Annotated in this window: 99 protein-coding genes and 5 tRNA genes (2 of these 104 cut by a window edge); 50 read left to right on the top strand and 54 right to left on the bottom strand. The window is 34.7% G+C overall.

All coding sequences use genetic code 11. The features are described from left to right. The 20 genes from AAC069_RS02295 to AAC069_RS02200 form a co-directional block, all read left to right on the top strand. Positions 1–454 carry the 3' portion of a DUF3347 domain-containing protein gene (locus AAC069_RS02295; RefSeq protein ID WP_339918901.1) on the top strand. It extends 413 nt beyond the left edge of the window, so 454 of the gene's 867 nt are visible here — the last part of the coding sequence; its start codon lies off the left edge, out of view; it ends in the stop codon at positions 452–454. 32 nt (positions 455–486) lie between these two features. After that, positions 487–966 (top strand): TlpA disulfide reductase family protein, encoded by a 480-nt coding sequence (locus AAC069_RS02290; RefSeq protein ID WP_339918900.1) that lies wholly within the window; start codon positions 487–489, stop codon positions 964–966. Positions 967–970: 4 nt separating this feature from the next. Continuing rightward, complete coding sequence (locus AAC069_RS02285; RefSeq protein WP_339918899.1) at positions 971–1,474, top strand: heavy-metal-associated domain-containing protein; 504 nt, start codon at positions 971–973, stop codon at positions 1,472–1,474. Continuing rightward, entirely contained in the window at positions 1,474–2,286 is an 813-nt protein-coding gene (locus AAC069_RS02280; RefSeq protein ID WP_339918898.1) for a hypothetical protein, read from the top strand. Before AAC069_RS02285 ends, AAC069_RS02280 begins: the two co-directional genes overlap by 1 nt. A gap of 53 nt (positions 2,287–2,339) precedes the next feature. Then, a complete protein-coding gene (locus tag AAC069_RS02275) occupies positions 2,340–3,050 on the top strand; it encodes a DUF3347 domain-containing protein (RefSeq protein ID WP_339918897.1) in 711 nt (236 codons plus the stop codon). Continuing rightward, entirely contained in the window at positions 3,051–3,521 is a 471-nt protein-coding gene (locus tag AAC069_RS02270; protein ID WP_339918896.1) for a heme-binding domain-containing protein, read from the top strand. Positions 3,522–3,526: 5 nt separating this feature from the next. Next, positions 3,527–4,807, top strand: a complete 1,281-nt coding sequence (locus tag AAC069_RS02265; protein WP_339918895.1) for an efflux RND transporter permease subunit — start codon at positions 3,527–3,529, stop codon at positions 4,805–4,807. Between the two features lie 7 nt (positions 4,808–4,814). After that, positions 4,815–6,752, top strand: a complete 1,938-nt coding sequence (locus AAC069_RS02260) for an efflux RND transporter permease subunit (RefSeq protein ID WP_091084801.1) — start codon at positions 4,815–4,817, stop codon at positions 6,750–6,752. Further along, on the top strand, positions 6,739–7,992 hold the full coding sequence (locus tag AAC069_RS02255; protein ID WP_339918894.1) for a TolC family protein: 1,254 nt from the start codon (positions 6,739–6,741) through the stop codon (positions 7,990–7,992). Before AAC069_RS02260 ends, AAC069_RS02255 begins: the two co-directional genes overlap by 14 nt. Positions 7,993–7,994: 2 nt before the next feature. Then, a complete protein-coding gene (locus AAC069_RS02250; RefSeq protein ID WP_339918893.1) occupies positions 7,995–9,242 on the top strand; it encodes an efflux RND transporter periplasmic adaptor subunit in 1,248 nt (415 codons plus the stop codon). 2 nt (positions 9,243–9,244) lie between these two features. Further along, entirely contained in the window at positions 9,245–10,459 is a 1,215-nt protein-coding gene (locus tag AAC069_RS02245) for an efflux RND transporter periplasmic adaptor subunit (RefSeq protein WP_339918892.1), read from the top strand. A 174-nt stretch (positions 10,460–10,633) separates the two neighbouring features. Then, positions 10,634–11,113 carry a DUF305 domain-containing protein gene (locus AAC069_RS02240; RefSeq protein WP_339918891.1) on the top strand — a complete coding sequence of 160 codons (480 nt, stop codon included), beginning with the start codon at positions 10,634–10,636 and terminating at the stop codon, positions 11,111–11,113. Positions 11,114–11,159: 46 nt separating this feature from the next. Beyond that, complete coding sequence (locus AAC069_RS02235; protein WP_339919018.1) at positions 11,160–11,678, top strand: AraC family transcriptional regulator; 519 nt, start codon at positions 11,160–11,162, stop codon at positions 11,676–11,678. Positions 11,679–11,764: 86 nt separating this feature from the next. Beyond that, positions 11,765–14,326, top strand: coding sequence for a heavy metal translocating P-type ATPase (locus AAC069_RS02230; protein WP_339918890.1), 2,562 nt, complete (start codon positions 11,765–11,767; stop codon positions 14,324–14,326). 52 nt (positions 14,327–14,378) lie between these two features. Beyond that, a complete protein-coding gene (locus tag AAC069_RS02225) occupies positions 14,379–15,032 on the top strand; it encodes a membrane or secreted protein (protein WP_339918889.1) in 654 nt (217 codons plus the stop codon). Between the two features lie 26 nt (positions 15,033–15,058). Next, complete coding sequence (locus AAC069_RS02220) at positions 15,059–15,196, top strand: hypothetical protein (protein ID WP_176980539.1); 138 nt, start codon at positions 15,059–15,061, stop codon at positions 15,194–15,196. A gap of 24 nt (positions 15,197–15,220) precedes the next feature. Next, positions 15,221–15,607 (top strand): DUF302 domain-containing protein, encoded by a 387-nt coding sequence (locus AAC069_RS02215; protein ID WP_339918888.1) that lies wholly within the window; start codon positions 15,221–15,223, stop codon positions 15,605–15,607. A 74-nt stretch (positions 15,608–15,681) separates the two neighbouring features. Next, the gene (locus tag AAC069_RS02210) at positions 15,682–18,168 is read left to right on the top strand and encodes a multicopper oxidase domain-containing protein (RefSeq protein ID WP_339918887.1); all 2,487 of its coding nucleotides are present in this window, start codon (positions 15,682–15,684) and stop codon (positions 18,166–18,168) included. Positions 18,169–18,370: 202 nt separating this feature from the next. Next, entirely contained in the window at positions 18,371–18,850 is a 480-nt protein-coding gene (locus AAC069_RS02205; protein WP_339918886.1) for a hypothetical protein, read from the top strand. Between the two features lie 326 nt (positions 18,851–19,176). Continuing rightward, a tRNA-Glu gene (locus tag AAC069_RS02200) sits at positions 19,177–19,248 on the top strand. Positions 19,249–19,415: 167 nt separating this feature from the next. Here AAC069_RS02200 and AAC069_RS02195 read toward each other — a convergent pair. From AAC069_RS02195 to AAC069_RS02180, 4 genes are all read right to left on the bottom strand, one after another. Continuing rightward, positions 19,416–20,585 carry an MFS transporter gene (locus AAC069_RS02195; RefSeq protein ID WP_339918885.1) on the bottom strand — a complete coding sequence of 390 codons (1,170 nt, stop codon included), beginning with the start codon at positions 20,583–20,585 and terminating at the stop codon, positions 19,416–19,418. A 69-nt stretch (positions 20,586–20,654) separates the two neighbouring features. Beyond that, positions 20,655–22,106 (bottom strand): NAD(P)/FAD-dependent oxidoreductase, encoded by a 1,452-nt coding sequence (locus tag AAC069_RS02190; protein WP_339918884.1) that lies wholly within the window; start codon positions 22,104–22,106, stop codon positions 20,655–20,657. A 257-nt stretch (positions 22,107–22,363) separates the two neighbouring features. Continuing rightward, positions 22,364–24,208: a cystathionine beta-synthase gene (locus tag AAC069_RS02185; RefSeq protein WP_339918883.1), complete on the bottom strand. Its 1,845-nt coding sequence runs from the start codon at positions 24,206–24,208 to the stop codon at positions 22,364–22,366. A 157-nt stretch (positions 24,209–24,365) separates the two neighbouring features. Continuing rightward, positions 24,366–25,067 (bottom strand): hypothetical protein, encoded by a 702-nt coding sequence (locus AAC069_RS02180; protein WP_339918882.1) that lies wholly within the window; start codon positions 25,065–25,067, stop codon positions 24,366–24,368. 446 nt (positions 25,068–25,513) lie between these two features. Here AAC069_RS02180 and AAC069_RS02175 point away from each other — a divergent pair, with 446 nt between their 5' ends. Then, on the top strand, positions 25,514–27,046 hold the full coding sequence (locus AAC069_RS02175; RefSeq protein WP_339918881.1) for a hypothetical protein: 1,533 nt from the start codon (positions 25,514–25,516) through the stop codon (positions 27,044–27,046). 192 nt (positions 27,047–27,238) lie between these two features. Here AAC069_RS02175 and AAC069_RS02170 read toward each other — a convergent pair whose 3' ends face one another. The 4 genes from AAC069_RS02170 to AAC069_RS02155 all read right to left on the bottom strand — a co-directional run bounded on the left by AAC069_RS02170 (position 27,239) and on the right by AAC069_RS02155 (position 29,761). Beyond that, positions 27,239–27,421, bottom strand: a complete 183-nt coding sequence (locus AAC069_RS02170; protein ID WP_339918880.1) for a hypothetical protein — start codon at positions 27,419–27,421, stop codon at positions 27,239–27,241. Between the two features lie 82 nt (positions 27,422–27,503). Beyond that, positions 27,504–27,869 (bottom strand): hypothetical protein, encoded by a 366-nt coding sequence (locus AAC069_RS02165; protein ID WP_339918879.1) that lies wholly within the window; start codon positions 27,867–27,869, stop codon positions 27,504–27,506. A gap of 161 nt (positions 27,870–28,030) precedes the next feature. After that, the gene (locus tag AAC069_RS02160) at positions 28,031–28,363 is read right to left on the bottom strand and encodes a YegP family protein (protein WP_339918878.1); all 333 of its coding nucleotides are present in this window, start codon (positions 28,361–28,363) and stop codon (positions 28,031–28,033) included. A gap of 363 nt (positions 28,364–28,726) precedes the next feature. Continuing rightward, complete coding sequence (locus AAC069_RS02155) at positions 28,727–29,761, bottom strand: RelA/SpoT domain-containing protein (protein ID WP_339918877.1); 1,035 nt, start codon at positions 29,759–29,761, stop codon at positions 28,727–28,729. 376 nt (positions 29,762–30,137) lie between these two features. Between AAC069_RS02155 and AAC069_RS02150 the strand changes: the two genes are divergently transcribed. The 4 genes from AAC069_RS02150 (at position 30,138) to serB (ending at position 35,167) form a co-directional block, all read left to right on the top strand. After that, the gene (locus tag AAC069_RS02150; protein ID WP_339918876.1) at positions 30,138–31,463 is read left to right on the top strand and encodes a trigger factor; all 1,326 of its coding nucleotides are present in this window, start codon (positions 30,138–30,140) and stop codon (positions 31,461–31,463) included. Positions 31,464–31,773: 310 nt separating this feature from the next. Beyond that, on the top strand, positions 31,774–32,448 hold the full coding sequence (clpP, locus tag AAC069_RS02145; RefSeq protein WP_339918875.1) for an ATP-dependent Clp endopeptidase proteolytic subunit ClpP: 675 nt from the start codon (positions 31,774–31,776) through the stop codon (positions 32,446–32,448). Between the two features lie 86 nt (positions 32,449–32,534). Beyond that, positions 32,535–33,767, top strand: coding sequence for an ATP-dependent Clp protease ATP-binding subunit ClpX (clpX, locus tag AAC069_RS02140; RefSeq protein ID WP_091083437.1), 1,233 nt, complete (start codon positions 32,535–32,537; stop codon positions 33,765–33,767). Positions 33,768–33,931: 164 nt separating this feature from the next. After that, a complete protein-coding gene (gene serB / locus AAC069_RS02135) occupies positions 33,932–35,167 on the top strand; it encodes a phosphoserine phosphatase SerB (RefSeq protein ID WP_339918874.1) in 1,236 nt (411 codons plus the stop codon). Positions 35,168–35,343: 176 nt separating this feature from the next. Here serB and uraA read toward each other — a convergent pair whose 3' ends face one another. The 3 genes from uraA to AAC069_RS02120 form a co-directional block, all read right to left on the bottom strand. Continuing rightward, positions 35,344–36,633: a uracil permease gene (gene uraA, locus AAC069_RS02130; RefSeq protein WP_339918873.1), complete on the bottom strand. Its 1,290-nt coding sequence runs from the start codon at positions 36,631–36,633 to the stop codon at positions 35,344–35,346. Positions 36,634–36,909: 276 nt separating this feature from the next. Further along, on the bottom strand, positions 36,910–37,068 hold the full coding sequence (locus AAC069_RS02125; RefSeq protein ID WP_339918872.1) for a hypothetical protein: 159 nt from the start codon (positions 37,066–37,068) through the stop codon (positions 36,910–36,912). 3 nt (positions 37,069–37,071) lie between these two features. Beyond that, positions 37,072–38,598, bottom strand: a complete 1,527-nt coding sequence (locus AAC069_RS02120) for a GH3 auxin-responsive promoter family protein (protein ID WP_339918871.1) — start codon at positions 38,596–38,598, stop codon at positions 37,072–37,074. A 200-nt stretch (positions 38,599–38,798) separates the two neighbouring features. Between AAC069_RS02120 and AAC069_RS02115 the strand changes: the two genes are divergently transcribed. After that, entirely contained in the window at positions 38,799–39,593 is a 795-nt protein-coding gene (locus tag AAC069_RS02115) for a DUF2797 domain-containing protein (RefSeq protein ID WP_339918870.1), read from the top strand. A 124-nt stretch (positions 39,594–39,717) separates the two neighbouring features. Here the strand turns inward: AAC069_RS02115 and AAC069_RS02110 are convergent, their stop codons facing one another. After that, entirely contained in the window at positions 39,718–42,336 is a 2,619-nt protein-coding gene (locus AAC069_RS02110; protein WP_339918869.1) for an AsmA-like C-terminal region-containing protein, read from the bottom strand. 231 nt (positions 42,337–42,567) lie between these two features. After that, entirely contained in the window at positions 42,568–44,328 is a 1,761-nt protein-coding gene (gene sppA, locus AAC069_RS02105; protein WP_339918868.1) for a signal peptide peptidase SppA, read from the bottom strand. Between the two features lie 137 nt (positions 44,329–44,465). Between sppA and folK the strand changes: the two genes are divergently transcribed. Further along, positions 44,466–45,602, top strand: a complete 1,137-nt coding sequence (gene folK, locus AAC069_RS02100) for a 2-amino-4-hydroxy-6-hydroxymethyldihydropteridine diphosphokinase (protein ID WP_339918867.1) — start codon at positions 44,466–44,468, stop codon at positions 45,600–45,602. On the opposite strand, the gene AAC069_RS02095 is transcribed toward folK, so the two are convergent. From AAC069_RS02095 to AAC069_RS02085, 3 genes are all read right to left on the bottom strand, one after another. After that, positions 45,603–48,011: a T9SS type B sorting domain-containing protein gene (locus AAC069_RS02095; protein WP_339918866.1), complete on the bottom strand. Its 2,409-nt coding sequence runs from the start codon at positions 48,009–48,011 to the stop codon at positions 45,603–45,605. Between the two features lie 31 nt (positions 48,012–48,042). Further along, positions 48,043–48,579 (bottom strand): RNA methyltransferase, encoded by a 537-nt coding sequence (locus AAC069_RS02090; RefSeq protein WP_339918865.1) that lies wholly within the window; start codon positions 48,577–48,579, stop codon positions 48,043–48,045. Between the two features lie 73 nt (positions 48,580–48,652). Next, positions 48,653–49,096 (bottom strand): DUF1573 domain-containing protein, encoded by a 444-nt coding sequence (locus tag AAC069_RS02085; RefSeq protein ID WP_339918864.1) that lies wholly within the window; start codon positions 49,094–49,096, stop codon positions 48,653–48,655. A 161-nt stretch (positions 49,097–49,257) separates the two neighbouring features. Here AAC069_RS02085 and mutS point away from each other — a divergent pair, with 161 nt between their 5' ends. From mutS to AAC069_RS02065, 4 genes are all read left to right on the top strand, one after another. Then, positions 49,258–51,864, top strand: coding sequence for a DNA mismatch repair protein MutS (gene mutS / locus AAC069_RS02080; protein WP_339918863.1), 2,607 nt, complete (start codon positions 49,258–49,260; stop codon positions 51,862–51,864). Between the two features lie 149 nt (positions 51,865–52,013). Then, a tRNA-Gly gene (locus tag AAC069_RS02075) sits at positions 52,014–52,086 on the top strand. 14 nt (positions 52,087–52,100) lie between these two features. Then, positions 52,101–52,186 (top strand) — tRNA-Leu (locus tag AAC069_RS02070). Between the two features lie 178 nt (positions 52,187–52,364). After that, positions 52,365–52,712, top strand: a complete 348-nt coding sequence (locus AAC069_RS02065; protein WP_339918862.1) for a YegP family protein — start codon at positions 52,365–52,367, stop codon at positions 52,710–52,712. Between the two features lie 142 nt (positions 52,713–52,854). Here AAC069_RS02065 and AAC069_RS02060 read toward each other — a convergent pair whose 3' ends face one another. Together AAC069_RS02060 and AAC069_RS02055 are read right to left on the bottom strand one after the other, a co-directional pair. Next, entirely contained in the window at positions 52,855–53,043 is a 189-nt protein-coding gene (locus AAC069_RS02060) for a hypothetical protein (RefSeq protein WP_339918861.1), read from the bottom strand. Positions 53,044–53,505: 462 nt separating this feature from the next. Further along, positions 53,506–54,738 carry a glycosyltransferase N-terminal domain-containing protein gene (locus AAC069_RS02055; RefSeq protein ID WP_339918860.1) on the bottom strand — a complete coding sequence of 411 codons (1,233 nt, stop codon included), beginning with the start codon at positions 54,736–54,738 and terminating at the stop codon, positions 53,506–53,508. Positions 54,739–54,959: 221 nt separating this feature from the next. Between AAC069_RS02055 and AAC069_RS02050 the strand changes: the two genes are divergently transcribed. From AAC069_RS02050 to AAC069_RS02040, 3 genes are all read left to right on the top strand, one after another. Further along, positions 54,960–56,090, top strand: coding sequence for a DegT/DnrJ/EryC1/StrS family aminotransferase (locus tag AAC069_RS02050; protein ID WP_339918859.1), 1,131 nt, complete (start codon positions 54,960–54,962; stop codon positions 56,088–56,090). 139 nt (positions 56,091–56,229) lie between these two features. Continuing rightward, a complete protein-coding gene (galE, locus tag AAC069_RS02045; RefSeq protein ID WP_339918858.1) occupies positions 56,230–57,249 on the top strand; it encodes a UDP-glucose 4-epimerase GalE in 1,020 nt (339 codons plus the stop codon). Continuing rightward, on the top strand, positions 57,249–58,448 hold the full coding sequence (locus AAC069_RS02040) for a glycerophosphodiester phosphodiesterase (RefSeq protein ID WP_339918857.1): 1,200 nt from the start codon (positions 57,249–57,251) through the stop codon (positions 58,446–58,448). Before galE ends, AAC069_RS02040 begins: the two co-directional genes overlap by 1 nt. Positions 58,449–58,490: 42 nt before the next feature. On the opposite strand, the gene AAC069_RS02035 is transcribed toward AAC069_RS02040, so the two are convergent. The 10 genes from AAC069_RS02035 to AAC069_RS01990 all read right to left on the bottom strand — a co-directional run bounded on the left by AAC069_RS02035 (position 58,491) and on the right by AAC069_RS01990 (position 63,778). Then, entirely contained in the window at positions 58,491–58,745 is a 255-nt protein-coding gene (locus tag AAC069_RS02035) for a hypothetical protein (protein WP_339918856.1), read from the bottom strand. Between the two features lie 117 nt (positions 58,746–58,862). Continuing rightward, complete coding sequence (fabD, locus tag AAC069_RS02030; protein ID WP_339918855.1) at positions 58,863–59,738, bottom strand: ACP S-malonyltransferase; 876 nt, start codon at positions 59,736–59,738, stop codon at positions 58,863–58,865. Positions 59,739–60,029: 291 nt separating this feature from the next. After that, positions 60,030–60,557, bottom strand: coding sequence for an NAD(P)H-dependent oxidoreductase (locus AAC069_RS02025; protein WP_339918854.1), 528 nt, complete (start codon positions 60,555–60,557; stop codon positions 60,030–60,032). A gap of 2 nt (positions 60,558–60,559) precedes the next feature. Continuing rightward, entirely contained in the window at positions 60,560–60,784 is a 225-nt protein-coding gene (locus AAC069_RS02020; protein WP_339918853.1) for a (4Fe-4S)-binding protein, read from the bottom strand. Between the two features lie 2 nt (positions 60,785–60,786). Beyond that, a complete protein-coding gene (locus tag AAC069_RS02015; RefSeq protein ID WP_339918852.1) occupies positions 60,787–61,194 on the bottom strand; it encodes an OsmC family protein in 408 nt (135 codons plus the stop codon). A gap of 35 nt (positions 61,195–61,229) precedes the next feature. Beyond that, entirely contained in the window at positions 61,230–61,514 is a 285-nt protein-coding gene (locus AAC069_RS02010; RefSeq protein WP_339918851.1) for a GNAT family N-acetyltransferase, read from the bottom strand. Between the two features lie 13 nt (positions 61,515–61,527). Next, a complete protein-coding gene (locus AAC069_RS02005; protein WP_339918850.1) occupies positions 61,528–62,244 on the bottom strand; it encodes a pirin family protein in 717 nt (238 codons plus the stop codon). Between the two features lie 204 nt (positions 62,245–62,448). Then, the gene (locus AAC069_RS02000; protein WP_339918849.1) at positions 62,449–63,024 is read right to left on the bottom strand and encodes a Crp/Fnr family transcriptional regulator; all 576 of its coding nucleotides are present in this window, start codon (positions 63,022–63,024) and stop codon (positions 62,449–62,451) included. Then, positions 63,024–63,359 carry a DUF6370 family protein gene (locus tag AAC069_RS01995; RefSeq protein WP_091083678.1) on the bottom strand — a complete coding sequence of 112 codons (336 nt, stop codon included), beginning with the start codon at positions 63,357–63,359 and terminating at the stop codon, positions 63,024–63,026. Before AAC069_RS01995 ends, AAC069_RS02000 begins: the two co-directional genes overlap by 1 nt. 56 nt (positions 63,360–63,415) lie before the next feature. Then, a complete protein-coding gene (locus AAC069_RS01990) occupies positions 63,416–63,778 on the bottom strand; it encodes a DUF983 domain-containing protein (RefSeq protein ID WP_339918848.1) in 363 nt (120 codons plus the stop codon). 91 nt (positions 63,779–63,869) lie between these two features. Between AAC069_RS01990 and AAC069_RS01985 the strand changes: the two genes are divergently transcribed. Beyond that, positions 63,870–64,733 carry an AraC family transcriptional regulator gene (locus tag AAC069_RS01985; protein WP_339918847.1) on the top strand — a complete coding sequence of 288 codons (864 nt, stop codon included), beginning with the start codon at positions 63,870–63,872 and terminating at the stop codon, positions 64,731–64,733. Here the strand turns inward: AAC069_RS01985 and purT are convergent, their stop codons facing one another. The 3 genes from purT to AAC069_RS01970 form a co-directional block, all read right to left on the bottom strand. Beyond that, complete coding sequence (purT, locus tag AAC069_RS01980; RefSeq protein ID WP_339918846.1) at positions 64,734–65,894, bottom strand: formate-dependent phosphoribosylglycinamide formyltransferase; 1,161 nt, start codon at positions 65,892–65,894, stop codon at positions 64,734–64,736. It lies immediately after the preceding gene. Positions 65,895–66,166: 272 nt separating this feature from the next. Further along, entirely contained in the window at positions 66,167–67,354 is a 1,188-nt protein-coding gene (locus AAC069_RS01975; protein WP_339918845.1) for a pyridoxal phosphate-dependent aminotransferase, read from the bottom strand. A 102-nt stretch (positions 67,355–67,456) separates the two neighbouring features. Continuing rightward, positions 67,457–68,548: an acyl-CoA desaturase gene (locus AAC069_RS01970; RefSeq protein WP_339918844.1), complete on the bottom strand. Its 1,092-nt coding sequence runs from the start codon at positions 68,546–68,548 to the stop codon at positions 67,457–67,459. 108 nt (positions 68,549–68,656) lie between these two features. Here AAC069_RS01970 and rsmG point away from each other — a divergent pair, with 108 nt between their 5' ends. Then, on the top strand, positions 68,657–69,286 hold the full coding sequence (rsmG, locus tag AAC069_RS01965) for a 16S rRNA (guanine(527)-N(7))-methyltransferase RsmG (protein WP_339918843.1): 630 nt from the start codon (positions 68,657–68,659) through the stop codon (positions 69,284–69,286). 158 nt (positions 69,287–69,444) lie between these two features. On the opposite strand, the gene pruA is transcribed toward rsmG, so the two are convergent. The 13 genes from pruA to AAC069_RS01900 all read right to left on the bottom strand — a co-directional run bounded on the left by pruA (position 69,445) and on the right by AAC069_RS01900 (position 87,238). Beyond that, positions 69,445–71,073, bottom strand: coding sequence for an L-glutamate gamma-semialdehyde dehydrogenase (gene pruA, locus AAC069_RS01960; RefSeq protein ID WP_339918842.1), 1,629 nt, complete (start codon positions 71,071–71,073; stop codon positions 69,445–69,447). Between the two features lie 169 nt (positions 71,074–71,242). Continuing rightward, the gene (gene apaG / locus AAC069_RS01955; RefSeq protein ID WP_091083714.1) at positions 71,243–71,629 is read right to left on the bottom strand and encodes a Co2+/Mg2+ efflux protein ApaG; all 387 of its coding nucleotides are present in this window, start codon (positions 71,627–71,629) and stop codon (positions 71,243–71,245) included. An 81-nt stretch (positions 71,630–71,710) separates the two neighbouring features. Continuing rightward, positions 71,711–72,967, bottom strand: coding sequence for a DUF5103 domain-containing protein (locus AAC069_RS01950; protein ID WP_339918841.1), 1,257 nt, complete (start codon positions 72,965–72,967; stop codon positions 71,711–71,713). Positions 72,968–73,049: 82 nt separating this feature from the next. Further along, positions 73,050–73,820 (bottom strand): methyltransferase domain-containing protein, encoded by a 771-nt coding sequence (locus AAC069_RS01945; RefSeq protein WP_339918840.1) that lies wholly within the window; start codon positions 73,818–73,820, stop codon positions 73,050–73,052. Next, entirely contained in the window at positions 73,820–74,638 is an 819-nt protein-coding gene (gene map / locus AAC069_RS01940) for a type I methionyl aminopeptidase (RefSeq protein WP_339918839.1), read from the bottom strand. Before map ends, AAC069_RS01945 begins: the two co-directional genes overlap by 1 nt. 42 nt (positions 74,639–74,680) lie before the next feature. Beyond that, positions 74,681–76,090, bottom strand: coding sequence for a TolC family protein (locus AAC069_RS01935; protein WP_339918838.1), 1,410 nt, complete (start codon positions 76,088–76,090; stop codon positions 74,681–74,683). After that, positions 76,090–77,445, bottom strand: coding sequence for a biotin/lipoyl-binding protein (locus tag AAC069_RS01930; RefSeq protein ID WP_339918837.1), 1,356 nt, complete (start codon positions 77,443–77,445; stop codon positions 76,090–76,092). The genes AAC069_RS01935 and AAC069_RS01930 overlap by 1 nt, the downstream gene beginning before the upstream one ends. A gap of 4 nt (positions 77,446–77,449) precedes the next feature. After that, a complete protein-coding gene (locus AAC069_RS01925) occupies positions 77,450–79,108 on the bottom strand; it encodes an ATP-binding cassette domain-containing protein (protein WP_339918836.1) in 1,659 nt (552 codons plus the stop codon). A gap of 79 nt (positions 79,109–79,187) precedes the next feature. After that, complete coding sequence (locus tag AAC069_RS01920) at positions 79,188–79,865, bottom strand: TetR/AcrR family transcriptional regulator (RefSeq protein WP_339918835.1); 678 nt, start codon at positions 79,863–79,865, stop codon at positions 79,188–79,190. A gap of 15 nt (positions 79,866–79,880) precedes the next feature. Beyond that, on the bottom strand, positions 79,881–80,489 hold the full coding sequence (locus AAC069_RS01915; protein ID WP_339918834.1) for a leucine-rich repeat domain-containing protein: 609 nt from the start codon (positions 80,487–80,489) through the stop codon (positions 79,881–79,883). Between the two features lie 136 nt (positions 80,490–80,625). Then, the gene (gene gpmI / locus AAC069_RS01910; RefSeq protein ID WP_339918833.1) at positions 80,626–82,143 is read right to left on the bottom strand and encodes a 2,3-bisphosphoglycerate-independent phosphoglycerate mutase; all 1,518 of its coding nucleotides are present in this window, start codon (positions 82,141–82,143) and stop codon (positions 80,626–80,628) included. A 140-nt stretch (positions 82,144–82,283) separates the two neighbouring features. Beyond that, a complete protein-coding gene (locus AAC069_RS01905; RefSeq protein WP_339918832.1) occupies positions 82,284–84,701 on the bottom strand; it encodes a DUF5916 domain-containing protein in 2,418 nt (805 codons plus the stop codon). Between the two features lie 140 nt (positions 84,702–84,841). Then, positions 84,842–87,238 (bottom strand): DUF5916 domain-containing protein, encoded by a 2,397-nt coding sequence (locus AAC069_RS01900; RefSeq protein WP_339918831.1) that lies wholly within the window; start codon positions 87,236–87,238, stop codon positions 84,842–84,844. Positions 87,239–87,428: 190 nt separating this feature from the next. Here AAC069_RS01900 and AAC069_RS01895 point away from each other — a divergent pair, with 190 nt between their 5' ends. The 3 genes from AAC069_RS01895 (at position 87,429) to AAC069_RS01885 (ending at position 89,012) form a co-directional block, all read left to right on the top strand. Then, the gene (locus AAC069_RS01895) at positions 87,429–88,148 is read left to right on the top strand and encodes a murein L,D-transpeptidase catalytic domain family protein (RefSeq protein WP_339918830.1); all 720 of its coding nucleotides are present in this window, start codon (positions 87,429–87,431) and stop codon (positions 88,146–88,148) included. Between the two features lie 532 nt (positions 88,149–88,680). Further along, a tRNA-Gly gene (locus AAC069_RS01890) sits at positions 88,681–88,753 on the top strand. 186 nt (positions 88,754–88,939) lie between these two features. Next, positions 88,940–89,012, top strand: a tRNA-Gly gene (locus AAC069_RS01885). Positions 89,013–89,045: 33 nt separating this feature from the next. On the opposite strand, the gene pepE is transcribed toward AAC069_RS01885, so the two are convergent. After that, entirely contained in the window at positions 89,046–89,753 is a 708-nt protein-coding gene (gene pepE, locus AAC069_RS01880) for a dipeptidase PepE (RefSeq protein ID WP_339918829.1), read from the bottom strand. A 191-nt stretch (positions 89,754–89,944) separates the two neighbouring features. Here pepE and AAC069_RS01875 point away from each other — a divergent pair, with 191 nt between their 5' ends. The 7 genes from AAC069_RS01875 (at position 89,945) to AAC069_RS01845 (ending at position 96,072) form a co-directional block, all read left to right on the top strand. Then, positions 89,945–90,682, top strand: a complete 738-nt coding sequence (locus AAC069_RS01875) for a hypothetical protein (protein ID WP_339918828.1) — start codon at positions 89,945–89,947, stop codon at positions 90,680–90,682. Beyond that, complete coding sequence (locus AAC069_RS01870) at positions 90,669–91,397, top strand: hypothetical protein (RefSeq protein WP_339918827.1); 729 nt, start codon at positions 90,669–90,671, stop codon at positions 91,395–91,397. Before AAC069_RS01875 ends, AAC069_RS01870 begins: the two co-directional genes overlap by 14 nt. Next, on the top strand, positions 91,387–92,130 hold the full coding sequence (locus tag AAC069_RS01865; RefSeq protein WP_339918826.1) for a hypothetical protein: 744 nt from the start codon (positions 91,387–91,389) through the stop codon (positions 92,128–92,130). Before AAC069_RS01870 ends, AAC069_RS01865 begins: the two co-directional genes overlap by 11 nt. A 135-nt stretch (positions 92,131–92,265) precedes the next feature. Then, positions 92,266–92,769: a DUF6702 family protein gene (locus AAC069_RS01860; RefSeq protein ID WP_339918825.1), complete on the top strand. Its 504-nt coding sequence runs from the start codon at positions 92,266–92,268 to the stop codon at positions 92,767–92,769. Positions 92,770–92,833: 64 nt separating this feature from the next. Next, positions 92,834–95,074, top strand: coding sequence for a M1 family metallopeptidase (locus AAC069_RS01855; RefSeq protein WP_339918824.1), 2,241 nt, complete (start codon positions 92,834–92,836; stop codon positions 95,072–95,074). Positions 95,075–95,182: 108 nt separating this feature from the next. Further along, complete coding sequence (locus AAC069_RS01850; RefSeq protein WP_339919017.1) at positions 95,183–95,509, top strand: twin-arginine translocase TatA/TatE family subunit; 327 nt, start codon at positions 95,183–95,185, stop codon at positions 95,507–95,509. Further along, positions 95,509–96,072 carry a phosphatase PAP2 family protein gene (locus tag AAC069_RS01845; protein WP_339918823.1) on the top strand — a complete coding sequence of 188 codons (564 nt, stop codon included), beginning with the start codon at positions 95,509–95,511 and terminating at the stop codon, positions 96,070–96,072. The genes AAC069_RS01850 and AAC069_RS01845 overlap by 1 nt, the downstream gene beginning before the upstream one ends. A gap of 160 nt (positions 96,073–96,232) precedes the next feature. Here AAC069_RS01845 and AAC069_RS01840 read toward each other — a convergent pair whose 3' ends face one another. Beyond that, a complete protein-coding gene (locus tag AAC069_RS01840) occupies positions 96,233–96,874 on the bottom strand; it encodes an O-methyltransferase (RefSeq protein WP_339918822.1) in 642 nt (213 codons plus the stop codon). Positions 96,875–96,955: 81 nt separating this feature from the next. On the opposite strand from AAC069_RS01840, the gene rlmN reads away from it, so the two are divergent. After that, positions 96,956–97,999 carry a 23S rRNA (adenine(2503)-C(2))-methyltransferase RlmN gene (gene rlmN, locus AAC069_RS01835; protein WP_339918821.1) on the top strand — a complete coding sequence of 348 codons (1,044 nt, stop codon included), beginning with the start codon at positions 96,956–96,958 and terminating at the stop codon, positions 97,997–97,999. 85 nt (positions 98,000–98,084) lie between these two features. Here the strand turns inward: rlmN and AAC069_RS01830 are convergent, their stop codons facing one another. Genes AAC069_RS01830 through AAC069_RS01820 form a run of 3 tightly spaced genes read right to left on the bottom strand, consistent with a single transcriptional unit; the run spans position 98,085 to position 103,690 of the window. Continuing rightward, positions 98,085–99,167 (bottom strand): phosphoglyceromutase, encoded by a 1,083-nt coding sequence (locus AAC069_RS01830; RefSeq protein ID WP_339918820.1) that lies wholly within the window; start codon positions 99,165–99,167, stop codon positions 98,085–98,087. A 16-nt stretch (positions 99,168–99,183) separates the two neighbouring features. Beyond that, positions 99,184–100,590, bottom strand: coding sequence for a SusD/RagB family nutrient-binding outer membrane lipoprotein (locus AAC069_RS01825; protein WP_339918819.1), 1,407 nt, complete (start codon positions 100,588–100,590; stop codon positions 99,184–99,186). 10 nt (positions 100,591–100,600) lie between these two features. Then, positions 100,601–103,690 (bottom strand): SusC/RagA family TonB-linked outer membrane protein, encoded by a 3,090-nt coding sequence (locus tag AAC069_RS01820; RefSeq protein WP_339918818.1) that lies wholly within the window; start codon positions 103,688–103,690, stop codon positions 100,601–100,603. A gap of 219 nt (positions 103,691–103,909) precedes the next feature. Here AAC069_RS01820 and AAC069_RS01815 point away from each other — a divergent pair, with 219 nt between their 5' ends. Continuing rightward, positions 103,910–104,887, top strand: coding sequence for a polyprenyl synthetase family protein (locus AAC069_RS01815; protein ID WP_339918817.1), 978 nt, complete (start codon positions 103,910–103,912; stop codon positions 104,885–104,887). A 201-nt stretch (positions 104,888–105,088) separates the two neighbouring features. Here the strand turns inward: AAC069_RS01815 and AAC069_RS01810 are convergent, their stop codons facing one another. The 4 genes from AAC069_RS01810 to AAC069_RS01795 all read right to left on the bottom strand — a co-directional run bounded on the left by AAC069_RS01810 (position 105,089) and on the right by AAC069_RS01795 (position 107,766). Next, a complete protein-coding gene (locus AAC069_RS01810) occupies positions 105,089–105,718 on the bottom strand; it encodes a response regulator transcription factor (protein ID WP_339918816.1) in 630 nt (209 codons plus the stop codon). A 68-nt stretch (positions 105,719–105,786) separates the two neighbouring features. After that, positions 105,787–106,107 (bottom strand): ATP-binding protein, encoded by a 321-nt coding sequence (locus AAC069_RS01805; protein ID WP_339918815.1) that lies wholly within the window; start codon positions 106,105–106,107, stop codon positions 105,787–105,789. Between the two features lie 167 nt (positions 106,108–106,274). Continuing rightward, the gene (locus AAC069_RS01800) at positions 106,275–106,604 is read right to left on the bottom strand and encodes a histidine kinase dimerization/phospho-acceptor domain-containing protein (protein ID WP_339918814.1); all 330 of its coding nucleotides are present in this window, start codon (positions 106,602–106,604) and stop codon (positions 106,275–106,277) included. 85 nt (positions 106,605–106,689) lie between these two features. Further along, entirely contained in the window at positions 106,690–107,766 is a 1,077-nt protein-coding gene (locus AAC069_RS01795) for a response regulator (RefSeq protein ID WP_339918813.1), read from the bottom strand. A gap of 741 nt (positions 107,767–108,507) precedes the next feature. Between AAC069_RS01795 and AAC069_RS01790 the strand changes: the two genes are divergently transcribed. After that, positions 108,508–109,269, top strand: a complete 762-nt coding sequence (locus AAC069_RS01790) for a response regulator (protein WP_339918812.1) — start codon at positions 108,508–108,510, stop codon at positions 109,267–109,269. Positions 109,270–110,086: 817 nt separating this feature from the next. Here AAC069_RS01790 and AAC069_RS01785 read toward each other — a convergent pair. Further along, on the bottom strand, positions 110,087–113,272 hold the full coding sequence (locus AAC069_RS01785) for a PAS domain S-box protein (protein WP_339918811.1): 3,186 nt from the start codon (positions 113,270–113,272) through the stop codon (positions 110,087–110,089). Positions 113,273–114,125: 853 nt separating this feature from the next. Here AAC069_RS01785 and dnaG point away from each other — a divergent pair. Then, on the top strand, positions 114,126–115,343 hold the 5' portion of the coding sequence (gene dnaG / locus AAC069_RS01780) for a DNA primase (protein ID WP_339918810.1). The gene runs 750 nt beyond the window's last position; the window shows 1,218 of its 1,968 coding nt (coding positions 1–1,218); it begins with the start codon at positions 114,126–114,128; the stop codon falls past the right edge of the window.

Raw genomic sequence — 115,343 nt, 5'->3', positions numbered from 1 at the left:
TACAACACTAGACAAACAAGAAGTGAATCAATTAAAATCAGTTTTTGATAATTACTTTTTGTTAAAAGACGCACTAGTTAAGTCAGATGGCGCAAGCGCTTCAGCTGTTTCAAAAGATTTGTTAGTTTCGTTAAATGATGTAAAAATGAAGGAGCTGTCAATGGATGTTCACATGGTTTGGATGAAAGTGATGAAAGATTTAAAGACCGATTCAAATGTAATCTCTGAAACTCAAGACGTCAAAAAACAAAGATCTTCATTTATGACATTGTCAAAAAACATACATGATTTGATAGAAATAGCTAAATATGAAGCTCCCGTATATTACCAATTTTGCCCTATGGCAAACGGTGGGAAAGGTGCCAACTGGTTAAGTAAGGAAAATGCGGTTAAGAATCCATATTACGGTTCTCAGATGATGACTTGCGGCAAAACTGTTGAAACAATTAAATAATTCAGCAAATGCTGTTTTAACAAAATAGATTAATGTTTAAAATACGAAATATAATTCTGAGCTGTAGTTTACTGTTTGTTTTTTCAGTTGCAAATGGACAAATAAAATTGGGGGATACTTTACCCGATCTTAAACTTCAAAGCAATGAGAATACAGAGGTTGAGCTAGGTTCTTTCAACGGAAAAACTGTATTAATTGACTTTTGGGCTTCATGGTGTGGACCTTGCAGATTGGCCAATAGGAAATTGGTGAAATTGTATGATTCCTATAAAGGTAAAGAATTTGAAATTATAGGGATTTCAATCGATACGGATAAGGCAAAATGGTTGAGCGCCATTGAGAAAGATAAAATGAGTCACCAGCAAGTGATAGACTCAAAAGGATTTGATGCTCAGACGGCAGTTGCTTTTGGAGTAGAAGAATTGCCCTCTACTTATCTTTTTGATGCCTCAGGAAAACTAATTGTGATTAATCCAACGGAAGAACAAATTATCGCTCAAATAAATAAATAGACAAATGAAAACACTAAATATAAAATTTTTAATGATAGTACTTTTAGCTTTGATATCAAGCACAAGGTCCTATTCCCAAATCTCAAAAGCTGAAATTAGAGCAACTGGACTAACTTGTTCGATGTGTTCTAATGCAATTAACAAACAGCTAAAAAAAATGACTGAAGTGGATAGCGTAGCTACTGACTTGAACACAAACACCTTTGTAGTCTACCTCAAAAAAGAGAATGCTTTAAGTCCTATGGTTTTCAAAGAAAGCGTTGAAAAGGCAGGTTTCTTTGTTGGCTCACTAGAAGTTACCATGGCATCAGGTCAGCTAAAATCAAATCCAAATTACATTTTAGTTGATTCTAAGGAGATAGTACCTAATGAAGAAGTCGTTGTTAGAATTCTAGACAAAGGATATATGACTGAAAAAGAACACAAGAAGTTGTTGAAGGCCTATTCGAAAACAGCAACTTTTGCCTTGGGTAATGAGGAAGATTTTCACATTAAAGTAGTAAACTAATGAAGAAGGTTATTGTAGTTCTGGTTTTATTTATAATATCCCAAAGCATAAAGTCACAGGAGCTTTTTGTAGTTACAGATCCGGCGAGCAACGTTCCGACAGGTTCTTTAAGCATCCGTTTAGGGCAATCCGTATTCAAAGAGAAATTTGAAGAAGGATACAATTACCATTTTATGCCAGAAGTCACTTGGGGAATGAATAAAAATTTAATGTTTCGTGCATCGGTATTTGTAAGTAATCGAAATACCGAACTAGTAACCGAAGGGGCAAGTTTCTATAGCAAATATCGGATTTATTCAACAGATGATTTGAACAGTCATTTTCGTCTGGCTGCTTTTGGGAGATACAGTTTTAATAACGCGGACATTCACCAGGAACAAATTGAAATTGTGGGGCACAATACTGGTTTTGAAGCCGGAATTGTTGCTACAAAATTAATCAAGAAAGTAGCCGTTAGCTCCTCCATCAGTTTTGAAAAAGCGCTGGACAATAAGCCGAATTATCTTTTTCCGTCCACACAAGGAGATAATGCAACAAACTATACTTTATCTTTTGGGAAATTAATGTATCCCAAAAAATACACTAATTATAAGCAAACAAATATTAACTTAATGGTCGAATTTGTAGGTCAAACGATTAACGAAAATGGGAAATCATATTTAGATGCCGTACCTGCAGTTCAATTCATTATCCAAAGTCAGGCACGAATTGATATCGCCTATCGACATGAGTTATACAGTTCCATGCTTCGGTCAGCTCCCAATGGGGTTTATTTGAATCTGGAATACACTTTTTTTAACGTCTCTAAATAATCAGGTTGAAAAGCCGGAATTAAAATCTAACAATAATTTAAAATCTAATAAAAATGAAAAATCTAATAAAAATGAAAAAAATAATTCTTTCAACAGTGCTGATGGCAATTGTAGTAGTAGGCTGTAATCAAAAAAATAAGCAAGAAGAGTCCGTAAATCCGGAAGCAACTGAAAACACATCACAATTGTATTCCTGTCCAATGCATCCTGAAGTTACTGGGAAACAAGGAGAGGAATGTTCTAAATGCGGAATGGAATTAACGGAGCCAGTAGCTCAAACGGAAGCTGTTTCTGAAGAAGTAAAAACAGAAAAAGTTGCTGCAACTCCATTTTCTGCTACTGTAGACGCTACTGTAAATGATTATTTGAAAGTTAAAAATGCACTTGTTAAAGACGATTCAAATGGTGCGGCAGCCGCAGCTAAGGTTTTATTAGCAACTTTTAATGCAGCAAATACGACTTCAATTGATGCGAAATTGAAAAAGGAATACATAGATATTGCAGATGATGCCAAAGAACATGCTGAGCATATTGCTGATAACTCTGGAAAAATAGCTCATCAAAGAGAGCATTTTGCTCTTTTGAGCAGAGACATGAATGATATGATAAAAACTTTCGGGACCAATAAAAAATTATATCAAGACTATTGTCCAATGTACGATCAAGGTAAAAGTGGGTATTGGATAAGCGAATCTAAAGAGATCAAGAATCCATATTATGGATCAGAAATGTTGACTTGTGGTGGAATGGTAAAAGAGTTGTAAATGAGCTCAATCATCAAAAAAATAGCCCTTTCGGGTATTGCCATTTTTTTGCTGATGCAACTGTATCAGCCCGAACGTAATTTAGATTATGTACGGGTTTCACCTTTGCACTTTTTTAAAACATTTTCGGTTCCTGCAAAAGTTCAAGGTATTCTAAAAACTTCTTGTTTTGACTGTCACAGTAATAACACCAACTATCCTTGGTACTCCTATGTTCAGCCTGTACGAATGTTGATGGATAGTCATATTAACGAAGGGAAAGAAAATTTGAATTTCAGTGAATTTGGTACGTATTCAAAACGGAAACAACGAACTAAACTGGACCGAATGATCAAACAAATAAAATCAGATGAAATGCCTTTGGCTTCTTATACTATCCTACATAAAAATGCTATACTCAGTAACGAGAACAAAGCGTTATTATTAAAGTGGATCGAAAAAAAGAGCGACAGTATTTCAGCAAATAATTAATACTAATGGTAGAAAAATTAATATCATTCTCACTAAAAAATCGAGTTATTGTTTTGCTCGTTTCCGCCTGCTTATTTGGTTGGGGGATTTATAGTGTGCAGCAAAACCCCATTGATGCTATTCCCGATTTATCAGAAAATCAGGTTATTGTTTTCACAGAGTGGATGGGAAGAAGTCCGCAGGTAATTGAAGATCAGGTTACCTATCCTTTGGTTTCCAATTTACAAGGAATCCCGAAAATCAAGAATATTCGTGCTTCTTCCATGTTTGGAATGAGTTTTATCTACATCATTTTTGAAGATAAGGTAGATCCTTATTGGGCAAGAACCCGAGTGCTGGAGCGATTAAATTATGCACAACGATTGTTGCCACAAAATGTAGTTCCCACTTTAGGGCCTGATGGTACCGGTGTAGGGCATATATTTTGGTATCATCTGGAAACCAATGGAATGGATCTAGGTGAGCAAAGAGCGTTGCAGGATTGGTATGTGAAATTTGCTTTACAAACGGTTCCAGGTGTTGCTGAGGTAGCATCCTTTGGAGGTTTTGAGAAACAATATCAACTGGTTTTAGATCCTTTGAAAATGCAGTACTATAATGTTAGTATGATGGAAGTGATGAAAGCCGTAAAGACAAGCAATAATGATGTTGGAGGGCGCAAATTTGAAATGAGCAACATGGCCTATATCGTAAGAGGGCTTGGCTATATAAAGAACATCAAAGATGTGGAAGAAATTGCCATCAAAAATTATAATTCGGTTCCCGTAAGAGTAAAAGATATCGGTTCCGTTCAAATGGGTGGAGATTTACGTCTGGGTATTTTTGATGCAAATGGAGAAGGTGAAGTAGTGGGAGGAATAGTGGTGATGCGTTACGGCGAAAATGCCGATAAGGTAATAAAAGCCGTAAAATTGAAAATGAAAGAAGTTGAAAAAGGATTGCCGGAAGGGGTCTCCTTCAAAACGTCTTATGACCGAAGTGAATTAATCGAAAAAGCGATTGAATCAGTTAAAGGAACTTTAATCGAAGAAATGATTGCGGTGTCAATAGTGATTCTTCTTTTTCTTTTCCATTGGAGAAGTGCATTGATTATTCTGATACAGTTACCAATATCTGTTGCTATAGGATTTATTTTGCTCCAAGCTTTTGGGATTTCATCCAATATTATGTCACTTACCGGGATCGCCTTAGCTATTGGTGTTGTGGTTGATGATGGAATAGTCATGGTCGAAAATGCCTATAGAACCATCTCTGAGAAACAAGAAGAAATGGATAATAATCAATAATCAACTGATGAAAAAGTTATTTAAAAAAATATTTAAAAAAGAACATGATCCGTTGTCGGCTGATGAAAGAATGAAGCTAATTGAATCTTCCTCTAAGCTCGTTGGTCCAGGAGTTTTTTATTCGACACTTATTGTAATTGCTTCTTTTTTGCCCGTTTTTCTACTAACGGGAATGGAAGGAAAACTATTCAGTCCATTGGCTTGGACAAAATCATTTATATTGATAGTGGATGCTTTTTTAGCTATTACACTGACGCCAGTCCTAATTAGTTACTTGCTTAAGGGTAAACTTCGTCCGGAGAATAAGAATCCAATCAATAGAAAACTGGAAAGTTGGTATACTCCAATTCTAGTTTTTTGTTTAAAATGGAGAAAAAGTGTTTTGGTGGTAAACTGCATTGCTTTATTAATAGGAGGGTTGATGTTTACGCGTCTCGGTTCAGAGTTTATGCCACCTTTAGATGAAGGCTCTATTTTGTTTATGCCTGTAACCTTACCCGATGTTTCTAATTCTGAAGTGAAAAGAATATTGCAGGTTCAGGACAAAATAATAAAATCAATTCCCGAGGTCACTCATGTTTTGGGAAAAGCGGGTAGAGCCAATACGGCAACGGACAATAGCCCTATAAGTATGATTGAAACGATTATTTTGCTTAAACCTCATAATGAATGGAGAGCGGGTAAAACGAAAAGTGATATCATCGATGAAATAAATAATAAACTGCAAATACCTGGGGTAACCAATGGTTTTACACAACCTATTATTAATCGAATAAATATGCTTTCGACGGGAATCAGAACAGACGTTGGAGTGAAAATTTATGGATCAAGTCTGGATACCATCGAAGCTTTGGCACAAAAAATTAAAAAAGCGCTCGAAGGAACCGAAGGAGTGAAAGATTTGTATGCCGAACCAATAACGGGTGGGAAGTATATCGACATTGAAGCAAAACGAGAAGCAATTGGTAGATACGGTCTGACGATTGATGATGTGAATAATGTTGTTGAAGCGGCAATTGGCGGAATGACATTGACGACCACCATCGAAGGAAGACAACGCTTTTCTGTGAATGCCAGATATGCACAGGAATATAGAAATAGTATTGAGTCCTTAAAAAAATTGCAAGTGCAAACGATGGAATACGGACCAATACCATTAGATGCTGTCGCTGATATAAAAATAAGTGATGGGCCTCCGATGATAAACAGCGAAAACGCGATGCTTCGTGGGAGTGTTTTGTTTAATGTTAGGGAGCGCGATTTAGGAAGTACGGTAGAGGAGGCACAAGATAAACTCAATACCATGATGACGAAACTTCCAAAAGGCTATTATGTCGAATGGAGCGGACAATGGGAAAATCAAATTAGAGCCAATAAAACATTATCACTGATATTACCTATCGTTGTTCTTATCATATTCCTGATTTTGTATTTTACATACAACTCAATGAAAGAAGCTTTGATAACGATGATAACGGTTCCTTTTGCTTTAATAGGAGGGATTTTTATGGTTTATTTTTATGGGATTAATTTATCCGTTGCCGTGGCAGTAGGTTTCATTGCGCTGTTTGGGATGGCGATAGAAACGGCGATGATAATGACTATTTACCTGAATGAGGCCATGAATAAAATGGTTGCAAAATATGGTAATAGCAGTGAGGCAATCACTACCGATATTTTAAGAGAATACATTATTGATGGTTCGGCAAAAAGGCTGAGACCAAAATTAATGACGGTATCGGTTTCTCTATTTGGATTAGTACCCATTCTTTGGGCGACAGGAACGGGCGCTGATGTGATGATTCCCATTACAGTTCCGCTTATCGGAGGAACAATCACCTCTGTTATATATGTATTATTAGTAACCCCTATTGTTTTTGAAATGACAAAACAACGTGAATTAAAAACAAAAGGCAAAATAGATCTTATCGATGCGACACATTAAATATTATATCATAATCAGTTGTTTGCTGTTAAATACCAATGCTACAGTAGCGCAAACACTTTCGTTGGATGCTGTTTTGACTACCGTTAAAACGAATAATCCGCAATTAAAAATGTACGATGCCGACATACAGAGTATGGATGCAGCGGCAAAAGGGGCTAATAGTTGGATGGCACCTCAAGTGAACACGGGCTTGTTTATGACTCCTTATAATACTAAAATGTGGAAGGGAGACGAAATGAATCCTGGTATGGGATCTTATATGATAGGCGTTACACAAATGATACCAAACGCTTCAAGGCTAAAAGCCGATTCTAATTACATGAATGCCATGTCTTCGGTAGAGGCAGAAAATAAAAATTATACCGTGAATCAGTTGAATGCGTTGGCAAAAACGAATTATTACCAATGGATCGTATTGGATAAAAAAATAAAAATAGCTAATGAGAATTTATTGCTTTTAGAGTACATGATCAAAAGCATGGAGATACGCTATCAGTATAATATGGACAAATTGCCTACTTATTATAAAGCAAAGTCACAATATAGCGCTTTAGAAAGCATGGTCGTAATGCTGAAAAATGAGATTTCGCAAAAGAAAATTATGCTGAATACTTTGATGGCAAGAGACAAAGACACTGTTTTTGAAATCGATCCCACTTATGCTTTGAAGGAGTATAATTTTATGAAATCGGATACTGTGTCGCTTTCTGAAAGCCGAAGCGATGTAAGAGCTATTGAAAAAACAATTGTCTTAAATCAGTTGAAAATAGAAACCGAGAAAGCAAAATTATTACCCGAGTTTGGTGTGAAGTACGATCACATGTTTGCCTTTGGAAATGGTCCGCAACAATTTTCCTTGATGGGAATGATTACAATTCCCATGCCTTGGTCATCAAAAATGAATAAAGCGAACATCAGTAGTTTTAAAATAAAAAATGAAAGTCTGGATTGGCAAAAACAAATGATTCTGAACGAGGCAACAGGAATGATTTCAGGTATGCAAGCGGAGCTGACTAACTTAAAGAAGCAATATGAAATTGCCGACAAAAGCATTATTCCGGCATTGCGAAGAAATTATGACACGTCTATAATCGAATGGCAAAATAACACGGGAGATCTGTTTGTGGTGTTGGATGCCTGGGAAGCCTTGAATATGGCGCAAATAGAAAAATTAGACAAGCTGCAGGCCATATTGAGTACTCAGGTAGCCATTGAAAAACAACTGGAAACGAAATAATTATGAACAAATATGTAAAATATAGTTTGCTGGCTATTGCCGTTTTAGTGGTTGGATTTGGGGTCTATTATGGCGTAAGCAAATTCAATAGTCAAGCAGATCACGAGCAAAAGGCGGAGGTTTATACCTGTTCGATGCATCCTGAAATTATTAGGGACGAACCGGGAAATTGCCCAATTTGCGGAATGACTTTGATTAAAAAAGTAACCGAAGCGCAACCGACGGAAAGCCACTCAATTGACCATTTATTAAGGCCAACTGATAGCTTTGTGGTGGGAGACTTTCAAACTACAACTCCAAAAGACACCGCTATTAGCAGTGAAATACAGCTACCTGGAATTGTAGCTTATGATCCTAATTCATCGGTAAATATTGCGGCAAGGATAAGTGGCCGAATCGAAAAAATGTATGTGAATTATAAATACCAAAAAGTAAATAAAGGACAAAGACTTTTTGATTTGTATAGTCCGGAATTATTGACTGCACAGCAAAATTTCATTTATTTAATTACCAATGATTCTGAAAATACATCTATAATAAAGGCTTCGAAACAGAAATTACTGCTTTATGGAATGAGTTTAAATCAGATTAATTTATTGGCTGCAGCCAAAAAAACAAATCCTGTGATCACTATTTATAGTCCCACCAATGGAATAGTTCAAGGAACCGAAAGTATGACGACTGCTGCCGAAGGATCTATGCAAAACAGTGCCGCCACAACAACTTCTTTAACATTGAAAGAAGGGGATTACATTAAACAGAATGAAGTTGTCTTTAAATTAGTAAATACCGATAAAGTATGGGGTGTTTTCAATGTGATGCAAGGACAAGGCAGTTTGATAAAAATTAATCAACCCATTCGGTTTTCATCAGAATTAGATGAAAATGATTTTATAAACGCCAAAGTAAATTTTATAGAAACTCAATTCAGCGAAACCGATAAGACGAATAGGATTCGAGTATATTTAAATAATAACAATCTGAAATTTCCAATAGGCTTGCGGCTTCAAGGTATTGTCGAAACAAATCCTATACAAGGAATTTGGGTTCGTAAGCAAGCATTAGTTAGCATCGGTAGTAAAAAAGTGGTTTTTATTCAAATGGAGAATGGTTTTAAAGCAAAAGAAATAAAAACAGGAATTGAAATCAATGATTTTGTTCAGGTCATCGAAGGGCTGTCTGTAAAAGATGCAATAGCTGACAATGCACAATATTTAATGGACAGCGAAAGCTTTATTAAAACAGAATAATTATGCAAAAGGTAAAAAAAATCAGTTTACTATTAGTGGCATTTGTTGTCTTAATGGGCTGTAATGATAAGAACAAGGAAGACCATAGTGAACATGAGGACGGAGAAAGCACGTATTACACTTGCTCTATGGATCCCCAAATTAAGGAAGATAAGCCTGGAAAGTGTCCTATTTGCCATATGGAATTAACCCCAATGAAAAAGGATAATTCTGCCTCTAATGAAATAGCACTTAGTGACCAGCAAATAAAATTGGGAAACATAACTACCCAAAACATAGAAGAAAGCAATAGCAGTCTGGAAGAAAACTATACAGGTGTTTTAACAATTAATCAGGAACAAATCAAAACCATTTCAGCAAGAGCGATGGGGCGAATTGAGAAATTGTACTTTAAAACTACGGGTGATTATGTTACAAAAAATCAAGCTATTTATCAATTATACAGCGAAGATATAGCGATTGCCAAACAGGATTATTACGCTGCGTACTCGCAATTGGCTATGCCTGGTGATTTTGGAAAAAATGCGAAAAGCATGCTTCAAGCTGCCAAACAAAAACTATTGTTCTATGGTTTATCCAATGCGCAAATTGAAAGTATTAAAGGCAATGCCCAAATTTCACCATACACTACTTTTTATAGTACATATAGCGGATATATTTCGGAGATAGCGGCTACAGAAGGTAGTTATATCATGGAAGGCGGCGCAATAATTAAGTTGGCTGCCTTAAGTACGCTTTGGCTTGAAACGCAAGTAAACGTGAGTTATGCAAAATCATTAAAAATTGGACAAAGTGCTACGGTTTCTTTTACAGATTATCCCGCTAAAGAAATGCAGGCAAAAATTTCATTTATTAATCCTGAGATTAATCCAGACTCTAGATTGCTATTGATTCGAATGGAAATTGCCAACCCTAATTTGTTTTTAAAACCGGGAATGCAAGCAGTGGCTAAATTAACTCAATCGAATAAGAAAGGATTATTTATTCCAACAGATGCTGTTATTAGGGATGAAAATGCCACGTATATATGGGTTGAAAAAAGTCATGGCATTTTTGAAAATGTAATGGTTGAAACCGGGGTGGAAGCCAATGGAATGATCGAAATCAAATCGGATTTAGATAGTACGAAGAAAGTCGTTGTTACCGGTGCTTATGCCATTAATAGTGAATATATATTCCGTAAAGGGAGTGATCCCATGGCGGGGATGAAGATGTAATAGGAAGCAAAGCATAATAGGCTGTTTATTAATAGGTTAAAATGTTAAAATAAGCTAACTTAGTTCTGTTATAATGAGCTTTGAAAGTATTTTTGATATTAAAATTATTATAAAAAGGACATTATCCGAAAGTTAAATTGATTAGCAATCAAAAACTCTAATTAAAATAGAATCATGGAAGAAAATAATACACACTTAAAAACTAATCCTTATGTGAAATTTGCCTTAATAATGGCCGTTTCATTTGTCGTTATGTATTTAGTCATGTTTTTAAATGTTGCTGAATTCAGTCACATTTATAATAGTATAACTCGCTTTTATATGACTACTTTAATGATTGCTACAATGGCAATTACAATGTTAATATCGATGTGGAAAATGTATCCAAATAATAAAGTCAATGTAATGATAATAGTCTTTGCTGCTACTACATTTCTTGGAACACTTTTTCTATTAAGGACACAAACTTTTATTGGAGATGTACAATATATGAAAGCTATGATTCCTCATCACTCATCAGCTATTATGACTAGTAGTAATGTCGATTTTAAAGATCCAGAGGCTAAAAAATTAGCTGAAGATATAATTGAGGCTCAAGAAAGAGAAATTAAGCAAATGAATGAAATGATTATTCGTCTCGAAAGCAAAAAATAATAAAGTGAAAATTTATATAAAAAACATGGTTTGTGGTCGTTGTGAAATGGCAGTTTCGGCAGAATTGGAAAAAATGGGGATTTCTATTCTTGCGATACAATTAGGGGAAGTAGAAATTGCAACTGATTTGGACGAAAGTCAAATACAACTGCTGTCAAAAAACCTGAGCTTGCTTGGTTTTGAATTGTTAGATGATAAGGAAAATAAGACTGTCGAAAGGATTAAAAATTTAATAATCGATTTAGTACATTATAAAAAGGAACAACTGAAAAGTAATTTGTCAAATTATTTAGCCGCCGATTTAAGGCAGGATTACAGTATTTTGAGTAAGCTATTTTCAGAAAAAGAAGGAGCAACAATTGAACATTATTTTATTGCTCAAAAAATTGAACGGGCAAAAGAACTATTAATCTATAACGAAATGACGCTAAGTGAAATCGCATTTCAGCTCAATTATAGTAATGTAGCACATTTAAGCAATCAATTTAAAAAGACTACCGGTTTTACCCCGACCCATTTCAAGCAATTGAAGGATAAAAAGAGAACACAGATTGATGAATTGTAAATTATACAAAGCTTACCCAGAATTGTGTAACAAAATAAAGTAGTCTCATTCGGATATTTGTAATGTTAATTTAAAACTGCAAAGAAATGAAACATACCTATACCATTACCGGAATGAGTTGCGATGGTTGTCGCGGCAAAGTGGAGAAAATACTAAATGCTATTGAAGGGGTAGAGGCTATTGTTTCGTTAGAGCCCCCAGTAGCTACCATCACAATGGATAAACACATTCCGACTACACAATTGCAAGAAGCCTTAGCCGCTGCCGGGGATTATTCTATTGAGATGAGCAAGCCAGTAGCTGCTGCAGAAAAAACTACAGAGGAGCCGACTGCGAAATCTTGCTGCGGTACTACAAAAGATCAACAAGACAAAGACGGTCATCAACATCATAAAGAGGAAGCTGGAATTCCTGAGAATGCGGCAGGGAAATATTATTGTCCCATGCATTGCGAAGGCGATAAAGTATATGACAAAGCGGGAGATTGTCCCGTTTGCGGAATGGATCTGGTAAAAGCACCCGATTTAATTCCCGCGAAAACAATGTACACTTGTCCCATGCACCCTGAAATAATCCAGGAAGGGCCGGGTTCTTGCCCGATATGCGGAATGGATTTAGTACCTATGGAGCCTAGCGAAAGCGAAGACAACAAGACGTATCTTGACTTAGTACGTAAAATGAAAATAGCCGTTGTTTTTACCCTGCCTATTTTTATTATAGCGATGTCAGAAATGATACCTAATAATCCGTTGCTGAAGATAATGGACACCTCGAGTTGGAACTGGGTGCAGTTTGCCTTGTCGCTTCCGGTCGTTTTTTATGCTACTTGGATGTTTTTTGTACGTGCCTGGAAGTCGGTTATTACATGGAACTTAAATATGTTTACCCTGATCGGAATTGGTTCCGGTGTGGCTTTTCTATTTAGCCTGTTTGGCTTATTTTTTCCCGAACTCTTTCCAAATGAATTCAAAACAGAAAGCGGAACGGTACATCTATATTTTGAAGCAACAACGGTGATACTAACCTTGGTTTTGCTAGGTCAGCTGTTAGAGGCTAAAGCACACAGCAGAACCAGCGGTGCTATAAAAGAATTATTGAAATTAGCGCCCACGGTGGCCACTTTGGTCATTGACGGAAGCGATAAAGTTATTTCTGTTCATGATATCAAAAAAGACGATTTACTTCGGGTGAAACCAGGTGAAAAAATTCCTGTTGACGGAAAAATTACCGATGGCGAAACTACTATCGATGAATCTATGATTTCGGGTGAACCCATTCCCGTGGATAAAAAAGCAGACGATTCTGTTATTGCAGGAACAATTAACGGGAACAAATCTTTTGTTATGGTTGCCGAGAAAATTGGTTCAGAAACCTTGCTTTCGCAAATTGTACAAATGGTAAATTCAGCCAGCCGTTCTAGAGCGCCAATACAAAAACTGGCCGACAGAATCGCTAAGTATTTTGTACCAATAGTAGTGGCAGTTTCAGTAATCACCTTTTTTGTTTGGGCAAAATTTGGCCCTGAGCCAGCAATCGTTTACGGATTCATAAATGCAATTGCTGTTTTGATTATCGCTTGTCCTTGTGCTTTAGGATTAGCAACCCCCATGTCAGTGATGGTAGGAGTGGGTAAAGGAGCGCAATCTGGAGTCTTGATAAAAAATGCGGAAGCCTTAGAAAATATGAATAAGGTAAATGTTCTGATTACTGATAAAACGGGAACAATTACCGAAGGAAAACCTTCTGTAGAAAAAGTATTTTCGACTGAAAATAAAGAGGAAGATTTGTTGCAAATGATTGCTTCGTTGAATCAATATAGCGAACATCCTTTGGCGGAAGCCGTAGTCAATTTTGCAAAAGCGAAAAAGGTTACTTTATTAGAAGCGAAAGACTTTGAATCCATCACAGGAAAAGGAGTAGTTGGAACCGTAAATGGTAAAAAAGTCGCACTTGGAAATGCAAAATTGATGGAGCAAAACAATTCGAAAACTTCAGATGATTTAACCGCAAAAATAGTAGCCGAGCAGAAACTTGGAAAAACAGTGTCTTATATTTCTGTAGACACTCAGGTTTTGGGTTATGTAACAATAACAGATGCTATTAAAAGTACGAGTGTGGCGGCAATAAAGGAATTAATGAATCAAGGAGTCGAAGTGATTATGCTTACGGGCGATAATGAGAACACCGCCAAAGCAGTCGCTGACGAATTACATTTGAGTTCGTTTATAGCGGGTTGTCTGCCGGAGGATAAATTAAAGGAAATTAAAAGATTACAAGACCAAGGTAAAATTGTAGCTATGGCAGGAGATGGAATTAATGATGCTCCAGCATTAGCACAAGCTGATATAGGTATTGCGATGGGAACTGGAACCGATGTAGCAATAGAAAGTGCCAAAATAACTTTGGTTAAAGGAGACTTGCAAGGGATTGTAAAGGCTAAAGCACTGAGTCATGCCGTGATGAAAAACATCAATCAAAATTTATTTTTTGCTTTCTTTTATAATGTACTCGGAATTCCAATCGCAGCAGGGGTTTTATATCCTTTTTTCGGCCTCTTGCTTTCGCCGATGATTGCTGCTTTGGCAATGAGCTTTAGTTCGGTTTCCGTTATTGCAAATGCACTGCGACTGCGAAATTTGAAGTTGTAATACTCTAAAGTACATTTTTAATATAAAAATTTTAATCTCTAAATAAAACACCATGAAAACACTACAGAAATTTGCATTTGCATTCGGTTTAATTGGACTATTGTATTCCTGTCAGTCAACAAATCAGGTACTTTCAAAATCAGAGAAGAGAACCGAAATCATGAACACTATCGCCAATGACGAAATGATGTCAAAAGAGATGATGGGTGCGTTGATGAGCAGCAAAAGCGGTAAAATGATGATGATGAAAGAACATCATGTTGTAATGATGGAGAAGATGAAAGAAAATCCTGAAATGATGAAAAGTATGATGCCGGAAATGATGAAAATGATGAAGGGTAACCCTGAAATGATGAAAGGCATGATGGCAGACATGATGAAAAATAATCCGGAAATGATGAAAGAAAGCCATGCTAAAATGATGGGGATGATGAAAGAAAATCCTGAAATGATGAAAAGTATGATGCCTGAAATGATGAAAATGATGAAGGATAATCCAGATATGATGAAAGGTATGATGAAGGGCATGATGGAAAAAGCTAAAAATGATGATGCTATGATGTCCGATATGTGTAAATCAATGATGGATAATCCAGAAATGATGAAAATGATGGAGAAAATGAAGGCAGAAAAAATGGATAAGAGTAAAATGAAAGCGATGGATAAAAAAATGGAAAAGAAAGAAGATCATAAAGCCCATCATTAATTTTTTAACACTAATACCTTGAAATTATGGATAATACAGGACATGGAGGAATGCATATGGATGGCTACTCATTTATGGGAATGCATTGGTTTTGGTGGGGCTCGATATTGATTTTTGCATTGATATTATTAGTGACAGCCCACCGATATAGAAAAAGAAAATAAATTTAATTTTAAAAATAAAAAAGCATGGAATATTATTTCAGTAAAACAATTAACGACAGTTTCGAAAATGCAATCGTAAAAGTTACGGAAGCGCTTAAAGAGGAAGGATTTGGAATATTAACAGAAATCGACTTAAAAGCAACACTAAAGAAGAAACTAGATGTGGACTTTTATAATTACACCATTCTGGGTGCCTGCAATCCGCCTTTTGCGTACAAAGCATTATTGGCGGAAGATAAAATAGGAACGATGTTGCCATGTAATGTGATTGTTCAGGAAAAAGTAAAAGGTCAGATAGAAGTTTCGGCGGTTGATCCGGCAGCTTCTATGCAAGCGGTAGAAAATACTGAACTTGTGGGAATCGCAACAGAAATCAGAGACAGCCTAAAAAAAATAATTAATAATTTGTAACCGTTTTTTTTGTAACGGTAAAACGTATCACGCAAGTAAAATAGCATTGAAGATTAATAATTAAAAATAATAAAATGAATACTTTTAAATATATAGCATTGTTAATTTTGATTGTATCTCAATCTATTTTTGGTCAGGCAGTAGAAGGAAACGTTGATAATCTTCCTGTGAAAGAATATACACTGACCATTAGGGAGGAAGTAGTTAATAAAGCAGGAGTGGCGGTAAAAGGAATGACTGTAAATGGAAGCATACCGGGTCCGGTATTGGATTTTACGGAAGGAGAGTATGCTGTTATTTATGTAAAGAATGAGATGAATATGGAAACATCCGTTCATTGGCATGGTATAATACTGCCTAATTTTTATGACGGAGTTCCCTATTTGACTACTCCGCCTATTAAGCCGGGACAAACGCTGAAGTACGAATTTGCTATAAAACAAGCGGGAACTTATTGGTATCATTCGCATACCATGCTGCAAGAGCAGAGTGGTGTGTATGGGTCTATCGTTATTCATCCCAAAAAAGAAACATTAGTGTACGATAAAGAATTGGTACTCATGTTATCAGATTGGACTAATGAAAAACCACTGAACGTACTCCGAACTTTAAAAAGGGGGTCAGAGTGGTATCAAATAAAAAAAGGTACTGCAACTCCGCTCAATAGAGTTATTGCAAGAGGTGCCTTCGGAGCGCAATTAAACTTTTGGAGACAGCGTATGGTAGGTGCTGATATTGCCGACATCTACTATCCTGCATTTTTGATTAATGGAAAACAGTCCGTTGACTATCCCGATTTTAAACCTGGAGAAAAGATAAGAGTGCGCATTATTGATGGCGGTGCTTCTACTTCTTTTTGGATGACTTTTGGCGGAGAAGATCCAATACTGGTTTCGGCAGACGGTCAAGACGTAGTGCCAGTTGTAAAAAACAAAACATTTATTGGAATCGCAGAAGCCTATGATTTCATTGTTACCATTCCACAAAACGGTAAAATTGAATATAGAATTACGGCACAGGATGGTTCAGGTACCGCTTCGGCATTTCTAGGAAGTGGTAAAACCTTAGCGGCTCCAGTTGTTCCAAGACCAGATAAAATTGGCATGATGCAAAAGATGGCGAAGATGGACATGAAAATGGGAGCTCATGCAATAAAGTACCGTCCGAAAAAAGACGAACGTTTCAAAATAAAGAACGAATATGGCATGCAAATGGATATGTCCAAGGATTCTAAAATGAAGGGAATGGAAATGGATCATTCTAAAATGGAAGGGATGAAAATGGACGACGTGAAGCACAACCAAATGGATATGCCCAAAGATTCTACAATGAAGGGAATGGAAATGGATCATTCTAAAATGAAAGGGATGAAGATGGACGACATGAAGCACAAGCAAATGGATATGCCCAAAGATTCTACAATGAAAGGAATGGAAATGGATCATTCGAAAATGGATCATTCGAAAATGAAAATGGATGGTATGCAAGAAAACCATGCGGTAGTAGCTGATTCTAAGAAGGGAAGCGAAATGAAAATGGAAGGAATGGATCTGTTTTCAGAATACAATTATGATTACCTAAGATCACCGGTAAAAACGAACTATTCTGCTGATGCGCCTGTGAAAGAAATCCTGTTGAACCTAACGGGAAATATGCAGCGCTATATCTGGAGTATGAATGGTGTGCCGCTAGCTGAAACTGATAAAATAAAAATTGAAGGAGGGCAGGTTACAAGAATAACATTGAATAACCTAACCATGATGCATCACCCGATGCACTTACATGGTCATTTCTTTAGAGTTATCAATAAAAACGGAGAATATTCGCCTTTAAAACATACCGTAAATGTGCCTCCAATGGGGAATGTCACAATAGAATTTTACGGAAATGAATATGGAGACTGGTTTTTCCATTGTCATATATTATATCATATGATGGGCGGTATGGCACGAGTTTTTAGCTATGATACACCAAGAGATACGCGTATGAAAGGGTTTCCTGTAGCTAAGTTAGTAGCTGAAACCAACAGATATTATTCTTGGGGTATGGTAGATGCTGCATCTCATTTTACGGCTTTACAATTAACGGCTTCCAACCTGAGAAACCAATTTAACGTGTCCATGGAATATGGATGGAACAAAAACCTGGAGGGAGAAGTTACCTACGAAAGATATTTACATGATTACTTGAGGGTTTTTGGTGGTATAAACATAGAAAATGAAAAGGAAGATAGTTTTGATACGTTCAAGACCACGGCAGTCGTTGGGATTCGATATTTGACTCCTTATTTATTTAATCTTGATGCGAGAATTGATAATGAATTGAGACCGCGAATAGCATTAGGAAGAAGTATAATGATATTCCCTAAATTTTCAGTGTTTGGATATTATGAATACAAACTGGATTTAGGCTTGGTGAATGATCTTCCGGTAGCGAAAGACTACACCTCAGATACTGTTTGGAGCGCTGGTGTCGAGTATATGTTCTCAAAAAACTTTTCAGTAATGGGAAGCTATGATAACCGTTTCGGTGCAGGTGGCGGGTTGTCCGTTAGATTTTAAATCGATAAGCGTAGATTTATTTACGAGCCGGATATAAAGTATAGAAATAATTATTTCAGATTATGGTCATTGGTTGTGGAAGGGATTTTGAAATAGTGTACTCTGCGATACAACAACCTAACAGAGGAAGAAATAAAAAAAGACAAGAGTTTCACTAGTAGGCTAATTAATAAATAGTAATCTTTAATTAAATTCAAATAGTATGAGAACAGTAGTAATTATTTTTTCGGTAATCAGTTTGGTAGCATTAAGCAGTTGTAACCAAAAAACGGACAGTAAAGCAATTCTTGAAAACTCGGAATCAAGGACTGAAATTTTTGACGCCATTGCTAATAATCATGATTTTATGACAGAATTCATGGGGAAAATGCAAAATAATCCACATGCTATGCAAATGATGCAAGGGAATAAAATGATGATGGGCAATTCGATGGGATCTACCGATATGCAAATGATGATGAAAGACAGTACGATGACAAAAAATTTCATGCACGGGACGATGGCTAATCCAGAAATGATGCAATCCATGATGGGTGAAATGATGAAGGACGGCAAAACCATGACTGCCATGATGCAAATGATGCAACAAGGTGGTATGATGAGTAAAGAATGTATGCAATCAAGCATGAAAATGATGGATAGCAAAGGAATGCCAATGATGAATGATGCTAATAAAAAGTAGCTTGAATTTGTTAATAATTAGAAGTCAAAAGACTATGAATGGTTAAAGTCATGGTTATTAGTAAACTTCAGACAAATGGAACAAGTGCGCTGCGCATGTTTTAAAAATAAGAAAAGCTATGATGTGATGTCATAGCTTTTTTGCGTTGTGTCTCGCTGTTGTTTTTATAGATTTTTTTTTCGTATTGCTTTTTTGTGCTAAGTACTAATTATGAATTAATTACAATTTGCTAATAGAAAAATGCTGATTTATTATCACTGGTTGTAGGATTTGGTTTTGCACATCTCAAAAATAGTTCTATTTTTGCACCTGGAATAGAGAATAAAGGCCCGTTCGTCTATCGGTTAGGACGCATGGTTTTCATCCATGTAAGAGCGGTTCGATTCCGCTACGGGCTACAATATTTGCAGGTTGCAATTCAGATCTTCTGAAAGTTGACTTCGCCATTTGATTTTGTAAATTAATTTCAATTTACCTCTTAAAAACATAAAGTAAGCCTCGAAAATTAAACCTTTCGAGGCTTTTTTGTTGATGGCGAAAGTGTTTTTAAATCCCACTAAATTATCTATTCCATTTTTTTGCTTAACGCCAATAATCCTAAAATAGGACCAATAGCTAAACAAATATAAATATAGTTTGTATCTGTTACTGTTTTCAATCCACTGATTAATTGAATACTAATTATTGTAATTGCAAAGCCAATACTATTCACAATTGTAAGGGCGGTTCCTTTTATTTCTGCAGGAGCATTTTGAGCGACTAATGTCGATAAAAGTGGAGAGTCAGCAACGACGACCATTCCCCAAAAAAGTAAGAAAGTAATAAAGAGAGTTGCTGATTGAACTATAAATAGAAAAGGAAAAACAAGACAGCAAGTACAAGACAGTAGTAGTGATATAAATGCAATTCGTTTTGCGCCGAAGGTCTGAGAAAGATAGCCACTAAGTATGCAAGCAAGTCCGCCAATACTAATAATGAGGAAAGACAAAATAGGAATATTAAAGGTTGTTTCTGGATGTAAGTCGCTATATGTTTTAAGCATTAATGGTGTAAATGCCCAAAAAGCATACAACTCCCACATGTGACCAAAATACCCAAAGGCAGCAGAACGTAAGTTTTGGTTCCTAAATATACCAAAGAAAGCAGACAAGTTAATGCCTTGGCTTTGTTTTCGATAAGGGCCATCAGGAACGAAAAGGGAAATCATCAAACCACCCAGAACGGCAAGGGAAGAAGTGGTGAGTATCACTAGTTTCCATGGGAATGAATTTGTTAACCCTTTTAATAAATGTGGAAATGCGGTACCAATTACTAAAGCGCCTACTAAAAACCCCAGCGATTTACCAAGCCCTTTGTCAAAATAGTCAGCGGCTATCTTCATTCCAACAGGGTAGATTCCAGCAAGAAAAAAGCCAGTTAGAAAGCGGATAGAGAGCATCGTAGTCAAAGTGTTGCCTTCCCATAGTATGCCTAAATTGCATATCGCTCCAAGGAGTGCACTTATCAAAAATACTTTGGAAGGAGAAAAGCGATCTGCTATTGCTAATACTGCAAAAACTAATGTTCCTAATATAAAACCAAACTGTACGGATGAGGTTAAGTGACCAATTGCAGATTCAGTAAGACCAAAATTGATTACTAAGTCGCTCATCACAGCATTACTTGCAAACCAAAGAGAGGTACAGCAAAACTGAGCAACGACAATTATAGGTAGTATGGTTTTTATGCGGTTCATTTAGAAAGTTACTTATCGTTAACTAAGGATACTATTTTGATATGATATTCGAAGGTTTTTTAACAGCCTTTATTTAAAAAAGCTGATTCGTTTGTCTTTAACGGCATCCAGTCTAAGCATTTTATAATCCAGAATATAGTTTTGGTATATGCGCCAAGGGGCTTTATTTCCCTGACTGGGAAGCATATTGGCTGCCCTTGTAATGTATCCAGAGTTCAGGTTGAGTAATGGAACTGGTTTTAAATTAGTCTCGGTTACTTTTGCCTGTAAAGATTTGTAATTATGTTTGTCCAAGTACTTCAATACGCGAGAAATATATTCACTGGTAAGGTCACTTTTTAAAGTCCAAGAAGCATTGGTATAACCAACAAATATAAAGAAGTTGGGAAGATCACTTAACATTAGGCCTTTGTAGACAAAAGATTTTGAAACATCAAATGGCTTTGAATCTAATTGAATTTTCACTCCTCCAAACGCCACTAAATCAAGTCCTGTTGCCGTGATGATGATATCGGCAGCTAGTGTCTCCCCCGATTTTAATAAAATCCCATCTGTTAGAAAACGATCGATATGGTCAGTAACTACTGATGCTTTCCCTTTTCTGATAGCTCTAAAAAAATCTCCGTTTGGGGCGATGCAAAAACGTTGTTCCCATGGATTGTAATTTGGTATAAAATGGGGGTCGACAGGAAAGTCACCTAGACCTTTTTTAGCACCTTTTATAATGAAGTTTTTCATTCTTTCAGGATAGTACTTACAGAGATTGAAAAAGACAATAGTGTATAAAATGTTTTTATAGCGGATCAATCGATACGCTAGTTTTTTTGGGAATAGGCGTTTCAATCGAGCGGCAATCTTGTCTTTATTGGGCAAAGCAGCAATATAAGTTGGCGATCTCTGCAGCATAGTAACCTGTGCGGCTTCAGCGGCAAGCTCGGGGACAATGGTGACAGCAGTCGCTCCACTACCAATTACAATGATCTTTTTGTCAGTAACATCTAAGTTTTTAGGCCATTTTTGAGGATGGATTATTTCTCCTTTAAAGCTGGTTTGATCCTTAAATTCGGGGGTGTACCCTTTGGTATAATTATAGTAACCGCTGCAACTAAAGATAAACTGGCAGGTGTAAACCGTTTCTTCGGCTGTTGCAGTATTTACAGTAGTTACCGTCCATAATTTCTCTTTTGTATCGAAGTTATAAGAAAGAGCACGCTGCTGGTAGATGATATGATCGCGTACCTTATATTCGTCAGCGGCTTCATTTATATATTTCAAGATAGAAGGTCCGTCAGCGAAAGACTTTTGGTCTTCCCACGTTTTAAAGGAATAGCCAAAGGTATACATATCAGAATCAGAGCGAATACCGGGGTATTTAAACAAACTCCAGGTACCGCCAAGTTCTGTTCTTGCTTCTAAAATAACATAGGTTTTATTGGGGTTTTTACGAGACAAGTGACAGGCAGCCCCTATACCGGATAAGCCTGCTCCTATTATGATAATATCGGTATGAGTTGTATTCATATTGTTATTTTACTATTAAATGCTGTTGCAAAATACGAAATACAATTAACAAAAAAACACCATTATATCATAAGAGCTAATGGTGTTTGTAATTTATAAGATGATTTTTTAAAAGGTCAAGTCAGGAGGCTTTTAGCAGCTGAGTTTAATTCTAAAGTTTTTTAAATATTTGACTTCAAGGTTCCTCTTTTTCCTTCGCTATGTTAGCGGTTAGAATGAGAAGTCTTTGGGTAAGACGGAACGGCTTATAGCATGTTTTACATGCTTTTAACAAATTTCAAAAAGACTTTTTTATGTAGTTCAAGATCCATATTAGGAGAAAGTGAGGCACGCACAATATAATCTTTGTCACCTTCTTTAGTCGTCCCTTGAGTAGATGTCGCAGGTATGGTCCAGTAACATCCTTTTAATTGTCCGTAGCTCACGCAGAACTTACTTTCATTAGGGATTTCTGTAATCATCAAATTGATTAATTTTAAATTCAAGTCTCTTTTATGTGCTTCTTTTTCTTCGTTAGTATTCCCCTTAGTAGGAAGATCTAACGAGAAAACAGAAGGGGTAAACCCTTGCTCTGCTAATGCTTCTGAAACAAAATTAATTTTTGCCTCGGGTAAAGTAGCTTTGATAAAGTTTACAAAATCACGTGTGTTTTTATAAGCATCAACGATTCTTTGATTCATTGAAGGCAATTGTTTGGCTAGTATTTCATATTGCAAAGCTGTAGCCTCATTATCGCATAGGTCTAGATGCAAGGCTATTTTTCCCATCAAAGCACCCGTTTTTTTATTTCCTACACAGTAGCCAGCAGTACATTGCCCACCACTAGGGAATTTTGACCCACTAGCAAATGAAATTGTTCTAACAGTTGCAAGAATATCCTCTTCGCCTAAAAAGTGAACATTGGGGCAAAATGTTTGATCTAAAATAAAAACGGGATCTATCGCTATTGTGCCGGCAGCCGTTTTGCGTTCTTGACTTAAAACATTTTTTAAATCTATAAGATTTGGCACTTCAACTCTTGGGTTTGTTGGAATCTCAGCAATGATATAAGGAACTGCATCTTCATTAGCAATTTGGGTTAAAACAGTATCAATACTTTGCACCATGTCGTTGTCACCATCCACTAGTAAATCCACTATTTCAACATTGTCAATGCAAGCAGCAACACGTCGTGCTTGGTCGTTTGTTCCTCCATAACAATTTGGAGGGACAATGATTTTAATCGCTTTTCCTTTATGTTTTTCAACGGCATCATGAATTAACCCCATTAAAATCGCATACTGAATAGATAATCCACTAGAAGCAACTAATGGCTTTGTACTCGAATTCGTAATTGTTTTAATCGAATCTAAGACTGCTTTTTTATCTGCTTCAATATTACTTTCTGTAGTTTCAATAAGAGATTGTGCTACTAATGACTTCAAAGCCGTAAGAGAATCAGCAGGTGTCATTGCAATGGTTTCTCTTCTTCTTACATGCTGAATATCTGAAATGTAACTTTCGTTTTTCTCTCCATTTACAAATAAAACACTTCCTAAGTCACCATGAAGACTGATGAAAAAATCAACACCATTAGGAATGTCAATTACACCAAATTTTTCTTCTTTCGAAATTAAAACGGTACTGCCATTAAATACTGGAATAGCTTCTGTATTCTCAATATGTTTTAAATCAAAATGATAACCGTAGATATTTTTTATTACATCAACATCAAAAAAATCAGGTAGTTCACCAGTATATAGGACTTGGGTATTTCTATTATCTAATAAATTTTTTCTTAGCACTGCCAAAACAGGGACTGTCTTTGACTCAAAACTGATGACATTTTCTGCTTTTAGATTATTTACCTTGGCAATTGACCATTCAAGTACACATGATAAAGGATGTCCTAGCCGAATATAGTCGTAAGCAGTGGGTAACGCATTTAAAGCTGAAGATTCCGAATTATTGTTATTGTATAAGGCTTCAAACTGATCTAAGAATTGCGTTTTAGCCAGTTTTTCGTCATAAATATCTAGTCGATGCGTTGTTGTACTCAACCAGCCAGCTGGCATATTTTTTAATACTTCTTTTATATAATTTAGCATTTTATTGTCTTTCATGATTTTATCTTTAGATAGACCGCAATTTACGTTAATTAGATTTATTTTATAGGATTGCCAGCGGTTTTGTTGGTATTAAGTCTAACGGAAATGTATGTAAAAAGTGGATGAGTTTGTTATTCTTTTAGTTTAATCGTACTTTAAAGTGAAATCGATTTTAGTACCGTTGAAATTCGTATTTATAATTTGTTGCATCTCTAAATTCGAAGTCAATATGTTTTTTATTGGCTAGCTTTTGAAGTTTTGAATATTCATAAAATTGTACTGTGTCCATTCTAGTTCCCGCTATTTCTTTTGTGTAACCATTAGTAGAATACTGAAATTTTTCTGTCCAAGGCTCTTTGAGGTCTTCGTTGTAATGAAGTCGTTTAATTTCTCTTCCTTTTGAATCGTAAAATACAGAATCAGTTAGTTTCATTGCATTTTCTGGATTTGGATTATTAGTTGGAAACATTTCCCAACTGTTAGTCGTTATGACTTCTAGATTTCCAGTTTTATGATATTTTCGAATGAATCGTACCGCTGAATCCGATTCATACCTGGTCTGTGTCTTCATCTTATTTTTTAGATCGTATTCGTAAACTGAAAATTGTCTAACTACGCAAGTATCTTGTTTTTCGAAATAATCACAGTCGGTTTCCTTAATTTTTTTCCCGTTCTGATACGCTATACTGACAATTCTATTGCTTCTTACATTTCCAAAGTTTCGTTCTAAGATTTTATTTCCATTTTTATCAAATTCTACAACTCGACTTATAGTTGAATTGGTTTCGTTGTTAGTGTACTCCGTTATTGATTTAATTTTTGGAGAACATCCAAGTATAAAAGTCAGGAGTGTTAATTGGAGGATTTTTTTCATACTAGCATTGTGTGTAATTTGTGGATATGTCTGATCAAATACGACTGATCTACTTTTATGTATACAGATTAGTCTTACAAGTATCATCCTTTTTCATTCCCTCAAATATAACAATTATTTAGACAGAATATTGATTTTCTGTTTTAATGGGGAGCAAGAAGCAAAAGGTCAGTTTCTTTAAGTTTATTAAGCGGTGTTTCGATTCGAAGCTTCGTTTTTCCTCGTGAAGAGAAAGGTATTTGTTTGTTTTACAAGCTATTATAAAAAGATATAAATCAATCTTTTTTCCCTTGTTGTTCTGTGTGATGTCGCGTTCTGAGGTTAAAATCGCTACCTACTTTCATTCTGTTTTAAATCCTTTCCTTTCCTTTTTTATTAAATAAATTAGGAAATCAAGCTTTTGTTTATTTATATTTGTTTAACATTAATAAGAAAAACTTAAACAAATGAGAAATTTTAGAAAAAGCATTTTAGCGATTGTGATGGTGACTCCCTTCCTCTTTAGTAGCTGTAGTAAGGATGATGCTCCCATGGTAACGATAGTCAATTCACAAGTCTACGATCTTGGTGCAGTTGGGAATTCAGGAATATCTGGAACGGCTAAGTTCATTGAAAACAGTGATGCGACTTTAAGTATAGAATTAGAATTACAAAATACTCCTCAAGGAGGTTCTCATCCTGCACACATACACCTTAACACTGCTGCTGAGGGAGGCGCAATAGCATTAACCTTGAAAGCAGTGGACGGAACCACTGGAAAAAGTACAACCACTTTTAAAACACTTAATGATGGTAGTGCCATTACTTACCAGGCGTTACTTGCTTTTGACGGATATATAAATGTTCATTTGAGTGCCGACAAATTAAGCACTTTAGTTGCGCAAGGTGACATTGGACAAAACGACCTTACTGGAGTTTCTAAAGTTTTTCCTTTGGGAAGTGTTGCTGTTCCAGCAATATCTGGTACTGCGACATTTTACAAACGAGTGAATGGCGAAGCTTTGGCCGTTGTAAAGTTGAGTAATACTCCTGCTGGCGGTTTACATCCAGGTCACATCCATGCAAACACAGCTGCGCAAGGAGGAGGAATTGCATTTACCTTTAATGCAGTGAATGGAGACACTGGAATTAGCACAACTAATGTGGCTAAGTTAGATAACGGTAGCGCTTTCGGATACGATCAAGTACTTGCTTATAATGGATATATTAATTTTCACAAAAGCGCGACTGAATTGAGTGTCCTAGTAGCTCAAGGTGATATAGGTCAAAATGAATTAACTGGTAAAAAAATGAGCTATGTTTTAGCCCAAAAAGACGTTCCAGGTATTAGTGGTACTGTTGAATTCGCTGAACGAGTTAATCAAACTACTTTAGTAACTATTAAACTTGTAGGTACTACTGCAGGAGGAAGTCATCCTGCGCACATTCATGAGAATAATATTGCTACAACAGGTAATATCATTGCAGGTTTGAATCCTGTAGATGGAACTACCGGAATTAGCAAAACGCAAGTATCAGCTTTAGTGGGCGGTGCTGCAATCACCTACACTCAGTTTTTAACTCGTAACGCATACGTTAATGTTCATTTAAATGATGGTGCTGGTTTGTCCACTATTGTTGCTCAAGGAAATATAGGTTCAAACGTGGGAAGTGCGGAAGCAAAAACATATAATGTTACGGCTAGTGGAACTACGGCTTATGTTTTTAACGGTGAAGGGCTTACAAACTCTAATAATCCAAACTTTACGTTTAAAAGGGGAAGTACATATACTTTTAATGTGACTGCTGCAGGGCACCCTTTCTATTTGAACTCTGTTCAAGGTACGGGAACTGCTAATGCATACAACTCTGGAGTTACAAATAATGGGGCGGTATCAGGATCAATTACGTTTACTGTTCCTATGAATGCACCAAACACGCTGTATTACAACTGTCAATTTCATGGTTCTATGTTTGGAACGATTACGATTACAAATTAATGTTAGTATTGAATATTTGATTATTAAAAAGGGGAAATGATAAAACATTTCCCCTTTTTTAATTTATGGAAAACAAGAAACAGAAGTTCAGTTTCTTTAATTTTAGTAAGCAGTTTTTTGATTCGAAGCTTCGTTTTACTCAGTAAGAGAAAGATATCGAGGTATTTCACAAGCTATTTATAAATTTCAATGTCAATCTTTTTTGTCTTGTTGTTCCGTGTGGTGTTGCTTTCTGAGGACAGATTCATCTCCGATGTTCATGCCGTTTGACATTCCTATCATAAAGGCGGTAATAAATAGCATTAGTTTTCTTTTCATCCATAGAGTAGGTCGTTTAGAGGACTCTAAACGTGTTGTATTGTTGTGTTTATACATGGTGTAAATGATAAATGATTAGACATTTTTTTATCATCGTTATGCATTGAATTGCATAAATGCTTAGAAAATAAAATCTGTTCTAGGCTATGTATAAACTGGAATAAGGATTGCTTGAAGTATATATTTTACTCAGAAAAACCTGTTGTGCATTGATTGCACTAATGCTTTGATAAAGGACAATTCGCAATTTTAGTAGCACTTTAGTTTGAAGACTATAAATATCTTCCAACTGCAGCTGTGCCAAAGGAATTGGCAATGAAGTTTTCTCAGATGAAAATATCTGATTGAAAAGGTATGATTTAGAGTTATTGAAATCCTTTCTAATCGTGAGGTACGAAATCTGATCGTAAGGGGTTGTATTTGAGCGAGAATCTAAAATACCATCATTCACCATCAGACCAAAAGCCAGAAAGAGAGAAAAGAGATATTTTAAATATTTGGTCAATTTATTTGATTCGAATTATACTTCAAAAGTACAAAAGAAACTCTTTGTTAATTACTGGATTTTTATTTTTTTTTTAAATTCCGATCGCGCAGTTTTGCTACAGTCGTTAGCGCATATTCGAGCGATCGGTTTTTTTATGAACTTAAGTCTGTAAAATCAACTTAGGCTGTCTGATCATCGATTGTTGCCTCAGCAGCATTATTCTTAACCGATTCAATTCCTTTGTCTCTTGATGCCGCGCTTGAATAAATTTCACTCGTTCCGATGACCTGATGATTAGCTGCTTTCAAGTTGAAGTACGGCTTTCCGATGGACGATTCTTTGCGGTCGTAGTTCGCGTCTTCCGAGGCGTTTTTGCGCACAGATTCCATTCCGTTTTCGCAGGCTGCTCGAGAGTTATATGCTTCGCTAGCCAGAATGATCTCGCCGTTTCCTGCTTTCAAGTTAAAATGGAACGATCCATTTTCCGATTTAGTAATTACAAATTTTCCCATAATAATATAGTGTATTGATTAGTATAAATTTAGGAAAAATATCGTTGTAAGGAAAATAAAAGTGATTTAATTTATTTTTGAAAAAAACATCCGATCGGGCAGTTTTACCACAGTCGTTAGTGCATATCCGAGCGATCGGGTTTTTATTTTTTAATTTGCGAGTGACAATTGGGAATTTTCTTTATGAGATTTACTATCGCAGCTGGCGCGAGCGTCTCGCTCGTGCCCATAATCAAACTCAATTGCTAATTATTTTAAAAGTAGCATACTCATTAATTAATTAAATTTCTTGTTCCTCTTTTTTAAGCTTTGTGTTCACGAGCGAGACGCTCGCGTCATCAGGGGTGCTGTTAGCCAACGTTTTTATACGTATTTACGTTCTTTACAGTTAGAATTCATTTTTTCAATTGCTTGTATAAACTCTGAAGTATCCAAAAAATAACTAGGATAAGCTTTTTTTAATGTTTTAATAGAGTTTGCAGAAACCAAAACGACAGCATTTTCATTCTCGTTAATAGTTTTTTCAAGTTTTAAATATTCATTAGTAGCATACTCGAACTGATTTTTATTGAAGATTTGAATATTTACAAACATTTCAATTATGTTTATGTTCAATAAATAGTAGTCACCAGGAAAATTATCAGATTCAATCTTATTAGTTGAAACACGAATAGCCTTCAGTTTAGTTAAAATATTAAGTTCCTCACAATAATTATAGCACTTTATCATTAGCTCTTCCATTGTAAATTCGGAATGATCATCCATTAAGGGAAGTTTTTCTTTAAGTGCAAATAGTGAGCTAACAATTTTGAAAAAATCAAGCCATTCATCAGGACCTTGATTAGACTTTAAAGAAGTCTTTGTAATTATACCCGCTGTTTCAACTGCTGTTGCCCAATTGTGCTGTAATTTTGTCCTTATTTGTAATTCAAGTTTTAAGCCGTCGTATATATCTTTTGTAGAAGAATAGGTATAAATAAAATGTATACTGCGATATCCAGTATTTTTAGGATTTTTAACGTAATCCATAACTTTTTCAAGTTTATGAGCCATCTTTTGAGAACTTAAAGCATCATTTAATTTTCTTAAATCTTTAACGTCTTTTAGTACAGCTCGATATCCTCCAATATCTTGCATTCCTCCTAATCTCATACTTGGATTCAAGTCTAATTTATATTCTATGGAAGTTAACCGTTTTAATCTCTGTGAAACCAAATTTGGCTCGATTCTATTTTTCGTCAACAGCCTTAATAAGCTGTTTTTTAACACTACTAAAGGATGTAAATGATTTGTTCTCCAGTTATTAATTAAATTTAACGCTTCTTCTACATCATTTTCTGATTTAGATGTAACTAATTTTTCTCCAGCTTTTGAAATTTGTTTTCTACTGTACTTCATTAAGTAGTTGATTTTTATGTTCCTGATGTTAAATAGCTAAGCACATCAAATATATACTAATTATCTGATAAATTCTTGAAGGAGTTTCTGTTGATGACTACTTTGTCTCGCGTGAAGGATGGAAGTGGAGCTCTTTATTGTTTTGTCCCGCAGGGCAAAACAATAAAAGCGGGAACGAACAGCCTGACCCGCAGCGGCAAGGAGGAACGACGAAGCAAGCGGAAGGGGCACGCCCAAAACAAGCAAAAGCCGTTGATTTTTAGGCTTAGAATGGGTTGGAATTCAACGGTGAAGGTTCGGGATTAAAAAGCTTGGATGGCTTCAAAAAATTTTATAATTTTGCACTCTGAATTTATAATGTAAAGTAAAGAAGAAGATGGATATCAAAAGAGTAGCAATAGACGCTGTAAACGAGACGATTGTAATAACAGTTGTACACATGGATTACAAAGGTCAAGTACAAAAAAGAATAAACGAAAAAATGCCTTTGGCTACCGTTAAAGGATTTAGAAAAGGGGCTGTGCCTAAAGATCTTGTTGAAAAACAATACGGTAAAGCAATAAAAGTAGAAGAAGTTACTAAAGTGGTTGATTTAGCTTTAGAGCGTTTTTTACAAGCTGAAAGATTAAACCTTCTAGGGACTCCGCTTCCTAAAGTAAACGAAGATTTTTCTTGGGATGCTGAAGAATTGGTTTTTGAGTACGAAATTGGACTAGTTCCTGATTTCGTTTTAGACTTAGAGGCTAAAAACGACATCGTGAAATATGTAGTTTCTGCTGATGCTAAATTAATCGACGGTCAAGTTGAGCGTATCCAAAAACAATTTGGTACTGCAGTTCCTCAAGAAGTGGTTGTAGCAGGTTCTGATTTAACTGGAACTTTCTTAAACGAAGAAAAAGGAATCAATAGTGGAACGACTGTTTCTTTGGATATTTTCAAAGACAAAGCGACTGCTGATAAATTCATCGGGAAAAAAGTAGGTGACGTTGTTACTGTAAATACTAACGGTTTATTTGAAGACGCACATCAATTGATGGACGTGATGAAAGTAAGTCATGATGACGTTCACACACTTGCTGTGGATGTAGATTTTACAATCGAAGCGATCAATACAACTGAATTGGCTGAATTAAACCAAGAGTTGTTTGACAAACTTTTCGGAGAAGGAGCAGTAGCTTCTCTTGACGAATTGAAAGCTAAGATCAAAGAAGATGCTGAAACTCAATTTGCAACTCAAGCAGACCAAAAATTATTAGGAGATGTTACTGAATTTTTAATCGAAAGCACAAAATTCGATTTGCCTTCAGAGTTTCTTAAAAAATGGTTGCAAACTGTAGGAGAGAAAAAATTGTCTCCTGAAGAAGCTGAGGTTGAATATGCGCGTTCTGAAAAAGGATTGCGTTTTCAATTGATCGAAGGTAGAGCAATGGCTCAATCTGACATCAAAATCACTTTTGAAGACTTGAAAACTTTCACTACAAAAAATATCCGTCAACAAATGGCACAATACGGACAAACAAACCCAACGGACGAAGAAGTTCAAGGAATTGTTGCGAGAGTATTGTCTAACCAAGACGAAGTAAAAAGACTTTCTGATCAAGTTGTAGCAGAAAAATTGTTAGAATTGTTTAAAGAAAAAGCAAATCCAACAACTAAAGAAGTTACTTACGACGAATTTATTGCTGCGTCTTACGGAGAATAATTTCTAAAAAATTAAGTATATTTGAGCGTCAAAGGAAAATTCTTTTTGGCGCTCTTTTATTTCAATTAATTTGGGGAGCTAATCCAGTTATGCGTTACAAGTTTTTTCTTCCGCTTTAGTTTTTAAAATTCTAGCAAGAGCTTCCTTTGGTCGCTTTACAAGAATAAAAAAACTAAAAACCGGAATTCAAAAAGCTTTTCACTGCTACCTGGGCTAAAAATAAGACAGTTTGACATCATTTATAAAGAGGTATGACCTTTGCATTAGAGAAGGCTACTAGATATAACGTAAAACTTAGAACAAATAAAATATGAACTACGGTAAAGAATTTAAAAAGTTTGCTACAAAGGATCACGGGGTAAATGCCATGTATTACGATAAAATCGTTGCAGCAATGAACCCAACTAATATGACTCCTTATATTATTGAAGAACGCCAGTTGAACATCTCTCAATTAGATGTTTTCTCGAGATTGATGATGGACAGAATTATTTTCCTAGGAACAGGAATTGATGACCAAATTGCAAATATCGTTCAAGCACAATTGTTATTCTTAGAAAGCGCTGATGCTTCTAAGGACATTCAAATTTATTTGAATTCTCCTGGAGGAAGTGTTTACGCAGGATTAGGGATTTATGACACGATGCAATACATCAAGCCAGACGTTGCTACAATTTGTACAGGAATGGCAGCTTCTATGGGAGCTGTATTGTTATGTGCAGGTGCCGAAGGAAAACGTTCCGCATTACCACACTCAAGAGTAATGATTCACCAACCATCTGGAGGAGCACAAGGTGTTGCTACTGATATGGAAATCAACTTGCGTGAAATGTTGAAACTGAAAGATGAGTTGTATAAAATTATCTCTCACCACTCAGGACAAACATTTGAAAAAGTGCATAACGATAGCGAACGTGACTATTGGATGATTGCTGACGAAGCAAAAGAATACGGAATGCTTGATGAAGTTTTAAGAAGAGGATAATAAAATAGTTACAAGTTTAAAGCGTAAGGTTTAAGGTTGCCAAGGTAACTTTAAACTTTAAACGCTTAAACTTTAAACAATAAAAGATGGCGAAAGAAAAATTAGAATGCTCATTTTGCGGAAGGAAAAAACCAGACACCAATTTATTGATTGCTGGAATTGATGCGCACATATGCGATAAATGTATTGAGCAGGCACATGGAATTGTTTTAGAAGAATTGAAATCTAGCGGAAGTTCAAAATTAGTTGGGGATCTTATTTTAAAGAAACCAAAGGAAATTAGAGCGTTCTTAGATCAATATGTAATCGGGCAAGACCAAACTAAAAAAGTAATGTCGGTTGCGGTTTACAATCACTACAAACGTTTAATGCAACAGCAACTGGACGATGAGGTAGAGATTGAAAAAAGTAACATCATCATGGTGGGACAAACCGGAACTGGTAAAACATTAGTGGCTAAAACAATTGCTAAAATGCTTGACGTTCCTTTAGCTATTGTTGATGCAACTGTATTGACAGAAGCAGGTTATGTAGGAGAAGACGTAGAGAGTATTTTGACACGTTTACTTCAAGCAGCGGATTATGATGTTGCCAAAGCAGAGCGCGGAATCGTATTTATCGATGAAATAGACAAAATCGCCCGTAAGAGCGACAACCCGTCTATTACCCGTGACGTTTCTGGTGAAGGAGTGCAACAAGCATTATTGAAACTATTAGAAGGAACAGTTGTAAACGTACCGCCTAAAGGAGGACGTAAGCATCCAGACCAAAAATTTGTTGAGGTAAATACTCAAAATATCTTGTTTATCGCCGGTGGTGCTTTTGACGGAATCGAAAGAATTATTTCTAAAAGATTAAATCGTCAAGCCGTTGGATATTCTACATCAAAAAATGTAGATAATATTGATAAAGAGAATTTACTACAATACATCATCCCTAAAGACATTAAAGATTTCGGATTGATTCCTGAGATAATTGGTCGTTTGCCGGTATTAACACACATGGATCCTTTAGACAGAGAAACTCTACGTGCGATTTTGACTCAACCTAAAAATGCATTAATCAAACAATATCAAAAATTGTTTTTAATGGATGAGGTTGAATTTTCAATCACTGACGAAGCGTTAGATTTTATTGTTGATAAAGCATTAGAATACAAATTAGGAGCTCGTGGATTGCGTTCGTTATGTGAGGCGGTCTTAACAGATGCCATGTATGAATTACCAAGTTCAGATACTAAAGTATTAGAAATTGATAAGAACTATGCGATAGAAACTTTAAATAAGAATTTATTGAAGCGATTAGAAATTGCTTCATAGAAATTGCATTTTTCTCAAAAACAATAGCCCGTTCATTCAATTGAGCGGGTTTTTTTGTGGGTAATCTGAACTATTTGTTATTGTTTGAAAAAAGGAAGGGGATTCTTTTTTATAAACAAATAGATTACCGATTTTTGTTACTTCTAAATCAATAGAGATATAAAATGGCAACAGAAGACAAAGAGATTATTTTATTAAAAGTTTCTGGACAGGATAAACCAGGTGTTACAGCTGGCTTAACAGCAGTATTAGCTAACTATAATGCGATTGTTTTAGACATTGGCCAAGCTGATATTCATGAAACACTGTCTTTAGGGATTTTATTCGAAATTGAAGCAGGTTCTACTTCTGCTCCCGTTTTAAAAGACTTGTTGTTTAAAGGATATGAATTAGGGATTAAAGTAAAGTTCGTTCCCATTACTATTGAGGATTATGAAAGCTGGGTAAAAACACAATCCAAACAACGATATATCATTAATATTCTGGGAGAAACATTGGCTGCTAAACAAATTGCTGCGGTGACTAAAATAATGTCCGACCAACATTTGAATATTGACTCCATAAAAAGATTAACCAGTAGAGCTTCTATTGTTGTTAAAGAAGAATATCCTCGTTCTTGTGTGCAGTTATCTGTGTCAGGTATTATGGAGAACAAGGCTTTATTGACGGCCAGTTTTATGGAAATCTCCAGAACTATGGATGTGGATATTTCTTTTCAAGAAGACAATATGTTTAGAAGAAACAGACGTTTGGTTTGTTTTGATATGGACTCTACACTAATCCAAACCGAAGTTATTGATGAACTCGCTGATTTGGCGGGTGTAGGAGAGCAAGTAAGAGCCATTACAGAAGCGGCGATGAATGGCGAAATTGATTTTAAAGAAAGCTTTAAACAACGTATGGCTCTCTTAGAAGGTTTAAGCGAAGAAGTACTACAAGGTGTCGCTGAAAATTTGCCAATTACAAAAGGAGCGCATCGTTTAATGAAAGCTCTAAAATATTACGGATATAAAACGGCTATTTTATCAGGAGGGTTTACCTTCTTTGGTAAATACCTGCAAAAAGAATTGGGGATTGATTATGTTCATGCCAATGAATTAGAAATTATAGATGGTAAATTAACGGGGAAGTATCTGGGCGAAATCGTAGATGGTGCAAAGAAAGCCGAATATTTGAGTGCAATTGCAGAAAAAGAAGGCATCCACATCAACCAAACAATTGCCGTTGGAGATGGAGCTAACGATTTACCGATGTTGAATTTAGCAGGTTTAGGAATTGCTTTTCATGCAAAGTTGACCGTAAAAGAAAGCGCAGAAAGTTCTATTTCTAGCTTAGGCTTAGACGGTGTTTTATATTTATTAGGATACCACGACAGACATATTGATATGATGGAGATGTAACTATATAATCAATCATAATCACATACTTTTATAAAAACAGAAAACCACTCAGCTCGAGTGGTTTTATTGTTTTAGTTTAATTAGATTTGGTGATGTACGTTGATTGTATGCAAAAGTAACAAGCTAGCGAAGTACGTGGATTTTCTCTTTCTAGAACATAAAAAACAAGTAATTCGTTAAGCTTCTTCGTTCATTACACCAATCTTATCTAATAGCCAGAAAATTAACGACAGCAATACACCAACAATAGCGGCAAAAGCCATCCCTTTTAGCTGAACAGTTCCAAGAGTTATTCTGGCGCCGCTGACACCGATAATAAATGTAATAGCACCTAACACCATATTTCTACTTTTGCTGAAATCTACTTTTTGTTCCACAAACATTCTGAAACCTTGTACTGCAATTACGCCATACAGCAACATGGTTATTCCGCCCATTACTGGAGTTGGAATGCTAGATATAGCGGCAGAGATTTTCCCGACAACCGAAAAAGCGATTGCCAAAAGTGCTGCTCCACGGATTACCCAAACCGAATACACACCAGTAATAGCCATGACGCCTATATTTTCACCATAAGTAGTATTGGGAGGCGAACCCACCATACCAGATAAAACATTACTGATTCCGTCACCGAGTAAAGAGCGGTGAAGACCTGGGTTTTCCATTAAATCAGTATTGGTGATTTTACCCGTGACGATCAGATGACTTATGTGCTCGGCTAACACTACAATACAGGCAGGAGCAATAATAATGATGGCATTTATATCATAAACTGGAGCTTGAAATTTAGGTAGAGCAAACCAGGCTGCTTCACTGATTTTGGCAGTATCCACTAATCCCATGAAGAGCGCCAGAAAATAGCCTGCAACCACGGCAAAGAGAATTGGAATCACTTGCATAAAGCCTCTGAACAATACAGTTCCTATAATCCCGATACCCAAAGTAAACATCGAAACCAGTATCACAGTACTGTCCGTGACAAAAGGAGCTACAACGCTACCTATGTCCGTTGGCCATGGTGCAAGTCCCGCTTGTTGCGCCGCAACGGGAGCTAATTCCAATCCAATGATCGCAACGACTGCACCCATTACTGCCGGAGGCATTACTACGTCGATCCATTTTATGCCCCATTTTTTTACAACAAAAGAGATTGCGACAAAGAACAAGCCGAAAAATATAAATCCAGATTGTGCTTGTCCAAAACCGCCATAACTGCTAATGATCAATGAAGCAGGAGCAATAAAGGCAAAACTCGATCCCAAGTAAGCTGGAATACCACCTTTGGTTACCCAGGTATAGATTAAAGTTCCAATTCCGTTCATCAATAAGGCAATAGCGGGGTCAACACCCAGTAAGATCGGAACTAATATAGTTGCACCAAACATGGCGGTAAGATGCTGAAAACTGAGAGGTATGCTTTCCAATATGGAAGGTTTTTCGTGAATACCAATAATTTTTTTGGACATTGTTATAGTATTTAAAAGATAAGATTTGAGAGTTCTTCTACTTAGAGAAATCTTTTCAACGGGATATTGAAGTTGCAAACTTAGTCTATTTTTTACTTTTTTACGATTGCTTAGAAACGCATGATGGTAGGTCGATTTAGTTTGTCAATTTGGCGTGTTTGGACGCAATTTGGTGCCAGAATTCCCTCGCTGAAAGTGGGGTAAAATCAAAAGTCCCGTGTCGTTATAAAATGACACGGGACTTTTATATTTTATTGCTGTTTTTAACTTGTATTATTATCCGACATTTTTAATAGGTATACTCTTTTCAGGTTGTACCGATTCTAATTGTTGTGGACTGTTGCAAATTCCGCGTGCTCCACAACCCATGCGGTGCGGTCCACAGGAACTGAGGAGAAGTAGTGCTGTTAAGATGTAAAATAATTTTCTAATCATTCTTTAGCATAATATTTTAACCTGCATATTTTTTAATTGTTCCAAATAATCTCTTTGGTTAGATAATCTTGGAATTTTATGTTGCCCTCCCAATTTATCTTTTTGCTTTAACCAGTCGTAAAACAAATTCTTGCGGGCTACATTAATAACTAACGGATTTAACGTCATGTTATTGCTTCGTTTGGCCTCGTAATCAGAATTTAGATTTTGTAATGTTTCGTCTAATATGTTTCGGAACGTGTCAATGCATTTTGGAGTCTCTTTAAATTCAATCATCCATTCATGCGCTCCTTTTTCTTTGTCAATCATGAAAACTGGAGCAACGGTGTAATCTACAACTTCGTTCTGGGTCATTTTACAGGCTTTGGCAATAGCTAGATCTGTATTTTCGACCATTAACTCTTCTCCAAATACGTTGATGTGGTGCTTTGTTCTTCCGGTCACTCGAATACGGTAAGGACTTAAAGAAGTGAAACGAACCGTGTCACCAATCAGATAACGCCATAATCCGGAATTAGTCGTGATGACAATCGCATAATTTTTAAAAATTTCTACATCAGCTAAACGGATTGCTTTTTGATCCGGTGTTCCAAAAGTATCCATTGGGATAAATTCATAGAAGATTCCGTAATCGAGCATTAACAATAGGTCACTTGAATTGTTGAGATCCTGAATGGCGAAAAATCCTTCGGAAGCATTGTATATTTCGTAATATTTAAAATCCTTTTTAGGGAGTATTTTTTGGTATTGTTCACGGTAAGGTTCAAAATTCACGCCGCCATGGAAATAAACTTCGAGGTTTGGCCAAATTTCAAGCAGGTTTGCTTTTCCCGTTTCCTCGAGCATTTTATTCATTAAAACTAGCATCCAGGAAGGGACTCCGGCAAAACTGGTTACATTTTCTTTTTTGGTTTCATTAATAATAGCGGCAATTTTTGATTCCCATTCACTCATAAGTGAAATCTTATTACTCGGTGTGCTGCTGAATTCAGCCCAAATAGGCATGTTCTCAATTAGAATCGCAGATAAATCACCAAAGAAAGTGTTGTTGTCCTCGTATATTTGAGAGCTACCTCCCAAACGAAGACTTTTACCAGTAAAGAGTTCAGAGTTTTCATTGTTGTTCAAATACATGCACAACAAATCTTTACTTCCTTTATAATGACAATCTTCTAAGGCCTCTGGGCTTACTGGAATAAATTTGCTTTTGGCATTAGTCGTTCCGCTTGATTTTGCAAACCATTTAATAGGGGTTTCCCAAAATAGATTTTGTTCCCCGTTGCGGGTGCGTTCGATCAAGGGTTGGAATTCTTCATACGTACTGATAGGAACCCTTTCGGCAAAAGTAGTGTAAGAGTTTATGGAAGCATAGTCATATTCCTTGCCTAGCCCTGTGTTTTTTGCAGATTGAATTAAGTTCATAAGTAACTCGTCCTGTACCTCATTTGGGTATTTCAGGAAAAGTTCGATCTGATGGATTCGTTGTTTTAGAACCCAAGAGGCAAATGAATTTATTAATTGAATTGGCATTTTTAAAGGTTGGGTTTTAGGATTGGCTTTTTAGAATTAGCATTTGAATATCAAATAACAAATACTAACTTTACAACGTTATCAAAAATAGTAAAAAATTATAGAATTCCTAACGATTGCCTATCATTTCAAGCTATGAAATAGGCAGTTCTAAAAAATCTATCTATTAAAGATAAAAAATATAATCCACAATCAAACCTATGCAATACGAAGGAGTACTTACTAAAATGCAAACTGAATTCGGGAACCCAATTCAATATTATTTAGTTTTTGAAGACAGTTTTTTAAATGTGAATCAATTATTGGATAAAAACCTTGAAATCAATTTCGTGGGATACCAATGTTTGAATTGTAAAAAGAAGAAAAAAATATTCCGTCAGGGATTTTGTTACGATTGTTTTTATTCGAGTGCGGCAGTCGGGGATTGGATTATGAAACCGGAGCTGAGTACTGCTCATCTCGGGATTCAGGATAGAGATTTAGCTTATGAGGAAAAAGTGCAACTGCAGCCGCATATTGTTTATTTAGCCTTGTCGAGTGAGGTAAAAGTAGGAGTGACCCGAAAAACACAGGTGCCTACGCGATGGATTGACCAAGGCGCAAATGAAGCTATCTCTATTGTGGAAGTGCCTAATCGTTATTTAGCAGGAATCACTGAGGTAGCGTTAAAAAATCATTATGCTGATAAAACCAACTGGCGTAAGATGTTAACCAATAACGTAGAACACGTTGATTTAGTAGCCGAAAGATTAAAACTTGAAAATTTAATTCCGTCAGAAGTGCAGGAGTATTTCTTTTTGAATAAAAATGATTTATACGAAATGCATTATCCAGTGTTGGAGTACCCAACAAAAGTAAAAAGTTTAAGCCTAGAAAAGACGCCCAATTTCACGGGGAAATTAACTGGAATAAAAGGGCAGTATCTTTTATTTGAAGATGGAACCGTTTTTAATATCCGTAGTTCTGAGGGATATGTAGTAACGATTTCGGTTTAGCTGAAAAGTAGTAATGGCAATTTAATAGTTAAAAAAACGAGAGTAATATTGTCTTTCCGACGAAGGAGGAATTTCGTTAAAAAATTTTCTCCTTCGTCAAAATGACAAACTGTCTCTATAATTGTTAATTCACTTTTGTGGTGTCTACTGCTTTTTTAGGTTGCTTTAACAAGCCATTCAGCAAATTGGTTGCTTTCGTTTTAATTTGTTCTTGGGCTTGTACTTTAACAGCTTCCTTTGTGGCTGGAATTACCGCTTGTGTCGTGTCGGTTGGCTTTTTGTTTTTAGTGATAAAATCACTTAAAGCAGAATTCCCTTGAGTTAATAATCGCTCTTTCTGTTGCTGTACCAATTGATTGGTCAGATTGGTAACTGCAGTTTTAATATCTGTGGATATTTTCGGATTCGTAAAATTTCCGGTCAATGAAGCATTAACTGGAAAGTTCTCTAATTTAGCTGCTTCTGCCGGAGTCAGTCTTGCGATTAACGCATTGGCTTCTGTCCCTAAATATTTAGCAGGTACATCAAATTTGATATTGTAGTTCATCGTTTGGTCAAAACCATGCGTTCCTCCTATAGTTGCTTTAATATCTTTATAATTGATGTTAAAAGGTTTTACGCTTACCATTCCGTCCTTAAAAGTAATAGCCGCTTTTAGATCGTTTAAATTGATTTTACTTACGTCGATGAACTTTAAATTAGAACCTAATGCAGTCAATAAAGTGGAATTGGTAGAATTTAGAGTTGTCGAAAGTAGTTGTCCCAATAAATCCCCCGTTAATGTTTTTAAATCAGGTCTCATGGCAGTGGCGTCAAGATTTCCGTTCAGTTTGATTGTGGAATTTAATTTACCATTGATAATTCCTGCTATAGGAGCCAATTTTTTTAACATATCCAATTGGGTAAATGACTTTGCAATATCCACTTGCTTCAGCGAAAGATCCATGTTGAAAGTAGGTACTTTTTCTTTTGTGGAAACAGCTCCATTTAAGCCGATAACTCCATCGAAAATAGACGTTTTTATGTTTTCCATTGTTAGCTTCTCGTCCTTTACAATCAATTTTCCAGATACGTCTTTCAATGTTAAATTATCATACAATACCGTATTAGCTTTGGCGGTAAGCGAAGCATTTAAAAAAGCAGGGATTTTCATCGCTTCTGTTTTTGTATCTGTATTACCGGCTTCTGCTGTAGTCATGAAATCGCTAACGTCTAATTGATTTGAATTCAGATTGAAATTTCCTTTCAATTCTTGGTTCTTAAAAATAAAGCCATAAAAATTTTCTAAAATTCCAGTAACACTTAAGTCACTTTTTCCAGTTGTAGCGTCAAATTGTTTTAAATTCACCTGACTAGGATTAAACTGAATCAAGGCTTTGCTAATGTTCATTGTTTTACCGTTTTCATCTGCATATTTAAAATCGGATAAGCTCATGCTACCAGCATTCCTGATATTCTCATATTGGCTTTTCTCCACAGACTGCATGTCGAACTTAGTCGTTACGTCCGCTTTTAAAATTCCGGTTAACGGTTTTTCTAATTTTATAGGATAAGCTTTTGATACATTTGCTAAATTGATTGTTCCCTTTAATACAGCATCAACAACTGCATTTTTAGTAATATTTCTAATGTTTGCTTTCGCATTAAAAACATCTTGATCTATTCTAAAAGACAGTTTGTCAAGATTGATATAGGTGTCGTTTAAAATTCCAGTTTCATTTATAATTTTACTGTCGATTATGATATTTTGAATTGATTTTGGTAAATCAGGATACTGAACAGAAGCATTGTTTGAAGCGATGTCGATATTGAATTTTGGTACCGTTGTATCTGAATACAATCCTTTTGCAAAACCAACCACGGTGAAATCACCTGTAGTCTTTACATTATCTAAATTTGCAGCGTATACTGCGGGGATAATTCCAAGGAAATTTTTAAAGGAGGACGTAGGTGTTTTAAATTTTAAATCATATTCCTGACCAGCATCGACGAGTTGAATAAATCCGTCAAATTCTAAGGGCAATTGATTGATTAGCGCTTTGTTTTCTTTGAAAGTATATTTGCTATTTTCTAAATCTATCCCTAAAACGGCGTCTAATGTCAAAGGAACATTTTGCATATAGTTGACCTTATCCATGTCAAGGGTTATTTTTGCGGTAGATTTTGTAACCAAATCCAATTTTGAGGCTGCAAAGTCACCAGTTCCTTCATGGTTTATACTGTCAATCACCATTTTTATTTTGGAGCTTTCGTCAAAGTACTTGAACTTGAAGTTCTCAAGCTCATACTTTTGAATGTTTAGCGTCAAAGGCTTACTTGCATTACTCGTATCATCATTTTTTATGGCAATGTCATAATTGCCAATTCCGTCCTTGTTGAATAAAATGTTTATCATACCATTTTTTGTAGCTATTCCTTGAATATCCATGGCTTTGTCTTTTCCTTTAAAAAGTTCCTTAATAGACATTTTTAAATCTATTTCTTCTATTGATGCTAATGTGTCGCCTTCAAACGGCGCTTTGTTAATAATATTCAATCTGTATAAAGTAACATTAGCATTGGGGAAATTTTTAAAGAGACTCAAATCAGCATCTTCAAAACTGACTTTTGCATCTACTTTTTTATTTATCGCTTCTGTAATTTTAGCTTTTATTTGATCCTTGAAAAAATAAGGAACCGCAAATAAAGTTACCGCAAGGAGAATAAGTATACTTCCGATTATTTTTAAAATTTTACTTAGCATATGTTTTTAGATGTTTTGTTTTCAGGTTATATAGCAAATATGTTGCCGTACTTTATTTACAAAAATAACATTTTATGAATTAGTGATACTCTAAAGTTTTCATAAATAATGTATTGCTCCTTTTTCATTATATATGAACTGACAAATTACATGACAATACTAATTTGTAGAAGCATAAAAAAATCCGTTTGAAAAGAGATCAAACGGATTTAGTTTTTAAAGCTATCTTACTTATTGAATGTTTATTTCAAATGGCATTGCCATTTGGACTCCTTTTTGAGATTTTATCTTTTTTATTTCTTGTAATATTTTATAGTTTTCTTCTCCTATTTCCTCTTTTATAAAGGTTTCTTTGGATTGTGAAAAAGGGAAGTCGGCAAAAAGATCATTTAAATCTTTTTTATATTCAGGATAGTTCTGTGTTTTGTAGCTTTTTATTTTTGCTAAAGCTGCTGCTTCATGTATCGCATCATCAAGGCCTCCTATTTTGTCTACAAGACCTAGTTTAATAGCTTCTGAACCTGCCCAAACTCTTCCTTGTCCAATGGAGTCTACTTGAGCAAAAGTCATTTTTCGTCCTTCAGCTACATGAGTTACAAATGTTTTGTAAATATGTTCTACACCTTCTAGAGTTACCGCTTTAAATTTTTCGTCCAATGGAACAAATGGGCTATAGCTAGCAGAATTCTCATGTGTTTTTACCTGCTGTGTATGGATGCCAAGTTTTGTTGTCAACTGACTAAAGTTTGGTAATATACCAAAAACACCTATAGAGCCGGTAATAGTATTGTTTTGTGCAAAAATAGTATTAGCATTACAAGCGATATAATATCCTCCCGAAGCGGCATAATTACCCATAGAAACTACTATAGGTTTTACTTTTTTAGTTAGTTCCACTTCTCTCCAAATTAGATCTGATGTAAGTGCGCTTCCTCCAGGACTGTCAATACGAAGTACAATCGCTTTTACATCTTTGTTTTTTCTTGCTTCCTGCAAAGAGCGACGCATTGAACCTTCTCCTATAGTGTTGACATCGCCTTCACCACTTTGAATTTCTCCCTGTGCATAGATAACGGCAATTTGATTTTTTGAATCTGTACTTATTCCAGTGGTAGTCATCTTTTTTGTGTAGTCAAAGATGCTAACTTTGTTGTAATCTTCGTCTTTTTCCACTTTTAACGCTTTTTTGATAGCATCATGATAGACATCTTCATAGGCTATAATATCGACTAGTTTTTGCTCTTTTGCCATTTCTGGAGTTCGAGCAAGAAGGCCATTTGCAATTTCATTAAGTTTATCAACTGATATGTTTCTACTTTTCGAAATATCGGCAGTAACTGAATTCCAAACGGAATTTAACAGTGCCGTAACTTGTTCTCTGTTGGCGTCACTCATTTCATTTTCAAGAAAAGGTTCTACAGCACTTTTGTATTTTCCGTGGCGTATCACTTCCATTTTTACTCCAGTTTTTTCCTGAAAATCCTTAAAAAACATAAGTTCAGCAGATAATCCTTTGAAATCCATATCTCCTACAGGATTTATATAGATAGGGCTAGCAACTGAATTAAGGTAATATTCTTTTTGGGTGTAGGAATTGGCATAAGCCATTACAAATTTCCCTGATTTTTTAAAACTTTCTAATTCATCCCTCAAGGCTTTGCTTTGTGCCATTCCTAAGGAAGATTGGTTGTTCAAGATGGATATACCTTTAATATCATCATCTGTTTTGGCTTCTTCTATCGCTTTGATAACATCAGTTAGTCCTACGCTTTTTTTATCGGCAAAAATAGTGATCCAAGGATCTTCATATTTCCCGGCGTAATCATACTTGATATCTTCGAGATTTAATTCGATTACAGAATTATTTTTGACTTTTATCGTTTCGGAATCACCACCAAAGACTGCTCCGATAATTAGTATTCCAAAAAAGAACAACATAAAAAAAATAAATAGACCGATAATGGTCGCCAATACATTTCCTAAAAACTTCATAATTATATTTTTATTTATTAGTAGCGAAAAATGTAGAATCGTTACAGATTTACATTTGCAAAAACTGAAATTAGCATATACACTTTGTACAAATATATCGCTAATTCTAAAATTCTTTTAGTTAATTTGTGCCTAATATGAAATCACAACATCAAGTTATTTTATCCATAGGCAGTAATCAAGGGAATAGGCTTGAAAACGTGAAGCATTGTATAGAATTGATACATCAAGAAATTGGTACGGTAATTAAAGTCTCCAGAATATATGAAACTCCATCTTGGGGTTTCGATAGTGACGCGTTTTATAATTGTGCGTTAGTTTTACACACTTTTACTTCGGCACATAAGATTCTTACTCAAGCCTTAAAGATTGAAAAGAAATTGGGGCGTATTCGCACTGATGAAAAAGGATACCAATCTCGACTTATCGATATTGACTTGATTGCTTATGATGAAGAAATAATAGATTCTGAAAAGCTCCAAGTCCCACATCCATTGATGCAAGATAGAAAATTTGTTTTGTTGCCGATTCAAGACTTAAATTTGGATTGGAAGCATCCTGTTTTGAAAAAGAGTATTTCAGAATTGGTGGATATTTCTTCAGATCAGAGTGTGTGTCAAGCGATAGAAACAGTAGAAAGTCCATTGCAAAGTATTGCATTGGAACAATTCAATTATGTTGCATTAGAAGGAAATATTGGAGCAGGAAAAACAACTTTAGCGACTAAAATTGCTGAAGATTTTAATGCTAAAACGGTGCTAGAGCGCTTTGCAGACAATCCCTTTCTACCAAAGTTCTATAAAGATCAAAATCGTTATGCCTTTCCGCTTGAGATGTCTTTTTTGGCCGATAGGTATCAGCAGTTGTCAGATGATCTAGCGCAATTTGATTTGTTTAAAGATTTTATAGTTGCAGATTATCATATTTTTAAATCATTGATTTTTGCTAAAATAACGTTAGCAGAAGATGAATACAGGCTCTATCGCAATCTTTTCGATATTGTTTATAGAGAAATGCCTAAACCGGATTTGTATATTTATTTATATCAAAACTCAGAACGCCTTTTGCAAAATATAAAGAAAAGGGGCAGAAGCTACGAACAAAAAATCCCTGCGGATTATTTGGACAAAATTAATAGCGGCTACTTAGATTATATTAAATCACAGACGGAATTGAATGTTTTGATTATTGATGTTTCCGACAAAGATTTCGTAAAAAATCAAGAAGATTATCTTTATATTTTAGAAGAAATCAGAAAGAAAATTGCGAGTTAACTATCTCTTTAATGTAAAATGGCCTTTTATTCCGGGCTTAGTATTGTCTAGTTTTAAGTGGTACCAATAATCATCTGCAGGTAAATTTTCACTATTGAATTTTCCATCCCAACTATAATTAACAGCGTTTAATTCTATTATTAATTTACCATATCGATCAAAAATTTGAGTGCTTGAATTAGGGTAGTCGCCCATCTCTTTTATTTCCCATACATCGTTGAAACCGTCATTATTTGGTGTAAAAAATTTAGGAATAGTAAAGATGGTGAATTGTTGCGTTACTATATTACAACCGTTATTGTCTCTTACAAAAGCGGTGTATTGACCAGTAGGGATATATGAAAATTGATTTAAAGCTTGGAAATCTACGCCGTTTATCGAGTATTCAAAATAGCTTTCGGGGTTTTCGAGCTGTATGACGATTGAATTTTCGTCTACAGTAATTGAGTTGATGATAGGTTGGGGATGCTCCATTACACTAATATTCGTTTTCGAGTCACAAGAAATAACTGTAGGGGAACTAATTGTCACGCTGAAATTACCTATTGTTGAAACTGCAATAGTTTGAGTAGTTTCTCCTCCTGGTGACCATAAATAGAGCATATTTGGTATTGAAGCATCTAATATTGTGGTTTGACCTTGACATAAAATAATTTTTTCAGTTGAAGCATTTATTGGATATACTGAGGCTGTTACAGGGGTTCTTGAGCCAGCACACCCGTTTAAAATCGCTTCGGCGTAATAGGTGGTTGTGGTGTTGATACTTGGGCTCGAAAATGAATTTCCAGTAAATAATGGCGAGCTACCAGTGGCAACATCATACCAGTTTACATTTCCCGCCGAAGGAGTTGCATCTAGAATTACTGATCCAGAACCACAACGAGATCCCGCAGCTGTTGCTATAATCGTGGGAGCATTATTAACTGTAGCGCTAATTGCAGTTCGTGATGGAGTTGTACAACCATTTGAAATGGCGTCAACGTAATAGGTTGTTGTGGTGGAGATGCTAGGGGTCATGAACGTTGTTCCTGTGGCCAAAGCTGTTCCGCCAGTGGAAACGTTATACCAATTGATCGTTCCCGCGGAGGCTACTGCTCCTAAAGTTGCAGTTCCAGAAATGCAGACTGAACCTGGAGTAGTTGCTGTAATTGTAGGCGATGGTTTTATGGTAGCAATAACTTCTATTCTAGGTGTAGTTGGGCAATTTCCATTTGTAGCATCAACATAATAGGAAGTTGTCGTTGGTAAAATTGGAGTTGTAAAACTGTTAGTTGTTGCTAAAGAAGTCCCTCCACTTGCATTTGCGTACCAATTTATTGCACCGTCTGAAGAAGTTGCCTGGAGAGTGACAGTTCCTGATCCACATCGAGAGTTTGCAGTTGTACTTGTTACTTTGGGAATTGTTATTGTAGTACTAGCTGCTATTTTTAAAATAGGATCTCCAGCCATTCCGCCATATTCAACAATGTAACCTTTTGATTGATAATCGCCTGTTGCATCTCCGTTTAGTTGAAGGTCGTTCCAAGAACCTGGTGTCCCACGAACTCCTGGTGCTTTCACATGAGCATAATGTTCGTTATTATTACTGTTGTTTGGTTCTCCTATATTCCAATTTGCGTAGGTTGGGGTTGAACCGTTTATTCCTCCATTCCAAAATACAGTACCAACTTCTGGGCCTGTCATCCATTTCCATACTCCCTCGCTTTGCTGGTCACTACCACCAATCCAACCATTTCCGGCCGCTTGGGCTCCTGTTAACTGCGCTTCATCTGCAGTTGTGATTGTGGCTAAATAACCTTGTAGCCCATAATAGCTTTTTAAAGCAGCAGCATTTTTTGCATTTGTCCAAGATATTCCGGGACTGGAAACATATTCATAATAATGACCGTTTGATGGCAAATAGTTAGCCTGCCCTATGCTGATGGAGAAATTTCGTATTCCAGATGGAGAAATAGACAAATTGTAATATTCAATATCTTTTATAGCAGCGATAAAATCGGTGTAGGTTACTTGTGTGTTTGTTGGACTGAATAATTTTAGTTTTCCTGCAGTTGCATCCCAACTCCAAGTAATGGTAGGGTGCGATCCCGTAAGTATTATATTGTCCTGTCCGTTTATATAACCAGAAGATATTTGGATATAGATTGCATCGGTGCCGCTGTCGTCTGGATCTGTTATTGTGACATCAGTCACGATTTTAATATTGGTTTGCGGGCAGTAGACTTGATTCCCAGTTGCTACAATTTCAGGTGCGATATTCGCAAATGAAGAGGTTGACTTATTCTTATAGTAGTGATTGGAAAAAGGATAGTCTTTTTTTATGAAACTATATGGAGTTGCCGCATAATTCGTATTTGAAATAAAAATCAACGACACTAAAATTATTTTGGAAAAAAAAGAATTACTCATGCGATAAAAGTATTGATTTTTTAATCAAAAATCACTTCGGCCAATTCATTTTTTGAAATAAATCCCAAACTACAATCCCGGCGCTTACCGAGATATTTAAAGAATGTTTAGTCCCTAATTGTGGAATTTCGATACATCCGTCACATAATGCAACTGCTTCTTGAGAGACACCATGGACTTCATTCCCAAAGACCAAAGCATATTTTTTGTTTTTCTCCACTTCAAAATCCTGAAGAAAAATAGCGCTTTCCACTTGCTCAATGGCGAGTGTAGTAACGGCTTCTTTTTTTAATTTATCAATTACTTCAAGAACACTTTCATTATGTTCCCAGGTTACCGTTTCGGTTGCTCCAAGCGCTGTTTTGTGAATTTCTTTATTTGGAGGTGTTGCGGTGATACCGCACAAATATATTTTTTCAATTAAAAAAGCATCGGCAGTTCTAAATACTGAGCCAATGTTGTGTAAACTGCGGATGTCATCTAAGACAATAATAATAGATGTCTTTTCTGAACTTTTAAAATCTTCAACGGATTTTCTTTCTAATTCGCTGTTTTCTAGCTTTCTCATTATTTTGGGGTTTATTCAAATAAAAAAAGCTTCCGGAACTATGGAAGCTTTTTTATAATATTGTAATTAAAATTTAGCTTTTTGAAGCATCATCACCTAAAACAACACCTTTTATCGTAAGGATCTTAGTTGCTTGTCCGTCAGCATTTGAAGTTACTGTCACTGTTTTAGTGAAGGCTCCAACTCTGTCCGTTGCATATTTTACACCAATAATTCCTTTTGCTCCTGGAGCAATTGGTTCTTTTGGAGACGTAGGAACAGTACAACCACATGAACCTTGAGTATTAGTGATAATTAAAGGTTTAGTACCGTTATTAGTGAAAACAAATTCGCGTTTTCCGTCTGAATTGTGTGCAATTGTTCCGTAATCAATTGTTTCAGAAACAAAAACCATCCCTGCTCCGTCTACTTTGGCAACTTTAGCAGCTGTTGCTTTTATTTTTTTTGTAGTTTCTTGTGCACAAGAAGTAGCTGCTCCAAGAACAGTTAGCATCGCAAGTAAAAATATTTTCTTCATTTTTATTCGTTTTAATGATTAGTAGAACAAATTTAAAGAAAAAATCATGCCAATTGCTTAATTTTTCCTTAAAAATGGTTTTAATTTTTGAAGTGATAGTTATTCACTATAAAATATTTAAATTCGCTGTCACATTTTACATTAATTAAATACAATATAAGTTGGCATCTAAAGATAAAGAGGTTAAGGAAACACCGTTAATGAAGCAATATAACGAAATCAAAAGGAAGTATCCCGATGCTTGTTTATTGTTCAGAGTAGGTGATTTTTACGAGACATTTGGAGACGATGCTGTCAGGGCTTCAAAAATATTGGGAATAACCCTGACAAAGCGTGGTGCAGGTTCTGCAACAGAGACGGCATTAGCAGGTTTTCCGCATCATTCCATAAATACTTATTTACCAAAATTAGTAAAAGCAGGGCTTCGTGTCGCCATTTGTGATCAACTCGAAGATCCTAAAATGACTAAGACGATTGTAAAAAGAGGGGTGACCGAGCTTGTGACTCCGGGAGTCTCTATGAATGATGAGGTTTTACAATCTAAAACAAATAATTTTTTGGCATCCGTTTTTTTTGCTAATAAATCAATCGGAATTTCTTTTTTAGATGTTTCAACCGGGGAGTTTCTTACGGCTCAAGGAAATGCTGAATATATAGACAAACTATTGCAAAACTTCAGCCCTAGCGAGGTTTTGATTCAAAAAAATAATAAAAATGATTTCAAAGAAAACTTTGGACATGACTATCACTGTTTTTATTTAGAGGATTGGATTTATAAAGAAGACTACGCATTCGAAATCCTAACTAAGCATTTTCAAACAGCGTCTTTAAAGGGATTCGGTATTGAGGATTTGAAGGAAGGAATTATAGCATCAGGAGCTATTTTATATTACCTGTCCGAAACACAACACAATAGAGTACAGCATATCACAGCGATTCAAAGAATTGCCGAAGATGCTTATGTGTGGATGGATCGATTTACGATTCGGAATCTGGAATTATACCATAGCTACAACCCAAATGCAGTCACGCTACTTGATGTTATTGACAAAACGCTTTCGCCAATGGGTGGTCGCTTGCTGAAACGTTGGTTGGCACTGCCTTTAAAGGACAGCAATAAAATACGAAGTCGCCATCAGGTTGTTTCTTATTTGCAGGAAAATCAGGAAGTATTGCAAAAAATGCAATATCAAATTAAGCAAATTTCTGACTTAGAGCGTCTCATTTCTAAAATAGCGGCAGGAAAAGTATCACCACGTGAAGTAGTTTATTTGAAAGAATCCTTAGACGCGATTATTCCTATCAAAGGATTGGCTTTAGAGAGTTCGCAAGAAGCAGTTAAAATTATTGGAGATAGTTTGCATAGTTGCGACCTATTAAGGGAAAAAATAAAAACTACCTTAAATCAAGATGCACCGGTCGCTGTTGCTAAAGGGAATGCTATTGCAAAAGGTGTTAATGCCGAATTAGATGAACTGCGTGCTATTTCTACTTCAGGAAAAGAGTTTTTAGAAGGAATCGAAGCAAGAGAGTCGGAGAGAACAGGGATTACCTCGTTGAAAATTTCGTTTAATAATGTTTTTGGTTATTATATAGAAGTTCGAAATACGCATAAAGATAAAGTGCCTACCGAATGGATTAGAAAACAAACTTTAGTGAATGCAGAGCGCTATATTACTGAAGAACTAAAGGAATACGAAGCAAAAATTCTAGGTGCCGAAGAAAAAATCCATAAAATAGAATCAGAGTTGTTTGAGCAATTGGTTGCTTGGATTGCAACGTATATAAAACCAGTTCAACTTAATGCTAATTTAGTAGCTCAGTTGGATTGTTTGTGTTCTTTTACTCAATTGGCAATTGAGAATAGATATGTTTGCCCTGAACTAGATGAAACATTCGAGCTTGAAATTAAGAACGGAAGACATCCTGTTATCGAAAAACAATTAGCAGTGGGTATGCCATATATTGCTAATGATGTCTTTCTTGATAGAGAAACTCAGCAGTTGATCATGATCACTGGTCCTAATATGTCTGGAAAGTCAGCTATTTTACGTCAAACGGCTTTAATTGTGCTCTTAGCTCAAATGGGAAGTTTTGTTCCTGCAGACAGCGTGAGAATGGGAGTAGTCGATAAAATATTCACCAGAGTGGGTGCCAGCGACAATATTTCGATGGGAGAATCTACTTTTATGGTGGAAATGAATGAAACGGCTTCGATCTTGAATAATATTTCAGACAGGAGTTTGGTCTTGCTAGATGAAATAGGAAGGGGGACGAGTACTTATGACGGAATCTCGATTGCTTGGGCAATTGCAGAATTCTTACATGAGCATCCGTCTAAACCTAAAACATTATTCGCCACACATTATCATGAGTTAAATGAGATGAGTGAGTCATTGCCTCGAATTCAAAATTATAATGTGGCAGTAAAAGAGTTAAAAGACACGGTTCTTTTTGTTAGAAAATTGGTAAAAGGAGGAAGTGCCCATAGTTTCGGAATTCATGTAGCAAAAATGGCTGGAATGCCTCAAATCGTAATTTTGAAAGCGCAAAAGCTCTTGAAAAAATTAGAGAAGAACCATTCTAGTGATATGTTGAACGGAATCAAATCTGAAAAGGACGAAATGCAGATGAGTTTCTTTAATTTAGACGATCCTTTATTGGAGGAAATCAAAGAAGAGATTTTAAATCTTGATATAAATACCGTAACTCCTGTTGAAGCTTTGATGAAACTCAATGAAATTAAGAGAATGCTTACTCGAAAATAATTTTTTTTGTTTTTAAAGTTTAGGTTATCAAAACGTTAGCTTTTTTATTGATTTTTTTTCTAAAAAAGGCTTGTTTAATTCAATAAATGTCCTAAATTTGCATCCGCAATACAGAACAAGTATCGTGGTTCTTTTTAAGGATTGAAAATGCGAAAATAGCTCAGTTGGTAGAGCGCGACCTTGCCAAGGTCGAGGTCGCGGGTTCGAGCCCCGTTTTTCGCTCGACACCATATAATGCTCGGATGGTGAAATTGGTAGACACGCTGGACTTAAAATCCAGTGAACAGCAATGTTCGTGCGGGTTCAAGTCCCGCTCTGAGTACTAAGAAAGCTTCAAACTATGTTTGGAGCTTTTTTTTTGTTTAAAACTGAAGCTTTTTTAGGCAGGTGTTAATTTAAGGTTGTATTTTCGGAGGGTTAGTTTTCTATGGTTAGTTTGTTATCGTAAAGGGAAGTTTAGCCTTTGCTTCTGGTGGTATATTTTATTTCAACAATTATTTATGGCGACTATTGTAATTAGTAAAAGATTTAGCGGTGATTATAAGTTTGAATTTACTTCCAGAAAAGGAAAGACAATTTTTACGAGTAATGCATATGAGTTACGCATGGACTGTGAGTCTGCGGCAGAACATATACGTTCAGTTTTAGAGTCCTGTTCTTATGTGAAGTTTAAAACAACTAAGGGAAAGTTTTTCTTTAGGGTAGTGGTTGAAAATGAGGTAGTGGCGACAAGTAGAAAGTATAGTACGGAGTTGATGGTTCAAAAAGGGATCCTTGAAATAACTAAATATGGCTCAAAAGCGGAGATATTAGATTTCTCGAATAATAATTTTGTTTTTGAAGATTGACGCAAGTTGTTTTTAATAGTTCTAAAGGAAAAGGGTCTCTGAAATAATTATTTCAGAGACCCTTTTCCTTTAGGGATTGTTACAAATAAAAAAAGCCATCTCGCTTACGCGGATGGCTTTAATTTTGTGATGTAATTTAAAATTACTCAGCAGCAGGTGCTTCAACAGCAGCAGAATCAACAGCTACAGCAACAGTATCAACAGCTACAGAATCAACAGCTACAACAGTAGTGTCAGCAGCCATAGTTTCTTCAGCAGCAGCGTCAGATTTTTTACAAGATACAACAGTTAAAACAGCAACAACAGCTAAACTTAAAAATACTTTTTTCATCTTAATTTAATATAAAGGTTAATTATTAATTCGACGCAAAGATATAAAATATTTGATATGTAAATTTTTTTTTTGTTTTTTTTTTAAAATATTTTTGTTTTTTTTTATTTGCTCGTTTTTACAGCCACAGTCCCTATTGATGAGGAATGTAGAGGAGAATGTTTTGATGGCTGCCATCAATTTAGTAACGATCCGTTTTTTGTGATTATAAAAGAGACTCTTTTTCGGAAATAGAAGCGCTAGGTTTTTTAATTAATTGAGAGTAAATAAATTAGGGTTTTATAGAAGAAAATACGGGTAAGTCAGTCTAGGTATTTTAACGGTTAGTTTACTTTTTTTTGAAAATGATATTTTGATGATGGTTGACCAAAATTATCTTTGGGATAAATTAGGAACTCATTTTCTATAATTACAAAGAACTATTCGGTCTTTTAAACCAGGAATAGGGACTAAATCTCAATGCTATTTCGCAATGTTTTTCATGATTAGATTTGTCGCCCCTTTATTCATTTGAACAAAAGTGCTACAGATATGACCTTTTTCACTTCGGAAGCTATCGTCTACAATTAAATCTTTAAAAGCAGCAATTAATTCTGTTTCGTCGGAAACAGAGATGCATCCGCCCATATTGACCAAAGCAGTTGCTTCCGCAAAATGAGAATAATTTGGACCAATAACGATTGGAACTCCAAAAGTAGCTGGCTCCAGTAAGTTGTGGACTCCAGGATTTCCAAAACCACCACCTACAAATGCGATGTCGGCATAACTATAGATTTTAGTTAGAATACCAATAGTGTCAATTATAAATACATCAAAATCCTCTAGGTTTTTCTCCTGCATTTCTGAGAACAACACTGTTTTTTTTGTGATGCTATTTTTTAACTGTTCAATTTGGTCTGCTTTGATGTTGTGAGGAGCGATTATGAATTTTACATTCAGTGTATTGGAATTTATAAAATCCAACAATAGGGCTTCGTCTTTAGGCCAAGAGCTGCCTACTACTATTGTCAGGGTGTTGTTTTTGAATTGTGAAATATAATCTAAATCATTGTCTTTTTCTAAAATAGCGGCAACGCGGTCAAAGCGGGTGTCACCTGAAACGACCACATTAGTTTTTCCTAACTGCTGTAGTAATTTTTTTGATCCTTCATTTTGTACAAAAAAGTAGCTGAAAGTATCTAATGCTTTTCTGTAAAAGCCTCCGTACCATTTAAAGAACATTTGTTCTTCTCTGAAAATTCCAGAGATTAGATAGGTAGGCGTATTTAGTTCGTTCAATTCATTTAAATAATTCAGCCAATATTCATATTTGATAAAAAACACCATGTCGGGATGAACGAGATCTAAGAATCGTTGCGCATTTTTTTTGGAGTCTAACGGTAAATACACTGTTGCGTCTGCTACGGTGTTGTTTTTGCGCACTTCGTATCCAGACGGTGAAAAAAAAGTGATTACTATTTTGTGAAGCGGATATTTATCTTTGATTTTTTCTATTACTGGTAGACCTTGCTCGTATTCCCCTAATGAGGCAGCATGAAACCAAATCGTTTTATCTGAAGGCTTTATTTTTTGTTCTAAAGTGGTGAAAACAATTTTTCGGCCATCGACAAAAAGCTTGATTTTTGAATTGAACAGTGCAATGAAGTTGAGTAATGAACCAGTAATTTGAATTACTATGTTATAAAGAAAAAGCATACCGGAATTTTTATTTTGCTAAAATACAGTTTCTTTTGTTTATCATTTAAATCTTAGTGCTTAAATTCATATTTTTGCAAGTAAGAGTTTTAATAAAGTCTAAAAGAATTACTTCAATTTATAAAAGCGATGCAACTGAATCGTAAAATAGCAATCTGCATATTTTAGGGGTTTTGGATCTTTTTTGAACGTAGAGGTTAATTGGTTTAAATTAAATATAAATGAAAAAAATCCAAATGGTTGACCTAAAAAGTCAATACGAAAAAATAAAAGAAACAGTTAATGTTTCAATTCAAGAAGTTTTAGATACCAATACGTATATCAATGGGCCACAGGTTCACCAATTCCAAAAATCTTTAGAAGAGTATCTTGATGTTAAGCATGTAATTCCTTGTGCAAACGGAACAGATGCCTTGCAAATTGCCATGATGGGATTAGATTTAAAACCCGGTGACGAAGTAATTACTGCTGATTTCACTTTTGCCGCAACAGTTGAGGTAATTGCTTTATTGCAATTAACTCCCGTTTTGGTCGATGTAGATTTGTACAACATGAATATTTCTATTGATGCAATTAGAAAAGCAATTACGCCAAAAACAAAAGCAATAGTACCCGTTCACTTATTTGGTCGTGCGGCTAATATGGAAGCGATTATGGCAATTGCCCAAGAGCATAACTTATATGTGATCGAAGATAATGCGCAAGCCATTGGAGCCAATTGTAAATTTTCTGATGGAACCAAGAAGAAAGCCGGAACTATTGGTCATGTAGCTTCAACTTCCTTTTTTCCATCTAAAAATTTAGGATGTTATGGAGATGGTGGAGCCATTTTTACAAATGATGATGCATTAGCTCACAAACTTCGCGGAATTGTAAATCATGGAATGTACGAACGTTACCATCATGATGTGGTAGGTGTAAATTCTCGTTTAGATAGTATTCAAGCGGCAGTTTTGAACGCTAAACTACCTTTGTTGGATCAATATGGCAAAGCCAGACAAGATGCAGCTCGTAAATATTCCGCTGCATTTGAAGGGCATAAAAATATTGTAGCGCCAAATATTTGCGACATCTGCGACTGCCATGTCTTTCATCAATATACCTTACGTATTGTAGATGCAGACAGAGACGGTTTGATGAAACATTTGTTAAGCAAAGATATTCCATGTGCGATTTATTACCCAATTCCATTGCACTCACAAAAAGCATATTTGGATTCAAGATATAAAGAAGAAGACTTTCCGGTAACGAATCAGTTGGTAAAAGAAGTGATTTCGCTTCCAATGCATACTGAATTAGATGACGAACAAATAGAATTCATAACGTGTAGCGTTTTGGAGTTTTTTAAATAATTTTTTCAGGAGCTATTTCCTGCTTTCCACTATATCTTTTTATTCTGAACTTGTTTCAGCATCTTGAAACAAGTTCAGGATAAAAAGGATGTCGTTTCAATCAGGGCTATTAAACCAGCCCAACCCATAAAGAAGTAAAATGAAAATACTAGTAACAGGAGGTTTAGGTTTTATAGGATCTCATACCGTTGTCGAATTGCAAAACGAAGGCTTCGATGTTATAATTGTAGACGATCTTTCTAATACCTCATTAAAAGTATTAGACGGTATCGATGCCATTACAGGAAAAATTCCGGCATTCGAAAAATTGGATTTACGGGATAAGAATAAAGTACAGGATTTTTTCAAAAGGCACCATGATATTTCAGGCGTAATCCATTTTGCAGCTTCTAAAGCGGTAGGTGAAAGCGTCGAGAATCCGTTGTTGTATTATGAAAATAATATCAATGCCTTAGTCTATGTGTTGCAGGAATTGCAGAAAATGAACGAAGCTAACATTATTTTCAGTTCGTCTTGCACTGTTTACGGTCAAGCTGAAACAATGCCAATTAATGAAGATGCATCGATTCAAGCTGCGATGTCTCCTTATGGAAATACCAAGCAAATTGGGGAGGAAATCATCACTGATGTTGCTAAAGTATCTAATATAAACGCGATTTTATTGCGTTATTTCAACCCGATAGGAGCGCATCCTTCATCCGAAATTGGAGAATTACCTATTGGAGTACCGCAAAACTTGGTGCCGTTTATTACGCAAACCGGTTTTGGATTACGTACAGAACTTTCTGTTTACGGAGATGATTATCCAACGCCTGATGGAACAGCTGTACGTGATTATATTCACGTAGTTGATTTGGCGAAAGCCCATGTCATCGCTTTACAAAGATTGTTAAATAAAAAGAATGTCGCTAAAGTAGAAACATTCAACTTAGGCACAGGAACAGGGAGTTCAGTATTAGAAGTGATCAAAGCTTTCGAAAAAGTAAGCGGACAAAAATTACCCTATAAAATTGTAGCCCGCAGAGAAGGAGATATTACTTCGGCTTATGCTAATACAGATAAAGCGAATATGGTTCTAGGCTGGAAAGCGCAATCTACACTTGAAGAAGCTATGGCGAGTGCCTGGAAATGGGAGCAAAAAGTTAGAAAAGCAAAATAATGATAAAGAAAAGTGTGCTGTTTTTGAGTCTGATTTTAATAGTATCGTGTAAAAGTCATGATAGGAATAAAACAATAACTACAACTCAAAAACAGCGTACTTTAAGTGGTGAGCAAGCCCTAATTATTGGACACCGCGGTACACCAGGGTATTTGCCTGAGCATACTATTGAAGGATATACTAACGCCATAAAAATGGGTGCTGATTTCATCGAACCTGATTTGGTGATGACAAAAGATGGTTTTCTAGTAGTAAGACACGAACCTATGTTGTCTGGAACCACTAATGTTTCTGAGATTCCCGAATTTGCGGCAAAAAAAACAACCAAAAATCTAGATGGTAAAGCAGTTACTGATTGGTTTGTGTCTGATTTTACCTTGGCAGAAATAAAGCAGTTGCGAGCCAAACAGGCTTTTGCCGAAAGGCCACAACAATACAACAATCAATACGCAATAGTGACTTTTGGAGAAGTGATTGCTTTGGCAAAACAAAAATCAAAAGAATTAGGACGCACCATTGGAATTTACCCCGAAACAAAGCATCCTTCTTTTCATGAAGCGCAAAATTTACACATTACAGATAAGTTATTAGAGGAATTAACAGCGGCTGGCTGGAATAATCAAGAAGCGCCTGTTTATATACAGTCTTTTGAGGTTACAAATTTGCAACACATCCGGTCTAAATCTACCGTAAAAACCATTCAGTTATTGAGTTGTTATGATGTGTCGCTAAACGGGGATTTGATTTTCACTGTTCCTGAAGGCGAATTTATTTCTGACGGAATGCCTTATGATTGGTACTTAAAAGGCGATAAACGAGACTTTGGTTTTTTTAGAACAGCAGCGGGATTAGATTTTGCTAAAACGTATGCAACGGGAATATCTCCTTGGAAACCCTTTATTATTCCGTATAAAGGTATGGACGCAGATCATGATGGTAAGCCAGACGATATCAATAAGGACGGGAAAGTAGATGATTCAGATAAAACGGCATTGTCACCTACAAACTTAATATCAGAAGCGCATAAAAGAGGATTGCAAGTGCATACCTATACTTTTAGAAACGAAAGTCACCGTTTGCTCCGCGATTACAATAATGACCCAATTTTAGAATACCAAGCTTTTTATAAATTAGGAATCGATGGAGTTTTCTCTGACTTTACTGATACAGCCGTAAAAGCAAGAAATAGAAGCTTTTAGATAAAAAAATAGACTGCCAATTGACAGTCTATTCTAAGAATATTATTTTTTTGCAGCTTCTTTCATTTTCTCGCCTGCAGCATTCATTTTCTCAGCGCCTTTTTCTAGAGATTCGCCCATTTTTACTTTGGTGGAGTCCATTGCTGCATCAACTTTAACGGCTGCTGTGTCTACAGCGTCACCCATTTCTGTACCTATTGCATCAGTAGCTTCACCTACTTGGTCTTTAGTTTCTTGTTTACAAGAAACCATCGCTAAAGTTGCAACAACTGCTAATCCTAAAAGTGTTTTTTTCATGTTTGTGTGTTTTATAAATTATTGAGGGGAGTATATTCATTCCTTGTATAAAGATAAATAAAAAATCCTCACAAATTTTCGTTGTGAGGATTATATGTTTTTACAATTAGTAGCTAATTATGCATTCGCCGTAACTGCTTCTCTATTGATTTTCCCAATCAATCCAGCCAATACTTTTCCTGGACCTACTTCTGTAAATAAAGTAGCGCCATCAGCAATCATTTGTTGCACAGATTGTGTCCATTTTACTGGAGCTGTCAATTGGATGATTAAGTTTTTTTTGATCTCTTCTGGAGAGGATACTGCAGTTGCCGTTACGTTTTGATATACTGGGCAAATGGGAGTAGAGAAAGTAGTCGCTTCAATAGCCGCTGCTAGTTCTTCTCTTGCAGGTTCCATCATTGGTGAGTGGAATGCGCCACCTACTGGTAGTAATAAAGCGCGTTTTGCGCCCGCTTCTTTCATAGCAGTACAAGCTGCTTCAACAGCTGATGTTTCTCCCGAAATCACTAATTGTCCAGGACAGTTATAGTTTGCAGCTACTACAACACCGTCGATAGAAGCACAAACTTCTTCTACAATGTTGTCAGCAAGTCCTAGAACTGCCGCCATAGTGGAAGGGGTTATTTCGCACGCTTTTTGCATTGCAAGAGCACGTTGCGAAACTAATTTTAATCCGTCTTCAAATGACAAAGCGCCATTAGCAACTAATGCCGAAAACTCTCCTAATGAATGCCCCGCTACCATTTCTGGTTTAAAATCAGCACCTAAAGTTTTAGCTAAAATAACCGAATGTAAAAATACCGCTGGTTGCGTTACTTTGGTTTCTTTCAATTCTTCGGCAGTACCTTCAAACATAATGTCTGTGATACGGAAACCTAATATTTCGTTTGCTTTTTCAAATAAGTCCTTTGCTAATGCAGAGCTTTCGTATAAGTCTTTACCCATTCCTGTGAATTGCGCGCCTTGACCTGGAAATACATATGCTTTCATAAAAAGTTGTTTAAAGTTTAAGGTTTCAAGTTTATCTGATGATTGAAATAAAACCGTCTGCAAAAATACTATTTTTTTTAGGAGCACCAACTTTAGTTCCTCTAATCAACAATTCTCCTGCTGTACGCTGCAATCTTTATCGTCTCGTTCGAGGACGAGACGATAAAGGATTTTCACTTCCATCAGGGCTATAGAGAAAGAGCAGTGTTTCAATAAACGAAAAAAAGCGTTGTCTATATAACAACGCTTTTGCAATAAAACAGTAGTAATTACTGAGTGTATGGTTGTAAATTACAATTCGATTGCATTGATGATTTCTAATAACTGATTGTTTAAATCGGCATTAGTGATTCCATTTTTAGTGTCAAAATTTTCATTGAAGCTAGGCAACGAAAAGCTTCCTTTGACAACAGCGCCTTGAAAAGGAAAACGATTTTTCGCAATTTCTAAAACAGAACTTCCTCCTCTTGGCCCAGGTGATGTAGCTAATATGAGGGTTTGTTTTTCTTGGAATGTTTTAGCATGAATTCTTGAAGTCCAGTCAAAAATATTTTTAAAAGCAGTAGAATAAGCACCGTTATGTTCTGCAAAAGAGATGACAAGTAAATCTGCGGTTCCTAGTTTAGCATAAAAATCAGTGGCTAATGCTGGAATTCCAGTTGCGGTTTCTTTGTCGGTTGAGAAAATTGGCATTTCATAATCATTCAAATCTAAAACTTCTACTGATGCGTTTTCAAATTGTCCGGCGGCATAAGTAGCTAGTTGTTTATTGATAGAGTCTTTACTCGATGAAGCACCAAAAGCGATAATTTTTTTCATTTTTATTTATTTTTATAATAGGTTAATGCTCCCGAAGGGCATTTATTTACGGTATCTATAATTTTCTCCGTCGAAGAAGCATCAATTTTTATCCAAGGCTTTTCTCTGGGTTGGAACACTTCAGGATTGTTGCGAACACAGTTTCCTGAATGAATGCATTTGGCAGATTGCCATACCACGGTAACTTCACCATTGGTATATTCCTTTTTAATGTCTTTAGAGTCCATAATTATAGTGTTGTGTTGATTACAATATTGTTTTTTAATAGTTTCGACACCGGACATTTTTCGGCAATAATTAATAATCGATTCTTTATGTCGTCTTCAATCTCTGTTGGAAAACTAATTGATCTCGAAATTGTTGTAGTGAGTTCAGGATCGCTTTCTTGGTAAAAGTTTAACGAAATATTTATTTCAGGAATATCCCATCCTTTTCGATCAATATACATTCTCAAAGTCGATAACGTACATGCGGCTAAAGAGGCTAGGAGTGTAGAAAAAGGATCTGGCCCAAGGTCTTTTCCTTCAATACTCTCGGGTTCATCCATTATAAATTGGCCGTTTCTCCAAGTGATAGTGCACAAATACTTTTGAGTGCTTATATGTCCCGTGATATCTTTTTCTAATACATTTTCCATACTTTAATTTTTAAAATTATGCCTTTGGGGCTAGATTACAAAACATCTCTGAATTCAGGGGTTTTGTCAAAAACGCTTTTGGCAAACGGGCAAAGCGGAAGAATTGTAATGCATTTATCGCGACTAAATTTGACTGCTTCCTGTACTAATTTTTTGCCAAAACCTTTTCCTTTGTTATTGGGGTTTACTTCAGTGTGGTCGATGATGATTTTATTTGCACCGGCAAAGACAAATGTCGTTTTTGCTTCGGTTTTGTCATCTAGTTTAAAATAAAACGTACCCTTTTGATCATTGTGTTCTAATTCTATTATTTCAGTCATAATTGGGTCGTTATTAATGTTTCATTGGAATTTCCATTAATAAAAACTCAGCATCTGAAGTTGCTTCAATGTCCAGAGCAGTAACATCCCAAATTCCGAAGCCGTCTCTGGTTCCTAACTCTTGTCCGTTAATCGTTATGCTGCCAGAAAGTATAAATGCATAAACACCATTGCCCTCTTTTTTTAGATTGTAAGTTGCTGTCATCCCTTTGTCGAATTTACCCAAATGAAACCAAGCATCCTGATGAATCCAAACACCTTCATCTTCTGCATTTGGCGAAAGAATTTGTTGTAGTTTGTTTTTTCTTTCTTCGGGGTTTAAAGTGACTTGTTGGTATCTAGGTTCGACATTTTGTTTGTTTGGAAAAACCCAAATTTGCAACAATTTCGTTCTTTGGTCGTCGTTTGGATTGAATTCGCTATGCTTTACTCCAGTTCCAGCGCTCATGACTTGCACATCGCCATTTTTGATGATCTCCGTATTTCCCATGCTGTCTTTGTGAGCTAAATCTCCTTCAAGCGGAATGGTGATAATTTCCATATTGTCATGTGGATGTGTACCAAAACCCATTCCTGCAGCAATCGTATCGTCATTTAAAACTCGTAAGGCTCCAAACTGCACACGATCTGCATTGTACCAACTTCCAAAACTAAAACTATGGTATGCATTCAGCCATCCGTGATCAGCGTGTCCTCTTGTGTCTGCTTTATGTAATACTGTATTTTCCATGATGAATTAAATTTAGTGATTATTATAATACAAATTTACAACCATTGGATGAAGAGGGCACTTAATGTAGGTTAAGAAAGTACTCAGTGATCAGTTTGCAGTTTTTTAGTAGTCAGTGTAATTTGGGTTATACTATTGAACTTGTAGTTGATTTCGGTATTTTTGAGCGTTAATACAATTCTGATTAGTAATTTAAACTGATTACTACTTCCTAAGTAACTTCGATTTCATCTTACTGAAAAATTCTGGTGTGACACCAATGTAAGAAGCAATCTGTTTTTGAGGTATTTTTTGAAGTAGCGTAGGATATTTTGTTCTAAATTTTTCAAAGCGTTCTTCTGCTGATAAACTTAGATTATCCATGAGGCGTTCTTGGTTGGCAACCAAGGAATTTTCGGTTAGGATTCTGAAAAAGCGTTCCAGTTTAGGAATTTCAGCGTATAGGAATTCTTGGTTTTCTTTCGAAAGTATAACGATTTCGGCATCTTCTAAAACTTCAATGAATAGGTTGCCTGGATTTTGCGAAATTAAGCTGTACATGTCGCCAATCCACCAACCTTCGCAGGCGAAAGTTAAAATATGCTCGACTATGTTATCATTGATATTAAAACTTCTCAGAATCCCCGTATTCACAAAATAGGAATGTTTGCAAACTTGCCCAGAATTCAATAAAATAGTTTTAGCTTTAAAAGTATGCGTTTCAGTTTTAGATAGAAACAATAGTTGTTCTTCTGGAGTAAGTGAAATGTGTTTGCTAATATTTTGAATGATTAGTGACACTATTTCTGCTCTGTTTCCTTTTCTTCAGGAAGTAATTTGAATGATGAAACTACAAAACGATTGTTTTTTATTTCACCTACAACTGCTGCTTTTCTAATAGCGGCGCAAAAACCATCATTAGCATGTGCATCACCATGGGAATCAATGGAAGTACCGTCAACAAAATAAGGTTTCCCGTCAATACGAACAGCTAATTCGCAACCGTATCCTTCCATTTCAAACTGGCATTGTCCACAAGCAGCCTCTACTATTTGAGATTTTGATTGTTCTTTTTTATCTTGTGCATTGACGAGCAAGATTGAAAATAGGAATAGCGCTGTTATGTGTTTTCTCATTTTTTAAAATTTGATAACGACAAGATAGTTATTTTTTTCAACTCACGACATACTTTTTAATTGGAATAATTCTTAAACATATAAATCCATAGTAGTCTTGATAACCTGATGTTGAATGTGGATAACGCTAACATTACAGTCATAATGATTGGGATCATTCTTAAGTCAAAAGTTTGTTCAAAGAAAAAATGTGCGATAACATAAGTGGCAATTCCTTGTGCTACTGATAGTCCGTAATTGACATACATAGCACCAAAAAAGTAACCCGGTTCTTTCTCAAATTTGAAATGACAGTGTTGGCAATATTCATTCATTTTCGGAAAACTGAATTTAAAAAAGATGCTTTTTTCTTTAAAAACCTTGCCTTTTAAACAGTTTGGGCAATCATTGTTAAGGATGTGAACAAGTGAGTTTGACATTTTGTAATTTTTGTCAAAGGTATTCTATCATTCTCAACTAGATGTTTTATATATTCGCTTGTTATAGCACAATAAAGACATTACTGTAATTATGAAAAAATATCCTATTTATGATATCCAACGATTTAATTGTAATTCAGTAAATAGTGATTTGTATATTAATACATTCAGTAATCATTTAATCAATCATAGCTTTGTTGAAGAACCGCACCGTCATAATTTTTATGTTTTGGTATTTTTCACAAACGGATCTGGAACGCATGAAATCGATTTTGACCGGTTTACCATCCAGCCGGGAAGTGTTTTTGTATTGCAGCCGGGACAAATACACCATTGGGATTTGTCAGGCGATATTGAAGGGTTTGTGGTTTTCTATTCCTATGAAATGTACAATCTCTATTTTGGGCAAAAATCAATTGATCAGTATCCGTTTTATTCTTCGGTGACCAATAGTCCTGAGATTTTGTTGGATAGCGCTGAAACAAAAGCAATCTTACCTTATTTCAATAGTTTGATTGAAGAGAATCAGTCAAATAAAATGTTGAAGCAGGATAAAATCATGAATCTGTTAGATTCTATTCATATTGATCTCGCCAGAAAATATATTGAAACTCATACCCATGAAGCGCATTCCTATAATGTGAAAATTAAGAGTTTTGAGCAGTTTCTGGAAAGCAACTTTAAAACGGAAAAAACAGCTTCTTTTTATGCTTCGCATCTCAATATTACATTGAAGCATCTGAATAGAATATGCAATGAGATTTTAAAAAAGACCACAACCGAAGTTATTATTCACCGAGTTATTCTGGAGGCTAAACGGATGTTGATGAACAAAAACCTAACGGTAAACGAAGTCGCAACAAAATTAGGCTATGATGATTACTCTTATTTTGCGCGACTGTTTAAAAAAAATACTGGAATGACTCCGAAAACGTTTCGGGATTCTAAAAAATAATTACGAATGAACGTTTATTAATTTAGCGGCTTCTTTTGCTCTTTCTACAATTTCTTCGATTGGCGTTTCTAAAGTGTCGTTTGTTAAGGCAACTGCCATTCTTCTATAGGGCCGAGAAGAAGGTTTCCCGAATATCCTGAAGTCGGTTTTGGGTAAGGCGGCGATTTTTTCTGAGCCGGTGAATGTTGGGTTGGTACTATTTTCAGAAGCTAAAATTACAGCACTGGCGCCTGCTTTTTCTAAAGTAATTTCAAATATAGGTAAGCTTAAAATAGCGCGCAAATGCAATTCAAACTCGTTGAAGTTTTGTGTTCCTGCCAACGTTACCATTCCGGTATCATGTGGGCGAGGGGAGAGTTCTGAGAAATAAACGCCATCATCAGCAAGGAAAAATTCGACTCCAAAAAGTCCAGCACCACCTAAGGCTTCGGTAACTTTTTCGGACATATCTTGCGCTTCGTATAAGTCTTTGTCTGAAATTCTGGCGGGTTGCCAGCTTTCTTGGTAATCGCCACGTTCTTGACGGTGACCAATAGGAGCACAAAATAAAGTAGGGTTGTTATTTTGAACAACGGTCAATAACGTGATTTCCGAATTGAATTTGACAAAAGCTTCCACAATCACTTCTACTACATCACCTCTTGATCCTTCTACAGCATAGTTCCATGCTTTCTCGATATCGACTTCTGTTTTTATTGTCGACTGTCCTTTTCCGGACGAACTCATTAAGGGTTTTACTACGCAAGGCATTCCTACAGCTTCAACTCCTTTTCGTAATTCGTTGGCAGTGGTGGCGTAACGATAAGCTGCCGTTTTTAATCCCAGTTCTTTGGCGGCCAAATCTCGGATTGCTTTTCTATTCATCGTAAAGTTTGCCGCTTTTGCTGAGGGAACTACGGTAATTCCTTGTTTTTCGTAATCGTAAAAACGTTCGGTGCGAATGGCTTCTATCTCAGGGACAATAAAATCAGGTTTGTGTTTAGCTACGATACGGTCTAAGGCTTCTCCGTCAAGCATGTTGATGACTTCAAAATCATGGGCCACTTGCATCGCTGGAGCATTGTCATAACTGTCTACCGCAATTATGGTTTGCCCGATGCGCTGTGCGGCAATTGTAAATTCTTTTCCTAATTCGCCAGAGCCTAGAAGTAGTATTTTCATTTGTTATGTTTTTCGTAGGGACAAGTTTCGACCTGCCCATAAATTTGATTGTATGTACTTGGTGTTTTTCTCGTGAGGGATTGCTTCGCCAGTTCGCTATCGCTCGTGTGAAGTGGAAATCCTTTTTTCATGTAGCGTTAGCGGAATGAATAAAAGATTGCAACATATAGCCCGACCCTTGTGGTCACACCCTAAAACAAAAATAGTTTAAAATTCAAAGTTATGGAACTCTGAACCTTAAACTATTTTAAAAAACGGAATAGGTTTGTGAATTACGAAACCGCTTCTTTTATTCTTTTTAAAGCTTCTTTCAAGATGTCTTCGCTTGTTGCGTAAGAGAAACGGATGCAATTTGGATTTCCAAAAGCGTCACCAGTTACAGTTGCTACATTTGCTTCTCCTAAAAGATACATTGAGAAATCGTTAGCGTCTTTAATTAAGGTTCCTCTTAGTGTTTTTCCGAAGAAAGAAGATACGTCAGGAAATACATAAAATGCACCTTCTGGAACGTTGATTTTCATTCCTGGAATTTCTTTGATTAATCCTACTACTAAATCTCTACGGCTGTGGAAAGCTTGAACCATTTCGTTTAGTACTGATGGATCAGCATCTACAGCAGTAATAGTAGCGCGTTGTGCAATACTGTTAGCTCCACTAGTTACTTGCCCTTGGATTTTTGTACACGCTTTAGCGATGAATTCTGGTGCTCCGATGTAACCAATTCTCCATCCTGTCATTGCAAATGCTTTTGCAACTCCGTTTACGGTAACTGTTTTTTCTAACATTCCTGGGATAGATGCAATGCTGCAAAAAGTCCCTGAGAAATTGATGTGTTCGTAGATTTCATCTGCAACCACAATTATGTTAGGATATTTTTCTAATACTTTAGCTAATGCTGTTAGTTCTTCTCTGTTGTAAACAGATCCACTTGGGTTACAAGGAGAGCTGAACCACATCATTTTTGTTTTTGGTGTGATTGCTGCTTCTAATTGTGCTGGTGTAATTTTAAAATCAGTGTCAATAGAAGTAGGAACTTCAACTGGAACTCCTCCTGAAAGCTTTACGATTTCAAAATAAGAAACCCAGTATGGTGCTGGTAAAATAACTTCATCACCGTCGTTTAACATTACTTGTGCAATGTTGTATAAAGATTGTTTTGCTCCTGTAGAAACTACAATTTGAGATGGTTTGTAATCTAAATCATTATCTCTTTTGAATTTTCTGCAGATTGCTTCTTTCAATTCAGCGTATCCATCTACTGGAGAGTAGGTGCTGTAATTTTCATCGATCGCTTTTTTAGCCGCTTCTTTGATAAAGTCAGGAGTATTAAAATCAGGTTCTCCTAAACTTAAACTGATAATGTCTTTTCCTTGTGCTTTTAGTTCTCTAGCCAAAGCTGCCATTGCTAATGTTTGTGATGTAGCAAGGTTGTTAATTCTGTCTGAAAGTAAATGATTCATTAAAAAAAGTGTTGATTGCCCTAATTTGTTAATAGAAAATGAGGGAGGTTAATTATTTATTTGATTATGTATTGATGCATCGCATCTGTATAATGTGCTTTGTTACATTGCTGGTTTCATTCCTAATTCTTTCAAATGTTTGAAGTGAGCAATAACGGCACTTCGCATTGTTTTGTATTCGTAATAAGGTAAATTACATTCTGCTGCAGTTTCCTTAACGATTTTTGCAATATTACCATAATGAATATGGCTGATATTTGGAAAAATATGATGTTCAATTTGGTGATTCAAACCACCGGTGTACCAGTTTACTATTTTGTTTTTTGGAGCAAAATTAGTCGTGGTAAATAGTTGGTGAATTGCCCAGGTGTTGCCCATTTCGCCTAGTTCGTTTGGAGATGGGTTATCTGTCTCTTCGACAACGTGTGCCAATTGAAATACGATACTCAGAATCAATCCTGCAGTGTAGTGCATGATAAAGAAACCGATTAATACTTTCCACCAAGCGATACCGATAACTATTGGTAATACAATCCAAATGGAAACGTATATCACTTTTGTGATAATTAAAGTCGTCCAAAGTGTTTTTGGGCTCTTCGCTTCACCATAGGATAATTTTCTTTTTAGGTAGGTTCTCATTTGCTTAAAATCAGTAGTGATAGCCCAATTGAAAGTTAATAAACCATATAAAAATACAGAATAATATTGTTGAAAGCGATGGAAAGAATGCCATTTTGCATCTTTTGTAAATCGTATGATTCGTCCGGCATCTAGATCTTCATCATGACCAGGGATATTTGTGTAGGTGTGGTGCAAAACATTATGTTGTACCTGCCAGTTGTGTACATTTCCGGCAAGGATGTAAATGGTACCGCCCATGAATTTGTTAACCCAGTTTTTGTTAGAATACGAACCGTGATTTCCATCATGCATTACATTCATCCCTACTCCAGCCATACCTATGCCCATAACAATTGTCAGCAAAAGATGAGCCCAGAAAGGCATATCAAGAGTTAGTATTAAAAAGTAAGGTGCAAGAAAAATAGTAATCAGAATAATAGTTTTCAAATGGAGTTTCCAGTTTCCAGTTTTTTTGATATTATTTTCCTTGAAGTAATTGTTTACCCGCGAGTTAAGTGTTCTGAAGAACTTTAATTTATCTTGCTTTGCAAATGTAGGAGGTGTTTTGATCATAGAATAATGTAATAAGTTGTAAAGATAATTATTATAAATTTTAACTATGCCAAATTGAGTTAAATATTTCAGAGTTAAAAACTGTACTTTTGTTAAAAAAATTGAACGATGGACGAGATTCTTAAGTATTTTCCTAATTTAACCGATATCCAAAAGGAGCAATTCGAAAAGTTGGACTTTTTATACCACGATTGGAACGAAAAAATAAATGTTATTTCGAGAAAAGACATTGATGCTTTGTACACAAAGCATATTTTACATTCTTTAGGTATTGCTAAAATTATTGATTTTGTTCCGGGTACTTATGTTCTTGACGTGGGAACTGGTGGTGGATTTCCTGGAATTCCATTAGCTATTCTTTTTCCGGAAACGCGTTTTCATCTGATTGATATTATAGCTAAGAAAATCAAAGTAGTTCAGGCTGTTGTTGATGGATTAGGACTTGAAAATGTTAAGGCAGAGCAATTACGAGCAGAATTAGTTAAAGGTGATTTTGATTTTATCGTGAGTCGTGCCGTAACTAATATGCCAGATTTTGTGTCTTGGATTAAAGACAAAGTCAAAAAGAAAAGCAAGCACGAATTGAAAAATGGAATTCTCTATCTAAAAGGAGGTGATTTGACGGAAGAGTTGAAAGACTTCCCAAAAGCAACACAATATGATTTAGCAGATTTCTTTGAAGATGAATTTTTTGAGACAAAGAAAGTGGTGCATGTACCGTTGAAGTATGTAGTTTAAGGTCATTGCAAGGAAGGAAGCGATTTCATGATGACTGGAATGTAAGATAGTTTGCCGATGTCATTCGGTGTAAAATTTTAAAAACCCACAAAATCTCAAATGAATTTGAATTTTGTGGGTTTTTTATTTTTAGTTCCCTCTTCTGGGGTTAGGGGGATTTATTCTCCCAAAAATGGGTATCTGTAATCTACTGGAGTAACAAACGTTTCTTTGATAGTTCTAGGTGAAGCCCAACGCAATAAGTTCAATGGAGAACCTGCTTTGTCGTTTGTCCCTGAAGCTCTTGCTCCACCAAATGGTTGTTGTCCTACAACAGCACCTGTTGGTTTATCATTGATATAGAAGTTACCTGCAGCGTTTTGTAATTTTACAGTTGCTACTTCAATAGCATAACGATCTTGACTGAAAACAGCTCCTGTTAATGCATATTCAGATGTAGTATCTACTAATTCTAGAGTTTCTTCCCATTTAGCATCTTCGTAAACGAAAATCGTCATTACAGGTCCGAATAATTCGGTTGCCATTGTAGAGTAATGAGGGTTAGTCGTTACAATAACTGTTGGCTCAATAAAGTATCCTACTGATTTGTCGTAGTTTCCACCAACGATAATTTCAGCGTCAGTGTCTTTTTTAGCTTGGTCAATAAAACTAGCTAATTTATCAAATGAACCTTCGTGAATTACTGCAGTAATAAAATTACCAAAGTCTTCGGGAGACCCCATTTTCATTGATTTTACATCAGTGATAATTTGCTCTTTTACAGCTGGCCACATACTTTGTGGTACGTAAGCTCTAGAGGCAGCTGAACATTTTTGACCTTGAAATTCGAAAGCTCCACGAACAATTCCTGTAGAAACTTGTTTTGGGTTCGCACTTGAGTGAGCGATAATGAAATCTTTCCCTCCAGTTTCCCCTACGATTCTTGGGTATGTTTTGTAGTGGTGAATGTTAGTTCCAATTTTAGCCCAGATATCTTTAAATACATGAGTTGATCCTGTAAAGTGCAATCCTGCAAAATCACGACTTGCCAAAACAGTGTCCGTAATCATTTGAGCATCTCCAAAAACTACATTGATAACTCCATCAGGAACTCCTGCTTCTTTGAATACTTCAATAATAATTTGTGCCGAGAATACTTGGCTATCACTTGGTTTCCATACAACAACGTTACCCATCATAGCAGCACTTGCTGGAAGATTAGCAGCAATAGCTGTAAAGTTAAATGGTGTAATCGCATATACAAATCCTTCAAGAGGTCTGTACTCTAGACGATTCCACATATCTGAAGTAGATGTAGGTTGGTCTCCGTATATTTGAGTCATGAATTCTACGTTAAAACGCAAAAAGTCAATTAGCTCGCATGATGCATCAATTTCTGCTTGATGAACATTTTTAGACTGCGCAATCATTGTTGCAGCATTGATTCTAGCTCTGTATGGTCCTGCGATAAGCTCAGCTGCTTTTAAGAAAATAGCTGCACGTTGCTCCCAAGCCATATTTGCCCATGCTGTTCTTGATTCTAATGCATTTGCAATAGCTTTCTCAATATGAGATTTTTCAGCAAGATGATAGGTTCCAACAATATGTTTATGGTCGTGTGGTGCCGACATGTTTTTTGTATTTCCAGTTCTAATTTCTTCGCTTCCGATATATAGAGGTACGTCGATTTTAGAATTCCACATTTTAGTATAAGCTGCTTGAACGGCTGCTTTTTCAGGTGAATTTGGTGCATACCCTTTTACTGGTTCGTTTACCGCTTTTGGTACGTGAAAAAATCCTTTTAGCATGATATTGTAATTTGTTAATCTGTTAATTTACAGATAAGATTAGACAATTGAACAAATAAATTATTCGAAATGTTGCGAATAATTTATTTCATAGCAAAAGTACAAAGGATAAATTAAAAATATGATAAATAAACTATAAGAAAGTGAAATATATTCAGCAGAGTAAAGATTAATTCAATGCAAATGGAGCACATAATTTAAATGTGGGGATAAAAACTTTAAAGTTTTTTGTACTCGTAAAGTTAATCATGTTGAAATAACCTTTCATTGCACCGTATGGCGAGGATAATAAACATCCGGAACTGTAGGTATGAAGTTCACCAGGTTTTAGAACTGGTTTTTTTCCTATAATTCCTTCACCATCTACAATTTCAATGTTATTTAAAGAATCATAAATTTCCCAATGACGAGAAGTCAGTTGGACAGAATCTTTACTATGGTTCTCAATTGTTACTTGATAACTAAAGGCAAAGTGAATCTTGTAGTTCTTGAAGTACGTGCCTTCAAAACTAGTCAATACCGAAATTTTTATGCCTCTTGTGATTTGAGATACCATTGTAAAATAGTAGTTAAGTGTCTAATAGATAACAAATTTACAAAAATTTGATTTTGTATTCAGGCTTTTGTAACTATTTTTTTAATTGATGATATTTAAGGAGTTAGCATTTCCTTTGCCCACGACGCGATCATAGCGATCTGTATTTGCACGATAATATACTAGAATTGTATAATCATTTTCAGTTTGATAAAAATTACCGTCTATTGCATTTTCATTATCGATTGCTCCTTTACGGTCAACATTCACGTATTCAAAATTTGTAAATCCTTGTTTTAATAAAAGGGCTTTTTCATAAATCCCTTTTTTGGGATTATAATCCATCTTGAATTCAGAAGTTAGACTGTAGTTGTTAAACATCCCGTTAATGTAGATTTCGTTGTCGTTATTAAAAGTGGGAGCAGAGAGGCTGAAATAAACCCAGGCATAATCAGCTTCAATTTCACTGTTTGTAGCATTTAAATTGCGAACGACAAAATTACCATTTACATCTTCGTAAACGGTATAGGGGAAATTTGCGCGAGCATTATTCGTGTATAAATAGGAGTTATAGACTTCTGTACTTGCGTCAACGCGAGAGATGTTATTATTGGCGGCTCTAACATCTTTGTTTTCAAAATACAAAAATTCGTTACCGGCCCAATATTGAGTTTCCGTGTCGTATTTGTAGATTAAATCGTTGCCAATGGTATATTGCGGATGAATATTTTTTATTGCGCTATTGAACTTTCCATTTTGCAGCAATACCACTTTTACATTCTTTAAAGGGTTTTGAAAAGTAATGGTATTCGATTTTATCGAAAAATCCAAATTGTGTTTGTATTCTACATTACTTACCGTTCTAGCTCGTTTTACCTGAATAGGAACAGTCACCAAATCTTCATATAGAATGAATTTTCGTGTGAATACAACCTCTTTGTCATTATTTAAAACCTTCAGAATGTAATTCCCGCTGATGCGCAGCTGCTGCGTAAACTGATTTGGAATTGATAATGTATAATGAGAATAAATCTGTAAGGTGTTAAATGAGTTGGTGTAGTTCTGAATTCTTTGGTTGTCGAAACCTTGTAGGTATTCATTTTTAGGAATTTCAGAATGTTTCCAGTTATAGTCACAATGAATAATTTCGTAATAGTAATCTGCTTCATTGCCATATAGATCATCAAATTGTAATTGGAATCCGCTACCTAATTGAAATATCGGAACAACATTTTGATTGTTCTGAATAAAGGAAACGGTCTTGATGTTAAATGGGGGGGCAATTTCATTTTCTACTTGTGCAGAAGCTGAAGTGATGATGAGTAGCAGTATTATTTTTCGAAAAAAGGAATGAAGCATAATTATTAATTTGCTGAAATGTAAATATAACGAATTAAGCAATACCATTATTATGCCAATTATTTGCCGTATGAAATGTGTTCTATTTAAAACAAACAGGTATGATTTCACCTTTTGCTAAACAATACTTTTCTACCAGTTCTGGAGCAATTTTATTAGTATAATCTTCTTCGATTACTTTAAAGCCAATGCTTCTTAGTTTGTCAAAATAATCACGACCATAAATTCTAACATGATCATATTGTCCGAATATTTTCGCGCGTTCTTTTTGGTCTGTAATAGTGTCGTCAGAAAAAGTAGTCGCTCTTGATAGATCTTGAGGAATTTGCAAAATCGCCATTCCGCCGGGTTTTAAAACACGATACAATTCCTGCATTGCTTTAGTGTCATCTGGGATGTGTTCTAAAACATGATTACATAAAATAACGTCGTACTGATTGTCTTCGAAAGGTAAATCGCAAATATCTGCTTTTACATCTGCCAGTGGAGAAAACAAATCGGTAGTTGTGTAATCCAGATTTTTCTGGTTTCTGAATAATTTATAAAATGCCTGTTCAGGGGCAAAGTGAAGTACTTTCTTTTTTACATTAGAAGTGAAAAAATCAGATTCTTCATTTAGAAATAGCCAGAGCAAGCGGTGTCTTTCTAATGAAAGAGTGCTTGGTGATAGGACGTTGTTTCTTTGTGTTCCGTAGCCATAAGGCAAGAACGATTTAAAACTTTTTCCGTCTATAGGATCGGTAAATTTATCTCCTTTCAAAGCTAAAGCTAAAACAGGTCTAGCGACATAACTTAAACGAATAAGTAATGGGCGAGGGATGGTATTGAGTATTAATTTAAACAGTTTTTTCATTACAATACTAAAGGTGTTTTTCTAAATTCATCTTCTTCAGTACTCACAATTCCTAAGGCTTGGTATACATAAGCAAATGTGGATAATATTTCCGGTTTTCCGTCAATAAGAGCGACGTCGTGTTCAAAATGAGCACTTGGTTTATTATCAGCGGTTGTTATTGTCCAGCCGTCTTTATGCTGTTTGATGTTTCTTGTTCCTAGGTTGATCATAGGCTCAATTGCAACTACCATACCTTCGACAAAAAGTTTTCCACGACCACGTTTTCCGTAATTAGGCATTTCTGGATCTTCGTGCATTTTTTGCCCAAGACCATGTCCTACTAATTCGCGAACTACTCCGTATCCGTGTGATTCTGTATATTTTTGAATGGCATTCCCAACATCTTCTACACGATTTCCAGCTTTAAATTCGCGGATACCTACGTACAATGATTCTTTGGTAATTTGTAATAATTTTTTAGTTGCAGGATCTACTTCGCCTATTTCAAATGAATAAGCATGATCTCCATGGTATCCGTTTTTGTAAGCACCACAGTCTACTGATATAACATCACCACTTTTAAGAGGCGTATTGTTTGGGATTCCGTGCACAACTTGAGCATTCGGACTCATACATAATGAGTTTGGGAAACCATATAAACCAAGGAAACTAGGGACAGCACCATGGTCACGAATGAATTCTTCTGCTAATTTATCTAAATGTAATGTAGTAACTCCTTCCTTAATTTCAGAAGCAATCATTCCTAATGTTTTCGATACTATTAAAGCACTTTCGCGCATTAATTCTATTTCTTCACGGGATTTAACTATAATCATATTTGCTATTTTCAGTTGGCAAAAGTACGGTTTTAAAATTATTTAATCAGGATTGGCCATAATTTTATATAATTCTGAGTTTGATATAAAAAACTCATTGCGTAAGGCGATTGCTGTCAACTGGGCTGTTATTAAACTACTTTCGCGACTGTTAATTAGAAAAAGGGAACTTTCTCCAAAAGTAAACAACCGCTCTTCTGATTGTAACATCGTTTTGTAGTTGTTCACTAGATCGCTTGCCATAAGTCGTTGTTTATCCAGAGAAGTGATTACTTCTTTCTGCGCTTTTATTTTATTCGAAAGTTGTAAACGCTCAAGATTTAAGCTATTTGTAGTTTCTTGAATTTTGTACTGCGTTAATTTTAAACCACCTCTTTCTTTTCTTAAAAATATAGGGTAGGAAAAATTAATTCCTACTTTGTAGTTTTCAAATTTGTAACTGTCGATGTACTGTGGTTCTGATAAATAGGAGTAGGATAGATCAATCTTTGGCAATAAGGCATTTGCCTTTAGTTTTCTATCGACCTCTAGCATATCAATTTTGGTTTCCAATGCGCTAATTTTAGGATGATTTTCTATTGAGAAATTATCGGCTAATAGGTCATTTGTTTTTAAGGTTTCTTGAATCGTATTTTCAATTTGCAGTTCCGGAAATAGCGCTTCAGATAGTTCCATAGGAATCGAATTGTCTAACCATAAAAAATTAGATAATTCTAGTTTTGCTTTTAGTAATTTTAGTTTAGAATTTTCTAAGCTTAATTGACGACTTTTGAAACTAATTCCTGCTTCCACACTATCAATAGCTCTTTTGTCACCTTGTTTAATTAATGACTGAACTGCTTTGTAACGTGTCTCCGCATTAGTATTATACTGCGAATACATTTGAAACTCTTCATAATTTTTTTTCCAATTAAAATAAGCAACAGATGCATCATACAAGACTACAATTGCTTGTGATTTTCGTTCGGCTTGACCTAATTGCATTTGCATCTTAGCCTTACGCAAATCGGCCATTCGCTGATTGATAAATAAACCTTGTCCTAAAGGAACTGATATTCCTAACGATGTTAATCCAGCATTAGGTACTGTGTTTTCAGGGTTTAGATAATATCCTTCGTTTTGATCAAAACCAGCTTTGATTTCGATGCCATACCAAGTTGGGATTTTGAAACTGCTGTTTAAAATCGAATAATATTCGGTATCCTTGAATTTTTTTTTATCAAAGTCAACTTCTATTTTTGGATCGAAAGCACCTCTTGCTGCCATTAAAGTTGCCTGCGCTTTATTGATTTCTAAGTTAGCTGTTTTAACCAGCGGATGAAATTTTTTGACATATCCCAAATACTCATTGAATGTAAATTCCATTTTTTGAGGTAATGTCGTTTCACTTACTGTATTTTGAGCTTGAAGACTCAAACTGAATAGCAGTAAAAATAAAATAGAATATCTCATTATTTTTTTTCTTTAGTTTTTCCGCCTTTTTGATTCATTTCATAATAATCTGGTGGGAATCCGTTAAGGGTACGCCATATTTCAAACCAAACAGGAACGGTGTTTAGTAAGGCGATTGTTTGTGCTCCAGAGCCAATACTTAATTGTTTTGGCCAAGGATCTTCTTCAGGGTCAGGGGCAATCAGCACTCTGAATTTCCCATTATCGCTGATGAATTTTTCAACTGCAACAATTCTACCACCAAATGTTCCGTACGACATATCGGGCCAACCTGAAAATACAATGGTAGGCCAACCATCAAACCAGATTCTTATTTTGGCACCTTTGGAAATTAAAGGTAAATCTAATGGGTTTACATAGGTTTCTACGGCAATATCGTACTCTGATGGCATTACAGTAGCAATTGGTGTTCCTTCTTTGATAGTTTCGCCAATTCCAGCTTGCAAAGCACGGTTAATGTATCCATTTTGCGCTGCTTTGATATAATACATGCCATTACGAATGCTGTAATTAGCATATTGATTTTTAAGTTTGTTTACTTGCGCTTCAGTGTCATATTGGTTGCTTAATGCTGTAAATTGGTCGCTTTCTGCCTTCGCGACCTTTTCATTATATTCCGCCTCAATACGGTTAAGCTCGACCTTTGCATTTAGCAACTCATTTTGTGTGGTTAATAATTTGTTTTCTTGAGTGATTATTTTAGCTTCAACTTCTTGCTGTTTTAAACGTTTCTCTTCTACATCAGTCATTGCTTTTAAACCTTCATTGTTCAGTGTTACTACTCGGTTGAACTGAGTGTTGGCTATTTTAAGTTGGGTTTTTACGGCGACTAAATCAATCGAATCACTTTTAATTTTAAAGTTAGCTTGCTTTAGTTTGTTTTTAGCTTGCTCTAATTTCAGATTTTTTTCGCTTTGAATCGATACAATTTGACTAGCTAGCGCTCCGTACTTTGAACTGTACGAGTTTAGGGCTTGACTTTTAGCATTCAATTGGTTTTTAGTGTTTTCTACTAAGTTAGGGTCCATATAATCTTCTTTTATCTCAGAGATAAAAAGTATGGTGTCCCCTTTTTTTACAAAATCACCTTCTTGAACATACCATTTTTCAATTCGACCTGAGATAACACTTTGGATTGATTGTGGTCTTTGGTTTGGTTTTAAAGTAGTTACAGCTCCTTTACCAGATATGTTTTGGGTCCAAGGTAGGAATAAGGTAATAAACGCTAATATCGCAACAAGCGTTATAAGTCGATTTAAAATTTTATAGTGTGGCCTTGTTTCGAGTCCTTTAACCGTTTTGAAACGGTCAAGATGGGCGTCAACATGTTTATTGTGGTCTGATATATTTAACATACAGTTATTTTTTTAAATCTAAGATAATTTGTCCGTTTTCCATGGTGAGATTTCTGCTACACTTGGTTTTCCAGTACTGATTTTTTGACGATACAATAATGGTCCATTGGTGTTCTTTGGCAGTAATGAAATCGATTATTGCATTTGCAACTTTGTCGTCCATGTTGTCTGTAGGGTCTTCATAGAACAAAATCTTAGGCTTACTGATAATACTTCTAGCTAGTAATATTTTTTGAGCATTAGACGATGACAATTGTTTTCCTTCTGGAAAAAGAGGCGTGTCTAATCCTTGTGGTAGAGATTTTATGAATTCTTTTAACTGCATTCCTTCAATAGCCCATTTTAGAGTTTCTTCTGATACTGCGTTGTTTTTAAAGGTGATATTTTCAATCACAGTCCCTTCAAATGGAGTTTCTCCGAATGTGATACTTTCTATTTGAGATCGGAATTGGTTGAGATTGATTTTCTTAAAGCTATTATCGTTGATAGAGATTGAACCATGGCTAGGCTGAATTAATCCTGACAGTATGCGTATCAAGGTTGTTTTTCCAGAACCGTTTGCTCCATCTACAAATATACGTTCGCCCTGATTAATATTTAAGTTGATGTTGTTTAAAATTTTATTTTTTGAATCTGGAAATTTAAAGCTTACATGTTCAACTTCTAAAGCGATAGAAGTATAGCAATTATCATAATCTACGGTGAACTCCTCTTCGAGTTTCATATCTGTTATTAAACCTATTTTCTCAACTGATGTTAAAACATCGTAAAGTGTTTCAAGACCTATTATTATTTTTTCTACTGATGTGATTACTAATAGAATGATGATTTCTGCGGCAACAAATTGGCCAATATTCATTTGTTGTGACAACACTAAATACCCTCCAATAGATAATAAACTAGCAGTTATTATTATTTTGAAAATGATCAGTTGGCTAAATTGAGTTTTAATTACTGAGAAATGTTTCTCTCTATAATTTAGATAATCTGAAACTAACAGGTCATTTTTATTCAGTGCAAAATCATGATGTAAATTATTTCTAAAACTAGAATTATTTCGAGCAATTTCTTGTAGCCATCCAGCAACTTTATACTTGTATTTTGATTCTTTCATACTTGTTTCTAATCCAGTATTGTATGAGAATTTAAATATAAAGTATAGTAATAACAATAATAATATTCCAAAAATGATGAAATAATTGTGGTACAAAGACAATAGTATGATTCCAAAAATAATCTGTAGTATGGCTGCTGAAAAATCGATTAACAATTTGGCTGTTCCTTTTTGAATCATTAAAGTATCAAAAAAGCGATTGGCAAGTTCTGGCGGATAGGTATTGTAATATTCTTCAAATTTTATTTTGGGTAATCGAACTGCAAATTCAAAGGAGGATCGAATAAATATTTTTTGTTGTAAGTTTTCCATTATACGCAACTGCATCAACGAAAGAACCCCAACTAGTGCTACACCAAAAACAACCAAAACAATTAAAACAATCCAAGAAGCACTCGCTCTTCCAGATTGAATAAAATTAGTTATGGCTTGTATTCCTAGAGGTAGCGATAAACTGATTACTCCAGAGAGGATTCCGTAGAAAAACAATTGGTAAACATCTTTCTTATCTAATTCAAGTAAATTATAAAATCGCTTTAATGGTTTCATATATGCTGCTTGTTAATTTTTTTCTTTTGTATAATTTGTATTGGCTACTATTGCATGGTGTACTACGTTCATTTTCTATTTATTCTTTTATTAATATGGTATTGATTAAATCCATAAAAAAGTTTGTAGGGGAAACTTGTTCGTTACAATCGGTAATAGTCGATAGGTGTTCTTTCAAAAAATGTTGGTGCAAAGAACCTTTTACAACGGTCGAAATTAGACTTTTTGCAAAAGGATAATCAGGGTTGATCTCGTTTACTATAGCGACCATTCTATTGATTAGTCTTTTGTAAATTATGAAATAACCAACTTTATTTTCTTCGTCAACCTCTTTAGTATACAAGGTTTTAGTGAATTCTATAATGACAATTCTATTTAAAATCCTTTCGTTGATATGTTCTGTTCTTTCATCATCAACTATTTTTTCAGTGACAATAACAATAGCTCGTTTTAAGCGCTCCATAGGATCGTCAATATTAGTCAATTTGAAAACCATTTTGTATTCAATCCAACTCCAATACCACGAACACAAATATACCAGCAGTTTGTGCTTGTTTTCAAAATACCTGTAAATCGAACTTTCATTGGAGCCAATTCGTTCGCCTAATTTTTTAAAAGTAAAGTTGTCAAACCCTATCTCATCTATTAAAATGATACTTTCTTTAATTATCTTTTTTCCAAGAGCTGATGTTTCAGGATCTTTTACAAAGATTTTATCTGAAATTTGAATTTTTATATTTGTGATTAAATTATGCATTTGAATTTTTTACGTTTAAAAATCGATTTCAAAACCAAAATTAATATTTTTAAGTTCTACGTTGTCAAGGGGTACGCTATTTTCATTCAAATATAAATGCTTTAAGTGAGATAAAGAATTAATGTTTTTCGGGAATTCCTTTAATTCATTTTGACGCAAACTCAAATACTCTAAATTTTGAAGTTTTAACATTTCACTAGGCATATAATTGATTCGATCATTATCGAGATATAACGATTTTAGATTTGGCAACTTTGCTAAAATGTCCAATGATTGAGGTAAGTCTAAGTTTTTCTCATCATTTAGATACAAATTCTCAAGGGTTTTAAGTTTTGAAAAGTCTTTAGGTAGCACCTTAAAATCGTTTCCACTTAAATCTAAGGTTTTTAATTTTTTCAGTAAGAACAATTCTTTAGGTAGCTCTTTTAAATGATCATCCTTTAAACTTAGATATTCTAAATTAACAAACTTAGAGAAGTCTACTTTTTCTAAATCAATTTTGTTGTTACTTAAATCAAGACGAATAATCGTCTCAGGGTTTGAGAGTGAAGTAGTGTTTTGAGCATTACTATTGATATTAAATAGAAGCGTTATAATCAAACATTGAAAGAGTAAATTTTTCACAGTACTTTTTTTTGATGTTAATAATTGCAAATATAATAGTATTACTATTAATAATAATAGTAATACCTAGGTTATTTCTATAAAAAAGGCTATTCAATTTGAATAGCCTTTAAAATGAGGTTGTTATGTAGTTATTCTAAAGCAAAGAATGCTGTGTCATAACCGCTGGTTTTTCGATTCCCATTAATTCTAAAATAGTTGGAGCAATATCACCTAGAACCCCATTGTGAATTTCTTTCAATTCTTTGTCTACTAAAATAATAGGGACAGGGTTAGTAGTGTGCGCCGTATTTGGGCTTCCATCAGGGTTAATCATCGTTTCGCAGTTTCCATGATCGGCAATTACAATCGTGGTATAATCATTAGCTAATGCCGCTGTAATTACTTTTTCGACACATTTGTCAACTGCTTCACATGCTTTGATTGCTGCACTCATAATTCCGGTATGACCTACCATGTCGCCATTAGCAAAATTAAGGCAAACAAAATCGACATCTCCTTTTTCTAGTTCTGGAACTAAGGCATCAGTTAATTCAAATGCACTCATCTCCGGTTGTAAATCGTAAGTAGCCACTTTTGGAGAATTTTTCAATATCCTTTTTTCACCTCTAAATGGAATTTCTCTACCACCTGAAAAGAAAAAAGTAACGTGAGGGTACTTCTCTGTTTCGGCAATTCTAATTTGGGTTTTATTAGCTTTTTCTATAACTTCTCCTAAGGTTTCTGTAATGTTATCCTTGTTGTAAACGACTTTTACATTGTTATATGATTCATCATAATTAGTCAGAGTTACATAATACAAATTCAATTTGTGCATGTTCTCTTCGTGAAAGTCTTGCTGAGAAAGGGCTTCGGTCAATTCTCTACCTCTGTCAGTTCTAAAATTAAAGAAAATAACAACATCATCATCTTCAATAGTAGCCAGTGGTTTGTCAGCAGCATCAGTCATTACAATAGGATGGATAAATTCATCTGTCACATTGTTAGCATAACTTTCTTCGATACTTGCTACTGGATTATGTGAATGTGTTCCTTGTCCGTTTACCAATAGGTCGTAGGCCAATTTTACTCTTTCCCAGCGCTTATCACGATCCATGGCATAATATCTACCAATTATGGAAGCTATTTTCACAGAAGTGTTTGCTATATAATTTTCAAGATCTTGAATGTATTTTTTTCCTGATTTTGGATCAACGTCACGACCATCAGTGAAGGCGTGTACAAAAACTTCGTTCAATCCATAGTCTTGGGTTGCATCAATCAGACCTCTTAAATGTGAGGTATGAGAGTGGACTCCTCCATCTGAAACCAATCCTAAAAAATGCACTTTTTTATTATTGTCTTTAGCATATTGGAAGGCATCTTTAAGTACTTGCTCTTTGGCTAAAGTTTTATTGGCGACAGCCAGGTTTATTTTGGCTAAATCTTGATAAACTATTCGTCCTGCACCAAGATTCATGTGTCCTACTTCACTATTTCCCATTTGACCTTCCGGCAAACCTACGTTTAAACCGTCGGTTCGAAGTTGGGCGCTTGGGAAGTTTTTATAAAGACTATTTATAAACGGAATATTTGCGTTGTCGATTGCAGATACTTTAGGGTCAGGGGATTTTCCCCAACCATCTAATATCATAAGTATTACTTTTTTGTTCATTATAATTTATTTTAAACAAAGATAAAGTATTTCTAAAATCTTAGTAGCGAACAAAATCACTATTATGTATTCAGGAAAGAACGTACCCAAATAATGTTAATTTTGTTACGGAACGGCTCTTTTTTTAAAATTAACGCACCTTAGATTTTGTTTTTTATGCTATTATAATCAATGAAATATTTCACACTTATTGAAAACGTGTGATTCAAGGCCTCATTGTTCAATAAATTTGTAACATTTTTTCCAAAGTCTTTATTGATGGTTCTGTCAAAATCTGCGGCATTATTTCTATATAAAACAGAAACTTGGCTCCCCGGAGCAAACCACCAAGAATAGGAAAGGTCAAAGTTCCAGGAGTAAAAACTGGAATCTTTATTGGTATTGTAATTTTCATAATCAGTTAGTCTACCGTCTTGTTTTAGAGATAAGAAATTCTTATTCTCCGCATAGGACCAATATTGGCGAACAGCCACATTGAAATTCATTTTACTGCTTATGGAGTATTTTCCAGAAATGCTGTTAGCATAAGTAATGACATTCCTGTTTGCAAAAATAATAGTCTCTGGAGTTGATGTGTTTAAATCTTCATCTACGCTGTCTACATAGCCTCTATTGTTGTTTCTTCTCGAGAAGTCAAAGCTATAGTTCAGGGAAAATTTATCGTTAAAACGGTATCTGGGGCCTAATGTGAGTTCATAAGTTCTCCTTTTTGTTTCATTAAAAATAGAATAGCTTGGATTGAAATTAAATGCAAATTTATTATTATAATTTGTAGATATGTACAGCCAGGCACCATAGCTTTCAGGCAGAATTACATATCTATTCTCTGCTCTTGCTTCGTAAAAATCATACGATTCAACGGGAGCTATATTAACACCAAAACCGACGTAGTGATTCTTTTTAGTGTCAATATTTACATTTAGATTAATATTATTTCCTTGAACTTTCCCTGTTTCTTTATGAAACTGGCTGTAGAGATTATAGTTTATTCTAAAACTATTAAAAAATTTCGTCGGATTTAAAATTCTATAATTCACATTACCGTATAGACTATAGTAGTTTGTTTGAAAGTTGATTCCCAAGTCATTATTGTCGAAATCTTTCGTTACTAAATCCCCTCCGATGCTGTAACGGTACTGGCCGCTAGTATCTCCAAAATTTAGAGAAGTATACACTCCTTTTTTATCCGCAATGTCATTTACATAGCTGTATTTAAAGTTTCCAGAAAGGTTGTAAGTGTTCTTCATGGTGTTTAAATCCCAAACTAAAGCAGATACATTTCCATCACGAAAGCTTCCGTTTCTAGTAACATTTGTGTTGATAAATGAAACTGATGAATTTTTGTGAAAGCGCTGGTCTAAAACAAGTACATTGTAATTTGCCAGAGGTTCAACCTCTTCTTTTCTTGTTTCTTTAGTGTCTTTGTTTTCAATTGTCGCAAATGTCCTTTTTGTCACCGCGTTTAGAATACCTATTCCTAGGCCACCTTTTGTTCTTCCAGATACTTTTAATGCATTGATTAGATCTACGCTGGAAGGATTTTCGATAATGGTCTCATTTTCTGCAACTGTTGGTTGATTATTGGGTCTACCGCCAATTCTTCGGGAGTATAGTAAGTCTCCTTTACTGAATAGGTCGGTACCTTCAGTAAAAAACGATCTATTCTCATTAAATTGTTGTTCGAATGGCCCTAAATTAAGTATCTGGTCATCAAATTTTGTTTGCCCGAAATCAGGAATCAAAATCGCATCCAACGTAAATGCATCATTGATTCCGTATTTTATATCCATCCCGCCTTTAAGGGTTCCTATTGTTTTTTGATGACCATTAGCATTTACATAAAAGGAGGAGTAAGGTAAAAGAAATAATCTCGTAGGGGGTTTTATGTTTTCAATTCCTTCAAGAGTTCCTGTTTGTTGGGTGAAAGATCCAATCTTTGAATCAATAAAATTCCAGGTGTATTTTTGTCGGTCTCTTCTAATTTCTCTAAAAAAATTCAAGCCCCAAGTTTGTTTTTTTTCACTCGAAAAACGTAACGCTGCGTAGGGAATTCGCATCTCAACAACCCAGCCGAAATCAGTAATGACGGCTTTGCTTTTCCAAACAGCATCCCAGGAATAATCTTCGCCATTAGAATCTGTTGTGATGCAATCACCTTGCCCATCAGCAGCATTGACAAAAAATTGAAAATCTTGTTGTCCATCATTAAAACCATTTATGAAAACGCCAAAAACGTCTGAGGTTCCAAAATCATCTCTTTGTGAAATTTCTTTTAGAATTTTATTAGGTTCATTATCATACAACACAGCTGCGACATAGATTGCATCATTGTCATATAGAACTTTTACTTCAGTTTTTTTATTTTCTGGAATTGGTTTGCCATTATCAGGTTGAAACATGATAAAATCTGTCGCTATAGAAACGGATTTCCAAATGGGTTCATCTAATTTTCCGTCAATAGTTATAGTCTCTGAAGTGAACTTAGTCTGTAAAACTTTTTTTTGACTGTAGACAAAAGTGTATGCTAAAAAGAACAAGATCAAAAAAAGGTTTTTCATAAAATTATCTGTAAATGAAACTAAAGCAATCGAAAGCCATTTTTTATAGGTTTAGCATGTTATAAAATGCAGAACTAAAAAAAGACTTCAGGTAGTAGACAAGTTTCAAAACAGATTGTTACACTTTAATTGTATAAATTTTAAATTTTATGCTTAATGACATTGTAATCAATGAAATAACGAACGCTTACAGACAGTATGTTAGTCATATTACTTTCAAACACATTTTTAAGGTTTGTGTTTAATCTTTTTTCAACATTATTGCTGCCTTCTTGAGCGTAGTTGCGGTATAAGATAGATAATTCACTTCCGGGCGCAAACCACCATGAGTAAGAGAAGTCTAGATTCCAAGAGTTGAAATTTCTGTTTCTATTTAATATATAAGTGCTATTTGGGGATAATTTACCATTGTCTTGTAAAGTAAAAAAGGCTTTATTATCTGAATAAGACCAGTAGTAACGAGCTGTTAGATTAAGAGTCATCTTATTGTTGATAGCATATTTACCAGTCAGGTCATTTTGCAATATTTCTCTGTTTCTTTTACCAATTATGATATTAGAATTTTCAAAACCCACCCAACCCAAGTCATTTGTTTTGTGCAAATAATCAGCCACAAGATAGATTGAAAACTTGTCGTTAACTCTGTACTTTGGGCCAATTGCAAATCCGTAATTAATTCTTCCTTCTTGGTCGTATTTTGCAATACTTTGAGTAAAATCAAAAGTAAAAGCGTTGTTCCTATTGAATTCTACACCCAGATACTCGCCTATACTTTTCGGTAATTGTAAATAACGGCCGTCAACTCTAGGTTCATAAAAATCATATGCTTCAAATGGTTTTATGTCTAAACCAAACTCAAAATAGTGATTGCGCTTTGAAGTAGCCTTTATTGTAGGTTTGTAATATCCCTCCTGAAGTTTGCCTGTAGTATTGTCATATAGGACACTGAATTCATTTTGAAATTTAAAGGTGTTGAATTTTTTTGTAGGATTTACTATTCTGTAACTTAGGTTGCTATACAGATTATAGAAATTAGTATAAAAATTAATTCCTAAGTCATTGTTGTCATAGCTTTTTGAGGTATACCTTCCTGAAAAGGAATACCGGTATTTACCGCTTGTTTTGGCGAAATTTAGAGATGATTTAAATCCATCATAATCTTCGGTGGTATTTATAGCACTGTATTTGAAATCACCATATAGGTTATAGGAATTTGCTTTGGTACTTAAGTCAAATAATAAGGCGGAAACATTTGCGTCTCTAAAGCTTCCGTTTCGGGTTGTATTGGTATTAACAAATGACACAGACGAATTTTGATTAAAACGTTGGTCTAATACTAATACATTATAATTAGTTAGTGGTTCTATAACCTCTTTGCGTCTTTGTTCAGTAACAGTATTTTCTATTGTTGCATATGTTTTTTCTGTAATAGCATTAAGGAAACCAATACCTAAGCCTTTCTCTGTCCTCCCTGATACTTTTACGGCATTAATTAAATCTACAGAGCTGGTATAGTTAGTCACTTCTTCATCTGCCGCTACATTAGGGTAGGTGCTTGGCGCTCCACCAATTCTTCGGGAATAAAATATGTTACCAATGTTGAATAAATTAGTTCCCTCTGTAAAAAACGGTCTGTTTTCATCCAGTCTTTGTTCGAATGGTTCGAGGTTTAATATGGCATTATCAAATTTAGTTTGCCCAAAATCAGGTATTAAAATAGCGTCTAGCGTAAAAGAATCGTTAATACCATATTTGATATCAAGTCCTCCTTTTAAAGTTCTATCGGCTGTATAATCATCTTCTTGATAATATGCGGATACATAAGGGATAAAGAAAAGTCGTATCGGAGGTTTAATGTTTTCTATGCCTTCGAGTTTTCCTGCTTGAGTAATAACAGCGCCAATTTTAGTGTTGACATGGTTCCACGTATATTTTTGAACGTCACGTTTTATTTCGCGCATAAAGTTCAATCCCCAAGTTTGTTTTGGTGCATTGCTAAAGCGTAAGGCAGCATAAGGAATTTTCATTTCAACTACCCATCCGAAATTTGTGATAGTGGCTTTGCTTTCCCAGATTGCATCCCAGGAGAAATCTTCAGTAGCTTCAGTTGCTAAACAATCCATTTGAACATTAGCTGCGCTGACAAAAAATCTAAAATCTTGCTGACCATCATTAAATCCGTTTATGGAAACAGAAAAGTGATCAGATACACCAAATACATCACGATTCGTTATTTCTTTTTGAATTTTGTCAGGTTCGTTGTCATATAAAATGGCCGAAATGTAAATCGCATCATTGTCGTATAAAACCTTTACTTCTGTCTTCTTGTTTTCATTGATAGGTTTACCGTTGTCAGGCTCAAACATGATGAAGTCAGTGGCGATGTTAGCATTTGTAATCCATGCTTGTTCATTGGCTTTGCCGTCAATAATAATGGTTTCAGTAGTGGATTCTGCAAAAAGAGTCTTTTTCTGACAATAAGTGTCTAGGCTAAATAAAACGGAAAAAAGTAAAATATAACAATAGAACTTTGGCATGAATTGTGATTTGGTTAAAACAAAAGTAGTAAAATTAACATAACTATCAAGTTCTGTGATATATTTTTAAGTGTCATGTATTTGATTAATAATGGTTAAAGATTCCTTAAAAACAGACTTTGGTTTTCTTTTTCAAATAATTTTAATACTTTTGTAATCCTTAATCTATCATTTAACATAATTAAAATCAATGATTTATAAAATATTTCCAGCCCTGTTTTTAATGATTGTTTCTATTTCTACAAGTAATTTATTTTTTTCTGATACTAGTGAGAAAAAAATAGAAGTTGCTAAGGTGATAAAAACCACTTCCGAAAGTAATGAAGAAGCGGTTTATAACAGTCTTCATTCAAATCAATTTGCACTACCTAAATTAGAAAGTTTTACAGAAGCCTTAAAGGGTTTCTACTTATTAAAAGAAAAAGGATTAGTTAATAAAAATATACTGACCTTGATCGATTTTAGTATGTCGTCTAACGCTAAAAGACTTTGGGTTATTGATCTTACTACGAATACAATTTTATATAATTCTTTAGTTGCTCACGGAAGAAATACTGGAGATGAATTTGCTACTAGTTTTTCAAATTCAGCTGAATCTTTCAAAAGTAGTTTAGGATTTTATGCCACCGGTGAAATATACAGTGGGAAACATGGGAAGTCACTTAGATTAGATGGTTTAGAACAAGGTATTAACAGTAATGCCAGAGAAAGAGCAGTTGTTATTCATGGAGCAGATTATGTTTCTAATTCTTTTATACAAAACAATAAACGACTAGGAAGAAGTTTGGGTTGTCCCGCACTTCCAATGAATCTATCGAGTGAGATAATACAAACGATTAAAGATAAGTCTTGTTTGTTTATTTATTATCCTTCAGATAGCTATAAAATAGCTTCTAAGTTAGTTTCATAAATTTAGTCAATACACAAAAAAAAGACGCCGTTTGTAAAGCTACAAACGGCGTCTTTTTTTTATGTGAGATTTGTTAGGCATAATAATTTCCTATGCTTTCCCTGGGCGTCTTTAGAAATAGATCGATCTGTTCTCTTGTATTTTCTATGTCGAAGGTCTTTTTCGAAAGTGCTTATTTCTTGTATTTAAGTTTGACTGGCTTCTTTAAACTATGGGTTGGATTCAATATAGAAGGCAAGTAGGTGTCTTACTATTTCCTTTAAAAATAAGTAAAAAGGGAAGTTTTTTTAAATCGGCAGCATCAAATTGACAATTTATAATGAGTTTACTAAGTAAGACAATAGCTTGTTTTATGAAAAAGACCGCCGTGAATGTTACTTTTTTGAAAAAAGGAACCCTATTGAATAAATAATAAAAGGTGTAACAATTTAATTTTAAAACGGTTATAATTAAACTGTATTTTTTTCATGAAATTTTCATCAAAAAACTTGTTTCAAAGCCAACTTATTATTTATATTTGCACCACAGTAATGCGAAAGTAGCTCAGTTGGTAGAGCTCCAGCCTTCCAAGCTGGTTGTCGCGAGTTCGAGCCTCGTCTTTCGCTCTTCAAAGCCGAAACTTAATTGTTTCGGCTTTTTTATTGATACATTAGAGTTGTTTTTATACATTTCGAAGAGGGTTGAAAATAGTACTTTGATCATTTTTAATTTCGCAAAATAAAGGTTTTTAATTTTTTTTAAATAAAACTTGCGTTGGTTCGAATTAGTTTGTATATTTGCACCCTGTTAATGCGAAAGTAGCTCAGTTGGTAGAGCTCCAGCCTTCCAAGCTGGTTGTCGCGAGTTCGAGCCTCGTCTTTCGCTCTTTAAAGCCGAAACTTAATTGTTTCGGCTTTTTTATTTGACATAACTGATGTCAGTTCCGGTTTCAAGTTCTTCAGGCGTCTGGTTCTGTATAAAAAGTCTCGCGGATAGCTCTCCTTTAACTATTATTTTATCGCCATCTACTTTTAGCCAACTTCCTTCTCGCAATCCTAAAACAGGAATGCTATTATAGGCATGGAATTCTTTTATTCTGGTATCGCGCGTTTCGCCCATATGCTTTGATTGTAAGTCGGCGTCTAGATAATGTGCATTAAGGTCGAAAGGAATTAGTCCTAAGGTTTTAAAACTTGGCGGATAAACAATAGGCATATCATTAGTAGTTTGCATACTTAGTCCGCAAATAACGCTTCCTGCACTTGTTCCTAGGTAAGGAGTTCCTTTTTTTACCGCTTCTGCAAGAGCGATCATGATGTTATTTTTGTACAGTTGGGACACCAATACAAAAGTACTTCCTCCGCCTGTGAAGATCCCTTCCGCGTTTTCAACGGCCGATACAGCATCATCAAATTCATGAATTCCTTTTACTGCTATATTTATTTTGGCGAAAGCCGAAGCAGCCTTTGCTGTGTATTCTTCATGTGAAATGCCACTAGGTCTTGCGTATGGAATAAAAAGTACCGTTGTGCAGTTTTTAAAATGGATTTTTAACTCGGGTAATAGGTATTCTAAGTAGTCACTACCGTGCAGGGTAGATGTGCTTGCAATGATAATATTTTTCATTTTTTGTATTGTTTTATTCTGGCTAAAGGTATAAAATCGGGTTTCTTATTTTTGTGTTTTTCGTTTTTTATTAACTTTTTTTTATCAAGTCCTTAGTAATTAATTTGGAAGGGATTAGGATATATTTACGGCTTGACAATAATTTGGCTACATAAATAAGTGCGATGGTAGGGTTTAGATTTTTTTTTATAATGCTTTTTACGACTGCAGCTTTGGCTCAGGAATCTTTTTCTACTGAACTAAAAGGGAAAATTAATGCAGATGGCTTTAATGTCGATGGAATATATGTGATAAATTTAACCACTGAAAAAGCGGTGATTACAGATGATGAAGGTTACTTTGAGATAGATGGGGTAGCTGGGGATACTTTGCTGTTTTCGGCAGTGCAATATAAAAGTAGGCGAATTGTTTTGACATCTGGAGATTTTGGAAAAGGACTTTTTTTTGTAAAAATGGAACCGATCATGAACCAGTTGGATGAGATTGTAATTCGACGTTACGATAACATTAATGCAGTTTCCTTAGGGATTATTCCGGCGAACCAAAAAGCGTACACTCCTGCGGAAAGAAAATTAAAAACTGCAACTGGGTTGAATGCTTCTGCTAGTGCAGGCGGAATGGCAGGCGGATCAATTTCTGCAGATCCTTTGATTAATTTCCTGACTGGTAGAACAGCCATGCTTAAAAAAGAAGTTAAAATAGAGAAGAAGGAGTTTTACCTGAGACAATTGGACGCCATGTTTGACAGGAGTCATTTCGTAGATAAGCTGAAGATTCCCGCAGACTACGTTAAAGGATTTGAATATTATGCTGTTGATAATGAGAAATTCACTGTAATCTTAGAATCACAAAACAAAGTGACAACTGAATTCTTATTAGGGGAATTAGCTATAAAATATAACGAAATCATTGCCTGTGAAAACGAATAGTACTTTTATCTTGTTTGTAATTTTACTTTTCCAAGTTGTTTCGGGGCAAAGTGTGGATTCTAAAAGAATTCATGGAAAAATAAGTTTTGATTCAGTTTCTGTTGAAGGTGTGAATATTATAAACTTAACGACAGAGCGGTCGACAGCTTCCGATAAAGATGGATTGTTTTTTCTTTTTGCAAAAGAAGGGGATATTTTAGTTTTTTCTGCGGTAAATCTCGTAACTTTACGTAGACGAGTTGATAAAAACGATTTGTCGGCTGATATTGTTTCAATTCAAATGACTTCTGAAAGTATTGATTTAAAGGAGGTTGTTATTGATGAAAATACTCAGATAAGCGCAGAGAATTTAGGAATTATTCCTTTTGGACAAAAGAAATACACTGCTGCCGAAAGGAAGTTTTATACTGCGACCTCCGGTGGAGGTATCGACGGACTTTTGAATGCTATTTCAGGACGAAAAGCCATGCTTAAAAAAGAAGTTGCAGTGGAGTATAAAGAACAAATGTTGATGAGGTTAGACTATCTTTTTTCACCTGAATATTATACGGAAACATTAAGTATTCCTCAAGAGTATGTTCGAGGATTTCAATATTATTGTGTTGAGGACAGCGATTTAGTGGCCTCTTTAAATTCAAGAAACAAAACATTGTCTCAGTTTCTGATTATTACCTTAGCCAAGAAATACAATAAAACTATAGCAAATGAAAATTAAAATATTAGTATTATCGTTGTTTTGTCAGTTATGCTTTGGCCAAATAGAATCTAGACAAGCGTTCAGAGGTCAGGTTAGGAATGATTTGGCGCCAGTTGAAAATGTAATTGTTTTTGATGCTAATTCAAAAACTGGTGCAGTTGTCAATCAATACGGTTTTTTTACTGTTATGGCTAAAGTGAATGATACTTTAGTTTTTTCTAGTTTGACATTTAAATCTAAAAAAATTGTACTGTCTGAAAAAGATTTTATTACCCCTCAATTTGTTGTAACACTTGAAGTGTTTACAAATGAATTGAAGGAAGTGTTAATCGCAGCTAAAAAAGAACTTAATCCAGTTGCCGGAGGCTCTCAAAAATATGTCGATTTGATGTATTTTGGTGATGAGAAATCTGCGCTAAAAAACACAGCGATGCCGCGAGATGGAAGTATTGAGTACGGGACGGACTTTGTTAGGATATACAAAGATGTTGTAAAAATATTGCGAAGAAACAATCCTGAAAAAATCGACTTTTATAAAGATACAAGCTTCTCAGAGCTTGTTTTGAAAAAAGTTAATTATTCATTTTTTGCTAATACGTTGGATTTAAAAGATGATGAGATTAAACTCTTTCTTGTTTTTTGTGAGAACGATCCAAAATCAAGAATGTTAATGCAGCCTAGTGAGGAATTTCAACTTATGGATTTTCTAATCACAAAAAATAAAGAATACAAGAAAATAACCACTTTTTAGATAGATAGTAGAGGTGTACTTTTTTTATGGTTGCTTCCAAAGCGGATTTTGCTTTTAGAACTGGAATTAATTTCAACTTCTTGATTTTCTTGCTACAGTAAACTAAGAGTAAAAAAGAATTGCTATTTTTGCAATATGAAAAAAACAATATTATATCTCTTATTTGGAATCTTCTTCCTGAGCTTAACATCTTTTGGATTTCATAAATTTTATGTAGCGGTGTATCAAATTAATTATGCGCCCGAAAAGGAAATGTTACAAATTACCTCGAGAATTTTTGCGGATGACTTGAACAAAGCTTTAGAAAAAAAATACAATAAGAAGCTTTATTTGGGAACAGACAAAGAATCTCCCGAAGATCTGGTTTTACTTAAAAAATATTTATCGGAACACTTTACAGTAAAAATCAACGGACAATCTAGGCCTATTAATTTCTTAAGCAAAGAATTAGAAGGGGATGTTCTTATTTGTTATTCAAGTATAAAAGATGTTTCTAAATTAAAAACCTTAGAAGTTTATAATGCTGTCTTGGTTGATTGGGATGCAGAGCAGCAAAACATTACTCACTTCACTATTTTAGGGAAGAAACAGAGTTTTCTTTTTACCGCTTCCTCAACTAAACGAATGTTAAAATTCTGATTAAATAACCGTTATTTGGTAAAAAACAGTATTTTCACGCACTTAAATAATTCGAATTCTATCCATGAAAAAAATCACATTATTTTTTATTCTTCCGGCAATGTTATTTGCTCAAGAAAAAGCAGCAACGGTAACTCCAAAGCAATCAGGTAAGTACGATACGAATAAGTTCAGTCAGATGTACGATTTATTGGCAACACCTAATATGTTTCGTAACGCTGCAGGAGCTCCTGGTCCAGCTTATTATCAACAACAAGCAGATTATAAAATCGACATTGAGTTAGATGATAAAAACGCTAAATTAAGTGGTTCTGAAACGGTTACTTACTATAACAATTCGCCAGATAATCTAGATTATTTATGGGTACAATTGGATCAAAATCAAGCGGCTAAAGATTCTGAATCTCCTCTAGCTGAAAGTGAGAGAATTACACAAACTTTTCCGGCTTCTAATTTTGCCGATAAATTTTTAAAGAAAGATTTAGACCGTGGGTTTAATATTGAGTATGTTAAAGATGTCAAAGGCGCTCCAATGACTTATACGATCAATCATACGATGATGAGAATCGACTTGGCTTCTCCATTGAAGCCAGGTACTTCAATTTCATTTTCAGTTAAATGGTGGTATAACATCAATAATTACCAGAAAGAAGGTGGTCGTTCTGGATATGAATTATTCGAAAAAGAAGGAAACAAGATTTATGTAATTGCTCAATTCTATCCTAGGATGGCAGTTTATAATGATGTCGAAGGTTGGCAAAATATGCAGTTTTGGGGAAGTGGTGAATTCGCTGTCCCATTCGGAGATTTTGATGTTAACATAACTGTTCCTGCAGATCACGTTATGGAGGCAACAGGAGAATTGATGAACAGAAGCGAAGTGTTTACGCCTGCTCAAGTAAAGAGATATGAGTTAGCTCAAAAAACATTTGATAAACCTGTAGTAATTGTTACTCAGGCTGAAGCAGAGGCTGCTGAAAAAGGATTTTCTGACAAGAAAAAAACATGGAAATTTAGCGCTAAAAACGTTAGAGATTTTGGTATAGCGACTTCAAGAAAATTCATTCTTGACGCAATGGCTGTTCAATTAAGTACTAAAACGACAATGGCAGTTTCAATCTATCCTAAAGAAGCAAATCCGCTTTGGGGAGAAACGTCAACAATAACAGTAGCGCATACATTAAAAAGTTATTCTTCTCATACTTTTGATTACCCTTATCCTAAGGCGGTCTCCGTTTCTGCAGAAGATCAAGGAATGGAATACCCTATGATTTGTTGGAATTTTGGTCGTCCTGATGAAAATGGAGTGACAAGCGAACAAATTAAAAACGGGATGATGGGTGTTGTGATTCACGAAGTAGGACATAACTTTTTTCCTATGATTGTGAATTCAGATGAACGTCAATGGACATGGATGGATGAAGGATTAAACTCTTTTATGGAATTCATGGCAGAAGATGAGTTGGGGACTAATTTTCCTTCAAGACGAGGTCCTGCAAAAAATATTGTGCCTTATATGAGTGGGGATCAAAATTTCTTGGAACCTATCATGTCAAATTCAGAGAGTATCATACAGTTTGGTAATAATGCATACGGAAAACCTGCGACAGGATTGAACATCCTTAGAGAAGTGATAATGGGTAGAGAATTGTTTGACTATGCTTTTAAAGTTTACGCAAACCGTTGGAAATTCAAGCATCCTACTCCGGAAGACTTTTTTAGAACAATGGAAGATGCATCAGCTGTTGATCTTGATTGGTTTTTTAGAGGGTGGTTTTATTCTACTGATTTTGTAGATATTGGTATTAAAGAAGTGAAACAATATTATGTTTCTGAAACTCCTACAAAAGATTTAAAAGACGCTAAGGTTAGAAAAGGTCGTTTTGGTTTAGATAAAGGGCCATTTGTTTATTTAGTTGCAGAGAACAATGCAGAGTTAAAATCAAATCAAAAGAAAGCACTGAAAATAGAGGATGTTAAATTGCTTTCAGATTATGTAAGTACGCTTACAGCTGAAGAAAAAGGAAGTCTTAAATCTCCGAAATACTTCTATGAAGTAGAGTTCAATAAACCAGGCGGAATGATTATGCCTATACTAGTTGAAATCACATACGAGGATGGTACAATTGAGAATTTCAAATATCCAGCTCAAATTTGGAGAAAAAATAACGAGAGTGCTAAAAAGGTATATGCTACTGAGAAAGCAATCAAAAAAATTCAAATTGACCCTAAATTAGAAACAGCAGATATCGATGTGACTAATAACACTTGGCCAAAAGGAGAAGTGAAAAGTAAATTTGACTAAGTAATAAGTATAAAAAAAAGACTCAATTTTGAGTCTTTTTTTTTATGAAAAATTTAAAAGACAAGGATTCTAAATTTGGTATCTTTGCAGCAATTAAAATTAATAATTATGTTTGGTATAGGAGGAGGAGAGTTAGTTTTTATATTGTTTATAGTACTAATGCTTTTTGGTTCGGATAAGGTACCAGAAATGGCTCGAACTATGGGTAAAGCGATGGCACAATTAAAACATGCGACTAACGACATAAAAAGTGAAATTCAAAAAGGTGTAGAGGCTAATGGTCTTGATGCAAAATCTTTGTCAGATATGACGGGTAACTTTAATACCCAGATTGATAAAGTTAAGAATGACCTTATGGGTGATTCTATTACTCAGGCTACTAAAGTTAAGGAGGATATAGAAGATATTACAGGACCGGTAAAGCGCAGTAAATAATGCTAGATAAAATTCTTTCTTTAGATACTGAATTACTCATATACTTGAATGGGTTAGGATCAGAAAGGTATGATGGCCTTTGGTTAATAATCACCCAACAGCTCTACTGGACTCCTTTCTTTCTGGTGTTGTTATTTTTTATTTATAAAAAATTGGGAGCCAAGCAAACCTTGTATTTTATTTTGGCTATAGCCGTTTTAATTACATTCACTGACCAGGTAACTAACTTGTTTAAAAATGGATTTCAAAGACTGCGCCCCTGCAGTAACCCAGATATCAATACAATAATTCGAGTAGTTCAAAGTCGTACTTCCTTTAGCTTTTTCTCAGGTCACGCTGCAAATAGTATGGCAGTTGCCACATTTATTTATAGCGTTATATACCGTCATTACAAATACGGCTACTTATTATTTTTATGGCCACTAGTCTTCGCTTATAGTAGAATTTACTTGGGCTTACATTATCCAATAGATATTTTATGTGGATATTTATTCGGGATATTTTCAGGATATTCAGTGTTTAAAGTGTATCAAGCAGTCCAAAAAAGGTATTTTCCGCTTTAATTTTCAGGAGCAATTCCAGCTGTTCATTTCAATCTTATGACTGAAAAATGGTTTTTTCAATAACAATAAAGGAGCTTCCGTTGGGCGCTCTTTTTTGTTTAGAAAAAATTCACTTTCATCCACAAGGATTTTTATTTCCATCTGGGCTAAAAATCAAAAGCTACAGTACTCTACTTACCGTTAAGCCATCTCTAATGGGAAGTAAAACGGTTTCAACTCTTGGGTCGTTTTTTAATAATGCATTGTATTCTACCAGTATTTTTGTGCTTATGTCGTTTGGGTGTAACGGTTCTAAAACCTTTCCGCTCCATAAGACATTGTCAGAAAGGATAATTCCTCCTTTATTCATTTTTGGCAAAATGATGTTGAAATAGTTAATGTAGTTTTCCTTATCAGCATCAATAAATACCAAATCAAATTTTACATCCAGTGCTGGTATAATATCTACTGCTTCGCCTAGGTGTTGTATGATTTGTTGTCCCCAAGGCGACTTGTCAAAATGCTTTCTTTGGAAGTCAACCAGTTCTTCTTTAATGTCAATAGTGTGCAGTGTTCCGTTTTCTTGCATTCCTTCACACAAACACAAAGCAGAATAGCCCGTATACGTTCCGATTTCGAGAATGTTCACTGGACGAATCAACTTGGCTAGCATACTCAAAACACGTCCTTGAAAATGCCCACTTAACATGCGAGGCAATAAAATTTTTTGGTAGGTTTCTTTATTTAAAGCCGCTAATAATTGAGGTTCTTTTTCAGAGTGTTGCTCGATATAATCTTCTAACTCTTGGGAAATGAAGTGCATTTGTACGGGTTTTTTCAATTTGGTGTAAAGTTATTAAATTATCAAAACAACAAATCAAGAAATAGTCATTAAATTTGCAGCATGCAAATTGAGAAAAAAGACATACGAGCCGTATCTAAAGAATTATTACGTGAATTTTTTGTTGCCCATGGGGATAAAGCTTTTCGCGGGAATCAAGTATACGAATGGCTATGGAGCAAGGGTGCTCACAGTTTTGAGGATATGACTAATATCTCTAAGGAAACACGTGCGATGTTAGAAAGCAACTTCGTCATCAACCACATTAAAGTGGATACGATTCAACGCTCTGACGATGGAACCATTAAAAATGCAGTTCGTTTGCATGATGGTTTAGTAGTAGAATCTGTTTTGATCCCTACTAATACCAGAACAACAGCCTGTGTTTCTAGCCAGGTGGGTTGTAGCCTAGATTGTAATTTTTGTGCTACTGCACGATTAAAAAGAATGAGAAATTTAGAGCCAGGTGAGATTTACGATCAGGTATTGGCTATAGATAAGGAGAGTCGTTTGTATTTCAATCACCCTTTGTCAAATATTGTTTTTATGGGAATGGGAGAACCGCTCATGAATTATAATAATATGATGAAAGCAATCGAAATGATTACTTCATCAGAAGGTTTAGGAATGTCTCCTAAGCGAATTATGGTTTCGACATCAGGAGTGCCTAAAATGATAAAAAAACTAGCCGATGATGATGTGAAAGTCAAGTTAGCAGTATCGCTTCATTCTGCAATTGATGAGATTCGTTCTAAAATTATGCCTTTCAGTAAAAACTTCCCTTTGGCTGATTTACGAGAATCATTGGAATATTGGTACAGAAAAACGAAAAGCAAAATTTCCTACGAATATGTTGTTTGGAAAGATATCAATGACAATAAAGAGTCTATTGATGCACTAGTGAAATTCTGTAAATATGTTCCTTGTAAAGTAAACCTGATAGAATATAACCCTATTGATGACGGCGAATTCCAGCAAGCTTCAGAGGAAGCGACAAATGCTTATATAAAAGCATTAGAAGCAAGTGGAATTGTGGTAAAAGTAAGGCGAAGTAGAGGAAAGGATATTGATGCGGCCTGCGGGCAACTGGCAAATAAACAAGCTTAGTTTTATCAAATATAGTATGAAAATCGGAATAAAAAAGGGTTTGACTGATCAGTCAAACCCTTTTTCGTAGAAAATAAAATGTGTATTAGTTAACTATCCCCGTAATCTCTTTTGCAATTGGGTGCTCCGCTTCAAAGGTATATCCCATAATTTTTGCCATTGTTTGTGCAAATTGATTTTGGTACAATTGAGATTCTGTTTTCATTTCTCCTTTAGCTTCAATTTTTGGTCCCATAGCTGCAAACCAGAGTTCAGAAGATCCTTCAAACTTATTTCCATGACTCGTCCATTCTGCTTTTACTTTATCACCACGACCATGATCAGTAGTGAATACTAAAGCAGTTTTGTCTTTGTATTGTGGGTCATTTTGAACAAAATTCCAAATTTCTCTTATCCACGCATCCACTTGATGTGCCGCATCTAGATAGGAACGGTAAAAACCGGCATGAGCCCATTCATCAGTTTCTCCATAAGAAATATATAGGACACGTGGTTTGTTTGTTTTTAATTCTTCCAATGCACCATAATGGGTGTAAACATCTAGGCATTCTTCTTCGTGGAAAGGCTTAAAAGAATCGGCGAGCATGGCATTAATTAGTTTTTGTTTCTCTGTTGGATTTTTACCACCTACTTTGTCAAATGCTGAGATTACAGGAAAACCAGCTCTCTTTTCGTTTAAAATATTGTCAAAAGCATCCCAAGCTCCAAATGCAGCTACTTTTCCTTTTATTTTGGGTTGCTTGTTTAAATATTCTAAAATAGTAACGTTAGGATTTACAGGATAGTGATTAGAGTTGATTAATGTGTCGGCATAACCAGTCATTATTTCGTTGTATCCAGGATAGCTAAACCAGTACGGATTGGCGTTATTAACCTTGTTTCCAAGTGTTCTATTGCCATAAACTTGTCCTTTTTTTGCTAATACAGACCACATAAAAGGCATTAATTTTTCCCTGCGTTCATTTATGTTTTCAGCCCAGTATTTTTTATAGATATAACTGCTGTCATTTTGATTAAACTTTTTATCTCTAGCCAATGTTTCATCCATTCCCTTGAAGGCCTCTTGCCATCTAAAACCATCGGTTGTAATGATAATTATGTTTTCAGCTTGTTGTGCTTTTGTAATAATAGCACTAAAAAGAATCAGTATTAAAAATATTTTTTTCATGTTTGTTTTATTTAAATTAAAAATTATCCCACCATACTTTTGCGTTAATATCATCGCCCCCCATTTTTTGTAAAGCCTCACTATTGTTTTCTGCATTTACAGATTGTTCTAAGCTTGGATACATAATGCGTCTTGGAACTTTACCATTGTTTTTTGCTCCAGGACCCGCTTTAATAAAACTAGGTTTTCCAGTCCTTTTCCAGTCAAACCATGATTCTACTCCAGTGTGATATAAAGCTAACCATTTTTGAATATATAAAACTTCAGTAGTAGCGTTATATGGAGCAGTAGTAGTCAAGTAATCTGTAGGCATAAGCACATTCCATTGTTTAAAAGAAGCTTCTACCGCAGTATTGTAATACGCTTGAGCAGATCCCGTTGTAATAAGATTGCGCTGGCTTGCTTCTGCTAACAAGAAATTCAGTTCGCTATACGTCATGAATATTGCCGTTATTTTTGTTTTGGTATAGAAATAATCTTCGGCTCTTCTTGAGTATTTTTTTGGTTCACCTATTTGGTCTAAAGTAAGTCCTGGCTGAAGTCCTAACTGATTTGTAGTTCCTACAATTGGATCAATCCATTCGTCAAGTCTTGGGTCATTATTTGCAAACAATGTGTTTACCAAATTCGTGGTAGGAATAACAATATTATAACCATATAATCTGTTGATTCCATCACTCATAGGAGAAATATTAGGATAGCTTCCTGAATAAAAATAAGTGGCATTATCAGCACTAGATGCAAATAGAGGGTATTGAGAAGGTTTAGAAATGATTTCGGTTAGTTTAGTACTCACATTTATTTTATTAGAAATGCGCATCAAAAGTCTTAGATGTAGCGAATTAGCAAATTTTTTCCATTTCAGCATATCTCCGCCAAACAATAAGTCGCCTTCTACCTTTGTTTTAGTGTCAATGATAGCATTGGCATGATCTAAATTTAATAATAATTGTGTGTAAATAGCTTCTTGTGAATCGTATTTTGGTTTCAAAACCCCCTCTTCTCCTTTGGAGGCTTCAAGATAAGGTGCAGAACCGTAGGAATCAGTGATAACGCTCATCGTGTACGTTTCAAGAACAAGACTAATCGCTTCGTAGTTTTTGTCGTTTAAGGCGATTGCTTGTTTTTTAATGTCATAAATATCGTTAAGCCATTTGTACATTCCCCAAAAACGATTGTCAGCGCCCCAGTTGTAAACGTCTAATTCGTTGTACTCGTAGTTACCGCCATATTGAGCAAGAATATCGCCAAAATTGAACGAATTATTTACGTTGCTGTTCGCTAGATTAAAAATAACATTAGGTAGCAATTGCTTGGGTTGCGAAGCTGTTGGTTGATTTTTATTGGTGTTGATTTCTTCATATCCGTCGGTACAAGAAATACTTAGACCGCTTAAGAGTAGTAGTAATATTAATTTTTTCATGATATTTTTTTTAGAATGAAGCATTTAATTTGATTCCGTAGTTTCTAGAAGAAGGCAGTTGCAAGACTTCAAATCCTGGTAAAAGAGTTCCTCCGCTTATGGCTTGAGTTTCTGGATCAATGTTTGGGACTTTTGTCCAAAGTGCCAGATTATTCCCCACTAGACCAATGCTTACATTTTGCATTTTTACTGATTTAGTCCATTTCTCAGAAAATCTATAATTCAAACTCACTTCTCTTAATTTTACATAAGACGCATCAAATGAATTAGCCTCTATGTTGTCTCTACGAAACGCATTAGAGTAATACCAGTTTTCAGCACTTATTGAAGTTGTATTTGGACTGTAAGATCCATCGGTATTTTTTACAACACCTTCGCCTATTATTCCTGTTTCTCTGCCTGGTAATGAAACGGCAAGGATGCCACTTTCCATACCTATAGCATTTGTCATTGAATAGATTTTTCCGCCATGTCTAACGTCAAACAGCGCATTTAGACTGATATTTTTATATCTTAAATTAGTAGCAAGTCCTAACATCCAATCTGGATTATAGTTTCCTATTTTTTTAATTTTAGTATCTAATATTGGTGACCCTGTATTGTCATACACAATTTGGTTGTCTGGACTTCTTAAATAACCACGACCATATAAATCTCCCATTCGTTCTCCTACACGGGCTTCAATAGTACCTCCATTGGGACCTTGGGCGATAATATAATTATCAATTCCTGGAGTTAGTTCTTTTACAGTACCTCGGTTTTGAGTGAAATTTGCGTTAAGCGACCATTCAAAATTTTTAGTTCTAACTGGAGTAAGTCCTAAGCCTATTTCGATTCCTTTGTTTTGAATTTTACCTGCATTAATCACATTAGAATTAAAACCTGCAGCCTGAGAAATATCTAAACCTACAATTTGGTTTTTAGAGTTGGTGATATAGTAACTTGCATCTAATGATATTCTTTTTTTGAAAAATTGTGCTTCAATTCCCGCTTCGTATGAGGTGGCAATTTCAGGTTTTAGATTACTGTTTAAAATAGTATTAGGATTAGTTAATGTTCCTGGCAAAGAACCGTTATCATAAGTTTTTACTAATCGATACGGATCAGTATCATTCCCTACAGAGGCTGCATTTACTCTTAATTTTAAGAAGTCAATATTCTCATTCATTTCAAATATTGATGTTGGAATAAAACTTAATGAAGCAGAAGGATAAAAGTAAGAGTTGTTGTTTGTAGGTAGGGTAGATGACCAGTCATTTCTAGCTGTTAAGTCTAAATACAAGTAATCGTTGTATCCTATATTCGCCAAACTATACATGCTATTGATGCGCTTTTTGTAAATGTTTCGAGATTGAATCGGCATCACATTGATATTTTGTAAATTGTAGATTCCGGGAATACTAATTCCTTGTCCTTCAATTTTACTTTCAGACGTGTATTGATTCATGCTATTTGCTCCGTAAGAAATTTTAATGGAGAAATCGCCAAAAGTATGATCATAAGAAAGCAACATATCAGCATTGTATTCTGTAAATGCAATGGTTTGCTCGCGGTACATTCCTTGTGTGTATCGTGAAGATCCAATAGGTCTGCGTGACCATCTAAAATCGTTTGAATTATCCATACCTATTCTCGCCATGAATGAGAAATCATTGCTAATTTCATAAGTAGAGGAAATGTTTCCAAAAATGCGCCCTTTTTTAAAGGCATTGATGTTTTCATAAGCAATCTTGAATGGATTATCTCCCCAGCCAAACATGCTATTTTGTTTTACATCTTTTACAATCCAATAATCTTTCAGCCAGTCTAAGTCAACATTGGTATGGTTCCAAAGTAAATTATACATGATACCTTGGCTTCCGTAGCCAGTAACCGGCGTGTTATCACTGGAACTTTTAGTATAGGTGGCAACAGTAGCCAGTTTCCATTTATCTGAAATGGTGTAATTAAGATTCAAACTGATGTTTTCTCTTTTTAAATTAGAGTTAGGAACAATGTCTTCGCTGGTTGTTTTTCCATAACTCAATCTGAAATTCGTTTTTTCATCAGAACCCGAAACCGAAACCGAATTTGAAATAGAACTTCCTTTTCTAAAAAAATCATTGAGGTTGTATCTAAATTCAAAAGGTAATACTTGTCCTTGTCCTACAGAATATCCTGGACTTCCGTTTTGTAATAATGAAATGCCAGAGTCAAAACGAGGGCCTAAATTTGTATCTGCACCTGCGTCGTAAATTTGTTTAGAACCCGCGCCATACACACCTTGAATTTCAGGTAATCTTAATGCTTCGCTTGTCATAAAAGAAGAGGAAATTGAAACTCCTAAACCTTTACTTCTCTTGCCAGATTTAGTTGTGATTACAATAACACCGTTAGCAGCGCGAGAACCATATAAAGCAGATGCTGCTGCCCCTTTTAGTACATTTACACTTTCAATATTTTCTTGGTTAATTTCTGACGCACCATTTCCATAATCTGTAGGTAAATCAGCTTGACTTGTTGAAGAGCCTCCCACACCATAGACGTTATTGTTAATAGGAATTCCGTCTACAATAAATAAGGGGCCATTGTTATTAATGTTTAATGATTTGTCCCCGCGAATCGTAATTCTTGACGAACTCGCGATTCCATTACCAGAGCCAGAAATTTGCACCCCTGATATTTTACCTGTTAGATTTGAAACAAAATTAGCTGAGTTCACTTTATTAATATCATCCGATTTTAATTCTTGTGACGCATATCCTAACGCACGTTTATCTCTTTTAATTCCAAGAGCAGTTACAACAACTTCTCCTAGAGATACTGAATTGTCATCAAGTACTATATTTTGGTTTTCTTCATTGTTAATTAAAACTTCTTTAGAAGTAAAGCCCATAAATGAGAATACTAATGTTTTTCCTTTTTCAGTTTTAATGTTGTAATTACCATTTCCGTCTGCAATGGTCGCATTTTTAGTGCCTTTGACTATAATAGTTGTGCCGGTAAGTGGGAAACCTGACGTATCTGTTACTTTTCCTGATATTGATTTTGTTTGTGCATTCGTTAAATGCACACAGAATAAAAGTAAAAGAAAGAGTAAATTTTTTCTTGAAATCTTCATTTTTTTGTTGTTTTGTTTTATTGGGCAAACTTAAAATTCCGATTGTCGGGTTAGATTAAGTTAAGTTTAACAAAGTATTCATTACAATTAAGAATAGGTTAGCTGTGTAAATTTTCTGATTTGGACTCTTTAGAAGCGGTGAATTATTTAACACAGATTGGATTAAAATTAATAGTAAGGCTATGTATATTTGTTAAAAGGTGTAACTTTGAATTCTAAATGAATGTCACTTCGCAAATAAAACAGCCCATCTTTAAAGAAATGGAACTTTTTGAAAAAAAGTTCTACGAATCGATGACTTCACAAGTGGCTTTGTTGAACAGAATCACGTATTATATAGTGAATCGAAAAGGGAAGCAAATGCGTCCCATGTTCGTTTTTCTGACCGCTAAGATGGTTTCTGCAGGAATTGTGAATGAAAGAACCTATCGTGGAGCCTGTGTTATTGAGCTAATTCATACCGCAACTTTGGTTCATGATGACGTAGTGGATGATAGTAATCGTCGCCGTGGTTTTTTCTCTATCAATGCACTTTGGAAAAATAAAATTGCAGTACTTGTTGGGGATTATTTACTTTCAAAAGGGTTGTTGCTTTCTATCGACAACGGTGATTTTGATTTATTGAAAATAATTTCAATCGCAGTTCGTGAAATGAGCGAAGGTGAATTACTGCAAATAGAAAAAGCGAGAAGGCTTGATATCACAGAAGATATATATTACGAAATCATACGAAAAAAAACGGCAACACTTATTGCTGCCTGTTGCGCTCTTGGCGCAAAATCAGTTATTGAGGATGAGATTCAAGTAGAGAATATGAGAAAGTTTGGAGAGCTGATCGGAATGGCGTTCCAAATTAAAGATGATTTGTTTGATTATACTGATGATGCGATTGGGAAACCAACAGGTATCGATATCAAGGAGCAAAAAATGACTTTACCATTAATTCATGTTCTAAATACCTGCACTTCTAAGGAAAAGTCATGGTTGATCAATTCGATTAAAAATCACAACAAAGACAAAAGGCGTGTTAAAGAAGTCATTGCTTTTGTAAAAAACAATGACGGTTTACTTTATGCCGAAAATAAAATGCTTGAATTTCAACAAGAAGCACTTTTGTTATTAGAAAATTATCCTACTTCAGATTTTAAAGATGCCTTAATCTTGATGGTGAATTACGTAATTGAAAGAAAAAAATAATTCGTTAGCCAGAAAAAAAGACAATTATAAAATTATTTCAAGTACGATCTAAACCCACTGTTTAAGTCTAATACGGTTAAACAAAATAATGTTTCATTAGGTGTTCATTTTGATTTTAATTAAAAACGAATTATAGTTGATTACCAAGTACATTACTCCACTTTAGTAAAATTGAGTAATGTGCTATGGTTTTTGATCTTTTTATATTGCTTCTATTATTTTTGCTTTGTTTACTAGATCTACTACATTTGTAACGTTTAGCTTTATTAATAATCTTAACTTAAAGGCGCTTATCGTTTTTTCGTTTAGGCTTAAAATAGCTGCAATTTCATGATTCTTTTTACCGGCACTTAAATACCGTAAAACTTCTACTTCTCTATTGGAAAGTTTTCGATGTAGTCGTTCCCCTTTATTTTGTTTCGCTATTAGTGATAGATTTGCTTTTATAGTTTCATTCATGATAATCTCTCCCTGATTAACTTTAACGATAACATTTCTTAGATATTCTAGTTTTTCTGTTTGAGAAACATATCCAGAGACTCCTGCTTTAATCGCGTTTGGCGCATAAATTTTCTCAGAAAGGCCAGTGAAAATAATAATTTTTGTTCTTGGATGTTTTTTTAAAATTGTTTTGATTTCAAAAATACTTGTAAGTTCTTCTAATTCTAAATCCAAAATTAAGACATCAATGTCTTTCGTTTTAAGTAACTCGGTAATCATTGAAAATTTGTCAACATTAGCAACGATTCTAATCTCTGGATGGTTTTTGAAATACGATTTTATCCCTTGATGTATGACGGGATAATTATCTGCTAAACAAACTTTTATCATGATGTTTATTTTAGTGTTAATGGAATATTTGTTTTTAATTTCAATTTTGTGTATAGATAATTTACTAGCTATATGTTTAATGGTAGCAGTATTTTTATCGTGGTCCCTTCTTTTTCTTTAGAAGTAATACTAAAAACACCTTTCTGTTTATTTATAATGATTCTGCTAAGGAAAAGACCTAAACCCAATCCTTGTTGTTCTTGGCGCTCCCTATTGAACTGTTGTGTGGCTCCAATTCTAGTTAATTCATTTTCACTAAATCCAATGCCAAAATCTTTAATACCTAATTCGTAGAATTCTTGATTGTATATACCGCCAGAAACCATTACAATTTTATTGTGAGGCGAAAATTTTAAAGCATTGTCAATTAGTTCAAAAGGATGAAACACAAGTTCTTCTGGGAAATTTTCACATCTGCTTTACCAATCGCGTACGTGATTCTTTTTTCTTGATATTGGTAAACTTCAAATATTTTATTTTTTACTTTTAGAAAACTATCAAATATTGCAGCGTATGAATTATTTTCAAATTTTAATATGTTGCTCTTTACGTTTTGTTAAAACATAATGTTTTGCGTAGCCCTATTCAATCGTTCGCCAGATATTTTTATAGTTTCATAAAATTTTAATACGTCTTCCTTCTCAAGGTGTTCATTTTCCATCAAAAGATCTATTGGAAGCAAAATTCCATTAAGGGGAGTATTTATTTGATGTAAAAAGTATGTTTTGTTACCTGTGTAAATGTTACTACATACATTTTTTATTTTATTAAATCGTTCAATTTTGTTTTTAACAATTTCAATTAATTCGTCTACTTTAAAAGGCTTTGGGATAAAATCATCTCCACCATTTGTAAGGTGTTTTCTCATTTGATTTTCTTCATTCATAGCTGTCATGAAAATAAACGGAATCGAGTTTAAGTCGATATTTTCTTTAATTAACTGATGTAACATATTGAACCAGGAAAGGGGTTTATTTCTTATGGATAGGAAGTAAAATGGAAATTTTAGAACCTTCATTTTCTTTCGACACAATACTTATGATTCCATTAGATTTTTTTATGATAGATTTAGTGATAAAAAGTCCTAATCCTAGTCCTTGTTGCTCTCTTTCATCACGATTAAACTGTACTGTAGCGTCAATTAATTTTAGCTCTTCCTCTTTAAATCCAACTCCGTAATCAAATATATTTATTTCATAGTAATCATCGCTAAATACGCTTCCTTCAATAACTACTTTTTTGTTTTTTGGAGAGAATTTTAAGCCATTGTCTAGTAGCTCAAATAAAATAAAACTCAGATTAGCTTTACTAATTGCTAATTCTGCAGTTGTAAGTTCAGATACAACTCTATTTTTTTGTTTTTTATAATGGAACGAAATTTTATTTAAAACATTCTTGAAAACATTCTTAATTTCTGAGCATTCATCTTCTGATACTGTAAATTTATTGTTTTTGATGTTCTCAAAATGAATTATATTTTGCATCGTTCTGTTCAAGCGTTCGCCAGATGTTTTAATTCCTTCCTGAAAAATAATAACATCCTCTTGTGATAAATTAAGGGTGTCGTCCATCAACAAATCAATTGAACCTAAAATACCATTTAGCGGCGTATTGATTTCGTGAGAGAAGTATTTTGATTCTCCGATATATAAATTAGTAGTATCTTTAATTTTTTTAAATCTTTCTATTTTCGATTGTACGGTTGCTAACAACTCTTTCACCTTAAATGGTTTCGTTAAAAAGTCATCTGCTCCTTCGTTAAAACAGTTTCGCATCAAATTTTCTTCGACTTTAGCAGTCAAAAAAATAAAGGGAATCGTACTTAATAGTTTGTTGCTATATACGGTTTTTTGAAAAGCCTGTCCATCCATAACAGGCATCATAATGTCGCATATAATTAAGTCAGGAATCCAGTCGTCTAAAATATCAAGCGCTATTTGTCCATTTTCAGCATTTTTTATTTCATAATTTTGAAGAGTTAACAATTCACTAAGCGTTTCTCTAATAAAGAACTCATCATCAATTACTAGTATTTTATGTTGATTCATTTTGGAAGTATAAGGTTGATTTACTTTTTTTTAATTTGATTAAACCTTTAATTTAATCATGGTTTTTAGAATGTTTTCAACTGTGACTAATTTTATTATTTATAAAAAGAATCGCTGGAGGTTCATCCGTCTCGAGACTCTGTTTTTGTCTAGTTGTTTTGATTTTGGCACGATATATTCATGCTTGTGTAATGTTTTAATTAGTCATAATTGTAATATATTATTGCGCATCCTGTATTTTTTGTTGAAAGTAACCGCGAGTGCATAAGATTTAATTATGTTGTATCGTACTGATTTCTTTAATGACATCTTATTGCGTCGTTATAAAGCATATTGTAAGATTTACTTTTTTTGAAATTATGTCAAATAAAATAAAAAACTCATTCATGTGAATCTCGCTAACTGGCATTTCACTTCACGATTGATGATTATAATCAATTGTTATATTACTAGATATTGTTTTTACTTACTATTAACGGTTAGTTCTTTTACTACTTTCTACGAGAGTAATAATTGATTTTAAAAACTTCTTTTTAGTTTAGCCAATTATTACATTACTCTAAATGTTAAATAATGTTCGCTTCATAATCAATTATTTTTTTAAAAATCACTTGCTGTTATGCGTAAAGCAAAATAAAATGCTTGTAAATATAATTTACTTGTCTTTTTTAATAATGGAAATTATCAATAAGTCAATAAAATTAACTGATGAATTAATATTTTTATGTCTATTTTAGAGGTATGAAAAATGAAAAAAAAAATATAGTATTAGTTGAAGATAATCTTGCTTTAGGAGAGTCTATTCATGACGTACTAGTTTTTAGTGGTTTTAATTTGAAATGGCTAAAAAACGGCTATGAAGCATTTGTGTATCTGAGTGATAATGTTCCGGATGTGATTATTAGTGACTTAATGATGCCTGTTATGGGAGGGGATGAGTTGTTTTTAAAAATTAGAAAAAATAATAAATTCAACGCTGTTCCTTTCATAATAATTACTGCCAATATGGATGATGAAACTAAATTCAAGCAATTGGAGAATGGGGTTAACGATTATATTATGAAGCCATTCAAAACAAGGGAACTACTACTGAAGATTAAAAACATTTTAAATTTAAAAGCTCAAATAGAGAAAAAGAATAGCCCTGACCCTTTTTCAAAGGTTACAATAAAGTTGTCTGAAAAAGATTTTGTTGTGTCCATCAATACAATTTTGGCTAAAAACATAAAACATAAAATAGATATTGACCATTTATCAAGTCAGCTTTATATCAGTAAATCAACATTAGATAAGAAAATAAGAAAACGGACTAATAAAAATATAAGTCAGTATATAAGAGAATTTAAATTGGATTATGCCCTTAAATTAATCTATTTAGGAGAACGGAATATGCAGTTTTTAGTGGACGAGACCGGTTTTAATTCCTTGTCTTATTTTTCAACTAGTTTCAAGAAATATGTAGGTGTGACCCTAAGAGATTATATTAAGTCTACTCATAAGTAGAATTTTCCTTTTTTAAATCATTAGTACTTTTTTTTAACGTAGAGATGATCATTAATGCTTATTGATTGTATAATTAGTAATATAGTAATCAAATATTATTTTTTTGGTTAATTAGAAACACTATTATAATGAAAATTAGGCCTTCAGTTGAAGTTTGGGATAGTTTAGAGATTTCTATAAATTCACACAAGATTAAAAGAATTACCTTTCTTTTATATTTTTGTCTTATCGTTAGCGTATTTACTTTAATAACCGCAGTTATCCTTTTTGTTTAAATCTAGTTTTAGATAATTATGGTTTTAGTAATTTCGTTTTTAAATTAACAGTAATTTGTTTTTAGTTATCACTAGAAACAATCGATTTTGTTACGTGATTATTAAGTTTGCATGTAGGTTTATCTCTTATCATGCAGCTTACTTAATGTTATATTCGGGGGGATATTTCAATAATTACAATTTATTGATGTAAGCTGTTATGATAGGATTTAATATTTTTAAAAATATAAAAGTATCTAGTTTAGAAGACCAATCATAGTGTCTCTGTAAACGTGCGTTTTTAAAAATAAGATATTATTTCTTTATGGTAAAGAGGTCAATATTATAAGTAGTCCTTCTTTATGAAAACCAAAATTCAATTTTAACATCTATAGTCAAAACGGGTCCATTGGAGACGTAGTTTTTTAGTGCTTTTTAAAAAATGTGCAAGCTTTTAAAAATTGTTGTGTTTAAGTTTAAATTAAATAAGGTTAATATTTTAGAAATGGTCGTTCTCATTCACGCTTTATCACTCATGTTTTTTTGTTACTAGAAAATGTATTTTATGCTTTTGGTAACTGTAGCGTTACTTTAGTCCCTTTTCCAAGTGTACTTTCTAATTGTATCTTTCCTGAGTTTTTTTCTATGAATGTTTTAACAATATAAAGCCCTAGACCTGTTCCTTGAATTCCATCAGTATTACTCGCTCTAAAAAAAGTGTTAAATAGTTTCGCTTGATCTTTTTCGGGTATCCCTATACCAAAATCTATTATTTCAAGTTTAATTTCTGATTTATTAGAAATCAATCTCAGTTGTACACTTTCGCAATTTTCAGAATATTTGAAGGCGTTGTGTAATAAGTTAAATATAGAGTACTCTATTAAATTTTTGTCGGCAAAAATTAAAAAATGATTTCCTTCATAATGAAAATCTACTTTTTGACCTCCTTTATTTGTGCTGAAACTATTGTTTATTAAAGTATCACAAAGTTCTTTTAAATCTAATTTATTTGGATTGAAATTAGTCTTTCCTGAGTCATCTTTAGATATTATCAAGACAGCATTCATCAATTCAACTATTCGATCAATTTCGCTTGTGATTCTGTTTATTTGTTTTTTTAAATGCTCGTCGCCTTCGCGATTCTGGCGTTCAAGATACATTTCGATTAATTCTGCACTAGCTCTAATCGTAGTCATTGGAGTTCTAAACTCATGAGAAATAGTCGATACTAGATTAGTTCGTAAGTCATTTAATTCCATTTGCTGTTGGAGTGTCTTTTCAATAGCAAATTCGGCTTCTTTTCTTTTTGAAATATCCCTTGTACTAGTTTGAATTTTTATAGGAACTGCGTTTTCAAAAACGATTTTAGCATCAGTTTCTAGCCAGATGTATCCTCCTGTGGAATTTAAATAACGGGACTCATTTCGAATCGGTTCATGGTTTGAATTGAGATTGTCAAAATCGATTGTCATTCTTTTAATGTCTTCTGGATGCGCAAAATCGATAGGTTTTTTTCCAATCAGGTTTTCTGGGGTAAATCCAACTAATGCTTCTATAGAAGGAGATACATATTGAAAAGTCATGTTTAAATCAAGTAAACATACTAAGTGCATTGTATTATCTGCTAAAAGGCGATATAAGCTTTCAGCTTTATTAAGTTGGATGTTTTTGTTTTTGTTGTTTTCTTCTACTAATAATTTGTTTCGTTGTTCAATTTTTTTGATTTCTGTTATATCAGTTTGCGCACCGATCATTCGCATCCATTTGTCTGATTCGTCGCGGATAATATAGGCTTTGTCTTTTATATAGGCATAAGCACCATCAGATTTTAAAAAACGGAATTCATCATACCAAGTACTCGCTTTGCTTTTAAGTGTTGTTTTCAGGTTTTCTTGAACTCTTTTTAAATCATCAGGATGAATAAGGTTTTCGAAATCTTGAACCTTTAAAAATTTGTTGTCATTATTTAATTTGTGACCAAATAGTTTTGTGTAATTTTCTGACATTATGAAATTTTCAGAAGCTATTTCCCAATCCCAAATTACATCAGAAGTAGCCATGTTGACATATGTAAAACGTTCATTGCTGATTTTTAGCTCTTCTTCTGTTTTTTTCTGTGCTGTGATGTCGTTGAAAGAACAGATTACGTACAGCAGTTGATTTGCGTCTCCAAAAACTGGAATTACATCAACTAATAACCAAATTAAATCATTGGTTATAGGACGACGGACTCCCATTACTATATTGTTGATTGATTTTAATTTCTTTATGGCTTGAGGAACAGGGTGTTCTTCAGCTGTAAAGGAGGAGCCATCCTCATGGATTACCTCCCAGTCTTCGTCAAAAGAGGTTTTTCCTAAAAGTTGATCTTGGGTGAGTCCCAGCATTTTGCAAGCAGCGTTATTATTTTCTATAATTTCTGATTGGGGGCCTTGAACTAAAATACCAACAGCAACGTTTTCAATAACGCTTCTTATAAATTGACGATTTCTAAGAATTTCATTTTGGATTTTTGTGTTTTCGGTGATGTCTACGCTAAAGCCGATCATCATTGCAAGAGCCCCGTCGTCATTAAATACGGGATTAAATTTTCTATTGTGAAAACTTTGCTCTCCTACTGCATTATATAGTTCTTCTTCCCATGATAGCATCTCTTTGGTTTGAACTGCTATGTTGAACTTGGCACGTCTTGCAATTGCAAAGTCAGTTGTTCTGTTAGTATGTTTAGCATATTCAAAATCGTCTTTCCCTATAATATATTCTCTGAGTTCTTTGTTTTTAATAGCAATAGGATTTATATATAGATACTTGTGATTAGGATCAAATACGGCAACATCTGTGGGTAAACGGTCTAATATCGTTTCGTAGAATTCTTTTTGTAGCTTGAGTTCTTGCTGACTTTCAACAAAGTTTGTAATGTCTGTGCAATTTCCTATGTAAAAGAGTTGATTGTTTTTTTCTGTTAATTGAATTTTGGAAGAATACCAAATGTCATGTCCTTCTTTATGTTTTACTCTATAAATAAGATTTTTATTATTTTTTTCATTTAATTTAATAGTATCTATAAAATCAGAATACATTTTAATATCTTCTGGATGAATAAAGGCATCAATGCTTGTGCCAATAATTTCATTCGGGCTTAGTCCTATTGATGATTTAGAATTTGTAGAAACGTATGTTATTATACCATCTAAGGCGCATCCATAAATAATTTCGTTTGAATTATCGATAAAGTATTCAAATTGCAGCTTTACTTCACTGAGCTGCGTTTTTAAATTAGAGTTTTTTAATCTAAGATTTAGTGTAGATTCTATTTGGGAAACACATTGTTCGATGATTTTTAATTCTGTTTTACTTAGTACTTTGTTTTTATTGTTTAACAAACAAAGATTACCTACGATTGATTTATTAGTCAGGTTGATTGGAAACCCTGCAAAAAATGTATAGACTTCCTCAAAGTCATTTATTTTATAGTTGCAATTTTGATTTGCACCAGAAAGAATTAAAATATCATTGCTACTAGTAAGGTCATTAAAATGTACAATTTCATTTGGGGTATTGAAATTCTTCAAGCCTTTTTTAAATAAGATAATGTCTTCTTGCTTCTTTTTTATTGAAATAAATGCGCCTGAAACTTTACAAATCTCAGTTAGAAACTTTAAAATAGTACTAAATTCATTTTTAAGTTCGACTTCTGTTAAGTCTAATATAACTGAATTTGAATCATTGAATTCCTGTGAAGTATGCATTTAATTATTTTAATTACGGGTTAAGATTTGAGCCTTCAATTTGTGGTGCAAATTAGTTTAAAATTTTATTATATCATAAGGTAAATGAGTTGATTAACATGTTTTTAGGGAGATTTTTTGCTTTGTTTTATTTTTAAAAAAATCATTTTTATTTCTGAAATACGTGTGTTTTTTAATCTTTCGGAATAGTTTTTAAGTTAATAATAAAAACTAGATGTAATCAGAGATACAGCGATAATTTCGGCATTTTTAAATTTTTTAATACATTACCGTTTGATGCTTTTGTAAGTATAGCCGTAATGTGGTATTTTGATGAAATGGAATATAGTATAAGATCGAATTTTGATAAACTTTCATATATTGCGCAATATGATAGTAAATACATTATAACTGAAAGTAAGCTTTCTGTAGTATTGAAGGGTAACGTGGTTACTGTTGATATAAGTAATGTTTCAAATGTTAGAATAATAAGAAGGAGAAGTTTAGTATTGAATTATTTGATGATGTTTTTCTTAATTGGTTTATTTATGATGATTAAGAGACTAGTTTTTCTTGATTATTTGAGTACTATTCTGTTGAATATATGTACAGTTATTCTTTGTTTTTCGACTCTTTTTGTTACTAAATATTCATGTAAGTTACTTTTAAATTATAAAGATTTTAGTTATCAAATTTTTAGATTAGAAAGCGATATATCTGTCAATTTTAAAGATATTTTGGCTGCTTAAATCTGTTTTATTTTCAAAGAAGATTTTTATTCGTCAGTCTTCTTTTTCACTTAAAATTTAGATTCTTTAAAACTGATTTTCAAATTACAAACTTTGTATATTTGCCCTTTTACTGCAAAACAACAATGATTACAAAGGCGACTATAGATACTGTTTTTGAAACTGCTCGTGTAGAGGAGGTTATTGGCGATTTCGTCCAATTAAAGAGAGCTGGAAGTAATTTTAAAGGATTGAGCCCTTTCTCTGATGAGCGTTCCCCATCCTTTATGGTATCACCAGCTAAAGGGATTTGGAAAGATTTTAGTTCTGGGAAAGGCGGGAATTCTGTTGCTTTCTTGATGGAACACGAACATTTTACCTATCCTGAAGCCATTCGCTATTTAGCCAGGAAATACAATATAGAAATAGAGGAAACAGAGCAAACAAATGAAGAAAAAGCAAATACAGACATTCGAGAGAGTATGTACTTAGTTTCTGAATTTGCAAAAGATTATTTTCATCGCACACTTTTAAAAACAGAAGAAGGAAAAGCAATAGGTCATTCTTATTTTAAAGAAAGAGGATTTACCACGGAAACCATAGAAAAATTTAGCCTTGGATATTCTCCAGATACTTGGGATGCTTTCACAAAAGAAGCGCTTGGGAAAGGCTATAAATTAGAATTTCTGGAAAGTACAGGTTTAACTATTCCTAGAGAGGATAGGCCATTTGACCGTTTCAAAAGCCGTGTTATGTTCCCGATACAAAGTATGTCAGGAAGGATACTTGGTTTTGGAGGGCGAATACTGACCAATGATAAAAAGGCAGCAAAATATTTAAACTCACCGGAGAGCGAGATCTATCATAAAAGTAAGGTGTTGTACGGGATATTTCAGGCAAAACAGTCTATTGCCAAACTCAATAATTGTTTTTTGGTCGAAGGTTATACGGATGTGATTCAGTTTAATCAATCTGGAATTGAGAACGTAGTTTCGTCTTCAGGGACAGCATTGACGCCAGATCAAATTCGTTTAATCAATAGACTTACAAAAAACATTACTGTTCTTTTTGACGGTGATGCAGCCGGATTGCGTGCTTCCATTCGTGGAATCGATCTGATTCTGGAAGAAGGAATGAACGTAAAGGTTTGTACTTTTCCTGATGGAGAAGATCCAGATAGTTTTGCTAAAAAGACATCTCATGATGATTTACTAGTGTACCTTGAAGATAACGCAAAAGATTTCATTCAATTTAAAGCATCGCTTTTGATGAATGAAGCAAAGAATGACCCTATAAAAAAAGCCGATTTGATTCGGGATATGGTAGTTAGTATTTCTAAAATACCAGATCGAATTCAGCGCGAA

Origin of the sequence: uncultured Flavobacterium sp., assembly GCF_963974175.1 — a bacterium.
Taxonomy (GTDB): domain Bacteria; phylum Bacteroidota; class Bacteroidia; order Flavobacteriales; family Flavobacteriaceae; genus Flavobacterium.
Note: the sequence above shows the minus strand (reverse complement) of the source record. Positions and strands in the feature narration are given on the sequence as shown.

Bases quoted from the DNA above. Each gene is read 5' to 3' on its own strand.
- AAC069_RS02290 (WP_339918900.1), top strand. From the start codon at position 487: ATGTTTAAAATACGAAATATAATTCTGAGCTGTAGTTTACTGTTTGTT.
- AAC069_RS02285 (WP_339918899.1), top strand. From the start codon at position 971: ATGAAAACACTAAATATAAAATTTTTAATGATAGTACTTTTAGCTTTG.
- AAC069_RS02280 (WP_339918898.1), top strand. From the start codon at position 1,474: ATGAAGAAGGTTATTGTAGTTCTGGTTTTATTTATAATATCCCAAAGC.
- AAC069_RS02275 (WP_339918897.1), top strand. From the start codon at position 2,340: ATGAAAAATCTAATAAAAATGAAAAAAATAATTCTTTCAACAGTGCTG.
- AAC069_RS02270 (WP_339918896.1), top strand. From the start codon at position 3,051: ATGAGCTCAATCATCAAAAAAATAGCCCTTTCGGGTATTGCCATTTTT.
- AAC069_RS02265 (WP_339918895.1), top strand. From the start codon at position 3,527: ATGGTAGAAAAATTAATATCATTCTCACTAAAAAATCGAGTTATTGTT.
- AAC069_RS02260 (WP_091084801.1), top strand. From the start codon at position 4,815: ATGAAAAAGTTATTTAAAAAAATATTTAAAAAAGAACATGATCCGTTG.
- AAC069_RS02255 (WP_339918894.1), top strand. From the start codon at position 6,739: ATGCGACACATTAAATATTATATCATAATCAGTTGTTTGCTGTTAAAT.
- AAC069_RS02250 (WP_339918893.1), top strand. From the start codon at position 7,995: ATGAACAAATATGTAAAATATAGTTTGCTGGCTATTGCCGTTTTAGTG.
- AAC069_RS02245 (WP_339918892.1), top strand. From the start codon at position 9,245: ATGCAAAAGGTAAAAAAAATCAGTTTACTATTAGTGGCATTTGTTGTC.
- AAC069_RS02240 (WP_339918891.1), top strand. From the start codon at position 10,634: ATGGAAGAAAATAATACACACTTAAAAACTAATCCTTATGTGAAATTT.
- AAC069_RS02235 (WP_339919018.1), top strand. From the start codon at position 11,160: ATGGCAGTTTCGGCAGAATTGGAAAAAATGGGGATTTCTATTCTTGCG.
- AAC069_RS02230 (WP_339918890.1), top strand. From the start codon at position 11,765: ATGAAACATACCTATACCATTACCGGAATGAGTTGCGATGGTTGTCGC.
- AAC069_RS02225 (WP_339918889.1), top strand. From the start codon at position 14,379: ATGAAAACACTACAGAAATTTGCATTTGCATTCGGTTTAATTGGACTA.
- AAC069_RS02220 (WP_176980539.1), top strand. From the start codon at position 15,059: ATGGATAATACAGGACATGGAGGAATGCATATGGATGGCTACTCATTT.
- AAC069_RS02215 (WP_339918888.1), top strand. From the start codon at position 15,221: ATGGAATATTATTTCAGTAAAACAATTAACGACAGTTTCGAAAATGCA.
- AAC069_RS02210 (WP_339918887.1), top strand. From the start codon at position 15,682: ATGAATACTTTTAAATATATAGCATTGTTAATTTTGATTGTATCTCAA.
- AAC069_RS02205 (WP_339918886.1), top strand. From the start codon at position 18,371: ATGAGAACAGTAGTAATTATTTTTTCGGTAATCAGTTTGGTAGCATTA.
- AAC069_RS02195 (WP_339918885.1), bottom strand. From the start codon at position 20,585: ATGAACCGCATAAAAACCATACTACCTATAATTGTCGTTGCTCAGTTT.
- AAC069_RS02190 (WP_339918884.1), bottom strand. From the start codon at position 22,106: ATGAATACAACTCATACCGATATTATCATAATAGGAGCAGGCTTATCC.
- AAC069_RS02185 (WP_339918883.1), bottom strand. From the start codon at position 24,208: ATGAAAGACAATAAAATGCTAAATTATATAAAAGAAGTATTAAAAAAT.
- AAC069_RS02180 (WP_339918882.1), bottom strand. From the start codon at position 25,067: ATGAAAAAAATCCTCCAATTAACACTCCTGACTTTTATACTTGGATGT.
- AAC069_RS02175 (WP_339918881.1), top strand. From the start codon at position 25,514: ATGAGAAATTTTAGAAAAAGCATTTTAGCGATTGTGATGGTGACTCCC.
- AAC069_RS02170 (WP_339918880.1), bottom strand. From the start codon at position 27,421: ATGTATAAACACAACAATACAACACGTTTAGAGTCCTCTAAACGACCT.
- AAC069_RS02160 (WP_339918878.1), bottom strand. From the start codon at position 28,363: ATGGGAAAATTTGTAATTACTAAATCGGAAAATGGATCGTTCCATTTT.
- AAC069_RS02155 (WP_339918877.1), bottom strand. From the start codon at position 29,761: ATGAAGTACAGTAGAAAACAAATTTCAAAAGCTGGAGAAAAATTAGTT.
- AAC069_RS02150 (WP_339918876.1), top strand. From the start codon at position 30,138: ATGGATATCAAAAGAGTAGCAATAGACGCTGTAAACGAGACGATTGTA.
- clpP (WP_339918875.1), top strand. From the start codon at position 31,774: ATGAACTACGGTAAAGAATTTAAAAAGTTTGCTACAAAGGATCACGGG.
- clpX (WP_091083437.1), top strand. From the start codon at position 32,535: ATGGCGAAAGAAAAATTAGAATGCTCATTTTGCGGAAGGAAAAAACCA.
- serB (WP_339918874.1), top strand. From the start codon at position 33,932: ATGGCAACAGAAGACAAAGAGATTATTTTATTAAAAGTTTCTGGACAG.
- uraA (WP_339918873.1), bottom strand. From the start codon at position 36,633: ATGTCCAAAAAAATTATTGGTATTCACGAAAAACCTTCCATATTGGAA.
- AAC069_RS02125 (WP_339918872.1), bottom strand. From the start codon at position 37,068: ATGATTAGAAAATTATTTTACATCTTAACAGCACTACTTCTCCTCAGT.
- AAC069_RS02120 (WP_339918871.1), bottom strand. From the start codon at position 38,598: ATGCCAATTCAATTAATAAATTCATTTGCCTCTTGGGTTCTAAAACAA.
- AAC069_RS02115 (WP_339918870.1), top strand. From the start codon at position 38,799: ATGCAATACGAAGGAGTACTTACTAAAATGCAAACTGAATTCGGGAAC.
- AAC069_RS02110 (WP_339918869.1), bottom strand. From the start codon at position 42,336: ATGCTAAGTAAAATTTTAAAAATAATCGGAAGTATACTTATTCTCCTT.
- sppA (WP_339918868.1), bottom strand. From the start codon at position 44,328: ATGAAGTTTTTAGGAAATGTATTGGCGACCATTATCGGTCTATTTATT.
- folK (WP_339918867.1), top strand. From the start codon at position 44,466: ATGAAATCACAACATCAAGTTATTTTATCCATAGGCAGTAATCAAGGG.
- AAC069_RS02095 (WP_339918866.1), bottom strand. From the start codon at position 48,011: ATGAGTAATTCTTTTTTTTCCAAAATAATTTTAGTGTCGTTGATTTTT.
- AAC069_RS02090 (WP_339918865.1), bottom strand. From the start codon at position 48,579: ATGAGAAAGCTAGAAAACAGCGAATTAGAAAGAAAATCCGTTGAAGAT.
- AAC069_RS02085 (WP_339918864.1), bottom strand. From the start codon at position 49,096: ATGAAGAAAATATTTTTACTTGCGATGCTAACTGTTCTTGGAGCAGCT.
- AAC069_RS02065 (WP_339918862.1), top strand. From the start codon at position 52,365: ATGGCGACTATTGTAATTAGTAAAAGATTTAGCGGTGATTATAAGTTT.
- AAC069_RS02060 (WP_339918861.1), bottom strand. From the start codon at position 53,043: ATGAAAAAAGTATTTTTAAGTTTAGCTGTTGTTGCTGTTTTAACTGTT.
- AAC069_RS02055 (WP_339918860.1), bottom strand. From the start codon at position 54,738: ATGCTTTTTCTTTATAACATAGTAATTCAAATTACTGGTTCATTACTC.
- AAC069_RS02050 (WP_339918859.1), top strand. From the start codon at position 54,960: ATGAAAAAAATCCAAATGGTTGACCTAAAAAGTCAATACGAAAAAATA.
- galE (WP_339918858.1), top strand. From the start codon at position 56,230: ATGAAAATACTAGTAACAGGAGGTTTAGGTTTTATAGGATCTCATACC.
- AAC069_RS02040 (WP_339918857.1), top strand. From the start codon at position 57,249: ATGATAAAGAAAAGTGTGCTGTTTTTGAGTCTGATTTTAATAGTATCG.
- AAC069_RS02035 (WP_339918856.1), bottom strand. From the start codon at position 58,745: ATGAAAAAAACACTTTTAGGATTAGCAGTTGTTGCAACTTTAGCGATG.
- fabD (WP_339918855.1), bottom strand. From the start codon at position 59,738: ATGAAAGCATATGTATTTCCAGGTCAAGGCGCGCAATTCACAGGAATG.
- AAC069_RS02025 (WP_339918854.1), bottom strand. From the start codon at position 60,557: ATGAAAAAAATTATCGCTTTTGGTGCTTCATCGAGTAAAGACTCTATC.
- AAC069_RS02020 (WP_339918853.1), bottom strand. From the start codon at position 60,784: ATGGACTCTAAAGACATTAAAAAGGAATATACCAATGGTGAAGTTACC.
- AAC069_RS02015 (WP_339918852.1), bottom strand. From the start codon at position 61,194: ATGGAAAATGTATTAGAAAAAGATATCACGGGACATATAAGCACTCAA.
- AAC069_RS02010 (WP_339918851.1), bottom strand. From the start codon at position 61,514: ATGACTGAAATAATAGAATTAGAACACAATGATCAAAAGGGTACGTTT.
- AAC069_RS02005 (WP_339918850.1), bottom strand. From the start codon at position 62,244: ATGGAAAATACAGTATTACATAAAGCAGACACAAGAGGACACGCTGAT.
- AAC069_RS01995 (WP_091083678.1), bottom strand. From the start codon at position 63,359: ATGAGAAAACACATAACAGCGCTATTCCTATTTTCAATCTTGCTCGTC.
- AAC069_RS01990 (WP_339918848.1), bottom strand. From the start codon at position 63,778: ATGTCAAACTCACTTGTTCACATCCTTAACAATGATTGCCCAAACTGT.
- AAC069_RS01985 (WP_339918847.1), top strand. From the start codon at position 63,870: ATGAAAAAATATCCTATTTATGATATCCAACGATTTAATTGTAATTCA.
- purT (WP_339918846.1), bottom strand. From the start codon at position 65,894: ATGAAAATACTACTTCTAGGCTCTGGCGAATTAGGAAAAGAATTTACA.
- AAC069_RS01975 (WP_339918845.1), bottom strand. From the start codon at position 67,354: ATGAATCATTTACTTTCAGACAGAATTAACAACCTTGCTACATCACAA.
- AAC069_RS01970 (WP_339918844.1), bottom strand. From the start codon at position 68,548: ATGATCAAAACACCTCCTACATTTGCAAAGCAAGATAAATTAAAGTTC.
- rsmG (WP_339918843.1), top strand. From the start codon at position 68,657: ATGGACGAGATTCTTAAGTATTTTCCTAATTTAACCGATATCCAAAAG.
- pruA (WP_339918842.1), bottom strand. From the start codon at position 71,073: ATGCTAAAAGGATTTTTTCACGTACCAAAAGCGGTAAACGAACCAGTA.
- apaG (WP_091083714.1), bottom strand. From the start codon at position 71,629: ATGGTATCTCAAATCACAAGAGGCATAAAAATTTCGGTATTGACTAGT.
- AAC069_RS01950 (WP_339918841.1), bottom strand. From the start codon at position 72,967: ATGCTTCATTCCTTTTTTCGAAAAATAATACTGCTACTCATCATCACT.
- AAC069_RS01945 (WP_339918840.1), bottom strand. From the start codon at position 73,820: ATGAAAAAACTGTTTAAATTAATACTCAATACCATCCCTCGCCCATTA.
- map (WP_339918839.1), bottom strand. From the start codon at position 74,638: ATGATTATAGTTAAATCCCGTGAAGAAATAGAATTAATGCGCGAAAGT.
- AAC069_RS01935 (WP_339918838.1), bottom strand. From the start codon at position 76,090: ATGAGATATTCTATTTTATTTTTACTGCTATTCAGTTTGAGTCTTCAA.
- AAC069_RS01930 (WP_339918837.1), bottom strand. From the start codon at position 77,445: ATGTTAAATATATCAGACCACAATAAACATGTTGACGCCCATCTTGAC.
- AAC069_RS01925 (WP_339918836.1), bottom strand. From the start codon at position 79,108: ATGAAACCATTAAAGCGATTTTATAATTTACTTGAATTAGATAAGAAA.
- AAC069_RS01920 (WP_339918835.1), bottom strand. From the start codon at position 79,865: ATGCATAATTTAATCACAAATATAAAAATTCAAATTTCAGATAAAATC.
- gpmI (WP_339918833.1), bottom strand. From the start codon at position 82,143: ATGAACAAAAAAGTAATACTTATGATATTAGATGGTTGGGGAAAATCC.
- AAC069_RS01905 (WP_339918832.1), bottom strand. From the start codon at position 84,701: ATGAAAAACCTTTTTTTGATCTTGTTCTTTTTAGCATACACTTTTGTC.
- AAC069_RS01900 (WP_339918831.1), bottom strand. From the start codon at position 87,238: ATGCCAAAGTTCTATTGTTATATTTTACTTTTTTCCGTTTTATTTAGC.
- AAC069_RS01895 (WP_339918830.1), top strand. From the start codon at position 87,429: ATGATTTATAAAATATTTCCAGCCCTGTTTTTAATGATTGTTTCTATT.
- pepE (WP_339918829.1), bottom strand. From the start codon at position 89,753: ATGAAAAATATTATCATTGCAAGCACATCTACCCTGCACGGTAGTGAC.
- AAC069_RS01875 (WP_339918828.1), top strand. From the start codon at position 89,945: ATGCTTTTTACGACTGCAGCTTTGGCTCAGGAATCTTTTTCTACTGAA.
- AAC069_RS01865 (WP_339918826.1), top strand. From the start codon at position 91,387: ATGAAAATTAAAATATTAGTATTATCGTTGTTTTGTCAGTTATGCTTT.
- AAC069_RS01860 (WP_339918825.1), top strand. From the start codon at position 92,266: ATGAAAAAAACAATATTATATCTCTTATTTGGAATCTTCTTCCTGAGC.
- AAC069_RS01855 (WP_339918824.1), top strand. From the start codon at position 92,834: ATGAAAAAAATCACATTATTTTTTATTCTTCCGGCAATGTTATTTGCT.
- AAC069_RS01850 (WP_339919017.1), top strand. From the start codon at position 95,183: ATGTTTGGTATAGGAGGAGGAGAGTTAGTTTTTATATTGTTTATAGTA.
- AAC069_RS01845 (WP_339918823.1), top strand. From the start codon at position 95,509: ATGCTAGATAAAATTCTTTCTTTAGATACTGAATTACTCATATACTTG.
- AAC069_RS01840 (WP_339918822.1), bottom strand. From the start codon at position 96,874: ATGCACTTCATTTCCCAAGAGTTAGAAGATTATATCGAGCAACACTCT.
- rlmN (WP_339918821.1), top strand. From the start codon at position 96,956: ATGCAAATTGAGAAAAAAGACATACGAGCCGTATCTAAAGAATTATTA.
- AAC069_RS01830 (WP_339918820.1), bottom strand. From the start codon at position 99,167: ATGAAAAAAATATTTTTAATACTGATTCTTTTTAGTGCTATTATTACA.
- AAC069_RS01825 (WP_339918819.1), bottom strand. From the start codon at position 100,590: ATGAAAAAATTAATATTACTACTACTCTTAAGCGGTCTAAGTATTTCT.
- AAC069_RS01820 (WP_339918818.1), bottom strand. From the start codon at position 103,690: ATGAAGATTTCAAGAAAAAATTTACTCTTTCTTTTACTTTTATTCTGT.
- AAC069_RS01815 (WP_339918817.1), top strand. From the start codon at position 103,910: ATGAATGTCACTTCGCAAATAAAACAGCCCATCTTTAAAGAAATGGAA.
- AAC069_RS01810 (WP_339918816.1), bottom strand. From the start codon at position 105,718: ATGATAAAAGTTTGTTTAGCAGATAATTATCCCGTCATACATCAAGGG.
- AAC069_RS01800 (WP_339918814.1), bottom strand. From the start codon at position 106,604: ATGAATGAAGAAAATCAAATGAGAAAACACCTTACAAATGGTGGAGAT.
- AAC069_RS01795 (WP_339918813.1), bottom strand. From the start codon at position 107,766: ATGAATCAACATAAAATACTAGTAATTGATGATGAGTTCTTTATTAGA.
- AAC069_RS01790 (WP_339918812.1), top strand. From the start codon at position 108,508: ATGAAAAATGAAAAAAAAAATATAGTATTAGTTGAAGATAATCTTGCT.
- AAC069_RS01785 (WP_339918811.1), bottom strand. From the start codon at position 113,272: ATGCATACTTCACAGGAATTCAATGATTCAAATTCAGTTATATTAGAC.